Origin of the sequence: Burkholderia sp. Ed8 (genome assembly GCF_040761425.1) — a bacterium.
GTDB classification, from domain to species: Bacteria; Pseudomonadota; Gammaproteobacteria; order Burkholderiales; family Burkholderiaceae; genus Burkholderia; species Burkholderia seminalis.
Genome location: NZ_CP142885.1, coordinates 284,521 through 398,436 on the forward strand (window position 1 = coordinate 284,521; position 113,916 = coordinate 398,436).

103 protein-coding genes and 3 pseudogenes (2 of these 106 cut by a window edge) are annotated in these 113,916 nt (G+C 68.4%); 48 read left to right on the top strand and 58 right to left on the bottom strand.

Annotation, left to right across the window (positions count from 1 at the left end; genetic code table 11):
* The 5 genes from VXM69_RS01295 to VXM69_RS01315 all read right to left on the bottom strand — a co-directional run.
* Positions 1-1,975, bottom strand: partial view of a GNAT family N-acetyltransferase gene (locus VXM69_RS01295; protein ID WP_124670405.1) — the 5' portion only. 383 nt of this gene lie to the left of the window's left edge; only the first 1,975 of its 2,358 coding nucleotides appear in the window; its start codon is at positions 1,973-1,975; its stop codon lies off the left edge, out of view.
* 562 nt (positions 1,976-2,537) lie between these two features.
* Positions 2,538-2,840: an H-NS histone family protein gene (locus tag VXM69_RS01300; RefSeq protein ID WP_034187657.1), complete on the bottom strand. Its 303-nt coding sequence runs from the start codon at positions 2,838-2,840 to the stop codon at positions 2,538-2,540.
* A gap of 103 nt (positions 2,841-2,943) precedes the next feature.
* A complete protein-coding gene (locus tag VXM69_RS01305; protein ID WP_080287802.1) occupies positions 2,944-3,216 on the bottom strand; it encodes a hypothetical protein in 273 nt (90 codons plus the stop codon).
* A 61-nt stretch (positions 3,217-3,277) separates the two neighbouring features.
* Entirely contained in the window at positions 3,278-3,805 is a 528-nt protein-coding gene (locus VXM69_RS01310; protein ID WP_367188861.1) for a BON domain-containing protein, read from the bottom strand.
* A gap of 54 nt (positions 3,806-3,859) precedes the next feature.
* Positions 3,860-5,347 carry a sigma-54 interaction domain-containing protein gene (locus VXM69_RS01315; protein WP_367188862.1) on the bottom strand — a complete coding sequence of 496 codons (1,488 nt, stop codon included), beginning with the start codon at positions 5,345-5,347 and terminating at the stop codon, positions 3,860-3,862.
* A gap of 316 nt (positions 5,348-5,663) precedes the next feature.
* Here VXM69_RS01315 and VXM69_RS01320 point away from each other — a divergent pair, with 316 nt between their 5' ends.
* A complete protein-coding gene (locus VXM69_RS01320; RefSeq protein ID WP_034187654.1) occupies positions 5,664-7,067 on the top strand; it encodes a GntP family permease in 1,404 nt (467 codons plus the stop codon).
* 340 nt (positions 7,068-7,407) lie between these two features.
* On the top strand, positions 7,408-7,662 hold the full coding sequence (locus VXM69_RS01325; protein ID WP_034187851.1) for a DUF4148 domain-containing protein: 255 nt from the start codon (positions 7,408-7,410) through the stop codon (positions 7,660-7,662).
* Between the two features lie 39 nt (positions 7,663-7,701).
* Here the strand turns inward: VXM69_RS01325 and VXM69_RS01330 are convergent, their stop codons facing one another.
* A complete protein-coding gene (locus VXM69_RS01330) occupies positions 7,702-9,303 on the bottom strand; it encodes a thioredoxin family protein (protein ID WP_367188863.1) in 1,602 nt (533 codons plus the stop codon).
* 260 nt (positions 9,304-9,563) lie between these two features.
* The gene (locus tag VXM69_RS01335; protein WP_034187652.1) at positions 9,564-10,064 is read right to left on the bottom strand and encodes a GNAT family N-acetyltransferase; all 501 of its coding nucleotides are present in this window, start codon (positions 10,062-10,064) and stop codon (positions 9,564-9,566) included.
* 581 nt (positions 10,065-10,645) lie between these two features.
* On the opposite strand from VXM69_RS01335, the gene VXM69_RS01340 reads away from it, so the two are divergent.
* The 3 genes from VXM69_RS01340 (at position 10,646) to VXM69_RS01350 (ending at position 14,646) form a co-directional block, all read left to right on the top strand.
* Positions 10,646-12,955: a phosphocholine-specific phospholipase C gene (locus VXM69_RS01340; protein ID WP_367188864.1), complete on the top strand. Its 2,310-nt coding sequence runs from the start codon at positions 10,646-10,648 to the stop codon at positions 12,953-12,955.
* A gap of 274 nt (positions 12,956-13,229) precedes the next feature.
* The gene (locus VXM69_RS01345) at positions 13,230-13,499 is read left to right on the top strand and encodes a hypothetical protein (protein ID WP_034187650.1); all 270 of its coding nucleotides are present in this window, start codon (positions 13,230-13,232) and stop codon (positions 13,497-13,499) included.
* A gap of 154 nt (positions 13,500-13,653) precedes the next feature.
* Positions 13,654-14,646 (top strand): DedA family protein/thiosulfate sulfurtransferase GlpE, encoded by a 993-nt coding sequence (locus VXM69_RS01350; RefSeq protein WP_034187649.1) that lies wholly within the window; start codon positions 13,654-13,656, stop codon positions 14,644-14,646.
* Between the two features lie 54 nt (positions 14,647-14,700).
* Here the strand turns inward: VXM69_RS01350 and VXM69_RS01355 are convergent, their stop codons facing one another.
* The 7 genes from VXM69_RS01355 to VXM69_RS01385 form a co-directional block, all read right to left on the bottom strand.
* Entirely contained in the window at positions 14,701-16,173 is a 1,473-nt protein-coding gene (locus VXM69_RS01355; RefSeq protein ID WP_049029118.1) for an OprD family outer membrane porin, read from the bottom strand.
* Between the two features lie 165 nt (positions 16,174-16,338).
* Complete coding sequence (locus tag VXM69_RS01360) at positions 16,339-17,358, bottom strand: ABC transporter ATP-binding protein (protein WP_069705675.1); 1,020 nt, start codon at positions 17,356-17,358, stop codon at positions 16,339-16,341.
* Positions 17,355-18,347, bottom strand: coding sequence for an ABC transporter ATP-binding protein (locus VXM69_RS01365; protein WP_034187647.1), 993 nt, complete (start codon positions 18,345-18,347; stop codon positions 17,355-17,357). The genes VXM69_RS01360 and VXM69_RS01365 overlap by 4 nt, the downstream gene beginning before the upstream one ends.
* Position 18,348: 1 nt before the next feature.
* Positions 18,349-19,251: an ABC transporter permease gene (locus tag VXM69_RS01370; RefSeq protein WP_034187646.1), complete on the bottom strand. Its 903-nt coding sequence runs from the start codon at positions 19,249-19,251 to the stop codon at positions 18,349-18,351.
* A gap of 13 nt (positions 19,252-19,264) precedes the next feature.
* A complete protein-coding gene (locus tag VXM69_RS01375; protein ID WP_034187645.1) occupies positions 19,265-20,203 on the bottom strand; it encodes an ABC transporter permease subunit in 939 nt (312 codons plus the stop codon).
* Positions 20,204-20,214: 11 nt separating this feature from the next.
* On the bottom strand, positions 20,215-21,828 hold the full coding sequence (locus VXM69_RS01380) for a peptide ABC transporter substrate-binding protein (RefSeq protein WP_034187644.1): 1,614 nt from the start codon (positions 21,826-21,828) through the stop codon (positions 20,215-20,217).
* 179 nt (positions 21,829-22,007) lie between these two features.
* A complete protein-coding gene (locus VXM69_RS01385) occupies positions 22,008-22,586 on the bottom strand; it encodes a cupin domain-containing protein (RefSeq protein WP_034187643.1) in 579 nt (192 codons plus the stop codon).
* Between the two features lie 496 nt (positions 22,587-23,082).
* On the opposite strand from VXM69_RS01385, the gene VXM69_RS01390 reads away from it, so the two are divergent.
* Both VXM69_RS01390 and VXM69_RS01395 read left to right on the top strand, forming a co-directional pair.
* Positions 23,083-24,603 carry a peptide MFS transporter gene (locus VXM69_RS01390; RefSeq protein ID WP_034187642.1) on the top strand — a complete coding sequence of 507 codons (1,521 nt, stop codon included), beginning with the start codon at positions 23,083-23,085 and terminating at the stop codon, positions 24,601-24,603.
* Between the two features lie 119 nt (positions 24,604-24,722).
* A complete protein-coding gene (locus VXM69_RS01395; RefSeq protein WP_367188865.1) occupies positions 24,723-24,929 on the top strand; it encodes a hypothetical protein in 207 nt (68 codons plus the stop codon).
* A gap of 34 nt (positions 24,930-24,963) precedes the next feature.
* Here the strand turns inward: VXM69_RS01395 and VXM69_RS01400 are convergent, their stop codons facing one another.
* The 3 genes from VXM69_RS01400 to VXM69_RS01410 form a co-directional block, all read right to left on the bottom strand.
* The gene (locus VXM69_RS01400; RefSeq protein WP_034187640.1) at positions 24,964-26,088 is read right to left on the bottom strand and encodes an OpgC domain-containing protein; all 1,125 of its coding nucleotides are present in this window, start codon (positions 26,086-26,088) and stop codon (positions 24,964-24,966) included.
* A gap of 407 nt (positions 26,089-26,495) precedes the next feature.
* On the bottom strand, positions 26,496-27,395 hold the full coding sequence (gene rarD, locus VXM69_RS01405; RefSeq protein ID WP_034187639.1) for an EamA family transporter RarD: 900 nt from the start codon (positions 27,393-27,395) through the stop codon (positions 26,496-26,498).
* 16 nt (positions 27,396-27,411) lie between these two features.
* Complete coding sequence (locus VXM69_RS01410) at positions 27,412-27,708, bottom strand: acylphosphatase (RefSeq protein WP_034187849.1); 297 nt, start codon at positions 27,706-27,708, stop codon at positions 27,412-27,414.
* Positions 27,709-27,862: 154 nt separating this feature from the next.
* Between VXM69_RS01410 and hpnA the strand changes: the two genes are divergently transcribed.
* Positions 27,863-28,870 carry a hopanoid-associated sugar epimerase gene (hpnA, locus tag VXM69_RS01415; RefSeq protein ID WP_034187638.1) on the top strand — a complete coding sequence of 336 codons (1,008 nt, stop codon included), beginning with the start codon at positions 27,863-27,865 and terminating at the stop codon, positions 28,868-28,870.
* A 108-nt stretch (positions 28,871-28,978) separates the two neighbouring features.
* Entirely contained in the window at positions 28,979-30,364 is a 1,386-nt protein-coding gene (locus VXM69_RS01420; RefSeq protein ID WP_059559157.1) for a hypothetical protein, read from the top strand.
* A 94-nt stretch (positions 30,365-30,458) separates the two neighbouring features.
* On the opposite strand, the gene VXM69_RS01425 is transcribed toward VXM69_RS01420, so the two are convergent.
* Complete coding sequence (locus VXM69_RS01425) at positions 30,459-31,646, bottom strand: glycosyltransferase (protein ID WP_034187636.1); 1,188 nt, start codon at positions 31,644-31,646, stop codon at positions 30,459-30,461.
* Positions 31,647-32,048: 402 nt separating this feature from the next.
* On the opposite strand from VXM69_RS01425, the gene ispH reads away from it, so the two are divergent.
* Entirely contained in the window at positions 32,049-32,990 is a 942-nt protein-coding gene (ispH, locus tag VXM69_RS01430; RefSeq protein WP_034187635.1) for a 4-hydroxy-3-methylbut-2-enyl diphosphate reductase, read from the top strand.
* Positions 32,991-33,002: 12 nt separating this feature from the next.
* Positions 33,003-34,163 (top strand): adenosyl-hopene transferase HpnH, encoded by a 1,161-nt coding sequence (gene hpnH / locus VXM69_RS01435; RefSeq protein ID WP_034187634.1) that lies wholly within the window; start codon positions 33,003-33,005, stop codon positions 34,161-34,163.
* A gap of 163 nt (positions 34,164-34,326) precedes the next feature.
* Here hpnH and VXM69_RS01440 read toward each other — a convergent pair whose 3' ends face one another.
* Positions 34,327-34,815, bottom strand: a complete 489-nt coding sequence (locus tag VXM69_RS01440; protein WP_049034451.1) for a hypothetical protein — start codon at positions 34,813-34,815, stop codon at positions 34,327-34,329.
* 94 nt (positions 34,816-34,909) lie between these two features.
* On the bottom strand, positions 34,910-35,287 hold the full coding sequence (locus VXM69_RS01445) for a hypothetical protein (protein ID WP_034187632.1): 378 nt from the start codon (positions 35,285-35,287) through the stop codon (positions 34,910-34,912).
* Positions 35,288-35,785: 498 nt separating this feature from the next.
* Between VXM69_RS01445 and VXM69_RS01450 the strand changes: the two genes are divergently transcribed.
* The 3 genes from VXM69_RS01450 (at position 35,786) to VXM69_RS01460 (ending at position 38,102) form a co-directional block, all read left to right on the top strand.
* The gene (locus VXM69_RS01450) at positions 35,786-36,139 is read left to right on the top strand and encodes a DOPA 4,5-dioxygenase family protein (protein WP_034187631.1); all 354 of its coding nucleotides are present in this window, start codon (positions 35,786-35,788) and stop codon (positions 36,137-36,139) included.
* A gap of 119 nt (positions 36,140-36,258) precedes the next feature.
* Positions 36,259-36,696: a nuclear transport factor 2 family protein gene (locus VXM69_RS01455; RefSeq protein ID WP_367188866.1), complete on the top strand. Its 438-nt coding sequence runs from the start codon at positions 36,259-36,261 to the stop codon at positions 36,694-36,696.
* A complete protein-coding gene (locus VXM69_RS01460) occupies positions 36,693-38,102 on the top strand; it encodes an MFS transporter (protein ID WP_069705720.1) in 1,410 nt (469 codons plus the stop codon). Before VXM69_RS01455 ends, VXM69_RS01460 begins: the two co-directional genes overlap by 4 nt.
* A gap of 24 nt (positions 38,103-38,126) precedes the next feature.
* Here VXM69_RS01460 and VXM69_RS01465 read toward each other — a convergent pair whose 3' ends face one another.
* The 3 genes from VXM69_RS01465 to VXM69_RS01475 form a co-directional block, all read right to left on the bottom strand.
* Complete coding sequence (locus VXM69_RS01465; RefSeq protein WP_034187629.1) at positions 38,127-38,747, bottom strand: hemolysin III family protein; 621 nt, start codon at positions 38,745-38,747, stop codon at positions 38,127-38,129.
* A gap of 196 nt (positions 38,748-38,943) precedes the next feature.
* Positions 38,944-39,150 (bottom strand): YbdD/YjiX family protein, encoded by a 207-nt coding sequence (locus VXM69_RS01470; RefSeq protein WP_006766647.1) that lies wholly within the window; start codon positions 39,148-39,150, stop codon positions 38,944-38,946.
* A gap of 12 nt (positions 39,151-39,162) precedes the next feature.
* Positions 39,163-41,241: a carbon starvation CstA family protein gene (locus VXM69_RS01475; protein ID WP_034187628.1), complete on the bottom strand. Its 2,079-nt coding sequence runs from the start codon at positions 41,239-41,241 to the stop codon at positions 39,163-39,165.
* A gap of 272 nt (positions 41,242-41,513) precedes the next feature.
* Between VXM69_RS01475 and dapF the strand changes: the two genes are divergently transcribed.
* From dapF to VXM69_RS01510, 7 genes are all read left to right on the top strand, one after another.
* On the top strand, positions 41,514-42,323 hold the full coding sequence (gene dapF / locus VXM69_RS01480; protein ID WP_367188867.1) for a diaminopimelate epimerase: 810 nt from the start codon (positions 41,514-41,516) through the stop codon (positions 42,321-42,323).
* The gene (locus tag VXM69_RS01485) at positions 42,323-43,207 is read left to right on the top strand and encodes an RNA polymerase sigma-70 factor (protein WP_059559173.1); all 885 of its coding nucleotides are present in this window, start codon (positions 42,323-42,325) and stop codon (positions 43,205-43,207) included. The genes dapF and VXM69_RS01485 overlap by 1 nt, the downstream gene beginning before the upstream one ends.
* A 191-nt stretch (positions 43,208-43,398) precedes the next feature.
* Positions 43,399-43,878, top strand: a complete 480-nt coding sequence (locus VXM69_RS01490) for a carboxymuconolactone decarboxylase family protein (RefSeq protein ID WP_049034437.1) — start codon at positions 43,399-43,401, stop codon at positions 43,876-43,878.
* Between the two features lie 58 nt (positions 43,879-43,936).
* Positions 43,937-44,341, top strand: coding sequence for a cupin domain-containing protein (locus tag VXM69_RS01495; RefSeq protein ID WP_069705668.1), 405 nt, complete (start codon positions 43,937-43,939; stop codon positions 44,339-44,341).
* 110 nt (positions 44,342-44,451) lie between these two features.
* Positions 44,452-45,456, top strand: coding sequence for a LysR family transcriptional regulator (locus tag VXM69_RS01500; protein ID WP_049034435.1), 1,005 nt, complete (start codon positions 44,452-44,454; stop codon positions 45,454-45,456).
* 205 nt (positions 45,457-45,661) lie between these two features.
* Entirely contained in the window at positions 45,662-46,417 is a 756-nt protein-coding gene (locus tag VXM69_RS01505; RefSeq protein ID WP_034187622.1) for an SDR family oxidoreductase, read from the top strand.
* A 23-nt stretch (positions 46,418-46,440) separates the two neighbouring features.
* On the top strand, positions 46,441-46,956 hold the full coding sequence (locus tag VXM69_RS01510) for an Ohr family peroxiredoxin (RefSeq protein ID WP_049034434.1): 516 nt from the start codon (positions 46,441-46,443) through the stop codon (positions 46,954-46,956).
* A gap of 61 nt (positions 46,957-47,017) precedes the next feature.
* Here VXM69_RS01510 and VXM69_RS01515 read toward each other — a convergent pair whose 3' ends face one another.
* The 3 genes from VXM69_RS01515 to VXM69_RS01525 form a co-directional block, all read right to left on the bottom strand.
* On the bottom strand, positions 47,018-47,446 hold the full coding sequence (locus tag VXM69_RS01515; RefSeq protein WP_034187621.1) for a PRC-barrel domain-containing protein: 429 nt from the start codon (positions 47,444-47,446) through the stop codon (positions 47,018-47,020).
* Between the two features lie 383 nt (positions 47,447-47,829).
* Positions 47,830-48,960, bottom strand: coding sequence for a 3-deoxy-7-phosphoheptulonate synthase (locus tag VXM69_RS01520; protein ID WP_059559179.1), 1,131 nt, complete (start codon positions 48,958-48,960; stop codon positions 47,830-47,832).
* A gap of 191 nt (positions 48,961-49,151) precedes the next feature.
* Positions 49,152-50,468 (bottom strand): lipase family protein, encoded by a 1,317-nt coding sequence (locus VXM69_RS01525; RefSeq protein WP_124608490.1) that lies wholly within the window; start codon positions 50,466-50,468, stop codon positions 49,152-49,154.
* A 405-nt stretch (positions 50,469-50,873) separates the two neighbouring features.
* Here VXM69_RS01525 and VXM69_RS01530 point away from each other — a divergent pair, with 405 nt between their 5' ends.
* The 3 genes from VXM69_RS01530 to VXM69_RS01540 are packed head-to-tail and all read left to right on the top strand — an operon-like array spanning position 50,874 to position 51,875.
* Positions 50,874-51,068 (top strand): hypothetical protein, encoded by a 195-nt coding sequence (locus VXM69_RS01530; protein WP_367188868.1) that lies wholly within the window; start codon positions 50,874-50,876, stop codon positions 51,066-51,068.
* Positions 51,068-51,424: a hypothetical protein gene (locus tag VXM69_RS01535; RefSeq protein ID WP_367188869.1), complete on the top strand. Its 357-nt coding sequence runs from the start codon at positions 51,068-51,070 to the stop codon at positions 51,422-51,424. The genes VXM69_RS01530 and VXM69_RS01535 overlap by 1 nt, the downstream gene beginning before the upstream one ends.
* 28 nt (positions 51,425-51,452) lie before the next feature.
* The gene (locus VXM69_RS01540; RefSeq protein WP_049036790.1) at positions 51,453-51,875 is read left to right on the top strand and encodes a hypothetical protein; all 423 of its coding nucleotides are present in this window, start codon (positions 51,453-51,455) and stop codon (positions 51,873-51,875) included.
* 25 nt (positions 51,876-51,900) lie between these two features.
* On the opposite strand, the gene VXM69_RS01545 is transcribed toward VXM69_RS01540, so the two are convergent.
* The gene (locus VXM69_RS01545; protein ID WP_034187617.1) at positions 51,901-52,608 is read right to left on the bottom strand and encodes a YceH family protein; all 708 of its coding nucleotides are present in this window, start codon (positions 52,606-52,608) and stop codon (positions 51,901-51,903) included.
* A gap of 373 nt (positions 52,609-52,981) precedes the next feature.
* Here VXM69_RS01545 and VXM69_RS01550 point away from each other — a divergent pair, with 373 nt between their 5' ends.
* On the top strand, positions 52,982-53,737 hold the full coding sequence (locus tag VXM69_RS01550; RefSeq protein ID WP_124608489.1) for an SDR family oxidoreductase: 756 nt from the start codon (positions 52,982-52,984) through the stop codon (positions 53,735-53,737).
* A 133-nt stretch (positions 53,738-53,870) separates the two neighbouring features.
* Positions 53,871-54,608, top strand: a complete 738-nt coding sequence (hutC, locus tag VXM69_RS01555) for a histidine utilization repressor (RefSeq protein ID WP_034187615.1) — start codon at positions 53,871-53,873, stop codon at positions 54,606-54,608.
* Positions 54,609-54,684: 76 nt separating this feature from the next.
* Here hutC and VXM69_RS01560 read toward each other — a convergent pair whose 3' ends face one another.
* A complete protein-coding gene (locus VXM69_RS01560) occupies positions 54,685-55,533 on the bottom strand; it encodes a phytanoyl-CoA dioxygenase family protein (RefSeq protein WP_367188870.1) in 849 nt (282 codons plus the stop codon).
* 31 nt (positions 55,534-55,564) lie between these two features.
* Positions 55,565-56,368, bottom strand: a complete 804-nt coding sequence (locus VXM69_RS01565) for an ABC transporter substrate-binding protein (protein ID WP_059559189.1) — start codon at positions 56,366-56,368, stop codon at positions 55,565-55,567.
* A 359-nt stretch (positions 56,369-56,727) separates the two neighbouring features.
* On the opposite strand from VXM69_RS01565, the gene VXM69_RS01570 reads away from it, so the two are divergent.
* Positions 56,728-57,012 (top strand): hypothetical protein, encoded by a 285-nt coding sequence (locus tag VXM69_RS01570; protein ID WP_367188871.1) that lies wholly within the window; start codon positions 56,728-56,730, stop codon positions 57,010-57,012.
* Between the two features lie 4 nt (positions 57,013-57,016).
* Here the strand turns inward: VXM69_RS01570 and VXM69_RS01575 are convergent.
* Positions 57,017-57,151: pseudogene (locus tag VXM69_RS01575) on the bottom strand (ankyrin repeat domain-containing protein); the annotation flags it as partial.
* A gap of 135 nt (positions 57,152-57,286) precedes the next feature.
* Here VXM69_RS01575 and VXM69_RS01580 point away from each other — a divergent pair.
* Positions 57,287-58,150, top strand: a complete 864-nt coding sequence (locus VXM69_RS01580; protein ID WP_059559191.1) for a LysR family transcriptional regulator — start codon at positions 57,287-57,289, stop codon at positions 58,148-58,150.
* 53 nt (positions 58,151-58,203) lie between these two features.
* Here the strand turns inward: VXM69_RS01580 and VXM69_RS01585 are convergent, their stop codons facing one another.
* The 3 genes from VXM69_RS01585 to VXM69_RS01595 all read right to left on the bottom strand — a co-directional run bounded on the left by VXM69_RS01585 (position 58,204) and on the right by VXM69_RS01595 (position 61,184).
* Complete coding sequence (locus VXM69_RS01585; RefSeq protein WP_034187611.1) at positions 58,204-58,677, bottom strand: nuclear transport factor 2 family protein; 474 nt, start codon at positions 58,675-58,677, stop codon at positions 58,204-58,206.
* Positions 58,678-58,733: 56 nt separating this feature from the next.
* Positions 58,734-59,918, bottom strand: coding sequence for an amidohydrolase family protein (locus VXM69_RS01590; protein ID WP_367188872.1), 1,185 nt, complete (start codon positions 59,916-59,918; stop codon positions 58,734-58,736).
* A 66-nt stretch (positions 59,919-59,984) separates the two neighbouring features.
* The gene (locus VXM69_RS01595; protein WP_124608486.1) at positions 59,985-61,184 is read right to left on the bottom strand and encodes an amidohydrolase family protein; all 1,200 of its coding nucleotides are present in this window, start codon (positions 61,182-61,184) and stop codon (positions 59,985-59,987) included.
* A gap of 463 nt (positions 61,185-61,647) precedes the next feature.
* Between VXM69_RS01595 and VXM69_RS01600 the strand changes: the two genes are divergently transcribed.
* Positions 61,648-62,256, top strand: coding sequence for a glycine zipper 2TM domain-containing protein (locus VXM69_RS01600; RefSeq protein WP_367188873.1), 609 nt, complete (start codon positions 61,648-61,650; stop codon positions 62,254-62,256).
* A gap of 237 nt (positions 62,257-62,493) precedes the next feature.
* Complete coding sequence (locus VXM69_RS01605) at positions 62,494-63,003, top strand: GNAT family N-acetyltransferase (protein ID WP_034187608.1); 510 nt, start codon at positions 62,494-62,496, stop codon at positions 63,001-63,003.
* Between the two features lie 114 nt (positions 63,004-63,117).
* On the opposite strand, the pseudogene VXM69_RS01610 reads toward VXM69_RS01605, so the two are convergent.
* Positions 63,118-63,297, bottom strand: a pseudogene (locus tag VXM69_RS01610) (hypothetical protein); the annotation flags it as partial.
* Positions 63,298-63,727: 430 nt separating this feature from the next.
* Between VXM69_RS01610 and VXM69_RS01615 the strand changes: the two are divergent.
* Positions 63,728-65,086, top strand: coding sequence for an aspartate aminotransferase family protein (locus VXM69_RS01615; RefSeq protein ID WP_034187607.1), 1,359 nt, complete (start codon positions 63,728-63,730; stop codon positions 65,084-65,086).
* A gap of 55 nt (positions 65,087-65,141) precedes the next feature.
* On the opposite strand, the gene VXM69_RS01620 is transcribed toward VXM69_RS01615, so the two are convergent.
* Both VXM69_RS01620 and VXM69_RS01625 read right to left on the bottom strand, forming a co-directional pair.
* Positions 65,142-66,317 carry a M20 aminoacylase family protein gene (locus VXM69_RS01620; RefSeq protein WP_367188874.1) on the bottom strand — a complete coding sequence of 392 codons (1,176 nt, stop codon included), beginning with the start codon at positions 66,315-66,317 and terminating at the stop codon, positions 65,142-65,144.
* A 29-nt stretch (positions 66,318-66,346) separates the two neighbouring features.
* Entirely contained in the window at positions 66,347-67,579 is a 1,233-nt protein-coding gene (locus VXM69_RS01625) for a diaminopropionate ammonia-lyase (RefSeq protein ID WP_367188875.1), read from the bottom strand.
* A gap of 181 nt (positions 67,580-67,760) precedes the next feature.
* Between VXM69_RS01625 and VXM69_RS01630 the strand changes: the two genes are divergently transcribed.
* Positions 67,761-68,237, top strand: a complete 477-nt coding sequence (locus VXM69_RS01630) for an Lrp/AsnC family transcriptional regulator (RefSeq protein ID WP_059559204.1) — start codon at positions 67,761-67,763, stop codon at positions 68,235-68,237.
* A gap of 75 nt (positions 68,238-68,312) precedes the next feature.
* Here the strand turns inward: VXM69_RS01630 and VXM69_RS01635 are convergent, their stop codons facing one another.
* From VXM69_RS01635 to VXM69_RS01670, 8 genes are all read right to left on the bottom strand, one after another.
* The gene (locus VXM69_RS01635) at positions 68,313-70,037 is read right to left on the bottom strand and encodes a tannase/feruloyl esterase family alpha/beta hydrolase (RefSeq protein ID WP_367188876.1); all 1,725 of its coding nucleotides are present in this window, start codon (positions 70,035-70,037) and stop codon (positions 68,313-68,315) included.
* A gap of 28 nt (positions 70,038-70,065) precedes the next feature.
* Entirely contained in the window at positions 70,066-71,214 is a 1,149-nt protein-coding gene (locus VXM69_RS01640; protein ID WP_034187604.1) for a porin, read from the bottom strand.
* Positions 71,215-71,280: 66 nt separating this feature from the next.
* On the bottom strand, positions 71,281-72,486 hold the full coding sequence (gene mhpT, locus VXM69_RS01645) for a 3-(3-hydroxy-phenyl)propionate transporter MhpT (protein ID WP_069246021.1): 1,206 nt from the start codon (positions 72,484-72,486) through the stop codon (positions 71,281-71,283).
* Between the two features lie 273 nt (positions 72,487-72,759).
* Positions 72,760-73,254 (bottom strand): MarR family transcriptional regulator, encoded by a 495-nt coding sequence (locus VXM69_RS01650; protein ID WP_034187602.1) that lies wholly within the window; start codon positions 73,252-73,254, stop codon positions 72,760-72,762.
* Positions 73,255-73,388: 134 nt separating this feature from the next.
* Positions 73,389-75,140 (bottom strand): acyl-CoA dehydrogenase, encoded by a 1,752-nt coding sequence (locus VXM69_RS01655; protein ID WP_367188877.1) that lies wholly within the window; start codon positions 75,138-75,140, stop codon positions 73,389-73,391.
* A gap of 10 nt (positions 75,141-75,150) precedes the next feature.
* A complete protein-coding gene (locus VXM69_RS01660; protein ID WP_049031913.1) occupies positions 75,151-77,055 on the bottom strand; it encodes a feruloyl-CoA synthase in 1,905 nt (634 codons plus the stop codon).
* Between the two features lie 101 nt (positions 77,056-77,156).
* Positions 77,157-78,608: an aldehyde dehydrogenase gene (locus tag VXM69_RS01665; RefSeq protein WP_034187600.1), complete on the bottom strand. Its 1,452-nt coding sequence runs from the start codon at positions 78,606-78,608 to the stop codon at positions 77,157-77,159.
* Between the two features lie 43 nt (positions 78,609-78,651).
* Positions 78,652-79,479: a p-hydroxycinnamoyl CoA hydratase/lyase gene (locus VXM69_RS01670; RefSeq protein WP_021163522.1), complete on the bottom strand. Its 828-nt coding sequence runs from the start codon at positions 79,477-79,479 to the stop codon at positions 78,652-78,654.
* Positions 79,480-79,648: 169 nt separating this feature from the next.
* Between VXM69_RS01670 and VXM69_RS01675 the strand changes: the two genes are divergently transcribed.
* Positions 79,649-80,539: an amidohydrolase family protein gene (locus VXM69_RS01675; protein ID WP_124608480.1), complete on the top strand. Its 891-nt coding sequence runs from the start codon at positions 79,649-79,651 to the stop codon at positions 80,537-80,539.
* Positions 80,540-80,621: 82 nt separating this feature from the next.
* Here the strand turns inward: VXM69_RS01675 and VXM69_RS01680 are convergent, their stop codons facing one another.
* The 7 genes from VXM69_RS01680 to VXM69_RS01710 form a co-directional block, all read right to left on the bottom strand.
* Positions 80,622-81,524 (bottom strand): SMP-30/gluconolactonase/LRE family protein, encoded by a 903-nt coding sequence (locus tag VXM69_RS01680; RefSeq protein ID WP_034187598.1) that lies wholly within the window; start codon positions 81,522-81,524, stop codon positions 80,622-80,624.
* 59 nt (positions 81,525-81,583) lie between these two features.
* Positions 81,584-82,603, bottom strand: coding sequence for an L-arabinose ABC transporter permease AraH (gene araH, locus VXM69_RS01685; RefSeq protein WP_034187597.1), 1,020 nt, complete (start codon positions 82,601-82,603; stop codon positions 81,584-81,586).
* 30 nt (positions 82,604-82,633) lie between these two features.
* Positions 82,634-84,181 (bottom strand): L-arabinose ABC transporter ATP-binding protein AraG, encoded by a 1,548-nt coding sequence (araG, locus tag VXM69_RS01690; RefSeq protein ID WP_367188878.1) that lies wholly within the window; start codon positions 84,179-84,181, stop codon positions 82,634-82,636.
* 20 nt (positions 84,182-84,201) lie between these two features.
* A complete protein-coding gene (locus tag VXM69_RS01695) occupies positions 84,202-85,215 on the bottom strand; it encodes an arabinose ABC transporter substrate-binding protein (protein ID WP_034187595.1) in 1,014 nt (337 codons plus the stop codon).
* Positions 85,216-85,298: 83 nt separating this feature from the next.
* On the bottom strand, positions 85,299-86,228 hold the full coding sequence (locus VXM69_RS01700) for a Gfo/Idh/MocA family protein (RefSeq protein ID WP_124670760.1): 930 nt from the start codon (positions 86,226-86,228) through the stop codon (positions 85,299-85,301).
* A gap of 25 nt (positions 86,229-86,253) precedes the next feature.
* Complete coding sequence (locus tag VXM69_RS01705) at positions 86,254-87,183, bottom strand: dihydrodipicolinate synthase family protein (protein ID WP_034187593.1); 930 nt, start codon at positions 87,181-87,183, stop codon at positions 86,254-86,256.
* A 113-nt stretch (positions 87,184-87,296) separates the two neighbouring features.
* Entirely contained in the window at positions 87,297-89,048 is a 1,752-nt protein-coding gene (locus tag VXM69_RS01710) for an IlvD/Edd family dehydratase (RefSeq protein WP_034187592.1), read from the bottom strand.
* 114 nt (positions 89,049-89,162) lie between these two features.
* Here VXM69_RS01710 and VXM69_RS01715 point away from each other — a divergent pair, with 114 nt between their 5' ends.
* Positions 89,163-90,113: a LysR family transcriptional regulator gene (locus VXM69_RS01715; RefSeq protein WP_034187591.1), complete on the top strand. Its 951-nt coding sequence runs from the start codon at positions 89,163-89,165 to the stop codon at positions 90,111-90,113.
* 18 nt (positions 90,114-90,131) lie between these two features.
* On the opposite strand, the gene VXM69_RS01720 is transcribed toward VXM69_RS01715, so the two are convergent.
* A complete protein-coding gene (locus VXM69_RS01720; protein WP_124608478.1) occupies positions 90,132-90,608 on the bottom strand; it encodes an OsmC family protein in 477 nt (158 codons plus the stop codon).
* 133 nt (positions 90,609-90,741) lie between these two features.
* Here VXM69_RS01720 and VXM69_RS01725 point away from each other — a divergent pair, with 133 nt between their 5' ends.
* Positions 90,742-91,383 (top strand): GntR family transcriptional regulator, encoded by a 642-nt coding sequence (locus VXM69_RS01725; protein ID WP_367188879.1) that lies wholly within the window; start codon positions 90,742-90,744, stop codon positions 91,381-91,383.
* Positions 91,384-91,410: 27 nt separating this feature from the next.
* On the opposite strand, the gene VXM69_RS01730 is transcribed toward VXM69_RS01725, so the two are convergent.
* A complete protein-coding gene (locus tag VXM69_RS01730) occupies positions 91,411-92,436 on the bottom strand; it encodes a LacI family DNA-binding transcriptional regulator (protein WP_124608477.1) in 1,026 nt (341 codons plus the stop codon).
* A 188-nt stretch (positions 92,437-92,624) separates the two neighbouring features.
* Between VXM69_RS01730 and VXM69_RS01735 the strand changes: the two genes are divergently transcribed.
* The 5 genes from VXM69_RS01735 (at position 92,625) to VXM69_RS01755 (ending at position 98,970) form a co-directional block, all read left to right on the top strand.
* The gene (locus VXM69_RS01735; RefSeq protein ID WP_367188880.1) at positions 92,625-93,773 is read left to right on the top strand and encodes an ABC transporter ATP-binding protein; all 1,149 of its coding nucleotides are present in this window, start codon (positions 92,625-92,627) and stop codon (positions 93,771-93,773) included.
* A gap of 8 nt (positions 93,774-93,781) precedes the next feature.
* Entirely contained in the window at positions 93,782-95,773 is a 1,992-nt protein-coding gene (locus VXM69_RS01740; protein ID WP_367188881.1) for a beta-galactosidase, read from the top strand.
* A 66-nt stretch (positions 95,774-95,839) separates the two neighbouring features.
* A complete protein-coding gene (locus VXM69_RS01745; protein ID WP_367188882.1) occupies positions 95,840-97,099 on the top strand; it encodes an ABC transporter substrate-binding protein in 1,260 nt (419 codons plus the stop codon).
* Positions 97,100-97,153: 54 nt separating this feature from the next.
* Positions 97,154-98,098: a carbohydrate ABC transporter permease gene (locus tag VXM69_RS01750; RefSeq protein WP_367188883.1), complete on the top strand. Its 945-nt coding sequence runs from the start codon at positions 97,154-97,156 to the stop codon at positions 98,096-98,098.
* Between the two features lie 20 nt (positions 98,099-98,118).
* Positions 98,119-98,970 carry a carbohydrate ABC transporter permease gene (locus VXM69_RS01755; protein WP_124608473.1) on the top strand — a complete coding sequence of 284 codons (852 nt, stop codon included), beginning with the start codon at positions 98,119-98,121 and terminating at the stop codon, positions 98,968-98,970.
* Positions 98,971-99,077: 107 nt separating this feature from the next.
* Here the strand turns inward: VXM69_RS01755 and VXM69_RS01760 are convergent, their stop codons facing one another.
* The gene (locus VXM69_RS01760) at positions 99,078-99,794 is read right to left on the bottom strand and encodes a pirin family protein (protein ID WP_367188884.1); all 717 of its coding nucleotides are present in this window, start codon (positions 99,792-99,794) and stop codon (positions 99,078-99,080) included.
* 84 nt (positions 99,795-99,878) lie between these two features.
* Complete coding sequence (locus tag VXM69_RS01765) at positions 99,879-100,643, bottom strand: SDR family oxidoreductase (RefSeq protein ID WP_034187581.1); 765 nt, start codon at positions 100,641-100,643, stop codon at positions 99,879-99,881.
* Positions 100,644-100,780: 137 nt separating this feature from the next.
* On the opposite strand from VXM69_RS01765, the gene VXM69_RS01770 reads away from it, so the two are divergent.
* Entirely contained in the window at positions 100,781-101,698 is a 918-nt protein-coding gene (locus VXM69_RS01770) for a LysR family transcriptional regulator (RefSeq protein WP_034187580.1), read from the top strand.
* A gap of 226 nt (positions 101,699-101,924) precedes the next feature.
* Here the strand turns inward: VXM69_RS01770 and VXM69_RS01775 are convergent, their stop codons facing one another.
* The 3 genes and pseudogenes from VXM69_RS01775 to glcC form a co-directional block, all read right to left on the bottom strand.
* The gene (locus tag VXM69_RS01775) at positions 101,925-103,349 is read right to left on the bottom strand and encodes a DEAD/DEAH box helicase (protein ID WP_367188885.1); all 1,425 of its coding nucleotides are present in this window, start codon (positions 103,347-103,349) and stop codon (positions 101,925-101,927) included.
* 36 nt (positions 103,350-103,385) lie between these two features.
* Positions 103,386-103,820, bottom strand: a pseudogene (locus VXM69_RS01780) (DUF6306 domain-containing protein); the annotation flags it as partial.
* A 250-nt stretch (positions 103,821-104,070) separates the two neighbouring features.
* Complete coding sequence (gene glcC, locus VXM69_RS01785; protein ID WP_049030349.1) at positions 104,071-104,841, bottom strand: transcriptional regulator GlcC; 771 nt, start codon at positions 104,839-104,841, stop codon at positions 104,071-104,073.
* 218 nt (positions 104,842-105,059) lie between these two features.
* Between glcC and glcD the strand changes: the two genes are divergently transcribed.
* The 7 genes from glcD to VXM69_RS01820 form a co-directional block, all read left to right on the top strand.
* Complete coding sequence (glcD, locus tag VXM69_RS01790) at positions 105,060-106,559, top strand: glycolate oxidase subunit GlcD (protein ID WP_367188886.1); 1,500 nt, start codon at positions 105,060-105,062, stop codon at positions 106,557-106,559.
* The gene (gene glcE / locus VXM69_RS01795; RefSeq protein WP_367188887.1) at positions 106,559-107,635 is read left to right on the top strand and encodes a glycolate oxidase subunit GlcE; all 1,077 of its coding nucleotides are present in this window, start codon (positions 106,559-106,561) and stop codon (positions 107,633-107,635) included. The genes glcD and glcE overlap by 1 nt, the downstream gene beginning before the upstream one ends.
* Before the next feature lie 24 nt (positions 107,636-107,659).
* Entirely contained in the window at positions 107,660-108,880 is a 1,221-nt protein-coding gene (gene glcF, locus VXM69_RS01800) for a glycolate oxidase subunit GlcF (protein ID WP_367188888.1), read from the top strand.
* Positions 108,881-108,900: 20 nt separating this feature from the next.
* Positions 108,901-109,305, top strand: a complete 405-nt coding sequence (locus tag VXM69_RS01805; RefSeq protein WP_059559247.1) for a heme-binding protein — start codon at positions 108,901-108,903, stop codon at positions 109,303-109,305.
* A gap of 42 nt (positions 109,306-109,347) precedes the next feature.
* Positions 109,348-111,522, top strand: a complete 2,175-nt coding sequence (locus VXM69_RS01810) for a malate synthase G (protein ID WP_367188889.1) — start codon at positions 109,348-109,350, stop codon at positions 111,520-111,522.
* 564 nt (positions 111,523-112,086) lie between these two features.
* Positions 112,087-113,652: a sensor domain-containing diguanylate cyclase gene (locus VXM69_RS01815; RefSeq protein ID WP_034187571.1), complete on the top strand. Its 1,566-nt coding sequence runs from the start codon at positions 112,087-112,089 to the stop codon at positions 113,650-113,652.
* Between the two features lie 133 nt (positions 113,653-113,785).
* On the top strand, positions 113,786-113,916 hold the beginning of the coding sequence (locus VXM69_RS01820) for a cache domain-containing protein (protein WP_049028716.1). Its footprint extends 1,282 nt past the window's final position; 131 of the gene's 1,413 nt are visible here — the first part of the coding sequence; its start codon is at positions 113,786-113,788; its stop codon lies off the right edge, out of view.

A 113,916-nucleotide genomic window follows, 5' to 3' on the forward strand; every position in this document is an offset into this window, starting at 1 on the left:
CGAAGAAACGCATCCGCAGATCGTCCGGCGTCATCGCGCCGAGCAGTTCGTTGTGCGCGGCTTCGTCTTCCGGACGGATCGGGCGGATCGTCACCGTCTCGCCGCGCCACTCGAGCGTCTGTTCGAGGTGCCGCGGATACGGCATGATCGCGAGCCGGCTGCGCCCCGTGGCCAGCGTGATGCGCGGCGCGATCACGCGCGCGCCGTCGGACAGCACGCGCAGCGTGACCGACAGCGCGACAACTTCGCGGACGTCGCAGACGACCTGCGACAACGCCGTCACCGCGTCGAGCGTCGGCTCGACGGGCGTACTGCGCGCATACGGCGAACGCTCCATCACCGCACGCGCAAGCACGGTATTCAGCGGCGGCAGGCCGTAGACGACGAATGGCGCCGAGACACCGTCCGCGGGCGGCACGGCATAGCGGAACACCGGACCGAAGTTCGAATCGTCGTACATGTCGACCGTGATATCGACGACTTTCCTGCCCGCCGGCTCGTCAGCCTGCTCGCCATGCAAGCCGAAATGGGACAGCCAGCGCAACGCGGCATCGCCGGCCAGTTCATGCTGGCCGGTTTCGACCATCCGGCGCGCTTCCGCCTGCGCCGACGCGACGCATTCGGCCGGCTGCGGCGGCGTGCCTTCGGGCGTCTGCATCAGCAATTGTCGCCCGAGGTTGTAGTCGACGAGACGCGCATACGCGCGCGCGAGCCGCTGCGGTGTCGTATGGACCGGAATGCCGTTCGCGTGCAGCGCATCGCGCGTCGCCGCATCGACCGCGCCGAAGAAACACGCGAGGATGCCGCGATGCGCGTATTGCCGCGAGTCGATCAACGTGCGTGCAACCGAATCGGCCGGCGCGCTGTGGGACGTCGAATGGACGACGAACAGCGTGCCCGTTTGCGGGAACGGCGCAAGCGCCTGGATCGCCGCGGCAAAGTGCTCGGGGCGTGCATCGTCGCCCAGCGTCAGCGGATTGCCGGGCGCGGCCAGATGCGGCAGCGCGGCCGATACGGCCGAGGTTGCCGCCGGCGGCCAGTCGGCCAGCGCGACGCGCACTTCCGCGACCGCATCGACCGCCAGCTTCGCGACACCCGCGTCGCTGGTGACGAGCGTCGCCGCGCCGCGCGCGGTGACGCGGCCGACGCCGAGCGTCTCGATCTCGTCGAGCAGATCGTCGAGCGCATCGACACGCACCATGCCCGCGCGCTGGAACGCCGCCGTATAGAGTGCGTCGCCGGGATCGGCACGCCCGGTGCGCAACGCGAGGACCGGCTTGTTGCGGGCGGCCGCGCGCGCGGCCGACATGAACTTGCGCGCCGCGCGCACGGTATCGAGTTCGAGCAGGATCGCGCGCGTGCCGGGATCGCTCGCCAGATAATCGAGTACGTCGCCTGCATCGACGTCGGACTCGCTGCCGAGCGCGACGACATGCGAAAAGCCGAGGCCGCGCGCGTCGGCCCAGCCGAGCACCGCGTTCGTCAGCGCGTTCGATTGCGACACCCACGCAACGCCGCCCGATCGCGCCGTATAGGCCGGCGCACCGAAATGCGCGTGCCGCGCGGGCGACAACACGCCGAGGCTGCCGGGCCCGACGATACGGAGCACGAACGGCTTCGCCGCCTTCAGCATGCGATCGACCGCGGCACGATCGGCGTCCGTGCGCGCCTCGCCGACGATCACCGCGACACGCGTACCGAGCTCGCCGAGCTTGCGCACGATGCCGGCCCAGGTGGCGGGCGGCGTGCAGATCACGGCAACCGACGGCGGCGCGGGCAGCCGGTCGACGTCCGACGCGACCGCATGCCCGTCCAGTTCCCGGTACTTCGGATTGACGGGCCACACGGGCCCCTGAAACGCGCCGTCGAGCACACGCGACCACACCATCGCGCCGATACTGCCCGCGCGCGACGACGCGCCGACGACGGCAACGGACTTGGGCTGGAACAACGCATCGAGATGGCGAACGGTCACATCGACTCCCTGCGGTGACGAAAGACGACACGATCGGCATGCGGCCGGACAGGCCGTGCGCCGATCGACGCGAACCCCAAGCATAGGCGAAGCGCATGCGGCTGCCTATATGCCGAACGGCTGACTACTCGACGCGCATCAACGCTCGCATCATGGACCTGCAACACACGCGGCAGCCCATCGCCGCACAACCCGGCTCGACGCTGCAGCCGCTTCCTCAAAGGTGAGGGTTTACAGGAGCCATGGTGAGTATCTTCGGGATCAGCACGACGCCGTGCGCAAATACGCGAAAGGTGATGAGAATCCGCGGCACGCCTGCACCGCGAAAATCGCGAATGCCCATGCGCATGCGCGGCGTAATTGCACGGTTGTTTACGGGAATTCGCCGCGATATACGGCCGAATCGCGGTGAATCCGCAAACGGAGGCCGTCAATTGCGCGGCATCGCGCATCCATTCGGCAGGGAAAATCGCACGGCGACTGCGCAAAAACAAAACGGTGCGACGGCCGCATGGCCATTCGCACCGTCGGTCGGCACACGAAAGGTGAGGATTTTCGGGAGTCAGTCCTTGATCAGGAAACGTGCGCGGTTCTTGCCGAGCCAGGTCGGTGCCCGCCCGCGGCCGCTCCACGTCTCGCCCGTCTTCGGATTCAGGTACTTCGGCGGCAACGACCGCTTCGGCTTCGCGGCGGCAGCGACGGCGGACCCTATCGGACGAAAACCGAGCTCCTCCGGCGTAATGTCGTATTCCTCGATTTTCGCGCGGATTTCGGCAATCGCTTCGGCAATCGCCTTTTCACGTTCCTTGTCGATCTTTTGCTGAAGCCGTTCGAGCTGTGCGGACAGTTGCCTGTAGGTCGCCATATGGATGGGACTCCGTGAGTGTTATTCGTGAAAAATAGGTAACTCCAAGCAAACAGAAAAGCGCTTCGCCCGATCGTGGTCTCCTCAGCCGGTCATGTCGGGATCAATAACCGCTTTTCTTCTTGCATGCGAAGAGAAGATTTCGCACGGCGTCATCCGTCGATTGCTGGATCACTTCGAAATCCCCGTTGCACATCGCCCGGGCATTGTCCGTGCAATTGCTCCAGTCGCGACCGGTGCATTGCACCTGTGTCGTCGGGCGTCCGTCGGACGTGAACAGCGGCGCGCTGCCGCCACACCCGCCAAGCCCCGCAACCAGAGCCAACAATGCGGCCGCCCGAGACCGCCGCCAGACCGACGCAAGCATGTGTTTCATTGTTCTTCCCGTCAACCTTTTTTTGAATGTCGCGAGTATGCCATGCGCGGCCTTTCCGTCGTCAATTCGGCGCGCGGTCCGGTTGCCCGCGCGCCTTGTACGGCAAGCTCCGGCGGGGATCGTCGGTGATGCGAACGAAAACCTGCTCGACGTCCGGCAGCGCCTCGAATTCGCGTTGCAGCGCCTGGCGATCGAACGCCGTATCCGCGCATCCTTCGACGTAGATGAAACGTCGCTGCACGGTGATCCACAGGCTCGTGCCGCGCAGGCGATCCGAGCCGGCGAAGTGCGCCTTCGCGGCATCGGCGATCGACGCGTCATACATATACGAGTTCGGCTTCGTGCAGCGGTGCGCGAGCCAGCAGGTCGTGCCGCGTTCCGCGCGGTAATGCGCATCGTCCGTCATCTCGGCACGCGTCATCCACGGGCCGAGCGGCAGCGGGCATTCGGCCACGTCCCACGACAGCGCGACGAACGGATCGTTGTACCAGTTGCGCCGCGCCTCGGGCGCGTCGGCGTCGCCGGATTGCGCGAACGAGGAAGTCGCCAGCAACAGGGCCAGCCACCCAGCGATGCCGATCCGCTTCATCGTGATCTCCTGTTCGATGCTTCACGTCCGGGCGCCTCGGCATCGCCGATCGGCCTACCGGTCGATACCCAGTGCCGCAAGCTTCTTGTAAAGCGTCGCGCGGCCGATCCCGATGCGCGCGGCCGCCTCGACGACCTTCCCGTCGCAGGCCGCCAGCGCATCGGTCAGGAACTGGCGCTCCCACGCCGCCAACGCATCCGCATACGAGGCGACCGGCGCCCCGGATGCGCCGGGTGCTTCGCCCGCGCGCGGCTCGACCGGCGTCGCGGCAAGCCGCTGCGCGAGTGCCGCGGCGTCCGTCGAGACGCGCACCGGCCCGAGGAACGGCGCGAGCGCGCGCGCATCGATCACGGCACGATCCGACAGCATCAACGCGCGCTCCAGTGTATTGCGCAACTCGCGCACGTTGCCGGGCCACGGATACGCACACAGCATCCGCAGCGCGTCGTCGGTCAGTTCGCAGTGCGCGGCGCGCCCGTGCTGCGCGGCCAGCTCCTCGAGCGTCGCGTAGACGAGCGCCGCGATGTCGGATGCGCGCGCGCGCAACGGCGGCGCATGGATCGTCAGCACGTTCAGCCGGTAATAGAGATCGGCACGAAAACGCCCAGCCGCGACGAGTGCCGGCAGGTCGGCCGACGTCGCGGCGATGATCCGGACGTCCGCGCGCACGATCCGGTTCGAGCCGACCGGCTCGAACTCCTTGTCCTGCAGCACGCGCAGCAGCTTGCCCTGCAACGGCAGCGGCATGTCGCCGATCTCGTCGAGAAACAGCGTGCCGCGATCGGCCAGTTCGAACTTGCCGACGCGCCCCTTGCGGTCGGCGCCCGTATACGCGCCGGGCGCCGCGCCGAAGAATTCGGTTTCGAGCAGCGTATCGGGAATCGCGGCGACGTTGACGGTCACGAGCGGCTGGAGCGCGCGCGCCGACGCCGCGTGGATCGCATGCGCGAGCAATTCCTTGCCGGTGCCCGTCTCGCCGAGCAGCAGCACCGGCGAATCGACCTGCGCGGCCCGCCGCCCCTGCCGCTTGGTTTCGAGGCTCGCGGCACTCGTGCCGACGAAACTCGCGAACGTGTATTTCGCGCGGCGCGCCTGCGCGAGCGAACGCTGCGTCGCGATCAGCTGCTGCTGAAGCTGCGCATAGCGGGAAAAGATCGGCGTGAGCGTCTTCAACTGGTCGAACAGCGCGAAGCCGATCGCGCCGACCGTCTCGCCGGCCTCGTTCTTCAGCGGCAGGCGCGTGACGACGAGCGGCTCGCGGCCCGTCTCCATGATGTCGAGCAGGATCGGCTGCCCGGTCGATACAACCTCGCGCATCAGGCTGTTCGGAATCACGGCTTCGCAGTCGAGGCCGACGGCCTGCTGCGGATCGGCGAAGCCGAAGCGCGCCGCGTAACGATCGTTCATCCACACGACGCGCGCATCGCGATCGACGACCACCGTGCCCGCGCTCGAATCCTCGAAGGTCCGGAACAGCGACTCGGCGGCACGCCGCAGCACGTCGCCGTAGTTGACGGGCAGGCGGGCCCAGTCGTTCATCATCGTGTCTTCGTCTCCATGTATTTTCGACCGGATGTCTCCGGAACGAGACGGATTATCTCACCCCGGAGACGCGCCGCAATGCGTTGCCCGGGCATGCCCTGCGCGAATTCGCGCGCTGGCCGGACGGCCATATCGTCTCCGGATGGAGACGTTTTCTGTAGAATCGTCAGACATTGGCCGGCGCGGGCCCGCCTGCCTGCGGCGGACCCATGTCCGGCGGCGCAATCCGGCCGATGGCACGAAACCTGCACGAACCTGAGCCGGTCCGCGGCGCGTCGCGCGATCGAACAACAACCAAAGCCATTAGGAGACTCCCTTGTCTTTCGTGATCGTCCTCGCCGCGCTGGCGTTCCTGATGTTCGCTGCGTATCGCGGCTACAGCGTGATCCTGTTCGCGCCGATCGCCGCGCTCGGCGCGGTGCTCCTGACCGAACCCGCCGCCGTCGCACCGGTCTTCTCCGGCATCTTCATGGAGAAGATGGTCGGCTTCGTCAAACTGTATTTCCCGGTCTTCATGCTCGGCGCCGTGTTCGGCAAGGTGATCGAACTGTCCGGATTCTCCGAGTCGATCGTCCATGCGGCGATCCGCTACATCGGCCGCTCGCGCGCGAATGCGGTGATCGTCGCGGTGTGCGCGCTGCTCACCTATGGCGGCGTCTCGCTGTTCGTCGTGGTGTTCGCCGTCTATCCGTTCGCGGCCGAACTCTATCGCCAGAGCAACATTCCGAAGCGGCTGATGCCCGGCGCGATCGCGCTCGGCGCGTTCTCGTTCACGATGGATTCGCTGCCCGGCACGCCGCAGATCCAGAACATCATCCCGACCACGTTCTTCAAGACGACGGCGTGGGCCGCGCCCGCGCTCGGCACGATCGGCTCGCTGTTCATCATCGTCGTCGGCCTCACGTATCTCGAATGGCGCCGCCGTTCGGCCATGGCGAAGGGCGAGGGTTACGGCACGTCGCTGGTCAACGAGCCGGAGCGCGTCGAGGCGACGTCGCTGCCGAATCCCGCGCTGGCGATCCTGCCGCTGATCCTCGTCGGCGTATCGAACTTCGCGTTCACGAAGCTGATCCCGCAGTGGTACGGCGCCGCGTCGTACACGGTCGCGCCGGACGTGCTGCCGGGCGTGCATGCGCCGGTCACGACGTCGATCAAGACCGTCGTCGCGATCTGGTCGGTCGAGGCCGCGCTGCTGCTCGGTATCGTGCTGGTCGTGCTGACCGCGTTCAAGCGCGTCAGCGAGCGCTTCGCGGCCGGCTCGAAAGCCGCCGTCGGCGGCGCGCTGCTCGCCGCGATGAACACCGCGTCGGAATACGGTTTCGGTGGCGTGATCGCCGCGCTGCCGGGTTTCCTCGTCGTCAGCGATGCGCTGAAGAGCATCCCGAACCCGCTCGTCAACGCAGCGGTGTCGGTCAGCTCGCTCGCCGGCATCACGGGCTCCGCGTCGGGCGGCATGAGCATCGCGCTCGCCGCGATGTCGGACCTGTTCATCAAGGGTGCGCAGGCTGCGAACATTCCGATGGACGTGCTGCACCGGGTCGTCGCAATGGCCAGCGGCGGCATGGACACGCTGCCGCACAACGGCGCCGTCATCACGCTGCTCGCGGTCACGGGCCTCACGCACCGCGAGTCCTATCGCGACATCTTCGCGGTCACCGTCATCAAGACGCTCGCGGTGTTCTTCGTGATCGCCGTGTACTACGCGACGGGGCTCGTGTAAGTGCCGGCATGAGGCGGCGTTCCGTACGCCGTCTCCCGCCTGACCCGCGTATCGGGATCGGACCGCCTGCGAACCGGAACGCCTTCCGGAAATCGCATCCGGTCCGATTTCATTTCTCCGCTCGTCGGCCGCGGTCGATCCGCACCGCCGCGCGTTTGCGCCCCTCCCCAGGCCGCCATCCGGCGCGCCGCCGCACACCCATTGTTACCCGCAACAAAACACTGCGTTGGGCGCGATCGCATTTTTCGCACGCGTGCTCCGGCCTACACTGGGTTCAACGTCGCGCGGCGCTTCGACGAACGAAGTGCAGCGATTCACCGGAATCCTGGAGGTCCCGATCATGAAGCGCCTGATCCAAGCCGTTGCCATTGCCCTTGCCATCTCGGCCCCGCTCGCCGCGCAAGCCCAGTCGAACCAGCCGCTGACACGCGCGCAGGTCCGCGCCGAGGTCAAGGCGCTGAAGCAGGCCGGCTTCCAGTCGAGCGACTGGTTCTACCCGGCCAGCATCGTTTCCGCCGAAGCGAAGATTGCCCGCCAGCACGACGCCGCCGGGTACGGCAGCGATCGCGGCGCGTCGTCGGAGTCGGGCCAGTAATCCGGCGTCCGGCCCGCCCGGCGATGCATCCCTGCGCCGTTAGGCCTTCACGGGCTGGATCAGCTTCGCGCATGCCGTTGCCTGCAGATCGCCCGCCGGCAGTTTCCCGCATACGCCGTCGAACTGCTTCACGACCGACCTGACCGACGCATCGTGCGCGCCGCTGCCGCGCCAGCGGTTCAGTTGCGTGACGACCTTGGTCAACGCACGCAGGTTCGCTCCGTAGAACGCGTCGCGGGTCTTGTCGGCCTGCGCGAGCACTTGCGCGGCAATGCCCTCGATACGGGCCGAATCGTCCGGCGCCAGTTCGACCGCATTCGCAAAGTAGGTGGCCCCCCAGCGCAGCTTCGTCGCCGGCCCGCTGGCCGCGTCGTACGCCTTGCGATACCAGTCGAGCGCGGCGGCCTTGTCGCCGCGCGCCTTCGCATTCGCGGCCAGCCCGGACATGAAGTAGTACGGCGTGGACGAGCGCGGCAGCTCGGCCTTCAGCAGCGCATCCGACTCGTCGTACAGCCCCGCGTCGGTCAGCGTGTCCGCGCCTTCGCTGACGAGCGCCTGCCGCTCGTACGCGTTCGCGGCGCCCTGCACCGACGCGGCGATCTGCTTGCGTGCGGTGTCGGCCAGCGCCGGCGCGTCGAGCGGCGCGCCCTTGCGCGCGTCGCCGCGCGCGAGCAGCACGCGGCCGTGCAATGCCATCAGCCGGTCGATCGACGACAGCGTCGTGTCGGTCGACAGGCGCGCGAGCGCCGTGTCGTACGCGCCGCGCAGCTTCGCGCGCGGCGCATCGTCGCCGCCGCCGAGATACGCGACCACACGTGCGGGCGCCGCGACCAGCACGTCCGAATCGGCGCGCGACAGCGCCGGATCGTGCAGCACGCCGCGCAGCGATTCGGCGAGCGCCGCCTTGTCGAGCGCACCGGCCTGCGCCGGATCGCCCGAGGCGGCAACCACCGCCGACTTCAACGCGAAGCGCGCCGCTTCGGCCTTCGCGCCGGCCGCCCGCGCGCGCTGCGCGAGCGACTGCAGCGTCTCGGCGACGCGATCGGCCGGCACCGGCAGCGCGCCGTCGGTATCCCACGAATAGTCGGCCAGCAGGCGCCATTCGTCGGGCGTCAGCGACGCGCCGTTCTTCAGCGCCGTGGCAAGCGTCTGCCGCACCGGGTGCGCCGCCGTCATCCCGAGCGACAGCGCCTGCATGTAGCGGTCGAGATCGGCTTCGCCCGGCAGCCGCGTCACTTCGGTGCCGTCCGGGCGGAACAGGATCATCGTCGGATAGCCGTGCACCTTGAAACGCTCGCCGAGCTTCTGCGCGCTTTCGGTATCGCCGTCGAGATAGACGGGCACGAAAAACGACGAGCGCGTCTTGAAGGCCTGCTGGCTGAAGATCGTCGACTTCACCTGGTTGCACGACGGGCACCACACGGCGCCCCAGTACAGCAGCAGCGGCTTGCCGGTGCGCTTCGCGAGCGCGAACGCGGCATCGACGTCGCCGTGCTGCCACGCGATGCCGGGCGGCAGATGGGTACCGTCGGGCGATGCGCTCGCCACCGGGGCACCGCTGGGCGTGGCGGCGGCAAAGGCCGCACCCGCGGCGGCGGCGAACAGGCAGGCGGCAGTCAGATTCCGGAGAGCGGTTTTCATCGAAGCGGGTTCCGTTGAAGGAGACGGTTGCGAGAAAGGGCGGCGCACGAAACGAGGGCCGGGAAGCCGTGACGATGAAGCCGACCGGCGTGCAACGCCGCGCATGCATCGAATCGGAACAGCGAACGCCGGCCGAAGCGACCGGCAAATCGTTCGACGATACGACGCGTGAAGCCAGTGGGAAACGAACGAATTCTCGAATGAATATGACACGCGGGATCGTGGCCGCGCGCGCGGTCACATGCGTGTCAGCAGGCGCATCACTGCCGCGCCTTGAGCCGCGCCATGTGATACACGGGCGCGTGCACGCCGTCGCGCAACGCGTAGCCCGGCGATTCGCCTTCGATCCGGAAACCGTGCTTCTCGTAGAGCGAGATCGCCGCGCGGTTGTCGGTGAACACGGTCAGCTCGAGACGCGTGATGTTCAGCCAGTTTTCCGCGAGGTCGATCGCCGCCGCGAGCAGGCGGCCGCCGATGCCGTGCCCGTGACGGGCCGCGTCGACCATCATGCCGAGCCCCGCTGCATGGCGCCGGCGCGGATTCGGCTCGAAGTGCAGGCCCAGATGGCCGACCACCGTGCCGTCGATTTCGGCCACGAGGCTCACGCCGCGCTCGTGCACGTTCTCGATCCGCTTCTGCCATTTTTCGAGCGACGGAAACGGGTATTGCAACGTGTTCGTGTACACCGCGGGATGCGCGGCGATTTGCCGGATTGCGTCGACGTCGTGCGTCTCGCTGTGCCGGATCGTGATGTCGGTCATGGGTGGGCCGGTTCCGGAAAGGCGCGCTGCAGGCGCGGACTGCGCGTATGCGCAGCAACGTGTCGAGCTTATCCGATTTCATGCATTTGAAACATGGGGGTCACGTCGCCTCACGCCGGGTTGGATCCGCAACGAACGTGATCCCGCGACTCGTCCGAAAATCGGAAAAATCCGCCCGGTCGCGCATGCGGCGACCGGTAATTCCTGACCTTTTTCGATCACGCATCGCGCCGGCACCAATCGTTGTGCACGCAACGTCATCAACGCGACACGCGATGTCACGCCTTCATCACGTCGACGTCATGTCGCCTCCCTAGACTGGGCGCCGCCCAGCCCGGCATGCACCGGGCCGGCGTGTGCCGACACCCTGCCCCGCGCATCACGAGCGCGCGGTGCGCGGGATCGCGACGACGGCCGCCGCCTCGGTGCGACACCGTCTGCCGAACGCGATGCGCGCACCAGAGCCGCCGGCGGCCGGCGCACCGAACGCACACGCATCGCGGATCGTCCCTTGCGGGACGACGCACGGGCGCCGCCAGAAGAAGTCACGAACGCTCCCACCCTCACAGGATCCGAACGCCATGACGTCACGCCGCACATTCCTTCAACAGACCGCCGCTTCCGGCCTCGCCGCCGCCGCGCTGTCCGCGTTTCCGCCGAGCATCCGCCGCGCGCTCGCCATTCCCGCGTTTCATGAAACGGGGACCATCAAGGACGTCAAGCACGTCGTGCTGCTGATGATGGAGAACCGCGCGTTCGACAGCTACTTCGGCACGTTCAAGGGCGTGCGCGGCTACGGCGACCGCTTCGCGGTCCCGTCGCCGAACGGCCGCGACGTGTTCTACCAGTCGTACACGAAGGCGACGCCCGCCGCGACCGTGACGCCGTATCACCTCGACGCGAGCCAGGGCAACGCGCAGCGGGCGGGCGGCACGCCGCACACGTGGGCCGACGCGCAGGCCGCCTGGGATCACGGGCGGATGAACCGCTGGCCCGACGCGAAGACGCCGCTGTCGATGGGCTATTACGACGCCGCGGAAGTACCGTTCCAGCGCGCGCTCGCCGATGCGTTCACGCTGTGCGACCACTATCACTGCGGAATGCATACGGCCACGATCGCGAACCGCCTGTTCTACTGGAGCGGCACCAACGGCCCGAACGGCATCAGCCCGGCCGACGGCAGCCGCGTGAAGATCGCCGCGCTGAACAACCAGTTCAACGGCGGCAACGACATCGGCCCGTCGAGCCAGGGCTGGACCTGGACGACCTATGCCGACCGGCTGCAGCAGGCCGGCGTGCGCTGGAAGGTCTATCAGAGCCTGATCGACAACTTCGGCTGCAACGAGATGATGAGCTTCCGCCACTGGCGCGCGGCGATCGAGCAGATGCCGGCCGCGCGCCGGCCCGCGTACGTGGCGTCGACGGACATCACGCAACCGGTGACGGCTGCCGGCGCGTTCTACGACCCGGCGATCGACGATCCGCTGAGCCCGCTCGCGAAAGGTTTTGGCAACACGATGCCGTACGGCTTTCTCGAAACGTTGCGCGACGACATTCGCAACGGCACGTTGCCGGAAGTGTCGTGGATCATCCCGCCGTCCGTGTACAGCGAACACCCGGGGCCGTCGAGCCCGGCGCAGGGCGGCTGGTACGTGCAGGCCGTGCTCGACGCGCTGACGGCGAACCCGGAGGTGTGGAGCAAGACGGTGCTGCTGGTCAACTACGACGAGAACGACGGCTTCTTCGACCACATGCCGTCGCCGGCCGTGCCGTCGCGCCGCCCCGACGGCACGCTCGCGGGCGGCCATACGCTGCGCGACGCCGACATCGCCGTCGAATACCACGACTTCACGCCGGCCACGTCGAGCCAGCCGGCCACCGACGGCCGTCCGTACGGCCCGGGCCCGCGCGTGCCGATGTGGGTCGTGTCGCCGTGGAGCCGCGGCGGCTGGGTCAACTCGCAGGTGTTCGACCATACGTCGACGCTGCGCTTCCTCGAGCAGCGCTTCGGCGTCGCCGAGCCGCAAGTCAGCGCGTACCGCCGCGCGGTGTGCGGCGATCTGACGAGCGCGTTCAACTTCCGCACGCCGAACGACGAACCGCTGCCGACGCTCGCGGGCCGTACGACGAAAAGCCGGGTCGACGCGCTGAGCGCCGCGCAGCAGGCCGCCCCGAAGATCGTGCCGCCCGCCGCGCCGGTGCTGCCCGCGCAGGCCACCGGCGTGCGCCCGTCGCGCGCGCTGCCGTACGAACTGCATGCGAGCGCGCGCACCGATGCCGGCGCCGGCACGGTCACGCTGAAGTTCGCGAACACGGGCCGCGCCGCCGCCGTGTTTCACGTCTACGACAAGCTCCACCTCGACCGCCTGCCGCAGCGCTACGTCGTCGAGCCGGGCAAGACGCTGCACGGCGACTGGGCCGCGCGCGCCGACGATGGCGGTAAATATGACCTGTGGGTACTCGGGCCGAACGGCTATCACCGCCGCTTCACCGGCGACCTAAGCCGTCTGGCGGGCGCCCGCGCACCGCATCCGGAAGTGCGCGTCGGCTACGCGGGCGCGAGCGGCAACCTGCACCTGCGGCTGCGCAACCACGGCGGCGGCACGGTGCGCTTCACGGTGAAGTCGAACCAGGTCTACGGGCCGCTGTCCGGCCGCGGCGGAGACGACGACCACGGCCATGGTCACGGCACCGGTACCACGTGGACCGTCGCGGTACGCGCCGGCGACCAGGCCGAGCTGCACTGGGCACTCGACTCGACCGGCCATTGGTACGACTTCATCGTCACGGCCGACAGCGACACGAGCTTCTCGCGCCGCGTGGCCGGCCGCGTCGAAACCGGCCGCCACTCGGTCAGCGACCCAGCGATGGGTCTCGCCGACCGCTTCTGACGGCACCGCGGCGACACGCATCGCACCGCGTGTCGCCGCCCGCGCCGGCGCGGCCGCGAACGCCGGTCGCGCGCCGGCCGCGGCGGCGGCCGATCCGGCTGAAACGCCCGCCCCGCATGGCTCAAACATCAGAAGGATGGGTGGTGTAGCCCTCATTTCACCGCACGAAAATGCTCCGTCTTGCGGCCCGTTCGCGTTAAACTGCGTCAAGCTGTAGTCAACAAAGACATCTTTGCCGTCACGGCATCCACGACACGATACGAGGATAGGTTCGATGCGCACTACCGGCTCATCCGGGGCAATGACCCTGCTCACCGAACACGATCCGGCCGACGGCCGCGAACTGCGCTCGCTCCGGCTGGAAGCAACGGGCGACGGCAAAAGCGTGCTGCTGATCGAGATCGACGAACGCAAGCCCGGCATCCACCGCGAGGTCCGCTACGAGATCACGCCGGCCGAACTGATCGCGGCGATCCGCTCGCACGGCGCCGAGCTGCCCGGCGAAAACCATGGCGCCGCCTCGCTCGCGCGCACCCTCTCCTGATTCCGGTCGGTGAGCCACGCGCAGCGCGCCGGCTCACCGACATCCCCCTGCCGTCGTCAGGCGCTTTCCGTCATTCCCGCCGTTGTCTTGAAAAAGGCCGATAATCGGCCCATCTGCGTTTCCTGCCCACGCCTTTCCTTTTCGGCCAGCCGTCATGCTCCGTGACCTCGTCGCCCAGTACGGGCCGCTTCTCGTGTTCGCCAACGTGCTCGCGGCAGCCATCGGCCTGCCGGTGCCCGCGATGCCGACGCTCGTGCTGTTCGGTGCGATGGCCGGGATGCACCCGGACATGATCGGCTCGCAGCTCGTGACGGTGGTGGCGGTGTCGGTGCTCGGTGCGCTGATCGGCGACACCGTGTGGTACGTCGCGGGGCGCCGTTACGGCGGCACGACGCTGAAGACGATCTGCCGGCTGTCGCTGTCGCGCGATACCTGCGTGAGAAAGACCGAACGCTTCTTCGGCCGTTACGGCGTGCGCGTGCTCGCGGTCGCCCGCTTCATTCCCGGGCTGTCGCTCGTGTCGGTGCCGATGGCCGGTGCGCTCGGCACGCGCTATCGCACGTTCGCCGGTTACGACGCGCTCGGCGCCGCACTGTGGACGATCGCCGGGCTGGCGGCCGGCATCGTGTTCTACCGGCAGATCGACTGGCTGTTCGCCGGCGCGAGCCGTCTCGGCCGCGCGGTGCTGCTGGTCATCGTCGCGCTGCTGGCAATCTATGCGGCCGTGCGCTGGATGCGCCGCCGCGCGCTGATCCGCCAGCTCGCCCATGCGCGGATCGGCGTCGACGAACTCGACACCCTGCTGCGCGACGACACCGCGCCGGTGGTGCTCGACGTGCGCTCGCCCGAGCACCGCAAGCTCGACCCGTTCTCGATTCCCGGCGCCCAGTTCGCCGACGAGCGGCAGATCGCCGACATCGTCGCGCGCTATCCGTTCTCGCAGAAGTTCGTCGTGTACTGCTCGTGCCCGAACGAAGTGACGGCCGCGCTGATGGCGAAGCGCCTGCTCGACGCGGGCTTCACCGATGCGCTTGCGCTGCGCGGCGGCCTCGACGCATGGCGCGACACGGGCCGCCAGCTCACGTCGCTCGCGGAAGAGATGCCCGCGGCGAACGATCCGGTCGCGGGGCTGCACAAGCCGGCCTGAGCACACTGCCCGCGGGCCGGCCGCGCGATGCGGGGGGCGCGATGCCCCCGTCGATCAGAACGCGTGCAGCGGCAGGTTCACGACCAGGCGGTACTCCCTGTTCGTCGCGTCCGAGTAGTGTGCCGAACCGTTGTGCCACATCGCGATGAACGTGACCTTCGTGTTCTTCAGCTTGCCGCTCTGGAACGTGTACGACGGGATGAAGCCGAACTCGTGGTGACGGCCCTGCACCGGCGCGCCGTTGCTCCAGTAGATGCTCGACTTGCTCGGGTCGTTGGCCGCGCCCGCGCTGCCGTCCGCACCCCAGCCCGTCACGCCCCAGACCATCGCCTTGAAGCCCGGCAGGCCCGCTTCCTTGCCGTAGAACGTGTAACGCAGCTGCAGCGACTTTTCGTGCGGCGCGTTGTAGTCGACGTCCATCGAGTTGGTCAGGAAGATGCCGTTCGTTTCGTTCAGGTAGTCGAAGAACTGGTCGCCGAGCACCTGCTGGAAGCCGAGCAGCAGCTCGTGCGGGCCGTGCTGCGCCGCCACCGACAGGCTGTATGCGTTGTTGTCGATCTTGCCCTGCAGCGCATCGCCCGTGTCGTGCGTCGAGTAGACGTTGCCGAAGCCGGTCCACTTGATCGTCTGCGGGCTGCCGATGCTGTGCTTCACCGACGCGTAGTACTGGTGCCACACGTCGTCGGCCTGGTTCGCATACAGCGCGACTTCGCCGTTCGGCGAGTAGTCCCACGTGCCGCCGACATACGACAGGCGATTGATGCGCGTGCCGCCGTACTGCGTCGTCAGGTTCGTGAGCGTCGTGTGACCGCGCGCGTTGGTCTTCGTGAAGCTGCCGGCCTCGAGCATCACGTTCTTGAATTCATTGCTGACGATCGTCGCACCAAGGAACGTCGGCGGCAGCGCACGGTTGTCGTGCTGCTCCATGAACGGGTTGTCGACGGCCTGCAGACCGTACTTGACCACCGTGTTCGAGATCCGCGCCTTGATGTCGTAGATGCCGGGGTACGCCCATGCCAGCTGGTTCCCGCCGCCGCCGCCCTTCGCGATGTGCACCATGCTGCCGGCGCCCTGGCCGCCGTCGAGCTTCAGCGCCGCATACAGCGATGCGTCGAAGCCGATGCCGATCAGGCCCGTCGTGTAGCCCGACTCGAAGTTCGCCATCGCGCCCTGGACCCACGCGTGGCGATGCGGTCCGCCCTTGCTGTCGAGCACGTCCGAATAGTTGCGGAACAGGAAGTCGAGATGGCTGTCGGCAATGAAGCCATTCGACTTCGACTGCGCCGACGGCTCGTCCGGCGGCGTGACGGCCTGGTTCGCTTCGGCGTTGATGATGGCGTTCGGGGTCGATGCCTGCGCAACGGTCGCGGCCGTACCGGCGGCCGGCGCGGCCTGCGCGACCGTCAGCGGCGCGGGCGCCGCGTCGTCGGCGTGCGCAACGCCCGTCAGCGAGACGCCTGCGAGTGCCGGCAGTCCCCATGCGAGCAGCATCTTCGATGCCGTCCCGATCGTCTTCTGTTTTTTCATCGTCATTCTCGTCTTGTGTTGATATCCGTCCACGCCGGTCGCGATCCGCTCCCGGCCCCCCGGCACGCCCGGTTAAGGACGCGCCTGTACCCGCGACGCGAAGATCATTCGCGCCGCCACTGCCCCTGTTGACCTGCCTGGTTTTATTTGCCGAGTTACTTCACTTCACGCCACGCCCGCGCGGATGCACGCGACACGCGCCGCCGACCCCTGCCGAACTTCCGGCAGCGGCACGTCCTGCGCGCATGCGTCGATCGCGACCGGGCAGCGCGTGCGGAACGCGCAGCCGGACGGCGGGTTGAGCGGCGAGGGCATCTCGCCCGCCAGCAGCATCGGACGGCGAGCACGCTCGCGCGCCGGCTCCGGCGTCGGCGCCGCATCGAGCAGCGCCTTCGTGTACGGGTGCTGCGGCACGCCGTACACGTCATGCCGCGTGCCGAACTCCATCACGCGGCCGAGATACATCACGAGCACACGCTGGCTGATCGCCTTCACCACGGCGAGATCGTGTGCAACGAACAGATAGGACAACGACAGTTCGCGTTGCAGGTCGCGCAGCAGGTTCACGATCTGCGCCTGGATCGACACGTCGAGCGCCGACACGGGCTCGTCGCAGATCACGAGCTTCGGCGCGCCGATCAGCGCGCGCGCGATGCCGACGCGCTGGCATTGCCCGCCGGAGAATTCATGCGGATAACGCAGCAGGTGATGCGCGTTCAGGCCGACGCGTTCGAGCATCGTGACCACGCGGCGGCGCACCTCGGCACGGCCGAGGCCGGCCTGGTGCGTGACGAGCGGCTCGGCGACGACCTGTTCGATCGTCATGCGCGGATCGAGCGACGCGAGCGGATCCTGGAAGATCATCTGCACTTCGCGCCGCATCGTGGAGCCGCGCAGGTGATCGGGCGTGACGGCTTCGCCGCGCCACTTCACCGTACCGGCCGTCATCGGCACGAGGCCGATCAGCGCACGCGCAAGCGTCGACTTCCCGCAGCCCGATTCGCCGACGAGCCCGACCGTCTCGCCGCGCTTCACGTCGAACGACACGCCGTCGACCGCGCGCAGCGTGCCCTTCGGCGACCACGGATAGCCGCCGAGCGGCACGCGGAAATGCACCTTCAGATTGTCGACGGACAGCAGCGTGTCGTCCGTCGCGCCGGCATCGCGGCGTTCATTGACGCTCATCGCAGACCTCCCGTCAGATCGGCCACCGGGCGGTGGCATGCGCGCACCGCGCCCGCGGCGCCATAGGTTTCGAGCGCGGGGCGCGCCGCGCCGCAGCGCTCTTCCGCATACGTGCAGCGCTTCGCGAACGCGCAGCCGGCCGGCGCGGTGCCGGGCATCGGCGGATTGCCGGGAATCGCGACGAGCGGCGCATCGTCCGCGTCGGTCAGGCGCGGCAGCGCATTGAGCAGGCCGATCGTGTACGGATGCGACGGCGCCGCGAAGATCGATTCGGCCGGCGCGTATTCGACGGTGCGGCCCGAGTACATGACCATCACGTCGTCCGCGAGGCCGGCGACCACGCCCATGTCGTGCGTGATCAACACGATCGCGGTGCCGCGCTCGCGGTTCAGCTCGCGCAGCAGGTCGATGATCTGTGCCTGCACGGTCACGTCGAGCGCGGTGGTCGGCTCGTCGGCGATCAGGATTTCCGGCTCGGACAGCAGCGCCATCGCGATCATCACGCGCTGCCGCATGCCGCCCGAGAACTCGTGCGGATACATGCGGATGCGTCGCGCCGCGTCGGGAATGCGCACCGATTCGAGCGCCTCGATCGCGCGCTTCGTGGCCTCCTTGCGCGACAGCTTGCGGTGCAGCTGCAGCGTCTCGGTCATCTGCCGCTCGATCGTCAGGAACGGATTGAGCGACGTCATCGGATCCTGGAAGATCATCGCGATCCGGTCGCCGCGCACCGCGTTCAGCGCGCGCGTGTCCATGTCGAGCAGGTTGTCGCCGCGGTAGCGCGCGACGCCGGTCGTCGTGCCGTTGCCGGCCAGCAGGCCGAGCAGCGCCATCACGGTCTGGCTCTTGCCCGAGCCCGATTCGCCGACGATGCCGAGCGTCTTGCCGGCTTCGAGCGAGAACGACACGCCGCTGACGGCGTCGATCGGCGGGGCATCCTTGCGCGTGAAGCGCACGCCGAGATTGTCTACTTCGAGCAATGCGGCCATCTCAACGATCCTTCGGGTCAAGCGCATCCCGCAGGCCATCGCCGACGAAATTCACGCAATAAAGCGTCACGCACAGCATGACGGCCGGGGCGAGCAGCAGCCACGGCATCGATTCCAGTTTCTGCGCGCCGTCCTGGATCAGCACGCCCCAGCTCGTCATCGGTTCCTGCACGCCGAGGCCGAGGAACGACAGCACCGATTCGGTCAGCACGATGCCCGGCACCGAGACCGTCGCGTACACGACGACCACGCCGAGCAGGTTCGGCACGACGTGGCGCCGCACGATCGTGGCCGGCGTCACGCCGATCGCGCGCGCCGCGTCGACGAACTCGCGGTTGCGCAGCGACAGCGTCTGGCCGCGCACGACGCGCGCCATGTCGATCCACGAGAACGCGCTGATGGTCAGCACGACCAGCATGAACGAGCGGCCGAACAGGGTCATCATCAGGATCGCGATCAGCAGGTACGGGATCGCGTACATCATGTCGACGACGCGCATCATGACGGAGTCGACGCGGCCGCCCGCGAAGCCCGCGGTCGCGCCCCACGCGACGCCGAACAGGCCCGACACGAGCGTGCCGAGCACGCCGACCTCGATCGACACGCGGCCGCCGATCAGCGTGCGCACCAGCAGGTCGCGGCCGAGCTCGTCGGTGCCGAACCAGTGCTGGTTCGCCCAGGTCGGCGGCAGGCTGATCGCGCCCCAGTCGCTCGCGGCGGGATCGGCCGCGAGCAGCCACGGGCCGACGAAGCAGGCGAGCGTGATCAGCGCGAGCAGCACGAGGCTGAACACGGCTGCGCGGTTGTGAAGGAAACGCGCCATCGCGAGCGCGAGCGGCGAGCGCGAACGCGGCGGCGAATCGGTCTGCACGGGCAGACCGACGACGGGAGTAGTCGGAGTCATCGCGGTGCCTCGCTCAATAACGGATGCGCGGATCGAGCCATGCATACGCGAGGTCGACCAGCAGGTTGAACAGCACCGCGCAGACGGTGGTCAGGACGACGAGGCCGAGCACCAGCGTGTAGTCGCGGTTGATGGCGCCGTTCACGACGAGCTGACCGAGGCCCGGCAGCGCGAACACCGATTCCGTGACGACGGCCGCCGTGATCGACGAGATGCAGACCGTGCCGAACAGCGACACGACCGGCATCAGCGCGGGCTTGAGCGCATGGCGCAGCACGATCGTCGAGCCCGGCAGGCCCTTGGCACGCGCGGTACGGATGTAGTTGCTCGACAGCGTCTCGATCATCGAGCCGCGCATCACGCGCGCGAGCAGCGACATGTTGATGAAGGTCAGCAGCACGATCGGCAGCAGCCGGTACTGCCAGCCGCCGTCGCCCCAGCCGCCGGCCGGCAGCCAGCCGTTGCCGGCCGACGTCTTCAGCAGGATCGCGAAGATCCACACGAGCACGGGGCCGAGCACGAACGGCGGCACGACGTTGCCGACGTTGCCGATCAGCATCACGATGCGGTCGATGAAGCTGTCGCGGCGCACCGCCGCGACGGTGCCGAGCAGCACGCCCAGCCCGATCGAGATCGGGATCGACACGCCGCCCACGCCGAGGCTCACGGGCAGCGCCTTCCTCACGAGGTCGTTCACCGACCAGTCGACGTAGCGGAACGACGGACCGAGATCGCCGTGCAGCAGCGAATCGAGGTACATCAGGTACTGCTTCCACAGCGGCTGGTCGAGGTGATACTTCGCGTTCAGGTTCGCGAGCGTCGCGGCGGACAACTGCTTTTCCGTATCGAACGGACCGCCGGGCGTGAAGTGCAGCAGCAGGTAGCAGACGGTGACGACCGCGAGGATCGTCGGCACCGCCCACAACGTGCGCCTCAATGCGTAGGCCAGCATGATCGCTCCGCTCAGTGCTTGATCAGGTACATGTCCTGCGAAGCACGCATGTCGATCACGTTCTTCAGCGAATAACCGCCCACGTAGGGCTTCACGAGACGATCGGCCGAGTACTGGAACAGCGGCACCATCGGCGTGTCGTTCAGCGCGAGGTCGTGCGCCTGCGTGAGCAGCGCGGCGCGCGCCTTGTCGTCGAGCTTCTGGTTGCCTTCGTCGACGAGCGCGTCGGCCTGCTTGTTGCAGTAGCCGACGGTGTTCTGCGCGCTGCCGCAGCGCAGCAGGTCGAAGAACGTCATCGCGTCGTTGTAGTCGGCGAACCAGCCGTCACGCGCGATCTGCACCTTGCCGTCGTGACGCTCCTTCATCAGCACCTTGAACTCGACGTTCTCGAGCTTCGTGTTGATGCCGAGCTTGGTGCGCCATTCGGACGCGGCGAACAGCGCGACCTTCTTGTGCAGGTCGTTGGTGTTGTACGTCAGCGTGAACGACAGCGGCTTCGCGTCCGAATAGCCGGCCTGCTTCAGCAGGTTCTTCGCGGTCTCGACGCGCTTGGCCATCGGCCACGACGCCCAGTCCGGCGTGAACGGCTGCACGCCCTTCGTGCCGTTCGGCATCAGGCCGTACATCGGCTTCTCGCCGGCCTGCGTGAGCCTCTGCGTCAGCACGTCGCGATCGAGCACCATCGACAGCGCCTGGCGCACGCGCTTGTCCTTCAGCACCGGATCGCTGTTGTTCAGGTAGTAGTAGTAGGTCGCGAGCTGCAGGCCCTGTCGCAGTTCGCCGCCGAACTGCTTGCTGACCTGCTGGAAGATCCCCGACGGGATCGAGTAGCTGTAGTCGATCTGGCCGGCCTGGTACATGCGCATCGCCGTCTCGTCGCTCTCGATCGGCAGGTACGTGACCTTGTTGATCACGACCTTCGGCGCGTTCCAGTACTTCGCGTCCTTCGAGATCACGATGCGGTTGTTCGGCTGCCAGTCGACGAGCTGGTATGCGCCGTTGCTGACGATGTTGCCCGGGCGCGTCCATGCGTCGCCGAGCTTCGTCACCGTGTCCTTGTTCACCGGCGCGAGCGGCACCATCGCGGTCAGTTCGGGGAAGAACGCGACGGGCACGTCGGTCGTCACTTCCAGCGTGTACGGATCGACGGCGCGCACGCCGAGTGTCGACGGCGCGGCCTTGCCCGCGATGATGTCCTTCGAGTTCTTCACGAACTCGACGAGGATCGTGTACTTCGAGCCCGTCTTCGGATCGACGAGGCGCTGCCACGAATAGACGAAATCGGCGGCCGTCACCGGCTGGCCGTTGCTCCACTTCGCGTCATGGCGAAGCTTGAAGATCCACGTCGTCGGCGTCTTGCGTTCCCACGACAGCGCGACACCCGGCACGACCTGGCCGGCTGCATCGATGCGGGCCAGCCCCTCGAACAGGTCGAGGCCGATCGTGTTGCCGGTCCACGACTCGATGTGCGCGGGATCGAGCGACTCGACTTCGGCGGGCACCTGCCGCGTCAGGTCCTGTTGAGGAGCGAGCGCGACGTTCGACGGGACGGTAACGGCGTGGGCAACAGGCGTCGTCAGGGCGAGCGCGGCCAGCACGGCCGACATGGCATGCAAGGATTTCATCGTGGCAGTCTTGAGAAGGTTGGTTCGGTGCGCGTCGCGCGGCGGATGCCGCGGATTACGCGTGAGACGCTGACGGGCGCAGCGATTGAGGAGGCCCGTGATTCTCGTGTAGCATTTTAGTATTCCTTACGTTTCTTTCGACAGGCATTCCGTCTTGGAAACGAAGGAATACCTGTGCGTTAGAACAGCCTCGGTGTACCGACCCAGACCACCACCGACTCGATTTTCGCGGTGTTGACCCAGCTATGCGGCACCGTCGACTGATAGTGCGAGCTGTCGCCGGCCTGCAGGACGAACGTCTTGCCTTCCAGCGTCAGCGACACTTCCCCTTCAATCACATACAGGAACTCCTCTCCTGCATGTGTCGTCACCTCCGACCGCTTCTGCCCCGGCGGCATCCTCACGAGGATCGCCTCCAGCTGGCGCCCTTCGGACACGTTCGTCAGCCGCGCGAACAGGTTCGCCGAATCGGCAAACCCGAAGAAGCGCAACTGATCGCCTCGGCAGACCGAGCGTTCCTCGCTCGGCGTATCCACGAAGTACTGCACCGTCACACCGAGCGCGTGGGCAATACCGGCCAGCGACGTCAGTGACGGCGACGCGAGCCCGCGCTCGACTTGAGACAGAAACGGCTTCGAAATCCCCGCGGCGGAAGCGGTGTCGTCGAGCGTGCGCTTCAGACGTTGGCGCAACGCGCGAATCTTGCTGCCCAGTGCGACAGCGTCTGCCGATCGCGAGTTTTCAGTGGGGGGAACCATAGCAGGCCGAAAAGTGGTCGTCAAAAAATGTTTGATGGAAAGTAACTAAGTTAATTGGAGATAGCTTAATCTTCGGGTTCGTACACGCCTTCGGCGTTGAGCCCGGTGCACTAAACAGGGCCCGAAGCGAACGAAACGACGCGCTATCTTGCCAGACTCGCGGGCTTCACAGGCAAGCTGCAAGCGGCTCTCCGGGAATTTGCGGAGAACGGGCGTCAAGCTTACAAATACATGATGAGACGAATGTTCCTGAAAGCTGCTGCCATATCGGGAGTTTCCCTAAGTGGCACGGACCCGACGCACCGGACCGGCAAACGTTACCATTCGCGCGCCGGTCGGGGCCGCGCACCGCCTTGTCGGGCGGAGTCCGACCCCGGCCCGGGCTAACCGCCCGACTGCTCCATCGCCGACGCAAGCCTACCCGGCCTCAGTGCTCCGGCGCCAGTTCGACCCCAAGACGACGCGTGATCCGTGCCGTCCGTTTCAACCGAGATTGATGATGCATTCACCTGTTTCACAAACCCGATCGTTCACGACGGTCTTCCTCATCGAAATGTGGGAGCGCTTCGGCTACTACGGCATGGCCGCGCTCCTGGTCCTCTTCATGGTCGACCGGCTCGGTTTCACCGACAGCCATGCGAACCTGACCTGGGGTGCGTTCACCGCACTCGTCTATGCCGCGCCGTCGATCGGCGGCTGGATCGGCGACAAGGTGCTCGGCGCCCGCCGCACGATGATCGTCGGCGCGTCCGTGCTGTGTGCCGGCTACCTGATGCTGTCGGTGCCGAACGACCAGCTGACGTACATGTACGCGTCGCTCGGCGTGATCGTCGTCGGCAACGGCCTGTTCAAGGCCAACGCGGCGAACCTCGTGCGCCGCATCTACGAAGGCGACGACGCGCGCATCGACAGCGCGTTCACGATCTACTACATGGCGGTCAACATCGGCTCGACGGTGTCGATGCTCGCGACACCGTGGATCAAGGATCACTGGGGCTGGCACACCGCGTTCGCGGTCTGCTGCGGCGGCATGCTGCTCGCGATCCTCAACTTCATGCTGATGCATCGCACGCTCGCGCACGTCGGCTCGCAGCCGGACGACGAACCGATCCGCTGGAAGCGCCTCGGCGCGGTCGCGGCCGGCGGCGTCGCGCTCGCGCTGGTCACGCTGTACGTGCTGCAGCACAAGCAGCTCGCCGTGGCCAGCGTATGGACGGCCGCGTTCGCGATCCTCGCGATCTTCGCGTACATGATCGCGAAGTCGGAGCGCTCGGAGCGCGCGGGCCTGATCGCGGCGCTCGTGCTGATCGGCCAGGTGATCCTGTTCTTCATCTTCTACGTGCAGATGTCGACGTCGCTGACGCTGTTCGCGCTGCGCAACGTCGATCCGCGCTTCATCGTGTTCGGCACGACGCTGTTCACGTGGAGCGCCGCGCAGTTCCAGGCGCTGAACCCGATCTGGATCATGCTGCTGAGCCCGCTGCTCGTGTGGGTCTACAATGCCGTCGCGAAGGGCGGCCGCGACCTGCCGGTCGCCGCGAAGTACGCGCTCGGCTTCGGCGCGGTGGCCGCGGGCTACCTGGTGTTCACGATCAGCGGCCGCTATGCCGTGGACGGCCGCGTGTCGTCGTGGTTCATGGTGTGGGGTTACGGCCTGTACTCGCTCGGCGAACTGCTGGTAAGCGGCCTCGGCCTCGCGATGATCGCCCGCTACGTGCCGGCGCGCATGAGCGGCTTCATGATGGGTGCGTATTTCGTCGCGACGGGCGTGTCGCAGTATCTGGGCAGCGTCGTCGCGAACTTCGCGCAGATGCCGTCGCACGAACTGCCGGCCACCGAATCGCTGCCGCTCTACCTGTCGCTGTTCGAGAAGCTCGGCTGGCTCGCCGCGATCGGCATGGTGCTCGCGCTGCTGCTGCTGCCGCTGATGAACCGCCTGTCGCGCCAGCACCAGCGCTGTGCGGAAGAGCGCCGCGAGGAAGCGCTGCAGGCGCAGGGCGTCGCCCCGGCCCGGTAAGTACTATCCCTCGGCGTGCGGCCCGCACGCCATCTCTCCCGCCAGCGCGGCCGGCACGTCCTACACTGGTTGCAACGGCGCATCCGCTCCGTCGCGATGCGCACTGGCGGGAGAAGATCATGAAAAACAAGACGACTCGGCTCTTGAGGATACTGTCGGACATCCGGCACGCGCAGCGCTGCACCGCGATACGCGCCGCCCGGGCCGCAGCCGAAGCCGACGCGGTGCTCGCCGAGCGCGACGATCCGGCACCGGACGAACGCGACGACGCCGAATCCGACGACGCAGCCGCCGTGCCCCGCTCCCGTATCGGCTCACCTCACTGACGCCGCGGCGGGCACGCGCCGCCTTCCGCGCCGCTCACGCAGCCGCGCCGCGCCACCGCGCGATCCACGTCCCCGAACCGGCCACGGCCATCATCAGCCCGAGCGCGCACGCGTCGGCCACGAGGCCCACGCCGACATGCCGCAGGTCGGCGCCGCCCACGACCGGATGCAGCAGCGAATCGAGGACGAGCGAGATCGCCGCGCCCGCCACGAAGCAGATCAGCCCGCGCTGGCCGACCGCCACGACAGGTCGCACGCCCTGCGCGATCCGCGCGATCCAGCCGAAGCGCACGCAATCGGCCATCAGCCATGCGACGGCCGCGAAGCTCACGACGCGCGGCAGCGCCAGGTCGCGCTTGAACACGCCTTCCGGCAACGGCAAGCCCGAGAACAGCTTGTAGCTCGCGCAACCGAGCACGACCGCGCACGCGAGCCCGGTCGCCGCCGCGCCCCAGCGCCCCAGCGCGATGCGCCGGTAGAACGGCTGGCAGCGCGCCAGCACGCCGGCGACGAACATCAACTGCCACGCGAACGGGTTGAAGCTCCAGCGGAAGCCGTCGGTATCCAGCAGCTCGGGGCCGAGCCAGCCCGCCGCGCCCCACGACACGACGCTGAACGCAACGAGCAGCCACGGATGGCGACGCGCGAACGGCACGATCACCGGCGACGCGAGCGCGAACAGCACGTACATCGGCAGCACCGACGCCAGATATGGCTGGCGCTGGAACGTCAGCAACTCGGCGGCGCCCGTGAGCGGCGACGCGAGCATCACGCTGACATCGTCGAGCGCGAGGTTCGGGGCATCGATTCCGTAATGGTCGAGCACGGCCGACACGACCAGCATCAGCGTCGACGTCGCGAGAAACGCGCGGTAGATCTGCATCGCACGCCGCACGAACCGCTGCTGCGCGGCGCGCGCGCCGTGCCGCTCGGCGATCGCGCCGTACGCGCTCGCGGTCGCGAAACCGCCGAGAAACACGAACACCTCGGCTGCATCGCACAGCGCGAACGCATGCAGCGTCACGCGCGACAGCACGCTCGCGCCGATGTGATCGACGACGATCATCAACAGCACGAGCCCGCGGAAGAAGTCGATTTCGATCAGGCGGCCGCCGCGCGGCGGCAGGACCGTGGCGGACGGCGACGGGCTCAACGACATGAGCGCACCGGCACGACGGCGGTGCGACGGGCACCGGGGAAGGGATCGGGAAGAAGCTGGCGAGCGCGGTCAGCGGCGATACGCGTATGCCCGCATCGCACCAACCCGGCTGGCCAGGCACGGAGATGACCGTTCATCGAAAAGCTGCATACGAAGGGTAGTCGGTCAGGTCAGTCTAATGGCCGATCGGGGAAGACCCTAAGTAACAAAGTGCAACCGAATCTTCTGTTCGATTACACGCGCGAGCCTGACGGAGCGCGGCGGTCGGCGTGGCCAGATTCACGTCAGCGCGACGCCAGTTTGCGGTCAGCATCGCCTCGTTCGGCCACCGGATCGCCACCGTTCGATCGGGGCGGGAAGCGCGGTGCGATGCACGTTCCGCGCGGCCGCGCCATCGCGACCGGCGCTCATCCGCGTGCGGGCAGGCGCCGCATCAGCATCGCGCTGTGCCATGCGGTGAGCGCGACGGCGGCCCAGATCGGCCCGTAGGTGGCGAGCTTCGCGACGCTCAGCGTCTCGCCGAGCAGCAGCAGCGACACCGCGACGAGCAGCACGGGTTCGACGTAGCCGAGGATCCCGAACAGCGCCATCGGCAGCATCCGGCTCGCCTTCAGGTAGCTGGCGAGCGCGAGCGTGCTGAGCACGCCGAGCCCCGGCAGCAGCGCGGCCCACAGCACCGGATGGCCGTCGACCCGCGTCGCGCTCGTCGCGACCATCACGAACGCGATCGGGCACAGCAGCACGATCTCGACCGCGAACGCGGCCAGCGAATCGGCGTTGATCCGCCGGCGCAGCACGAAATACGGCGGATAGCCGAGCGCGACGACGAGCGTCGGCCACGCGAACGCGCGTGTCGCCCACACTTCGTGCGCGACGCCGAGCGCGGCGCACGCGACCGCCGCCCATTGCAGCGGGTCGAGCCGCTCGTGATAGTAGAAGCGGCCGACGATCACCATCGTCAGCGGCAGCAGGAAATAGCCGAGCGACACCTCGAGCATGCGGCCGTGCAGCGGCGCCCACAGGAACAGCCACAGCTGCACGCCGAGCAGCGCCGCGCTCGCCGGCAGCGCGAGCAGCAGGCGCCAGTCGCGCACGGTGCGGCGCACGAGACCGACGAGCGCCGGCCAGCGGCCGCGCAGCGCGATCAGCGCGAGCGCGCCCGGTGCGGTCCACAGGACGCGCCACGCGAATATGTCGAGCCCCGTGAGCGGCGCGAGCAGTTTTGCGTAAACCGACATCAGCGCGAACAGCGTCGACGCCGTCACCGACAACATGAGGCCGCGACCGGCTTCCGGATACCCCGTCATGGTCGTTCCGCGCCGCTTACTGCTGCTGGAAACGCTCGAAGCGCCGCTCGGTCCGGCGCTCCTCGAACGTCACTTCGGTGACACGCGCGGCCGGCGGCCCATGACGCAGCCACGCGAGCATCCGGTCGATCTGCGCGCCGGGGCCCTGGATCATCGCCTCGACGCTGCCGTCCTCGAGATTCGCGACCCAGCCGCGCAGTTTCAGCGCATGCGCCTCGCGCACCGTCGCATGACGGAAGCCGACGCCCTGCACGACGCCGCGCACCCGCACGTAGTAGGTTTCGATCCGTTCGTCCAGTTCATTGCGGCTCATCGCGTCGCCCTCCCGTTGCATTCAAGCCCGGCATTGTAGTCGCGCCGGCCGCTTCGCACACGCGCCGGCCAGGCGTCGCCGCGTGCGCCGACCACGTACAATCTCGCCGATGCTCAACCGCCGCGCCGCCCGCGCGCGGCCCTGAAGGAAACGCATGACTGATACCTCCCGCGATCTCGTTCTCGTCACCGGCGCGTCCGGCTTCGTCGGCTCGGCCGTCGCGCGCATCGCGCAGCAGAAAGGCTATGCGGTGCGCGTGCTCGTGCGCCCGACCAGCCCGCGCACGAACGTCGCGGATCTCGATGCCGAGATCGTCACCGGCGACATGCGCGACGAGGCGTCGATGCGCGCCGCGCTGCGCGGCGTGCGCTACCTGCTGCACGTCGCGGCCGACTACCGGCTGTGGGCGCCCGATCCCGACGAAATCGAACGCGCGAACCTCGAGGGGGCGGTCGCGACGATGCGCGCGGCCCGCGCGGAGGGCGTCGAGCGGATCGTCTACACGAGCAGCGTCGCGACCCTGAAGGTGACGAGCGCCGGCGATCCGTCCGACGAGAACCGGCCGCTCACGGCCGAGCAGGCGATCGGCGTGTACAAGCGCAGCAAGGTGCGCGCGGAGCGCGCGGTCGAGCGGATGATCGCCGACGAAGGGCTGCCGGCCGTGATCGTCAACCCGTCGACACCGATCGGCCCGCGCGACGTGAAGCCGACGCCGACCGGCCGCATCATCGTCGAGGCCGCGCTCGGCAAGATTCCCGCGTTCGTCGATACGGGGCTGAACCTGGTGCACGTCGACGACGTCGCGCACGGCCACTTCCTCGCGCTCGAGCGCGGCCGGATCGGCGAGCGCTACATCCTCGGCGGCGAGAATCTGCCGCTGCAGCAGATGCTCGCCGACATCGCGCAGATGACGGGACGCAAGGCGCCGACGATCGCGCTGCCGCGCTGGCCGCTGTACCCGCTCGCGGTCGGCGCCGAAGCGGTCGCGAAGTTCACGAAGAAGGAGCCGTTCGTCACCGTGGACGGGCTGCGGATGTCGAAGAACAAGATGTATTTCACGTCCGCGAAGGCCGAGCGCGAGCTCGGCTACCGTGCGCGTCCGTACCGCGAAGGGCTGCGCGACGCGCTCGACTGGTTCGGCTCGGCGGGCTACCTGAAGTAACACAAAGCGGCGCGCGGCGCGCCGCCTTGCGCACTTTGTTACACGACCCGCGCGGACCGACATCCGCGCAGCGGTTAAAATCGCGGGTCTTACGCAGAGAAGACACGCATGAACCTGAACGATCAGATCGCTTCGCTCGCCACGGGCGTCGATCAGCTCCTCCACGATCACCACGCCGCGCAGCAGGCGGCCCGCAGCGCGGAAGCCTTCGCGCGCGCCGCCGCGGCGGAAGCCCGGGCCGCGGCCGAGCGTCACGCCGCTGCGGAAACCGAAGCGCAGGCCGCCGCGCAGCGCCACACGGCCGCTGCCGCCGACGCCGAAGCCGCGCAGCAGCGCCACGCCAACGCAACCGCTGCCGCCGAAGCCGCCGCCCAACGTCATACCGATGCCGCCGCGCAGGCCGAAGCGGCCGTGCAGCGCCATGCGGAAGCCACCGCGCTGACCGAAGCGCTCGCGCAGCGTCACGCGGATGCCGAAGCCGCATCGCAGCGCCACGCGGCCGCGATCGCCGAAGCCGAGGCCGCCGCGCAACGCCATCACGCCGCGGCAACCGAAGCCGAGGCGGCCGCGCAGCGTCATGCGGCCGCGACCGCCGAAGCCGAAGCCGCCGCGAAACGTCACGCGCAAGCGACTGCCGAAGCCGAAGCGGCTGCACGGCGCCACACGGCCGCGATCGCCGAAGCCGAAGCGCTCGCGCAACGTCACACGCAGGCGATCGCCGAAGCCGAAGCCACCGCGCAGCGTCATGCCGATGCGGCCGCCGAGGCCGAAGCCGTCACGCAGCGCCACACCGAGGCGATCGCGCAGGCCGAAGCGGCCGCGCAGCGTCATGCCGACGCGACCGCCGCGGCCGAGGCCGTCACGCAGCGCCATACCGAAGCGATCGCGCAAGCCGAAGCGGCCGCGCAGCACCACGCGAAGGCCATCGCCGACGCGGAGGCGCTGGTCGAGGCCGTCGTCAAGGAAGCCGCGACGAACGCGGTGGCCGCCCCGGCCGTGGCGGCCGAGGTCGTCGAACCGACGCCGGCGGAACCGATCGTGAGCGCAGCGGCACCGGCCGAGGCCGAAACGGCCGACGTTGCCGGCGCGACGGCGGCCGACACCGCGATCGTCCCGGCGGCCCAAGCCGCATCCGCCGCTGAAACCGACACGGCCGCCGCACCGGCCGACAAGGCGACGCTGCACGTCGCGCGCCCGTCCCAGAACGAACTGACGCTGACCATCAACGGCCAGTCGATCACGCTGCATCCGGAGCAACTGGGCCAGCTGATCGAGGAACTCGCGCATGCGCGCGCGTCGATGCAGCCCGAGCCGCCGGCCGGGATCCCGGCCGGCTGGCGTTTCGTGACGACGAAGAACCCGATGATGGCGGTGCAGAAGCAGTCGAATGGCGACCGCCTGCTGGTCGCCCGCCACACGGGCTACGGCTGGGTGCCGTTCACGTTCTCGCCGGACGTCGTGGTCCAGATGTACATGATGCTGACGCAGCGGTAAGCCGCCGCCCGCCCCAAAACGCAACAGCCCGACCGGTTCACCGATCGGGCTGTTCGTTTTCCGGCTGCCGGGAGGCGCGCCTCCCGGCCGATCCTCAGCGCTCCACCGGCGCCTGCACGCGCGCCTTCCACTGGCCGCCCTTGCCGCGCCAGTAGCGCCACGCGGACGCGAACGTCGCGCCCACGTAGAACAGCGCGACGAGCGGCAGCGCGGGCGCCCACAGCGGCGAGCGCCGGTAGTAGCGCAGCATCGGCGCATACGCGGCGCACATCGACGCCCACGCGAGCCAGGCCGGCCACGCCCGCGCGCCGTACGCGAGCGCCGCGGCGGGCGGCACGAGATAGATGATCGTCATCCCGAGCAGCGTGCCGGCCAGCAGCAGCGGCGAATAGTGCAGCTGCGTGAACGCGGTGCGCGCGATCATGTTCCAGATGTCGCGCCAGCTGTCGTACGGGCGCAGCGACACGCTGCGATCGGCCAGGTCGAGACGGATCGGATGGCGGCCGCTGCCGCGGTGCTTGATCTGCGCGGCGAGGCTGCAATCGTCGATCAGCGCGCCGCGGATCGACTCGATGCCGCCCGCTTCCTCCAGCGCCGTGCGCTTCACGAGCATGCAGCCGCCGGCGGCGCCGGCCGTCCGGTTGCGCGGGTTGTTGATCCACGAGAACGGGTACAGCTTCGCGAAGAAGAACACGAACGCCGGAATCAGCGCCTTTTCCCAGAACGAATCGCAGCGCAGCCGCACCATCAGCGACACGAGATCGCGCTGCTCGGCCTGTGCGCGCGTGACCAGTTGCGCGACGGCGTCGGGCGGATGGCCGATGTCGGCATCCGTCAGCAGCAGGTAGTCGGCCGGCAGGCCGAGCGTCTGCACCGCGGCGATCCCCTGCGACTGTGCCCACACCTTGCCCGACCAGCCGGCCGGCAGCGGCTTCGCGGCCAGCACCGTCAGCCGGTCGGCGCGGTTGATCGCGAGCGCCGCCGCGCGCGCCGCGTCGGCGGTGCCGTCGTCGCTGTGGTCGTCGACAATGATCAGATGAAAGTCGCCCGGATAGTCCTGCTCGAGCAGCGAAGTCGCCGCGCGAGCGATCACGTCGGCTTCGTTGCGCGCCGGCACGACCGCGACGACGGCCGGCCAGCCGGCCTCGGCCGCGGCGCCCCGCGCCTCGGGCGGCAGCGGCCGCGCGGGCACCGCGCGCCAGAAGCCGCCGCGCGCGACGAGCAGCACGATCCAGATCACGAGCGACAGGCCGGACACCAGGAAAGCGATCGCCAGCATCATCGGCACGCCTCCTGCCGGGCGCCGGCATGCCCGATATCAATGGGGGTCAGGAACAAAACACCCGACACCGCACGGGCGGACGGGCAATATGCGTGAGAATCGACGGTCATCGAATGGCCTTGAAATGAGCGCGACGCCGGGCAGCCGGAGCGGCCGCCCGCGAAACCGCGCAGTTTACCGGGTTCCGCGCGCGCCAGCGCCGACGCGGCTCTCCCGCAATTGCAACAGCGCCGATACAGCACCAAAGCACGGACGGCGCGATAGGGTTAAAATGCGCGATTAATTCGGGGTTCCGGGGCCTGGCCGGCCGGTTCGTTCCTGCCTTCATAACATCAAGCCGGGGCGAGCGAGCGAGTGCCAGCTCCTCGAACCCCGGCGTCTGTCGTCGGAGTTCGCTCACCTATGCGAGTCATCCTTGCCCAGCCCCGCGGCTTTTGTGCGGGGGTTGTCCGTGCGATCGAAATCGTCGATCGCGCGCTGCAACAGCACGGTGCGCCGGTTTATGTGCGTCATGAAATCGTGCATAACCGGCACGTCGTAGAAAATCTGCGTAATAAAGGGGCACGATTCGTTGAGGAACTCGACGAGGTGCCGCACGGCGCTGTCGCGATCTTCAGCGCCCACGGTGTCGCCCAGACGGTCGAGCGCGACGCGGAAACGCGCGGGCTCGACGTGCTCGACGCGACCTGCCCGCTCGTCACGAAGGTGCACGTGCAGGGCCGCCAGTACGTCGCGGCGGGCCGCCGGCTGATCCTGATCGGCCACGCGGGCCATCCGGAGGTCGAGGGCACGATCGGCCAGATTCCGGCCGAGGTGATCCTCGTGCAGAGCGAAGCCGAAGTCGATACGCTGACGCTGCCCGTCGACACGCCGGTTGCGTACATCACGCAGACCACGCTGTCGGTCGACGATACGCGCGGCATCATCGAGGCGCTGCAGCGCCGGTTCACCGACATCGTCGGCCCGGACACGCGCGACATCTGCTACGCCACGCAAAATCGCCAGGCCGCCGTGCGCGAGCTGAGCGAACAGGTTGACGTGCTGCTCGTCGTCGGTGCGACGAACAGCTCGAACTCGAACCGCCTGCGCGAGATCGGCACCGAAAGCGGTGTGCCGAGCTATCTCGTCGCCGACGGCTCGGAAGTGAAGGCCGAATGGTTCGCGGGTGTGCAGACGGTCGGCCTGACGGCCGGCGCGTCGGCGCCCGAAGAGATGGTCGAGGATGTAATCGGCGCGCTGCGCGCGCTGGGGCCCGTCGATGTCGCGACGATGGCGGGCCGTGAGGAAAAAGTCGAATTCAAGCTGCCGGCGAAGCTCACGCAAGCCGTCGCCCGCGAAGTTTAAGGAGGACATCCCTTGTCTATTCCGCTGCTCCAGCAAGTCCGTGTCGGCGCGTACATCGTGCGCCAGCACCTGTCCGGCAACAAACGCTATCCGCTCGCGCTGATGCTCGAGCCGCTGTTCCGCTGCAACCTCGCGTGCAACGGCTGCGGCAAGATCGATTATCCGGATCCGATCCTGAACCAGCGCCTGTCCGTCGAGGAATGCCTGCAGGCCGTCGACGAGTGCGGCGCGCCCGTCGTGTCGATCGCCGGCGGCGAACCGCTGCTCCACAAGGAGATGCCGGAAATCGTCAAGGGCATCATGAAGCGCAAGAAATTCGTGTACCTGTGCACGAACGCGCTGCTGATGGAAAAGAAGATGGACGATTACGCGCCGAGCCCGTACTTCGTCTGGTCGGTCCACCTCGACGGCGACAAGGAAGCGCACGATCACTCGGTGTCGCAGGAAGGCGTGTACGACAAGGCCGTCGCGGCAATCAAGGAAGCAAAGCGCCGCGGCTTCCGCGTGAACATCAACTGCACCCTGTTCAACGATGCGGTGCCGGAGCGCGTCGCGAAGTTCTTCGACACGCTGGGCCCGATCGGCGTCGACGGCATCACGGTGTCGCCGGGTTACGCGTACGAGCGCGCGCCGGATCAGCAGCACTTCCTGAACCGCGACAAGACGAAGAACCTGTTCCGCGAAATCCTGAAGCGCGGCGAAGGCGGCAAGCGCTGGTCGTTCAGCCAGTCGTCGCTGTTCCTCGACTTCCTGGCCGGCAACCAGACGTACAAGTGCACGCCGTGGGGCAACCCGGCGCGTACGGTGTTCGGCTGGCAGAAGCCGTGCTACCTGGTCGGCGAAGGTTACGTGAAGACCTTCAAGGAACTGATGGAAACGACGGAGTGGGACAACTACGGCGTCGGCAACTACGAGAAGTGCGCGGACTGCATGGTCCACTGCGGCTTCGAGGCAACGGCCGTGATGGACACGATCTCGAACCCGCTGAAGGCGCTGAAGGTGAGCCGCAAGGGCATCCGGACCGACGGCCCGTTCGCCCCGGACATCTCGATCGCGAAGCAGCGTCCGGCCGAGTACGTGTTCTCGCGCCACGTCGAGATCAAGCTCGAGGAAATCCAGCGCGCCGGCAAGGGCAAGCTGCAGAAGCCGGCGAAGCCGGCAACGGCCGCCTAAACGCGTTGCGCCACGCGGAGGCGGTGCCTCCGCGCAGGTGATAAAAATAAAGCGCCACGGATTCGCTCCGTGGCGCTTTTGTTTTGGGCCGCGTTACGCCGTCGCCGTGCCGGCTCGGCCGGCCCTGTCTCCTCCATCCTCCCTGCGAAACCGCTGCACGATGCTACGCGGCCAGCGAGTCGGGCACGTGGGCGCGCATCTTCTCCGCCGCGCTCGCAACGAGCGCCGGCTGGCCGCACGACGCGAACGTGCAGACATCACGCCACAGTTCGGCCAGCCGATGCCGCGTGAGCGTCGCGACGCAGGTGTCGTGCGCGGCGAGCACGCGCTCGAGCACCGCGCATTCGTCATCGCGCAGCGTCCATGCGCCGCTTTGCGCCGCGCGCGCCACACTCGCTTCGAGCGCCCGCTCCGCGTCGACGCACAGGTCGATGTCCGCTTCCGCGTACCGCGTATCGTCGAGCGCGAGGAACACCAGGTAGACGCTCGTGCGCAACCGCGTCAGCAGCGCCTCGTTGCCGTGCCCGCCACGCAACGCGACGAGCGCCATGTGGCATTTCAGCGAGATGTCGCGTGCATGCGCGGGAGGCAGCGGCAGCAGCCACTCGCGCGTCAACGGCACGCGACGACGGTTTTTGCGTGCGGCCTTCATGCTTCGTGCCCGCTTGCGGGCACTTCAACGCGCGGCAACGCCGCACGCGCGACGCCGGTCGAGCGGATCGGGCATCCCATGCTCGTCTCCCGCATCAGAAGGTGTTCTCGCCCTTCAGGTAGAACGCGGTCTTCACGAAGAACGCCTTCACCGGATGACCGCTCTGGGCGTCGCGCGCGGCGCGCGCTTCCATCGCGGCCCGCTCCTCGCGCGACCGGTCGGGCACCGGATTGTGAACGCGTGCGAGCGCACGCTGCATCGCAAGCGGATAGTTCTGGTTGCCGACCGACGTCGCACGATAGCCGGCGCGCGTCATCTGCATCAGTTGCGCGTCGGTTTCGGCACGCGCCGCCGACCAGGTCGACTGCGCGGCATACGACGACCAGTCGGGGCCGGCCGACTGCGCAAAGCTGACGGCGGGCAGCGCAACGAGTGCGCAGGAAAGAACCGCAACGGGAACGAGGGATCGCATAGTGGCCTCCAGATGGTTGTCCCCGCATCGATCGTGATCGTCGATGCGTTGAAACCATCGTATGTCGTGCCGCATGCCGCTTGAATAGCCGATTCCGCAATGGATATTTTCGGCTTCGGAATCCGGTGTGCGCGCGCGCCATTCGCGAATCGCTTCGCGCGGGAATTTCTCTATTTCATTCAACGACCTGATCGCGCTTTTGCGCCCGATCGCAAGCGGCACGCCCGCCGCTTTTTCAGTTTCCGAAATGACGTGTTGCCGGCGCGCTCGTGGCGTGCGCACCTGCCGGCAAGGGTCCCGGCGTGATATCGCGCATGCGGATAGCGCGGAAACGATTGCATCGGACCAACGGTTCTTCTGACACAGGACAAGCCATCGGCGCCGAATCGCCGGATCGCCACACGACGTGCCCGGCAAGGACGCGCGATAATCACGCATCGGCCATTCGCTTCGTTTCGCACGGTCTCTCATACCTTCCCATTTTCATCGAGTCCTTCCATGGCTGCCCTCGACACCACCGCCATCGACAGTTGGCACGCGCACGTCTATTTCGATGCGGCCAGCCGCGACGCGGCCTGGGCGTTTCGCCAGGTCGTCGACGAACGGTTCGGCGCGGTCATCGAGCTCGGCCGCTTTCACGAGCGCCTCGTCGGTCCGCATCCGGCCTGGTCGTACCAGATCGCGTTCGATGCCGCGCGCTTCGACGAGATCGTGCCGTGGCTCGTGCTGAACCACGGCGCGCTCGACATCTTCCTGCATCCGAATACCGGCGACGACCTGCGCGACCATCGCGATTGCGCGGTGTGGCTCGGCAAGTCGTATGGGCTGAATCTCGACGCGCTCACCGGGTAACGGCGGCCCGCGGCGCAGCCTTCCCGAGGCTGCATCCACGTTTCGGGTCGACGTGAAACGTCCCGCGGCGGTGCGCCCATACAGTGGGTTTCCGCTCACGACGCTTCCGGACACCCGCCATGACACCCGCAGACACCGACGCCGATGCCCGGCGCATCCATGAAGACTGGCACGCGGCCGTCGTCGCACGCGACCTCGACGCGCTGATGGCGCTGTATGCCGACGACGCGGTGCTCGAAACGCCGCTCGTCGTCGTCACGCTGCCCGCGCACGGCTCGGGCGTGCTGCACGGCAAGGCCGCGATCGGGGCATTCTTCGCGACCGGCCTGCAAAATCCGGGCAGCCCGCTCGGACGCTGGTACCGGACCGGATTGTTCTTCTCGAACGGCCGCCAGCTCGTCTGGGAGTATCCGCGCGCCGCGCCGGACGGCGATCAGGTCGATCTCGTCGAAGTCATGGATCTGCGCGACGGCCGGATCGCGCATCATCGCGTGTACTGGGGATGGGTCGGATTCAGTGCGCTGCGGGCCGCCACGCCGGCGCACGAGCGCGCATGACGGCCGCCGTGCCGGACCGGGCCGCGGCCCGCCGCGTGCTCGCCGCGACCTGCGTGAGCTACACGCTCGTGCTGCTCGACGCGTCGATCGTCAACGTCGCGCTCACCGACATCGCGCACACCTTCGGCGGCCGCGTGGCCGGCCTGCAATGGATAGTGAACGCTTACACGCTCGCGTTCGCGAGCCTGCTGCTGACGGGCGGCACGCTCGGCGACCGGCTCGGCGATCGCACCGTCCATGTCGCGGGGCTCGCGGTGTTCGTCGCCGCGTCGGCGCTGTGCGGCATCGCGCCGACCCTTCCGGCACTTGCCGTCGCGCGTGCGCTGCAAGGCGTCGGCAGCGCGATGCTGGTGCCCTGTTCGCTCGCGCTGATCAACCGCGCCTTCCCCGCACCGGCCGCGCGCGCATCGGCGATCAGCCTGTGGATGGGCTGCGGCGGCATCGCGATGGCGTCGGGCCCGCTGATCGGCGGGCTGCTGGTCGACCTGTTCGGATGGCGCAGCCTGTTCTTCGTGAACCTGCCGTTCGGGCTCGCCGGCATCTGGCTCGGCCGCACGGTCGTGCGCGCCGCCGCCGACGCGTCGCGACAGTTCGACTGGGCCGGCCAGGCCGCCGCCGCCGTCGCGATCGCCGCGCTGATCGGCACGCTGATCGAAGGCCCGTCGCTCGGCTGGCGCTCGGCACCGATCGTCGGCGGTGCCGCGACGAGCGTCGCCGCATGGATCGCCTTCGTCGCGATCGAAGCGCGGCGCCGCGAACCGATGCTGCCGCTCGCGTTCTTCCGCAACCGGCTGTTCGCGGGATCGACGTTCGTGTCGATGGCGTCGGCGTTCGTGTTCTACGGCCTGCTGTTCGTGCTCAGCCTGTTCTATCGGCAGGTTCGCGGCGCGAGCCCGCTCGACACGGGGCTCGCGTTCCTGCCGATGACCGCGATGGTGGCGCTCGGCGGGTTGTGTTCGGGGCGGATCGTCGCGCGCTTCGGGACGCGCGGGCCGATGTGCTCGGCGTTCGGGCTGTATGCGGCAGGCGCGCTCGGCATGACGGGCATCGGCGCGACGACACCGGCGTGGCTCGCGGTCGCGCCGATGCTCGCGATCGGCTTCGCCTCGGGATTCATCTCGCCGGCCGCGACGTCACCGGCGCTCGGGACGATCGACCGGCACCGCGCCGGCGTCGCGGCGGCGGCACTGAACGCGGCGCGGCAGAGCGGATCGGCGCTCGGCGTGGCGATCTTCGGTGCATGCATCGCGACGCTGCAGCCGTTTTCGGTCGCGATGCGGGTGGCGCTGGTCATGGCGATCGCGCTGTCGGCGCTTGCCGCGGTATCGTGGCGGTTCGCGACGCGGCCGACACCGGCAACCGGCGAAGCGGCCGCGCACCTGCAGGCGGCCGCCACGCGACGCTAGCGCATTCCGCGGCAGACAACGCGCTCACGCGACATACATCGCGACACTGACGAACTGGCACAGGCTGCCGGCCAGCACGAAAAGGTGCCAGATACCGTGCCCGTGGCGGATGCGTTCGTCGTTGATGAAGAAGTAGATCCCCGCGCTGTAGATCACGCCGCCGGCCACGAGCCAGGCGGTGCCGACCGGCGGCAGCGCATGAATCAGCGGACGCACCGCGACGAGCGCGAGCCAGCCCATCAGCACGTACAGGATCATCGACAGCATGCGCGTGCGGCGCCCGAGCGTCAGCTCCTGCACGATGCCGAACACGGCGAGCCCCCAGCTCACGCCGAACAGCGACCAGCCCCACGGGCCGCGCAACGTCACCAGCGTGAACGGCGTGTAGCTGCCGGCGATCAGCAGGTAAATCGCCGAATGGTCGCATTTCTGCAGGATCGCCTTCAGGCGCGGATTGCGCACGCTGTGATACAGCGTCGAGATCGCGTAGAGCAGGAACAGCATCGCGCCGTACACGCTGAAGCTCACCACCTTGTACGGATCGCCTTCGAGCGCGCCCATCGTCACGAGCGCCACGAGACCGGCCACCGACAGCACCGCGCCGACGAGATGGGAAATGCTGTTGAAACGCTCACCGACATGCACGACGTGTTCTCCTGCGGTCCATCGGGGAAAAGAGGGACCCCTATGATACCGGCGGCCGGATTTTGCCGTGCTGCGCCCGGGCAAACGGCGAAGCGGCCGTCACGCGACGTGCGTCGCCGGCCGCCCAAGAAAAAAGCGCCGCGACTGCCATCGCGGCGCTTCCGTTTCGATCGTCGAACCGCCTGGACAGTCCGGCTCAGCAACACTTCCCGGCGCCCGACCCGTACCGCGCGTTCTGGCGTTCGCGGAAAAATTCCTCGTACGTCATCGGCTCGCGGTCCGGATGGGTGTCGCGCATGTGCGCGACGTAGGTGTCGTAGTCGGGCAGGCCGACCATCAGCCGCAACGCCTGCCCGAGGTAACGCCCCGCGCTGCGCAGGTCGCTGCCAAGATCGCTGAACATCGCGGCCTCCCCTTAACGTCCGCTGCCGAGCGCCTGCGCGGCCGGCATCGCTTCGTACGGCGTCTCGCGCACGGTCGGCTTCGACTCGCGGCGCGCGCGCAGCACGGCGATCACGCCGTACACCGCGATGCTCACGACGACGAAGATGAACAGCCCGGCCAGCGCCGCATCGATGTAGTCGTTGAAGATGATCCGCTTCATCTGCGCGATCGACTTGGCCGGTGCGAGCACCTTGCCTTCATCCACCGCGGCCTGCAGCTTCGCGGCGTGCGCGAGGAAGCTGACCTTCGGGTTCGCGTCGAAAATCTTCTGCCAGCCGGCCGTCAGCGTGCAGATCAGCAGCCACGCGGTCGGCACGACCGTCACCCACGCATAACGTTCGCGTTTCATCTTGAACAGCACGACGGTGCCAAGCACCAGCGCGATCGCGGCGAGCATCTGGTTCGAGATGCCGAACAGCGGCCACAGCGTGTTGATGCCGCCGAGCGGATCGACCACGCCCTGGTACAGGAAGTAGCCCCACGCGGCCACGCACAGCGCGGTGGCGACGAGGTTCGCGGGCAGCGACTCGGTGCGCTTGAGCGCCGGGTGGAACGTGCCGAGCAGGTCCTGCAGCATGAAGCGGCCCGCCCGCGTGCCGGCGTCGACGGCCGTCAGGATGAACAGCGCTTCGAACAGGATCGCGAAGTGATACCAGAACGCCATCATCGCTTCGCCGCCGATCACCTGGTGCAGGATGTGCGCCATGCCGACGGCCAGCGTCGGCGCGCCGCCCGCGCGCGCGATGATCGTCGTTTCGCCGACGGCCTTCGCGGTCTGCGTCAGCATGTCGGGCGTCAGCACGAAGCCCCATTGCGTGACGGTGTTCGCGACGGCTTCGGGCGTCGAGCCGAGCACGGCGGCCGGTGCGTTCATCGCGAAGTAGATGCCCGGCTCGATCACGCAGGCCGCGACCAGCGCCATGATCGCGACGAACGATTCCATCAGCATCGCGCCGTAACCGATGAAGCGCGCGTTGGTTTCGTTGTCGATCAGCTTCGGCGTCGTGCCCGACGAGATCAGCGCGTGGAAACCCGACACCGCGCCGCACGCGATCGTGATGAACAGGAACGGGAACAGGTTGCCCGACCACACCGGGCCCGTGCCGTCGACGAACTTCGTCAGCGCGGGCATCTTCAGTTCCGGTGCGACGACCAAGATGCCGATCGCGAGGCCGAGGATCGTGCCGATCTTCAGGAACGTCGACAGGTAGTCGCGCGGCGCGAGCAGCAGCCACACCGGCAGCACCGACGCGACGAAGCCGTAGCCGATCAGGATCCACGTGAGCTGCGTGCCGGTGAACGTGAACCATGCGGCGAAGGTCGGCGACGCGGCCACGTTCTGGCCGAACGCGATCGCCGCCATCAGCCCGATGAAGCCGATGACCGACACTTCGCCGATGCGGCCCGGGCGAATGTAGCGCGTATAGATGCCCATGAACAGCGCGATCGGAATCGTCGCGGCGACGGTGAACGTACCCCACGGCGAGTTGGTCAGCGCCTTCACGACGATCAGCGCGAGCACCGCGAGGATGATCACCATGATCAGGAATGCACCGAACAGCGCGATCACGCCGGGCACCGTGCCGAGTTCCATCTTGACGAGATCGCCGAGCGAACGGCCGTCGCGGCGCGTCGAGATGAACAGCACGATGAAGTCCTGCACCGCGCCGGCGAACACGACGCCGGCCAGGATCCACAGCATGCCGGGCGTGTAGCCCATCTGCGCGGCGAGCACGGGGCCGACCAGCGGCCCGGCGCCGGCGATCGCGGCGAAGTGATGGCCGAACAGCACGTACTTGTTGGTCGGCACGTAGTCGAGGCCGTCGTTGTACTTGACCGCCGGCGTCATCCGCAGCCCGTCGAGCTGCATGACCTTGCTGGCGATGAAACGACTGTAGAAGCGATACGCGATCAGATACACGCAGACAGCGGCGATCACGATCCAGAGGGCACTCACGCGCTCGCCGTGTGCGAGTGCGATGGTGCCGAACGAGAACGCGCCGAGCAGCGCGACCGCGATCCAGAGCAGGGTACTGGAAGCCCGATTCATGGCGTCTCCTGGTCTCCAATGTGGTTTTAGATGGCGTGCGGCGCAGGGGCCGCGCACACGTGACGTCGATGCGTCGTGCCGCGGCCTCGCAAAGGCCGCGACGATGGGCCGTAGTATTCCGCGCGACGGGGGCGGCTTACAAGCGGATAACTACGTACGCGCGACTACGTAGAATTACGTAGATGCCGGTTGCGTGGCGATCGGCCGGCATGCGATTGATCGTGAACGGCGAGCCACGTACAGTGTTCGCCTGTCTCCATTCCGGAACCGCCATGCCGATCCGATTTCAGAAGATGAACGCAAACGGCGATGACTTCGTCATCGTCGACCGGCGCGGTCAGGATCAGGATCGCGTGCCCCGCCTCGATCGCGACCTCGTGCGGCGCATGGGCGACCGGCACAGCGGCATCGGCTTCAATCAGCTCGCGGTGGTGACGGACTGCGACGACGCGGCCGCACAGGTCGCGTTCTGGAATCCCGACGGCTCGACGCTCGATACCTGCGGCAGCGCGACACGCGGCGTCGCGTGGCAGCTGATGCGGGAAACCGGCGCGGCGTCGATCGTGCTGCGCACGAATCGCGGGCCCCTGCAGTGTGCGTACGACGCGCACGGGTCGATCAAGGTCGAGATGGGCGTGCCGCGCGTCGGCTGGCTGGACGTGCCCGTCGCCGAAGCCGTCGATACGCTCGCGCTGCCGTTGCCCGGCGCGCCGGCCGCGTGCAGCATGGGCAATCCGCACTGCACGTTCTTCGTCGACGACGTCGATGCGGTCGACCTCGAAGCGCTCGGTCCGGCCATCGAAACGCATCCGCTGTTTCCGCGGAAAACCAACGTGCACGTCGTACAGGTCATCGATCGCACGCACATTCGTCTTCGCATCTGGGAGCGCGGCGGCGGCGTGCCGCTCGGGTCCGGCTCGTGTTCGTGCGGCGCGGCGGTCAACGGCATCCGGCGCGGGCTGCTCGACGATACCGTGCGGGTGACGTGCGACGGCGGCGACGTCACCGTTCAATGGGACGGCGCCGGCAGCGTGTTCCTGAGCGGGCCCGTCACGTTCGGGTTCAGCGGGGTGTGGCTGTGATGACCGACGACGCACAAGCCTTCCACGCGTTGCGCCCGCGCCTGCAGAAGATCGCGTACCGGATGCTCGGCTCCGTCGCGGATGCCGAGGACATCGTGCAGGACGTGTGGCTGCGCTGGCACGACGCGGCGCGCGGCAGCATCGAGAACCCCGAGGCCTGGCTCGTCGCGGTCACGACGCGCACGTCGATCGACCGCCTGCGCGCGGCGAAGCTCCGGCGCGAGCACTATGCGGGCATCTGGCTGCCGGAACCGGAGCTCGGCGAATCGCCTGCAACGCCCGAGGAAATGACGGAGCGCGCGAACGACGTGTCGGTCGCGTACCTCCTGCTGCTCGAACGGCTGACGCCGGAAGCGCGCGCGGCGTTCCTGCTGCACGAAATCTTCGAGTTCGACTACGACCGGGTCGCCGACGCGATCGGCAAGTCCGAAGCCGCGTGCCGGCAGCTCGTCAGCCGGGCCCGAGCGCGGCTGCGCGACGATCCCCAGCCGCGGCGCACGGTGCCGCACGAAACGCATCGCCGATTGCTGCAGACGTTCACGCATGCGCTCGCGCACGGCGATTTCCCGTCGATCCAGGCGCTGCTCGCCGAGGACGCGATGCTGATCGGCGACGGCGGCGGCCACGTCCAGAGCTTCCCGAAACCGATGGTCGGCGGCCGGCGGATCGCTCAACTGTTCTATGCGACGTGGTTGCGCTGCGGCAGCGGTGTCGAGATGCGGCCGGTCGTGCTGAACGGCCAGTGGGCAATGCTGCGTTTCATCGACGGGCAGCTCGAAGCGGCGATGTCGTTCGAGACCGACGGCACGCGCATCGTCCGGCTTCTCGTGCAGCGCAATCCCGACAAGCTCGCCCGCATCGCGGCCGCCTGCGCCGCCGGCTGACGCGCGCATCGCGCGCCCGCGCCGACCGCGCCCGCCGCCGAGCGCGGATTGGTGCAGCGCGCGCAACACGATGCGTCCCCGTGCGTGGCTACCGCGCACGGATGCACACCCCTAAGATGATTTCGCGCGGCGCCCTGCCGCCCACGACACCCGCGCCATGCGGGCCAGCCTCTTCGTCGCCAGGAGAAATCATGACGCAGCGTCTCAACTACATTCAACAGTCCCCCGAGTTGTTCCGGAAACTCCTCGAACTCAGCAACCTGCTGCGCAGCAGCGCGATCGAGGAATCGATCCGGGATCTCGTGTCCGTCCGGGCGTCCCAGATCAACGGCTGCGCCTTTTGCCTCGACATGCACGTGAAGGAAGCGCGCATCCACGGCGAGCGCGAACTGCGCCTGCATCATCTGGCGACCTGGCGCGAATCGACGCTGTTCTCGCCGCGCGAGCGGGCCGCGCTCGCATGGACCGAAGTGCTGACGACGCTGCCCGCGCACGGCGTGCCGGACGATGTCTACGACCGCGTGCGCGGCCAGCTCTCCGAGAAGGAATTGTCGGACCTGACGTTCGAAGTGATGGCGATCAACGGCTGGAATCGCGCGAACGTCGCGTTCCGGACCGTGCCGGGCTCGTCCGACAAGGCGTTCGGACTCGACAAGGCCAACCTCGCCTGACGGCCGCCCCCTCTCTCGCTGCCGGCCGTCGGCCGGCGGCCCACCGGAAGCCACCACCATGATTCGCATGAAACACGTGATCGCGTCCGCGCTCGTCGTCGCGGCCCACGCGACCGGCGCCGTTCGCGCGGCGCCCTCGGCCATCGTCACGCCGCTGATGACGAAGCCGCTCGACGCTTACCCGGGCAAGGAAGCGCAGATGATCTCGGTCGAGTACCCGCCCGGCGCGGTCGACCCCGTTCACCGCCACCACGCCGACGCGTTCGTCTACGTCGTCGAGGGGTCGATCGTGATGCAGGTGAAGGGCGGCGAGCCGGTCACGCTGAAACCGGGCCAGACCTTCTACGAGGGTCCGGACGACCTGCACACGGTCGGACGCAACGCGAGCCGGACCCGGCCCGCGAAGTTCATCGTGCTGCTGTTGAAGGACAAGGGCGCGCCCGTGCTCGTGCCGGAAAAATAGCCGGCCCGCACGCCGCCGCGACCTTTTTGAAAAAAATGCGGCGGGCGGTGTCACAGGCGGCAGCGCTGAAACGTCTAGTCGCATACGGACACCACGATTCCAGCGCCTCCATGCCCGATACCTCCATCCGCCGCCCCGACGCCGACGATCCATTCGCGCGCAGCTTCTCGACCTGCTATGCCGGCGTGGTCACATTCCTGGCCGTCGTCACCGAGGGCAGCTTCGCGCGCGCCGCCGATCGCCTCGGCGTCGGCCGCTCGTCGGTCAGCCGTCACGTGCAACGGCTCGAGGACCGGCTCGACGCACGCCTGTTCCAGCGCACCACGCGCAGCATGTCGCTGACGCGCGAAGGCGAGCTCTTCTACGAAAACTGCCGGCCCGGCATCGAGCATCTGGCGCAGGCGCTCGAGGACATGCGCGAGCTGCGCAGCGGACCGCCGAGCGGGCACCTGCGCATCGGCTCGACGCCAGGCTTCGGCCGCAAGGTCATCGCCCCGCTGCTGCGCGATTTCCATGCACGCTATCCGGACATCACGCTCGACCTGCTGTTGAACGACCGGCCGGCCGATTTCTCCGCCGACCGCATCGACGTCGCGTTTCGCGACGGTCGCATGGAGGACAGCGCGATCGTCGCGCGCCGGCTGATTCCGATGCAGATGATCGTCTGCGCGTCGCCGTCGTATGCGCACCGGCACGGCTTGCCGCGCCACGTCGACGAACTCGCGCGGCATCGCTGCATCAACCTGTGCACCGCGTCGGGCCGCGTGACGGAATGGGAATTCAGGATCGACGGGGTGACGCAGCAGCGCCAGCTCGCCGCGCATCACACGTTCAACGACATCGATCTCGTCGTGCGCGCGGCGCTCGACGGGCTCGGCATCGCGCAACTGCCCGCGTACCAGGTGTGCGACCTGCTCGCCGACGGCCGGCTGGTGAGCTGTCTCGGCCAGCATGCGCCGGACGACGGCGGCCACTATCTCTGTTACCTGAGCCGCAAGCACCTGCCCACGCGCATCCGCGCGTTCATCGACTACATGATCGAGCAGACGCGTGCGCGCGACCTGCAGTGCCCAACGACGATGACGACGATCGCGCCGCTGGAGACGATCGATTGATGCATTCGCGGCAACATGATGAGGGCTTGCGGGACGCTGGCGGATCGCGCGGCGCATGCCTACGATGCGGGCTGTTCGACCGGCATGCCGATACGGCGGTGCACCGCTCGGCAAGGTCCAGGCCCCGTCGCGCGAACGCGCTGGGCGCCGGTTTCGGCACATTCAAGCGGCGTGCATGTCGCGCGCCCGTTCAAGGAGAGCAATCGTGAAAATCGTCGTGATTGGTGGTACCGGCCTCATCGGCAGCAAGGTCGTCAGGAACCTGATCGCACGCGGCCACGACGCGGTGGCGGCAGCGCCGTCGACGGGCGTCGATACGATCACGGGTGCGGGACTGGACGCCGCGCTCGCCGGCGCGGAGGTCGTCGTCGATCTCGCGAATTCGCCGTCATTCGAGGAAGCGGCCGTGAAGGCGTTCTTCGAGGCGTCGGGGCGCAACCTGTTCGCCGCGGAGCGCGCGGCCGGCGTGCGTCATCACGTCGCGTTGTCGGTGGTCGGCACCGACCGACTGCAGCAGAGCGCGTATTTCCGCGGCAAGATCATCCAGGAAGACCTGATCCGCGCGGCAGGCGTGCCGTACACGATCGTGCGTTCGACGCAGTTCTTCGAATTCGTCGGGGCGATCGCTCAGGCCGGCGCGCAAGGCGACACGGTGCGGTTGACCACCGCGCACTTCCAGCCGATCGCCTCCGACGACGTCGCGGCCGCCGTGACCGACTTCGCGCTCGACGCGCCGCGCAACGGCATCGCCGAAATCGGCGGCCCCGAGCGCGTGCGGATCGCCGATCTGGTCGAGCGTTTTCTGTCGGCCACGCACGACGCGCGCACGGTGACGCGGGATGCGGCCGCCGACTACTTCGGCGCGGTGCTGCAGGACGACACGCTCGTGCCGGCGCCCGGTGCGCGCCTCGGCGCGACGACCTTCGACACGTGGTTCCGGCAGAACGCGCTCGCGCGCTGAACGCCGCCGCCGGATCGCACACCATGACGCCGCTGCGCCCGCCGCCCCTCTCGCTGCTCGACCGGTATCGCGGTCGGGAACCGCAAACGCTGTACTCGACGACGGTGACCGTCACGGGCGGGACGGCGGAGCACGGCCGCGCCTCCGGCGTCGCGCGTTCCGACGACGGGCGCCTGGATGTCGAGCTGCGCCTGCCGCCCGCGCTCGGCGGGCCCGGCGACGGCCCGAACCCGGAGCAACTGTTCGCCGCGAGCTATGCGGCGTGCTTTCACGGCGCGCTGAGCCTGCTGGCTGCACGGGCCGGCGTGTCGATCGCCGGGGCATCGGTGTCCGCATCGATCGACTTCTGTCGCGATCCGGTGGACGGGCTGTTCATGCTGAACGCGAACATTCGCGTGCGGCTGCCGGGTGTCGAACGCGCAGTGGCGGCGGAGCTCGTGCGCAATACGGAGCGCTTCAGCCCGTATACGAAGATGGCGCACGAAGGGATCAGTCACGTCGTGGCGCTTGCGCCGCCGGACGAGACATCGCAGCGCTGAGCGAAAATGAAAACGCGGGGCCCGCCGCATCGCGCAGCGGGCCCCGCGCCGGTACCGCAGGTCAGTGCTTTTCGTCGAGCTTCTTCGGCTTCGGCGGCGACGGCACCTTCGCGTACTGGAACGCCGGCGTGGCCTTCAGCGCTTCCTTCGTCGCGCCCGGCAGGTAGATGTTGCCGTTGCGCACGTCGAGCGACGCGATCGGCACCGCGACGTCGTGCGCGGCCACGCCGAGGAAGCCGCCGGCCGACACGATCGCGGCCGACACCGAGCCGTCCGGCGCGACGATCAGGTCGCGCACCTTGCCGACTTTCTGGTTCTCGTCGTTGTACACGGTCTTGCCGAGCACGCTCTTCTTCACGCTCCAGCCTTCGAGCAGCGCCTGCGACTGCTCGACGGTGACGCTGATCGGCTGCGCGCCCGCGATCTGCGCGTGCGCGCCGACGCTCGACGCGAGGACGGTTGCTGCGATGAGGGTCTTGTAAAACTTCATATGCGTTGCACTCCGGTTCGGTTGTTGTTGATTCCGGGGACGAAGCGGCGCGGACGCAACGGCTGATCGGTGAGCGCCCCGCGCTTCGTCGGTCGCGTGGCGGCCGGCCGCACCACCACGCCATGTGTACGTGACGGACCGGCGCAGCCGGGCCGCAGCGTGCGACACGGCTTCATGGTAGCGGCATTCGGCGGATCGTGCGCCCAGGGTGCAACGTGACACGCCGGACGAGCCGGATCAGGATCAATGATCGTGCGGACAGACCGGGCGGGCGGCGCGGAAAAATGGCATCGATGCCCGTCGATCAGGACAACCTCACGGATGGTCCCCCGATCTTCGCGGCGCCTCGAACGGCGCGGCCGGCGCCGCGCCGCCACGCGGCGTCACGCATTCCGCGAATAGGTGCGCCGGTGCCGCACGGCATCGGCCAGCACGTCGAGCACCGGCTCCGTCTGCGCCCAGCTCAGGCAGGCATCGGTGATCGACACGCCGTACTTCAGCGGCACGCCCGGCTTCAGGTCCTGGCGCCCGGCTTCGAGGTGGCTCTCGACCATCACGCCGACGATCCGATGTTCGCCCTGCGACAGTTGCCGAGCGAGATCCTGCGCGACGTCGACCTGCCGGTCGTGCGACTTGTTCGAGTTCGCGTGCGAGCAGTCGACCATCACCTGCTCGCGCAGCCCGGCCTTGCGCAGCACCGCGCAGCATGCCTCGACATGCTCGGCGTCGTAGTTCGGGCCGGTCTTGCCGCCGCGCAGGATCACGTGCGCGTCGTCGTTGCCGCGCGTCTCGAAGATCGCGGCCATCCCCATCTTCGTCATCCCCATGAACGCATGGCTCGCGGCGGCCGCGACGATCGCATCCGACGCGACCTGCACGCCGCCGTCGGTGCCGTTCTTGAAGCCGATCGGGCAGCTCAGGCCCGACGCGAGCTGCCGATGGCTCTGGCTCTCGGTCGTGCGCGCGCCGATCGCCCCCCACGCGATCAGGTCGGCGATGTATTGCGGGCTCAGCAGGTCGAGGAATTCGGTCGACGCCGGCAGGCCGAGCGCATTGATGTCGAGCAGCAGCTGCCGCGCGGCGCGCAGCCCTTCGTTGATGCGGAAGCTGCCGTCCAGGCGCGGGTCGTTGATGTAGCCCTTCCAGCCGACCGTCGTGCGCGGTTTCTCGAAGTAGACGCGCATCGTGATCAGCAGGTCGTCCTTCAGCGCGTCGGCGGCGGCTTTCAGGCGGCGCGCGTAGTCGAGCGCCTGGTCGTGATCGTGGATCGAGCACGGGCCGACGACGAGCAGCAGCCGGTCGTCGCGGCCGTGCAGGATGTCGCCGATCGCGCGGCGCGTGTCCTCGACGAGCGTCTGCGTGCCGGCCGGCACCGGCAGCTCGTCCAGCAGCAGCGCCGGCGAAATCAGCGGGCGCACGGCGCCGATGCGGACGTCGTCGATGCGCGTGGTGTCCTGCGTCGCGTCGGCGCTGCCTACCTCGCGATCGTGGGAAGGATTGTCGAGGTTCTGCATGGTGATTCTCCGGGGGACGTCTGGAATGATGGGCAGGCTCGATTATGGCACCCGGAGAAGGCGGCAGCGGGGGACGGCAGGGGAAGGCGGACAGTCGTCACACCGGTCACGCGACCGACGTCGAAACATCGTAAAAAAGGGCGACCCGAAAAAGATCGCCCGGCCATGCATGCAGTCGTACGCCGTCGCGCCTAATGCAACGTCTCGGGCGCCAGCGAGTTGCTCGGCAGCAGCGACGTCAGCCAGCAATTGCTCGGCGCGGCTTTCCCGTTGAAGCGGTCGTAGAGCCAGGGCAGCATCCCGGCCACCCACGGCACGATCGCGCCCGCATGCTCGAGCGGATACTCGGTGTACGTGACCCGCGTGCCGCTGGCGCAGAACTTCTGCGCCAGCGCGCGCACGTCGTACGCGAGCATCACGCCGTCGCCCACCTGGCTGCTGAAGGTGCCGTCGAGCGCCCCGGCCGTGCCCTGGCCGATGAACATCGGGATCGTCGGCGATGCGGCCAGCCCCGCATTCACCTTGTTCGCATACGTCACGTACGCCGGGATGCTGTTGATGTCGTTCGCGTATTGCGGCTTGAACAGCGTGCCCCAGCGCAGCCCCGTGTACTTCGGCAGGATGTACGCGAGCGACTGGTTCTGGATGTCCTTGAACACGGCCACGCCGGTATCGCTGAGATACGGCGTCAGGTCGAAGTCGTAGCCGCGCACCAGCCCGGCGAGCGCCGCCGCCGCGACGCCGCCCCACACGATGCTGCCGTCGACGTAACGCAGGTTGTGCGCGGGATCGACCAGCACGCCGCCTTCCGCCGCGCCGACGAGCTGCTTGTTGACGTCGGGCGCATAGCTCGGCGCGAGCTGCGCGGCCCAGTTCGTCGCGATCGCGCCGCCGGAATAACCGATCATCGCGACCTTGCTCGACGGATTCAGGCCGGTCGACGGCGTATTGAGCGCCGCACGGATCGAATCGAGCGTCGTCATCCCGTATTCGGGGCCGGCCGCGAAGTCTGCCGTCTGGCCTTCCGTATCGGGCACGATGATGTTGTAGCCGAGCAGCAGCAGCGTCGACAGCGGGATCGATTCCGCGCTGTAGAGCAGCGTGCCGACGTTGATGACCTTGGTCACGTCGCGGTCGCCGGCGATCACCTGCGACGGCTCGTCGTACGGGTTCAGCGAATCGTAGGCCGACTGGTACGAAATGGCGTGGCCGTTGCTGACCTGGCTGCGAATCACCGACGTCACGTTGACGACGGGCTGGTTCCGCGCGTTGTTGGTGCGGTACAGCAACTGCTGCGCGGTCACGGCGGTCGGAATGCCGGCCACGTGATAGGTGACGTTGCGCGTCTTGAGCACCGTGCCCGGCGGAATCGACGCCAGCGGCGTGGTGCCGGTGTACGTGTAGAACGGATCGGGCACGGTCGGCGCGGCGGCGCCGGCCGACGGTGCGGCGATGGCCAGCGCGGCGCACACGGCGGCCGCGACGGTCATGAGTCGTCTGGAGGACATGGGTGGGGGCCTCTGGGATAACCTGCTTTCATCGAAGGAAGTTCGGCGGTATTGCAGACCATCGTGCCTGCCGCATCAAAACCGTTTCCGTGCCATCGACTGTCTCCTGTGAATGAATGATCCGGCTTGTTCTGAACCTGTCGTTTTAGTAGGAGTACAAACCGGATTCATTGAAGCACAACGCGAACGCGTTCGACGCGCGTTTTCGATTGTTTGAAGGTAAACGTCTAAAACCCTCGCCGGCCGACGCATGCGCACCGGCCGTTCGGCCGACTGTTCGCGTTTTGCCGGGGTACCGTACGATCGGCGCTGTCCGGTAACGAAGCGGCCCGTCGCAGGAGGCGGTCCGCGCCGTCCACCGCCTGCTCTGCAACCGTTCGCTCCCCGCCCCACGGACTCGCCACGATGACCGTATCCGAACTGCTCAGTGCCATCCGCCAACCCTACGCCGATCTGCTCGCGAAAGCGGCCACGCGACCGTCGGTGATCGTCGAGCCGGCCTACCGGAAGGCCGACGGCACGCTCGCCACTGAAGGGCCGCTCGCGCTGCCGTGCCGCGCCGACACCATCGCGGCCGAAGGCGAAGCGGCCGGCCCGTGATGATCGATTCGACCACGCAACTCGATTTCGACCCGTTCGAGTTCGACCTCGAAACGGCAGCCGTGTCAGTCCGCCCGTTCGTATGGGACTGGGTCGTGATCGAGGCCGACGGTCTCGACGAAAGCGCGGCGGCCGATGCGTTCAAGACGTGGTTCCTCGCGTGGTTCGATGTCGACGACGAGAACGATCCGGCCGAAGACGGGCTGCACGGCATCGTGCATTACCTGTCGGAACCGGTTCGCACGGAACACGGGTGGCGCGTCAATGCGGATCTCGGCTCGGCGCCCGAGACGGCCGTCGAGGATCTGCTGTTCCGGCTCGTCGATGCAGGTGCGACGCGGATCAGCGTGGGTTGAAATGGCGCATCGTCGTTCACATACGCTCATGAAGAAAGCGCTCGCGCTGCTGATGCTTTGCATCGCATTGCCCGCCTCGGCCGAAGTGAGCACGAAAGTGCCGTGCTTCCGGACAGCCGGCGGCCAACCCGTGCGCGTCGAACCGCGCATGTACCACGACGACGTCGCGAAATGGTCAGGTGGCATCGTCCGTCATGCGAAATCGAACACGGCCATTCCGTTGCCGTTCAAGCACCGGGACGCGGAAATGCTGGCAGCCGACCGGTCGTATCAATACACGACGACGTGGTGGGGAATGGTCGACGGCACGATCGACGGCGAATACGAAATGATGAGCCAGGGTGCGATGGTCTATTCGATCCCCTACACAAACGCGCGCACGGGCAGGAAAACCGATTTCGCGTGGGCGCCGGATATCGACGCTTCGGCGAAATCGGGGCGCCGCTGGTAGCGAGGAGCGCGTTGCAGGCTGTCGGTCAGCCGGCGTCGCCCGGCGCGTCGACGTCGATGCCGAGTTCGCTCGCCATCCGCTGAACCAGCGCATTCAGTCGCGCCACTTCATCCGCGAGTCGCTTCTGCTCGGCCTTCAGCGCCTCGAACTCGGAAGGCGGCACCGAATCCGCGCCGCCGGCCTCCGCGCTGGCGAAATCGGCCACGTTCACCTCGCCGCACATCAGGTGCATCCAGCGGTTCTCGCGCGCGCCCGGTGCGCGCGGCAGCCGGACGACGAGCGCCGGCGCGCGCGCCGCGAGTTCGTCGAGGAACGCCTCGACCGACGAGATATCCGCGAAGCCGTGCAGGCGCGCGCTGTTCAGGCGCAGCTCGGCGGCCGTCTGCGGGCCGCGCAGCAGCAGGATCGTCAGCAGCGCGATCGCCTGGCTCGGGATGCCCAGCACGCGGTTCATGTTGTGTTCGAAACGCGGCACGCGGCTGCTGCTGCCCTCCATCACGAGGCTCAGGTGCTTCAGCCCGTCGAGCGCGGTCGTGACCTCGTCCTCGCTGACGTTCATCACCGGCGCGCGCGCGGTTTTCTGGTTGCAGCCCGCGGTCAGCGCGTTCAGCGACAGCGGGTACGTATCCGGCACCGTGTGCTGTTTCTCGACGAGCACGCCGAGAATGCGGGCCTCGAGGGGCGTGAGTTCGCGAAGGGCGCGTGGCGTGGGCGTATCCGGCGTGGTGTTCATGAGTGGCGTCGCAGCGTGCAGCAGGTGAAGGGAAACGATCGCGGCCCGTCCGGCATCGCGCACGGGCGAGCCATATGATAGCTCGCGACGCACGGCCCGGCGCCGCGCGCTGCGCCGGCGCGCGCACTTGCCGCAGCGGGCTGTCGTCCAGCCTGTCGGCGCGCCCGATACCGCGCGGCAACGCCTGCACGCACGCACCGGCATTTGCGCGATACACATGCCGGCGCTACGATATGCGTTCACCCCGGTATCCGTGGCGCCGCACACGATCGTCTTCGCCCGCCGATGCCACGCGTCGCCCGTCCTTATCGTGCTGCCGCCGCGCATGCACGCCGCCCGTCAACACCGTTCACGCCTTCACCGGTTCACTGCCATGACTGCATCCTCTTCCGCGCCGCACGTGCGCGCCATCGTCACCGGACACACGCGCGGCCTCGGCGCGTCGCTCGCCGAACAACTGCTGCTGGAAGGCGTCGCCGTGCTCGGCGTGTCGCGCAGCCGCCATCCGTCGCTCGCGTCGCAAGCCGGCGACCGCTTCTCCGAAGTCGAGATCGACCTGTCCGACACCACGGCCGTCGCAGCCTGGCTCGCCGGCGACACGCTGCGCCGCTTCGTCGACGGCGCGTCGCTCGTGCTGCTGTTCAACAACGCAGGCATCGTCGATCCGATCGGCCCGCTCGCCACGCAGGATCCGGCGATCGTCGCGCGTGCAGTCGGCCTGAACGTCGCGGCGCCGCTGATGCTGTCGGCCGCGCTCGCGCAAGCGGCTTCGGCCGCGACCGAATGCCGGATCCTGCACCTGTCGAGCGGCGCGGCCCGCAACGCATACGCGGGCTGGAGCGTTTACTGCGCGACCAAGGCCGCGCTCGATCACCATGCACGCGCGGTCGCGCTCGACGCGAACGGCCCGCTGCGGATCTGCAGCGTGGCGCCGGGCGTCGTCGACACGGGCATGCAGGCGACGATCCGCTCGACCAGCGAAGACAACTTCCCGATGCGCGAGAAGTTCGACGAATTGAAATCGAGCGGCGCGCTCGCGACGCCCGAGGCCGCCGCACGCCAGCTGATCGGCTATGCGCTGAGCGATGCGTTCGGCGCAGAGCCGACGGCCGACGTGCGGAACCTGTAATCGACATCGCCCCTCCTGTCGACGGACGGAAAGGAGTCGTCGGATCAGCGGCCGCCCGCAAGGCCGCGTCCGGAGCGCCACCGGGCAAAGACGATAGAATCCCGCTGGTATTTCACCCACGGAAACCTCCTTGATGGTCACGAAGGCCGCCGCACCGTTCCAGCAGATCAAGACGCTCGTTCGCCAGAACGTCGAGTCCGGCGACTGGCGCCCGGGCGACCGCATCCCTTCCGAGCTCGATCTCGCCGCGCAGTTCGGCGTCGCGCGCATGACGGTCAACCGCGCGCTGCGCGAGCTGACCGAGGAAGGCGTGCTGAAGCGCATCGCGGGCGTCGGCACCTTCGTCGCCGAGGTGAAGCCGCAGTCGAACCTGCTGATGATCGCGCACATCCGCGACGAAATCCGCGCGCGCGGGCACGAATATCGCTGTCGCGTGCTGAGCCGGGCGAGCGAGCCGGCATCGTTCGACGTCGCGGCCGCATTCGGGCTGCCGGTCAATACGCCGGTCTTTCATGTGGTGTGCGTGCACGAGGAAAACGGCCGCCCGATCCAGCTCGAGGACCGCTACGTGAACCCGGCCGCGGCGCCCGGCTTCATCGACCAGGATTTCCAGACCGAGCCGCCGTCCGAGTACCTGTACAACAACGTGTCGCACTACGAACTGGAAATCGAGCACGTCGTCGACGCGTCGCTGCCGACCGTCGAGCAGGCGCGGCTGCTCGACATGCGCGCCGACGAGCCGTGCCTCACGCTCACGCGCCGCACGTGGACCGACGGGCTGCCCGTCACGTTCGTGCATTTCCTGCATCCGGGCAACCGCTACCGGCTCGGCTCGCGCTTCAAGCCGGGCGCCGGGCGCCACCCGACCTGATCTTTCCCCGTACGCGCCAATGGACACGGCGGCCGTTTCATGACGAAACGGCCGCCGCGTTCGTTCGCCGCGCCGGTCAGATCGCGCCGACCTGCCCCGCGCCGCGCGACCACACGACCGGAAACAGCGGATGGTCGAGCGGTGCGCCGTCGGCCAGCTGCTCCGCGAGCCCGGGGAAGTCGGGCGACGTTTTCCAGCGGCGCGGCGCGTGACGGATATCGTCGCCGACGAAGCGGATCGAGAACGCGCGCCGGCGGTTCCGCGTGCCGCCCGACGCATGCAGCGTGAGCATCCGGAAGCACACCATGTCGCCGGGCTCGAGCGCCCAGCGGCGGATCGGGAACGCCGCGCGGTCGGCTTCGATATCGGGCAAGTCGGCCAGGCTGCCTTCCGGGAACCACTTCGCTTCCTTGTCCATGAACGTGCGCGGCATCAGCCACGGCCCGCGATGCGAGCCCGCGACGAATTCCAGCGTCGATTCAAGCGGCACCGGATCGACCGGAATCCACATGCTGACGTTGTCGTCGCCTTCGATGTTGTAGTACGGCTGGTCCTGGTGCCACGGCGTGCGCTGCCGCGTGCCGGGCTCCTTCACGAGCAGGTGGTCGTGATGCAGTCGCACGCGCCCGGTTCCCATCAGCGCGGCGGCGACCGACGGCGCCGGCGAGCGCACGATGAAGTCGCGATACGCTTCGTTGTGCTGCCAGTTGCAGAAATCCTCGAAGAACCAGCCGGGATCGTCGGGCCGGCTCGCGACTTTCGCGCGCGCGCTCGGCCGGGCAAGATTCACGTCGATGCCGGCCCGCAGCGCGGCCACTTCGTCGGGCGAAAAGATGCCCTTGATGCAGACCGCGCCTTCCTCGCGGAACGCGGCAATCAGTTCGGGCGTCACGGCTTGCGCGACTCGATCCTGGATACTCGTCATGGTGTGCCTGTCCATTGAATGAATCACCGGGTCACGGCGCCGAAGTCAGCTGCTGCTTCGCGCCGTAGATGTCGAAGTCGAAATATTTCGCGGCGATCTTCTGGTATGTGCCGTTCGCGCGGATCGCGACGATCGCGTCGTTCAGCCGCTTCTTCATGTCCGCGTCGCCCTTGCGCACGCCCATCGCGACGCCGTAGCCGGTGATCCGTGCGTCGGTCACGTCGGGGCCGGCGAACGCGTAGCCCTTGCCGCGCGGCGTCTTCAGGAACGAGTAGCCGGCTTGCGTCTTGTCCTGGAAGGTCGCGTCGAGGCGGCCGTTGACGAGATCCTGGTACACCTGGTCCTGATTCTGGTAAGAGACGATCGTCACGCCCCGGGTCGCCCATTCGGCCTTCGCGTACGCCTCCTGGGTCGTGCCCTGGTCGATCCCGATGCGCTTGCCCGCGAGCGACGCGGCGGTCGGCAGCAGCTTCGAGCCGACCGGCGCGACGAGCGCACCCGGCGACGCATACAGCTTGTTCGAGAAGTCGATCTGCTTGAGCCGCTCGTCGGTGGCCGTCATCGCCGACATGATCACGTCGAACTTGCGCGCGCGCAGCGCCGGAATCATCCCGTCGAAGCCCTGCTCGACCCACACGCACTTCGCATGCAGCTGCTCGCAGATCGCATTGCGCAGGTCGATGTCGAAACCGGCGAGCGAGCCGTCGGGCTGCTTCGCCTCGAACGGCGGATACGTGGGGTCGATGCCCCAGCGGATCGTCGACGTGTCCTGGGCGAACGACACGAGCGGCGCGAATGCCAGCGCGGTAACGAGGAGCGTTGCAGTGCAGTTCATGGCGGGTCCTTGCAGGTCTCGACGCGGCGGGCGACGCCGGCGTCCGGTGGAGGCGCCGCGCCGGAGAGCCGGCGCGGTGCGCGAAAGGCGGGACTTCGATGAGACTGGGATGCAGTCTAGACCGCATAAATTTCGAGTGCAAGCAGGGGAAACAATGGAGCGCGATGGACCGACGGGAGATGAGGACCAGGGAGGCAGGGGAGCCTTCGATTCAACGCATTTCTATGCGGAATTCAGGTGCTCCCGTGCGCGACACCCGTCCGCGACGAAACGCAAGAAATAGCGGTCTATACCGGTATCCGTGCCGATAGGTTGCCCGATGTTTCATCGAACCTGCCGATCACGCGCCCCATACCGCAGTGGACTTCCGCGGCGATCGTCCAACCGCGCGGGACCTGTTCGACTTGTGCCTGGTCATCGAGCGGGAGCCGGCAAGCTTGATCGAAACCGCTGCGTTTCTCGTTCGGCATCGCGACACGTTTCTGCGTTTGCTCAACGAGCCTCGCACGTTCGTACGGCCGCGGTTCGACGACATCCGGACACTCGGCTACACGCCGTCGTTCGACTCTAGTGTTGAACTCGCCGACGCCTTCCTGCGAAAACTCCCCGGCGGCACGCCCGAGCCCAAATCGCGCCGCCGCTAACCCCGGCCACGCCCGCATCGATCAGCCTGCGCACCGTCTCGACACGACCGCGTTCGGCCGCCGGATTCAATGCGGTGTCGCGATACCGGTGCGTGCCGCGCAGGTCGGCGCCGGGCGCGAGCGTCATCCGCAGGATGTCGTCAGGCGCCTCAAAAGCCCGCGAAACGCGCCGCCCCAAGTCCGGCCAAACCGCGATTGCCCGCGCCGTCCGCGCATGTTAAAAGTCGTCGCATGCATGTGGAAATGCAATGCTCGAATCCGCAAAAGTGCAAAAATGAATAGACCCCTGTTCGACCTCGACCTGCTGCGCGCGCTCGTGATGGTCGCCGACTGCGGCAGCTTCACGACGGCTTCCGCGCGCCTGCATTCGACGCAGTCGACGGTCAGCCAGAAGGTGCGCCGGCTCGAGGAAATCGCCGGCCACCGCCTGCTCGATCGCGGCACGCGCGATGTCCGGCCGACCGATGCGGGCGTGACGGTGCTCAGCTATGCGCGGCGCATGCTCGCGTTGAACGACGAAATGCTGGAAGCGTTGTCGGGCGCCACGGTCGCGCTGACGATCCGGCTCGGCGTGCCCGACGATTTCGCGGCGGGCCGCACGACGCACGCGCTCGCGGCATTCAAGCGCGAGCATCCGCAGGTCAAGCTCGAAGTGACGTGCGGGCTGAGCCGCGACATCTGCGCCGCGTACGATCGCGGCGAACTCGATCTCGTGCTGATCAAGCAGCGGCGCGACAGCCGCGAGGCCGTCGTGCGCTGGCCCGAGAAGCTGCGCTGGATCGACAGCGCGAAGCATCCGTCGATCGATCTCGACCCGGTGCCGATCGTCGTGTTTCCGCCGCGCGGGCTCTATCGCGACGACATGATCAAGGCGATCGAGGAGCGCGGGCGCCGCTGGCGCATCAGCTTCACGACGTCGAGCCTGAGCGGCATCCAGGCGGCCGTCGCGGACGGGCTCGGCATCAGCGTGCTGCCCGCGCGCGTGGTGACCGACGAGCACGTCGTGCTGACCGCGAAGCAGGGCTTCGCGCCGATCGAGAACATGGATATCGCGATCCTGCACCGGCCGACGGCCGACCCGATGGTCAGCGAGCTGACGAAAGCGCTCGCGGCGATGCTGGAACTCGAGGGGCGATAAGCCGCGCGGATTTCATCCGGGCGCCACGCACGGGGCGCACTGCCCCGGACATGTCAGAACATCGTGTTGCCGTTCGCGGCCTGCTCGGGCACCGGCTGGTTCACGTCCCAGTGCTCGACGATCTTGCCGTGCTCGAGCCGGAAGATGTCCATGATCGCGCTGCCGCGCGTGCCGGGTTCGCGCACCGCGTGCACGTGCAGGATCACGTAGTCGCCGTCGACGAACGAACGCTTGATCTCGCTGTGCGACCGCGGATAGGTGTCGCGCAGAAAGGCGACGAACTTGCGGAAACCGTCGCGGCCGTCGGCCGCGTTCGGATTGTGCTGCACGTAGCGATCGCCGACATACGCGAGCGCGGCGTCCGCATCCTTTTCGTTGAGGCCTTTCTCGTAGAACGCGAGCACCGTCCGCCGGTTGGCTTCCTGCCGCGCATCGGCCGGATCGGCCGCCACCGCGTGCGCGGCCGTCACGGCGAACAAGGCCGCCGCCGTCCATCGTGCGGCCCGTGCCGCTGTCGTGCGTCGCATCGTCGTCTCCCCGGAAATCCGGCTGAAAACCCGATCATACCGGCGCGACGCCATGCTCAGACGAGTGCGCCGTCGCGCGCGACGATCGCCCCCGACGATACGACGAGACGCCGCACCGGCCGCGCGACGACGGCCTCGGCGAACGTCAGCGCGTCGACGAGCACGACGTCCGCACGGCTGCCCGGCCGCAGCCCGTAATCCGCGAAACCGCAGCCGTGCGCCGCACCGTGCGTCACGCAGTCGAGCGCGACTTCGAGCGCATCGTCGCGGCGGAAATCGTTGCGCATGCCGATCAGCATCGCGCGTTCGAGCATGTCGGGCGAACCGTACGGCGTCCACGTGTCGCGTATGCCGTCGTTGCCGCCGATCACGATCACGCCCGCCGCCCGGCACGCGGCGACCGGCGGCACCGGCACCGCCGCCGGCGCGGTCGTGACGATCGCCACCCCGAGCGCGGCCATTCGCGCGAGCAACGCATCGCGCTCGCGTTCGGCGATATCGCCCAGGCAGAAACCATGACTGATCGTGACCTTCCCCTGCATGCCGTGCGCGGCCGTGCGCTGCAGGATCAGGTCGAGCGAATACGCGCCCATCGACCCGCGCTCGTGCAGATGGATATCGAGCCCGCGGCCGTGACGCTCCGCGATCGCGAACAGCACGTCCACCGCCTCGACCGGATCGCCTTCGATCGCGCACGGATCGAGTCCGCCGAGCAGGTCGGCGCCGGCGCCGAGCGCATCGGACAGCAGCGCATCGGTGCCCGGCCGCTTGAGTACGCCCGACTGCGGAAACGCGACGATCTGGATGTCGACTTGCCCGCGCAGCGTCTCGCGCGTCGCGAGCACGCCGTGCAGGTGGCGCAGGCCCGCTTCGGTATCGACGTCGACGTGCGTGCGGATGCGCGTCGTGCCGGCCGCGAGGAAGGCTCGTGCCAGCGCGAGCGACGCGGCGCCCGCGTCGTGGCCGCTCGTCGCGCGATAGTGGCGTTCGTTCTCGATGCGGTCGACGAGACGCGGCCCGACCTGGTTGCGATACCACGGCATCCCCCAGTGCGTCTTGTCGAGGTGCGTGTGGCCTTCGACGAGGCCGGGCAGCGCGAGCGCGCCCGCGCCGTCCTCGATCGCGCAGCCGGCGGGCGCGTCGAGCGACGGGCCGACACGCGCGATGCGGTCGCCTTCGATCAGGATGTCGAGTGCGGTGTCGGCGCTCGTGCGGACGTTGCGGATCAGCAGGTTCGTCATGTCGATTCCGGTGAAGTCGGTCAGTGCAAGGCCGGCACGGCGCATGCCGTGCCGCCGGCCGGTGGGTCAGCGCGTGAAGCGCAGCGACGGCGCGAACGGCGCCCCCGTGTCGCTTTCGCCGCGGCGGAACACCCAGCGTTCGGCCGGCACGCCGGCGACGGCCGCCGCCGCGTTCGGCGCGCGCACCGCGACGAAACTCGCATCGCAGCCCACCGCGATGCCGTAGTGCGCGTTGCCGATCACGCGCGCGCCGGCGTACGTCGCCATGTCGAGCGCGATGCCGAGCGCTTCGTCGGTGTAGAAACCCGACCGGTAGCCGACCATCATCGCGCGCTGCAGCATGTCGCCGTTGCCGTACGGCCACCACGCGTCGCGAATGTTGTCGTTGCCCGCGAACACGTGCACGCCCGCGTCGCGCAACAACCGCACCGGCGGAAACGCGCAATCGCCCGGCGCATTCGTCAGGATCGATACGCCCGCTTCGGCCAGCGCCGCCGCGGTGCGCCGGACTTCGTCATCGCTCACCTGGCCGAGCGCGTACGCATGGCTCACGTTCACGCGCCCGCCGAGCCCGGCCGCACGCGTGCGCGCCGCGATCCGCAGCAGTTGCGCGATGCCGATCTCGCCCGGCTCGTGCAGGTGGATGTCGATCTTCGCGCCGCGTTTCTCCGCGATGCCGAACACGATGTCGAGCTGGCCGTCCGCGTCGCCGTCGAGCGTCGTCGGATCGATCCCGCCCACGACGTCCGCGCCTTCGCGCACGGCCGCGTCGAGCATCGCGGCCGTGCCCGGGCACGTCACGACGCCGGCCTGCGGAAACGCGACCAGTTCGATGTCGACGATCCCGCGCCATTGCTCGCGCGCGGCCATCACGGCCTGCAGGTTCGACAGGCCCGTCGTCGCATCGACGTCGACGTGGCTGCGCATCGCGATCGTGCCGAATGCGGCGGCCTGCGCGATCAGCGCGTTCGCGCGCTCGACGATCGGCGGTGCGGCGGCAAGCTGGCGCTTCTCGACCGCGAGCCGCTCGCGCAGCGAACCGACCGATTCGTGCGGCACCCAGCGAGCGCCGACGAAGCTCTTGTCGAGGTGGATGTGGCCGTCGACGAAGCCGGGCAGCACGACGCGGCCGTCGAGGTCGATGGTCTCCGCGCCGGGCGCGGCTGCGCAATCGGCGCCGATCGCCGTGAAGCGGCCGTCGCGGACGACGAGGTTGACGGGCTGGCCGCCGGCATCGACGGCGTTGATGAAGAATCGTTCGGTCATGGCCTGGAAGGTGGGGCGGTCGCGGCGCGCCGCCGGCGCGGATAGGGGAAGGAACCGCAGCCGGCGCGGCGCGACCACGGGCAGGGAATCCGGCCACGATATCGGACGCTGCCGCCCGCGGCCAATTAAATGTCGCGATGCCGCGCATTCGATTTCGCGATGTGTGCCGCACACGCCCGCCGGGTCTCGCGTGACGCAGGGGTTCGATCGCAACGGAGGGCCGACACGCCGCATGAAACAAGCGGGCCGCATCACCGGCACGCGGATGACTGGAAACCGCTTCGCGCCGTTGTCGGGCCTGGCTCGAACGCCGCGCCGGCGCAGCGATTTACGCGGCAACAGACTTTACACGTTGTTACCCGGCCGCACCGGACGCGCATCCGGCCATTCCTTATACTCACGCCGAGTTCGCCACCCGTGACGGGAATCCATCGGCGGACACGTTGCCGATGCAGGAAACATCATGATGCGCATGCCCTCCACGAAGACCGTTCTGTTCGCCTCGCTCGTCGCCGTGGCGGCGCTTCCCCTGACCGCCTGCGTCGCACCCGGCTACTACGGCGCGCAGCCGGGCTATCCGCAGCAGCAGCAATACGCGACGCCCGGCTACGCGCAGCCCGCGTATTCGCAGCCGGGCTACGTGCAGCAGCAACCGGCGTATCCGAACCCGGCGCCGCAGCCGTACGATCAATACGGCAACCCGCAACAGCAATACGCGAATCCGTACGGCACGCAATACGGCACCGTCGCGAACATCCAGCCGGTCAACGGCTCGGTCGGCCCGTCGGGCGTGGCCGGTACCGTCGTCGGCGCGCTCATCGGCGGCGTGCTCGGCAACCAGGTCGGCCGCGGTCACGGCCGCGATGCGGCGACCGTCATCGGCGCGCTCGGCGGCGCGGTGGCGGGCAACCAGATCGGTCAGCAGATGGGTGCCGCGCAGGGCCCGAGCAGCTACCGGATCGACGTGCAGGTCAGCGACGGCTCGATGCGCTCGTTCGACGTGCAGTCGCCCGGCAATCTGCGTCCGGGCGACCGCGTGCAGATCAACGGCAATCAGCTGTCGCGGTATTGATTGATGCCCGTTGCGTGCGCGTGATCTGATCGCGCGCACGTCGTCCCTTCCGTCACGCCGGCACGGCCGCGTGACCCGCCATGCGCGCACGGCCCGCAACGCTCCGGTGCCGCCGAAATGCGCAACGCGCCGAACGGCGCCACGCGACATCCGAATTCCCATTAGGATGAGGACGATGCATCCCGCGGCTACGGCAGCCCGCGCCGGCATGCACGCCTCTCAACCGGAATCCCGCCGATGACGATCACGACCCGCCTGCTCGATGCGGCCGACGCCGCCCGTTTCCAGACCGTTCGCCTGCGTGCGGTCGATACCGCGCCCACGTCCTTCCTGCCGACGCTCGACGAGGAATCCCAGGTGCCGGTCGACGAATTCGCGACGCGCCTCACGCCGAACCACGAGCGCGCGGTGTTCGGCGCGTTCGACGGCGAGACGCTCGTCGGCATCACCGGTGTACGCCGCGATGCGCGCGCGAAGATCGCGCACAAGGCGACGATCTGGGGCGTGTTCGTCGAGCCCGCGTATCGCGGCCGCGGCATCGCGCAGGCGCTGCTCGAAAGCGCGACCGAGCATGCCGCGCAGGCGTGGCAGTGCAAGCAGCTGATGCTGTGCGTAAACGAGGTCAACGGCAACGCGGAGCGGCTGTATGCGTCGCAAGGGTTCGTGCGGTTCGGCACGGAGCCGCGCTCGATGTTCGTCGACGGCCGGTTCTACGACGAGCACTACATGATCAAGACGCTCGCGTAACGCGTTCACGTTCATCCGCTTCCGTATTTGCCGTTGCGTTCGCGTGCATCGGCCGACCACGCCGCACGCGAATGCCCCCCTCGCCTCATGGCATCGCCGCTTGTCGGTGATCGTCACGTTCGTCGGCGTCATCGCGCTCATGTTGAACGTTTGGACCGGCCCCGGCGATGTGACTGTCGGCGTGCGCGTTGCGACGGGCGTGCCGAAGTCGCAGTTGCCCGTCGTCGCGCCGGGGATCGGCCGCACGGCAGGCGTGGGCGGCGTGCCGTTGCAGTCGGACGCGACCCGGCCCCTGCGCGACGATCGCCTGGAAGCGTGGTGGGTCCCGCCGTTCGGCGTCAATTCATACGTCGTCGTACCGTATCACACCGTCCAGGCAGGATCATATCAAGGCAGATTCTTGTCTCCGACTGCATTCTCATTGGTTCGATGCTATGAATGTGTGCGCACACTCACTTCTGACAGACCGCCTCTAAAGATACGTTGTCATACCTTTATGCGCAAAAACTTTAGCTAAAAATCCTCGTCGGATTCGATCGCCTCCCGCGCCAATTCGCGCGCCGGTCAGTATCCGGCACAGCTTCGATTCACTCGCGCCATCTTGAAATCGAACAGGACGCGCCCGGGCGTTCCCCCCGCCATCACGCCTCGGGAATTCCGCCCCTGTTCAGCCCCCTGCCGCCCGCGCTATCGTTTCTCCTTGTTCACAGCCCAGGAGCTGCCTTTGCCTTCCCGCCACGGAGTCGACCTCATCCGCGCCCGCGCCTTGTTCGATCGCGAGCGCCAAGCGTTCACCGAAGCCATGCCGGTCTCCCGCGCGCTGTCCGCGGAAGCGTCCGAGCACCTGCTGTTCGGCGTGCCGTTGCACTGGATGCAAGACTGGTCGACACCGTTCTCGCTGTATGTGAAGGAGGCGCGCGGTGCGACGTTCACCGACGTCGACGGCCATCGCTATGTCGATTTCTGCCTCGGCGATACGGGCGCGATGTTCGGCCACGCGCCCGAACCGGTCGCCCGCGCGCTCGTCGAACAGGCCACGCGCGGTTATACGACGATGCTGCCGAGCGAAGACGCCGCATGGGTGTCGCGCGAACTCGCGCGCCGCTTCAAGCTGCCGGTCTGGCAATTCGCGCTGAGCGCGAGCGACGCGAACCGCTTCGTGCTGCGCTGGGCACGCGCGGCCACCGGCCGCAACACGATCGTCGTGTTCAACGGCTGCTATCACGGCACGGTCGACGACGTATTCGTCGATCTCGTCGACGGCCGCCCGGTTCAGCGCGACAGCCTGCTCGGGCAATCCTACGACCTGCTCGCCAACACGCGCGTCGTCGAATTCAACGACCTGGCCGCGCTCGAAGCCGCATTGAAGGATGGCGACGTCGCGTGCGTGCTGGCCGAGCCCGCGATGACGAACATCGGGATGGTGCTGCCCGACCCGGGCTTCTGGGCGGCCGCGCGCGAACTGACGCGCCGCTACGGCACGCTGCTCGTGATCGACGAGACGCACACGATCAGCAGCGGCCCCGGCGGCTACGCGGTCGCGCACGCTCTCGAACCGGACATGCTGGTGGTCGGCAAACCCATCGCGGGCGGCGTGCCGTGCGCGGTATACGGCTTCAGCGCCGAATTCGCGGAACGCGCGAAGCAGGCCAAGCTGAACGCGCCGCCCGGCCATTCGGGCATCGGCACGACGCTTACCGCGAACATGCTCGCGATGCATGCGATGCGCGCGACGCTGGCCGACGTCGCGACCGACGCCGCGTATGCACACATGTTCGAACTCGCCGCGCGGCTGGCGACGGGGCTCGAGCAGGCGATCGCGAAACACCGGCTGCCGTGGTGCGTGACGCGCATCGGCGCGCGCACCGAATTCCAGTTCGCGTCCGCGCCGCCGCGCAACGGCACGCTGGCCGGCGCGCAACTCGACAGCGAACTCGAGCACATCGTGCACCTGTACCTGCTGAATCGCGGCGTGCTGATCACGCCGTTCCACAACATGATGCTCGTGTGTCCGCAGACGACGGCCGACGATGTCGACCGGCTCGTCGCGCAGTTCGACGCGTGCCTCGGCGAACTGGTGTGACGTGACGACGCGCGGGACGGTGCTCGCGCGAGCGCGTACCGTCCCGCAGCACGCGCTACGCGGCCCGCAACGCCCGCCGCGCCACTTCCGCGAAATACCGCGCGCCCACCGGCAGGATCGCGTCGTTGAAGTCGTACGTCGCGTTGTGCAGCGGCACGCCGCCGTGGCCACCCGCTTCACCGTTGCCGATGAACACGAAATTGCCGGGCACCACCTGCAGGAACGCGCCGAAATCCTCCGAGATCATCATCGGCTGCACGTCGGCATTCACCGCCTCCGCGCCCGCGACCTGCGCCGCGGCCCGCACCGCCGTGTCGACCCATTCCGGCGAATTCACCGTCGGCGCGAACTCGTGCGTGTACTCGAACGTGCAGGTCGCACCATGCGTGCGGCAGATTCCTTCGCTGATCTCGCGCATCCGCGTTTCGAGCAGCGCCTGCACGTCCCGCGAATAGCTGCGCGTGTCGCCCTTGATCGTCACGGTTGACGGCAGCACGTTGCGCAGCCCGTCGGTGATGAACTCCGTGCACGAAATCACCGCCTGCTGGCCCGGGTCGAGATTGCGCGACACGATCGTCTGCAGCGCGAGCACGACCTGCGCGCCGATCACGATCGGATCGATGCCCATGTGCGGCCGCGCCGCATGCGTGCCGCGCCCATCGATTCGGATCACGAAATTGTCTTCGCTCGCCATGATGCCGCCCGCGCGCGTCGAGAACGTGCCCGCGCGCATGCCGGGCATGTTGTGCGCGCCGAAGATCGCGTCGACCGGAAAGCGCTCGAACAATCCGTCGGCCATCATCGCCTTCGCGCCGCGGCCGTGCTCTTCCGCCGGCTGGAAAACGAAACGCACGGTGCCGTCGAAATCCTTGCGCTCGGCCAGCAGTTGCGCGGCGCCGAGCACCATCGACATGTGGCCGTCGTGCCCGCACGCATGCATCTTGCCCGGCGTGCGCGATGCATGTTCGCGGCCCGGCGCGTGCTCGGCGATGTTCAGCGCGTCCATGTCCGCGCGGATGCCGATCGCGCGCTTGCCGGTGCCGGCCGTCAGGTTCGCGACGAGCCCGGTGCCGCCGATCCCGCGATGCACGTCGAGCCCGAGCGTCGTCAGGATGCGCGCGACGTAGTCCGACGTGTTCACTTCCTCGAAACCCGTTTCAGGATACTGGTGCAGATGGCGGCGCCAGGTCTTCAGTCGCGCCTGCAGCGTGCTTTCCTCGATTGTTTCCATTGCGTTCGCCTCGTCGGTCGTCATGTCGTTCAGGCCGCCACCGCCACGCGGTCCAGCCAGTCGCGCTGCCGCGCGCGCACCGCGTCGGCCGTCTCGCCGACGCAGTGCCGGTACACGGACGGCGCCGTCGCGCCTTCGGTATTAATCGCCAGCACATGCGCGTTCTCGTCGAGCCCGGCCTGCCGCGCGAGCGCCGGGTCGCGCATCAGTGCCGTCAGGCCAGCCACGCCGGCCGCGCCCGATTCGCCGACGACGACCGGCACGTCGCGGGCGCTGCCGGCCGCAAGGCCGCGCATCGCCTGCACCGCGTCGTCGTCGTCGATCAGCATGAAGTGGTCGATGCACCTCTCGAGGAAATCCCATGCAAGCGGCGACGCCTCGCCGCACGCGAGCCCGGCCATCACCGAATCGACGCTGCCGGTCGCCTTCGTCGCACGGCCGGCCAACGCGCTCTGGTACAGGCAATCGGCCTGGCGCGGCTCGACGACGACGAAGCGCGGCCGCCGCACGCCGTCGCGTTCCCAGAGATAACTCGCGACGCCCGCGGCGAGGCCGCCCACGCCGCCCTGCAGGAACACGTGCGTGAACGGTCGCCCGTCGTCCTGCGCCGCCTGCGCGGCCGCTTCGGCGGCGATCACGCCGTAACCCTGCATCACGTCGCGCGGAATCGCTTCGTAGCCGTCGTACGACGTGTCCGACACGACATGCCAGCCGTTCGCCTGCGCGAGCTGCGCCGCGCAGACGACCGATTCGTCGTAGTTCCCCGCGATGCGCACGATCCGCGCGCCGTACGCCGCGATCGCGCGTTCGCGCTCGGCGTCGACGTTCGCGTGCAGCACGATCACGCAGCCGCAGCCGATCGCGCGCGCGGCGGCGGCCAGCGCACGGCCGTGGTTGCCGTCGGTCGCGCTGATCACCGTCAGGTCGGCCAGTTCCGCCGCGTACGCGCCGGTGACGAGCCCGCGTGGCTCGAGATCCCGCGTGCGCCGCAGTCGCCTCACGAGCCGCACCAGCGCGATCGGCGCGCCGAGCGCCTTGAAGCTGCCGAGCGGCGAGCGGCACGACTCGTCCTTCACGCGGACGCTCGCGACGCCGAGCCGCGCGGCAAGATCGGGCAGCGCGCGCAGCGGCGTGCGCGCGTTGCCGACGAGCGGCCAGTGCGACAGCCATGCGCCGCTTTCGTCGGCCGATGCGATGTTCATCACACGACGCAGCGCGTTCGGGTACGCGGTGCGCGACGCGCGCGGGTTGGCGATCAGCATGGCGGAGGGCTCCTGGGGCGGGACCGCGCGGGCGGTCCGTCGGGTGGGTCGGATCGGGCGAGCGCCAGTTGCGCTCGCCGTCGGTTCGAAAAATAATATTGCGCGGACCGGTCAATAAAATCGCCAAATCGACGGCTTCAACGCAAAAATTTCTCATTCTTTCGAGGGCTCACGCGCGATCATGACGACCCCACTCGATGCGTTCGACCGCAAGCTGCTGGCGGAGCTGCAGCGCGACGCGCACACGCCGCAGGCCGAGCTCGGCGCGCGCGTCAACCTGTCGACCGCCGCCGTGAACCGGCGGCTGAAGCGCCTCGCGGAAGACGGCGTGATCGAGCGCTATACGGCCGTGATCGCGCCGGACAAGGTCGACCATCCGCTAACGATCGTCGTGAACGTCGAGGTCGAGAGCGAGCAGATCGATCAGCTCGATGCGATGAAGCGCGCGTTCGAGCGCTGTCCGCAGATCCAGCAGTGCTACTACGTGACGGGGGAATGGGATTTCGTGCTGATCCTCGCGGTGCGCAACATGGATCAGTACAACGCGCTCACGCGCGAGCTGTTCTTCGCGAACAACAACGTGAAGCGGTTCAAGACGCTGGTGAGCATGAGCCGCGTGAAGGTCGGGCTCGACGTGCCGCTCGATCTCGGCGAGTAAGTACGCGCCTGCCGGCAAAAATGAAACGGCCGGCGCGCGACTGCCCGCGCCGGCCGCTTCCCGTCGACGGCTACGTCAACGACAACTGAAGCTCGCCGCCGAATTCACGTCGCCCGAGCCGTTGTAGCGCGCGACCTGCGGATACGGGCACAACGGCCGCGTGCGTCCCGCGCCCCACGAGGCGGGCACGTCCGCATTCGGCACCGCGTTGGTCGTGTCGCGCGCGGCGGCCACGATCGCGGCAGGCGCCTGGCCCTGCTCGACCCACGCGACGAGCGGCGTCAGCATGTCGAACTGGTCGGCCGCCGGCCCGCCCGAACAGTGGTTCATCCCCGGCACCGGATAGAAACGCGCGAAATCCGACGCATCGCCGCCGTTCGCCTGCGCGACCTTCGCATACCAGTCGCGCGTATCGTTGAACGAGAACACCGGGTCGCCCGTGCCGTGATAGACGAGCAGCTTCGCGCGGCGCGCCTTCAGCGCGGACAGGTTCGTCTCGTCGGGCGGCGTCATGAACGACCATGAAGATTGCGTGTACACGCCGTTCGTCGCGAAGATCGCCGGTGCATCGTTGTCCATGTCGAAGCCGAGCGCGAAACCAGGCAGGTTCGCGAGCGCCGCGGCGGTTTTCGGCGGCGTCATGAACGTGAACGCCATCGCGGCCGGATCGAGCGAGACCGAATTCGACTGCTTCCACGCGGCCCAGCCGCCGCCGGCCACGCCCGGATCGTACGGAAAGCTCGCGTAGAGCGCCGTGCCCGCGCTGTTGCGCGCCCCCGTGAACACGTTCTCCAGCGCGGTCTTCTGCGCGGGCGTGAGGCAGGCGCCCGTGCGGGTGCCGTTCGCGCAGGTCGGGATATCGGCCTCGACGCTGAAATGCGCCTGGCACGCGGCGACGTCCTGCACCATCCCGTCGGCCGCGCCGTCGAGCGCATCGCATTTCTCGAGGATCTTCGCGCCGACGAACTGCCGCTCCGCATCGTTGAAGCCGCTGCGGATATCCGGCAGCCCGTTCGCGCCGGTCGCCGACGCGATCTTCGCGAACTGCTGCGCGCCGTACATCTCGCCGATCGCCGCCTTCGGCAGATGGAAACCCGGATCGCCCGCGATGATGCCGTCGTAGTCGGCCGGGTTGCGCACGGCGGTGACCATCGCGTGACGGCCGCCGTTCGAGCAGCCGCCGAAATAGCTGCGATCGGGCGCCTTGCCGTACGCGAGCCGGATCACCTGCTTCGCCATCGGCGTGAGCGCATCGACCGCGCCGTAGCCGTAGTCGATCCGCGCCTGCGGATCGAGGCCGAACAGCGGGTTCTGCGCGGCGCTGTGCCCGGAATCCGAGCTGATCACCGCGAAACCCTGGTTCAGCGCGTCGGTCAGGGGCCCGCCGCCGCCGATCTCGCCGGTCGCGGTCACGACGTTGCCGTCGAGCCCGCCGTTCGCCTGGTAGAAGAAGCGGCCGTTCCACGCTTTCGGCAAGCGCATCTCGAAGCCGATCGCATAGGTCTTGCCGTCCACCGCGCTCACGCGCTCGTTCATCTTCCCTTCGATCACGCAGTGCTCGGCGATCGGCTTGCCGGCCACCGTCAGCGCGCCGGCGGCCGCGGTCGTCACCGACGTGAACGACGTGTTCGCATACGCGAGCTTCGCGGCAAGCGCGTCGCAGGTCTGCGCCATCGCGGCCGGCGTCGCGGCGCTCAGGTGGGTCGGCGTGGAACTGACCGAGTCGTCGCCACCGCAACCGGCGAGCACGGCCGCCGCGGAGAGCGGCGCGATGCAGAGGAATGCAGATTTCCTGTTCAAGATATCTCCCGTTTGTCTGGCTGCCGGATCAGAACATGTGCCGCACGCCGACCATCGCGCCGAGCTGCCCCATCCCTTCGCCCGGCGTCGTGCCGGGCCCGCCGCCGCTGACCGCGTAGCGTGCGTGCGCGCTGTTCCACAGATACGACGATTGCGCATAGACGGCCGTGCGCTTGGTCAGCAGATAGGTCGCGCGCAGCGTCGCCATCGTCGCGCGCGTGTCGTGCGCGGTGTTGACGATCCGGTAGCCTTCGCCGTCGACGACGAAATCGGGCTTCACCGCATATGACGCGCCGACGAAGAACAGGTCCGAATGCGCGCCGGGCGCGGCCGGCGAACCGGTCGACACGCGCCGCCCGATCCAGCCCGCGCCGATCCGCGCGCCGGCGGCCTGCGCGTACGCGCTCACGTGCGTGCGGGCATCCTTGCCGCCGCTGCTGGTGAAGGCGACGGGGGCGATGCCGTCGAAGAAGTTGGCGGCCGCGCCGGTGCCGCCGCGCTGTTCCTCGTACGACGCTGCCGCGCCGAAATACGCGCTGTCGTACTTGAGCATCACCGACCAGTTGCGGCACTGGGTGGCATCGCCCGGCACCTGCCCGGCGCACGTCCCCTGCCCCGGCGAGTTGCCGGTGCCCGCGCCGTCGCGGCCGAACGAATACGCGGCGCCGAGCGTCACGCCTCGATAGGTGCCGAGGTAGGTCACCGCGTTGTCGGCGCGGCCGTTCGGCACGTAGGCGTCGAACGAGCCGAGCCCGTAGATGTCGGGGCCGATGATGTCCGCGCCCTGCAGCGCGAGATAGGTCATCGTGTACTGGCGGCCGAACGCGAGCGTGCCGAAGCCGCCCTTGAGCCCGACGAACGCCTGCCGGCCGAACAGCCGGCCGCCCTGGCCGAGATCGCCGCCGCGCACGTTGAAACCGCTTTCGAGCGTGAACACCGCCTGATAACCGCCGCCGAGATCCTCCGTGCCGCGCAGCCCCCAGCGCGACGGCAGCTCGCCCGTCACGCCCGGCATGCGCACGACGTGATCGCCGGCCGCGTTCGCGTGCGACACGAACTCCACGCCCGTGTCGATGATCCCGTACAGCGTCACGCTCGACTGCGCGTGCGCGCCGGTTGCGGCGAGCGCGCAGCACGCGCCGGCGGCCAGCAGGCCGTTCCTTGTCTTCGTCTTCATATCGTTGCGTCTCCAGACCATGTTGAATGGCGCGCTCTGACGGCGCGTATCGAAAAAAGCAAAACCTCAGTCGTCCGCCTGCGGGCGGCGGATCAGCAGCAGCGCGGCGACGGCCGCGACGAGCGTGACGGGAATGCTCGCGCCGATCACGACGGGCGCGCTGCGGCCCATTGCGAGCAGCTCGGCGGCGGCGAGCGGCCCGACCACCGAGCCGAGGCGGCCAACGGCAACGGCGGAGCCGACGCCGGTGCCACGCATCGCGGTCGGGTAATAGATCGCGGCCAGCGCATACAGCACCGACTGGCCGCCGACGACGAACATCCCGGCCGCGAACGCGGCGGCGGACAGCCACAGGAGTCCGGGCGCGATCGCCAGCGCGGCAAGCGACAGCACGATCCCCGCGTACATGCCGCCGACCACGCGCGACGGACGCAAGCGGTCCATCGACATGCCGATGCCGAGCACGCCGAGGCCGCTGCCGATGTTGAAGAAGATCTGCACGATCCCGGCCTGGCTGCGCGCGAGCCCCTTCGCGGCCATCAGCGACGGCAGCCAGTTCAGCAGGAAATACAGCACGATCAGCGTGCAGAAGTAGCTGAGCCACAACGCCAGTGTCGTGCCGGTGCGCGAGCCGCCGAACAGCGTCTGTCCGACGCTGGGGCGCGCCGCGCCCGATGCGCTGACGTCGAGGAACGCACGCGATTCGGGCAGCAGGGCGAGCAGCAGCGGCGCGAGCAGCAGCGGGCCGACGCCTCCGACATAGAAAATGTGCCGCCATTCGGTGTCGCCTGCGAGCAGCACGCCGATCAGCGACGCGATCACGCCGCCGAACGGAATCCCGCAATACATCACGGCCACCGCGCTGCTGCGCGAGCGTGCGTCGACCGCTTCCGACGACAATGCAATGAGGTTCGGCATCGCGCCGCCGAGGCCGAGGCCGGTCAGCGCGCGAACGGCGACCAGCATCGCGAAGCTCGACACCTGCGCGGTCGCGATCGACAGCAGCCCGAACAGGCAGACCGACGCGATCAGCACGTGCTTGCGGCCGATCCGGTCGGCCAGCCAGCCGCCGAGCATCGCGCCCGGCAGCAGGCCAAACGTGCCCGCGCTGAACGCGAGTCCCATCTGTGAAACCGAGAGCCCGAATTCGTGGGCCATGCGCGGTGCCGCGACGCCGACCGACTGCAGGTCGAGCCCCTCGAGCAATGCGATCGCGAAACACAGGCCGAGCGTCGTCGCGACGGCCGGCCTTGCGGCAACGGAAGTATCCATGTCGTCTCCTAACCGTGACTCGCGCGGCATACGCGGAACGCATGCGCGGTGTCCTTGCTTTATCGTGATCGGGTCTCGTTACTTTATCAGGTAGCCTGATTAATAACCCGAAAGAAAATCCCGTCGAGGGACGGGATGATTTAATAACAGGTAACCTGATATTTCAAGTGTCGCGAGCGCGGTGTTAACCCGCAACCCGTTCGCAACCCGGGCCACGCCGCGGCGTGGCCCGGCGCGGCCGGAGAAACCGGAACGAAAGACGCGGCGGCGTGCTCAGTCGCGCAGGTTGCGCACGAACAGCTCGAGCGTGCGGTGAACCTGCTCGACGTCGTCGGCGTTCACGTCGTCCCCGAGCATCCGGCGCTCGAGCGGCCGCAGCACCCGCTCGCAGTCGCGCAGGATTGCCGAGCCCTCGTCGGTCAAACGCAGCAGGATCACGCGGCCATGGCTGGGATCGGCCTCGCGCGTCACGAAGCCGCGGGCGGCCATCGCAACCATCACTTCGTTCGCGGATTGCGGCGTGATGAACGAGCGCACCGCGAGTTGCGCATTGGACAGCGCGCCGCGCGCCTCGAGCACCGACAGCGCCGTGTACTGCGCGAGCGTCACACCGAGCGGCGCGAGCGCATCGCTCATCTGGCGGCGCAGCAGCCGGTCGAGATTGCCGATCAGGTAGGTAAGCCGCTGCTGCGAACGCATGCGCGGCCTGGCTTCGCTGGCGCGGGCCGTGCGTTTCGTGCCGGCCGGTTTGACGGGTGTCGAACTCATGAACGTGTCGGAAGGAGGATCGCGGGCCATCTTACCTCACGCGGTCCGTCTATCGGCCCGTATATCGGCCCGCACGGCGGCTCGTGCCGGCCGGCGAGCCGCTCCGGGCCATCCACGCCCGGCTCGGACAAACCTTATGCCGCGGCAACCGGCAACGCCGCGCGGCAGCCCGCGTCCACCAGCGCGAGCCGGTGTGCGAACGCCGCGAGCGGATAGTCGAAGAAGTAGGTGCCGACCGCGCGCTTGCCGGCACGGAACGAATCGTCTCCCGGCGAATCGCCGACGATGCGCAGCGTGCGCGCCCACGCGAACGCGAGCAGCAGCCAGCCGACCAGCGCGAGATAGTCGTCCGCGACCCGGTAGGGCAGATCCGGATCGTGCTCGCTCGCGCGGATCACGCCGGCCGTCACGCGCTCGAGCTCCGCGCACAGCGTGGCGACGCGCGCCCCGGCGTCCCTCACCCGCTCGTCCGCTGCCGCCTGGACGCCCTGCGCGGCTTCCGTGCGAATCAACTCGAGCAGCGCGTGCAGCGCCTCGCCGCGATCCCCCAGCACCTTGCGCACCAGCAGATCGATCGCCTGGATCTCGTTGGTCCCTTCGTACAGCATCGACACGCGGCAATCGCGCACCGTCTGTTCGATCCCGTATTCGTGAACGTAACCGTAGCCGCCGAATACCTGCAGCGCGTTCGACGCGGCCGCGAAGCCGTTCGCGGTGAAGAACGCCTTGGCAACCGGCGTGAGCAACGATGCCAGCCGCGACGCCGCGAGCCGTGCCGGCGGCTGCGGATCGTGCGCGGCGACGTCGAGCCAGTGCGCGATCCAGTAGCCGATCGCGCGCTCGCCTTCGACGATCGCCTGCGCATCGAGCAGGATGCGGCGGATCGCGGCGTGTTGCGCGATCGGCGCCGCCCTGCCCTGCACGCGCTCGCGCGCATAGGCCGACGCGGCCTGCCATGCGCTCTGCGCATGCCCGACACCCTGCATGGCGACCTGCAGGCGCGCCGCGTTCATCATCACGAACATCGATGCGAGCCCGCGATGCGGCTCGCCGACGAGCCAGCCCGCGGCCGCGTCGAAACGCATCGTGCAGGTCGGGCTGGCCTTCAGCCCCATCTTCTTCTCGACGCCGTCGCACCAGACGCCGTTGCGCACGCGGCCGCCCGGCGCGTCGAGCCACTTCGGCACGACAAACAGCGACAGCCCCTTCGTTCCCGCCGGCGCATCGGGCAGCCGCGCGAGCACGAGGTGCACGATGTTGTCGGTCAGATCGTGCTCGCCGCCGGTGATGAACAGCTTGCTGCCGCTGATCCGGTAGCCGTCGGCGGCCGGGTCCGGCACTGCCTGCGTGCGCAGCAGGCCGAGATCGCTGCCCGCCTGTGGCTCGGTGATGCACATCGTCGTCAGCCACTCGCCACTCGCGATCCTCGGCAGCACGTCGCGCTTCAGGCGCTCGCCGCCGTGCGCGCGCAGGCACGCCACCGCGCCGTGCGTGAGCCCCGGCGACATCAGCCACGCATGGTTCGCCCCCGCGAGCATCTCCTGCAGCGCGACGTCGAGCAGATGCGGCAGCCCCTGGCCGCCGCAATCGGCGTCGAGCGCCAGCGTCGGCCAGCCGGCGTCGACGTAGTCGCGGTACGCATCGCGAAAGCCCGCCGGCATCGTCACTCCGGTACCGTCGAACCGGCAGCCCTCGAGATCGCCGGTCGAATCGAGCGGCGCGATGCGTTCGACCACGAAGCGGGCGGCTTCGTCGAGCACCTGCCCGGCGGTCGACAGGTCGAGCTCCGCCCAGTCGGGCACGCGGCGCCGCAGCGCCGGCGCATCGAGCCATTCGCCGATCACGAACAGCATGTCGCGCAACGGCGCGCAATACGCGTTGCTCATCGCACGCACCTCATGCCCGGTACGCCGTGCCGGCGACGATCACGCCCGCGTCGGCCGCGCCCGGCTCGTACATCGCGTCGACCACCGCCGCACGGTGCATGAGCACCGCACGCTGGTTGATCGAGCCCTTGTCGGTGACTTCGCCGAGATCGAGCGAAGGCGGCGTATCGAGCACGCACAGCCGCGTGACGAACGTCGCGCTGCCGGTCGCGTCGCGGTTCAGGCGCTCGAGCAGGTCCGCGAAGAACGCCCGCACCGCGGGCGCCTGCAGGACGGTGCGCACATCGGCATCCGGTGCCGCGCCGGCCAGGCGACGGCAATCGTCGATGCGCGGGAAGATCATCACGCCGACGTCGTCGCGGTTCATCCCCGTGACGACCGCGTCCTGCACGTACGGCGCGCCGTTCGATACGATCCGCGCGCGCATGGGCCCGACGCTCACGAAGGTGCCGGACGACAGTTTGAAATCCTCCGCGATGCGCCCGTCGAACATCAGGCCGATCTCCGGTCGCGCGGGATCGACGAAACGCACGGCATCGCCGCTGCGGTAGTAGCCCTCCTCGTCGAATACCTCGCGCGCGTCGTCGCCGCTCGCGCGCCAATAACCGGCCATCACGTTCGGCCCGCGAAAGCGCGCCTCGAGCTTGCCGTCGACCGGCACCAGCTTCGCGTCGCAGCCGGGCGCGGGCAGGCCGATGTAGCCGGCTCCCGACATCGGCCCGGTGGTGAACATGCACGATGGCGCGGCCTCGGTCATCCCGAGGCCCGCCATGATCCGGATGCGCTCGCCGCAGTGCGCGAGCGTCACGCGCTCGAGCCGGTCCCACGCGGCCTGCGACAGTCCGGCGCCCGCGAAGAAATACATCTTCACGCGCGAGAAGAAGGTTTCGCGCAGCGCGGCATCCGTCTCGAGCGCCGCGGTCAGCTCTTCCCAGCCCTTCGGCACGTTGAAATACACGGTGGGCGCGATGTCGCGCAGGTTGCGCAGCGTCTCGCCGAACTTGCCGGCGACCGGCTTGCCGTCGTCGATGTACAGCGTGCCGCCGTTGTACAGCGCGATGCCGACGTTATGGCTGCCGCCGAACGTGTGATTCCACGGCAGCCAGTCGACCAGTACCGGCGGCTCCAGACCGAACTGCGGAAACGTCTCGAGCAGCATCTGCTGGTTGCTGCACAGCATCCGGTGCGTGGTCGGCACCGCCTTGGGCAGCCGTGTCGACCCCGACGTGAACAGGAATTTCGCGATCGTGTCGCCGGTGATCGCACCGTGCGCGGCATCGACGCTGCCCGGTGTCGTGTCGAGCAGCGACGAGAAACGCGTGACGCCGTCCATCCCGTCGGGTGCCGACACGACCACGCGCTCGACATCAGGCGGCACCGCCGCGTCGAGCGCGGCACGAAACGCCGCGCCGTCCGACGCGAAGACCAGCCCCGGCGTGAGCACGGCGAGCGCGTGGCGCAGCTTGCCGTAATCGCTCGACACGAGCGAATACGCAGGCGACAGCGGCGCATGCGGAATGCCGGCCCACATCGCGCCGAACGCGAGTTGCAGATGTTCGAGGTCGTTGCCCGACAGGATCGCGACGGGCCGCTCGGCCGACAGCCCGCGATCGAGCAGCGCCTGGCCGATCGCGCGGGCGCGCTCGAGCATCTGCGCATACGTGATGCCGATCCACGTACCGTCGGGCCCGCGCCGCGCGACCAGCCAGCGGTCCGGATGCGCGCGCGCGCCGCTCGCGAGCCGGTCGGTCAGCCGGTGCGGGTACGCGCCGAGCGGGGTCGTCGCGCGCAAGGTCCAGCAGCCGTCGCGTTGCACGATCTCCGGCGGTGCCGTGCCGATCGCCACGGGGCGATAGCCGGCGGGAACGCGCTGTGCGGCAGCCGCGTCGCGCAGTTGGGTCGGATCCGCATCCAAGTTCTGTCTCCGGTCGGTTCCGCCCCGCGCGCGTACGCGCGCCGGGCGGAGACTTCATTGTGTCGTTGTCTTAACGGGGGCGCCGCGGCGCCCGGAACTGCTCAGATCGGGTAGTGACGCGGCGTGGTCTGGACCGTGATCCAGCGCAGGTCGGTAAACTCGGCGATCGACGCCTTGCTGCCGAACCGGCCGTAGCCGCTTGCCTTCACGCCGCCGAACGGCATCTGCGCCTCGTCGTGCACCGTCGGCCCGTTGATGTGGCAGATGCCCGATTCGATCTGCTTCGCGACCTGCATCGCGCGCGCGATATCGCGGCTGAACACCGCCGCCGACAGCCCGTACTCGCTGTCGTTCGCGGCCGCGAGCGCGGCGGCGTCGCCGTCGACGCGCTGCACGGTCACCACCGGCCCGAACGATTCGTCCGCATACAGCTGCATGTCGCGCGTGACACCGTCGACGATCGTCGGCTGCATCACCGCGCCGTCGACTTCACAGCCGAGCGGCAGCGCGGCGCCGTGCGCGCGCGCGTCGTCCACCATCGCCGCGATCCGCCGCGCGGCGGCCGCGCTTTCGAGCGTGCCCAGCACGACGCCCGGCGCGGCCGGGTTGCCGGCCTTCAGCGTGCGTGCCTTCGCGACGAGCCGTTCGACGAACGCATCGGCAACCTTGCGATCGACGATCACGCGCTCGGTCGACATGCAGATCTGCCCCTGGTTGAAGAACGCGCCGAACGCGACCGCCTCGACCGCCGCGTCGAGATCGGCGTCGTCGAGCACGAGCACCGGCGCCTTGCCGCCGAGTTCAAGCAGCGCCGGCTTCAGGTGCTGCGCGGCAAGCGTCGCGACGATGCGGCCAACGCGTGTCGAACCGGTGAAGTTCACGCGGCGCACCGCCGGGTTCGCGATCAGCCGCTCGACGATCGCCGGCGCGTCCCGCGGCGCATGCGTGATCACGTTGACCACGCCGTCGCCGAGCCCTGCGTCGTGCAGCACGCTGCCGATCAGCCGGTGCACGCCCGGACACCCCTCCGACGCCTTCAGCACCACCGTGTTGCCGCAGGCGAGCGGCATCGCGAGCGCACGGGTCGCGAGAATCACCGGCGCATTCCACGGCGCGATCCCGAGCACGACACCGCACGGCTGGCGCACGGCCATCGCGAGGCTGCCGGGCACGTCCGACGGGATCACCGCGCCGTCGATCTGCGTGGTCATCGCGGCCGCCTCGCGCAGCATGTTCGCCGCGAGCATCACGTTGAAGCCGTACCAGTTCGCCATCGCACCGGTTTCCGCGCGGCCGGTTTCGATGAATTCGCCCGCGCGCGCGTCCATCCGGTCGGCCGCCGCGAGCAGCCGCCGACGGCGCTCGGTCGGCGCGAGCGCGGCCCATGCGGGGAATGCGCGCGCCGCTGCCGCGACCGCGGCGTCCGCGTCGGCAAGCGTCGCCGCGGCGGCGCGCGACGCCACCTGTCCCGTCGCCGGATCGATCCGGTCGAAGGTCCCGCCGTCCGACGCGCCGCGCGACACGCCGTCGATCAACAAACTCACTTCGTGCATTTCCGTGTCTCCACTCGGATCCGGTTGCGTGCGGCGGCGCGCGTCAGCGCTTGTACGCCTGCAGGCCCGGCTTGATGCTCTTGTCGTCGAGGAACTGCTTGAGGCCCTGCTCGCGCCCGCCTTCCGGATCGCGGTAGTTCGCCTGGTCGAGCTTCGCGTACAGGTAGTCTTCGTTCTGCTCCCAGGTCAGCTCGCGGCAACGCTTGAAGCCGTGCTTCGCGTTACGGATCACGACCGGGTTCTTGTCGAGCAGCTTCGCGGCCAGCGCGCGCACCTCGTCGCGCAGCTGCGCGCGCGGCACGCTCTTGTTGACGAGCCCCATCTGCGCGGCCTGCGGGCCGGTGAAGGTGTCGCCGGTCATGATGTAGTAGAGCGCCTGGCGATGGCCCACGGTGTCGGCCATCGCCTTGCTGACGAGGTTGCCCGGCGGGATGCCCCAGTTGATTTCCGACAGGCCGAACACCGCTTCGTCGGCCGCGATCGCGAGGTCGCACGCGACGAGCGGCGAGAAGCCGCCGCCGAAGCACCAGCCGTTGACCATCGCGATCGTCGGCTTCGCATACATGCGCAGCAATTGCCACTGCCAGCGGCTCGCGTCGCGGCGAATCTTTTCCTGCAGGATTTCCGGGCCCGCGTCGACTTCGCGGAAATATTCCTTCAGGTCCATCCCGGCCGTCCAGGCGTCGCCCTCGCCGGTCAGCACGAGCACCTGCGCCTCGGCATCGAGTTCGATCGCCTCCAGCACGTCGATCATCTCCGCGTTCAGCGTCGGGCTCATCGCGTTGCGCTTGTCCGGACGGTTCAGCGTCACCCATGCGATCCCGCCCTCGACCTCGACCTTCACCGTTTTCCAGCGCCCTTCGTAACCCATTTTCGTTCTCCAATGACGATGCCGCCCTGTGCGACTCGCGACCAATTTACTATCAGGTAACCTGATATGTAAAGTAGAATGGAAGCGGCTCCGGACAAACCCCTAAACGGGCCCGGACAGCCGATTTCGCGCCGTGCCGGCCGACGAATCACGACATGAGGAGACACGCTTGGACATCGACAACCTGATCGCCATCGACACGCACGTGCATGCCGAAGTGTCGTGCTGCCAGCCGCCGGACCTGTTCGCGAAGGCATTCGACGACGCGGCCGACAAGTACTTCGGCACCGTGCTGAAGCAGGGCCGTCGGCCGACCATTCCGGAGACGATCGCGTATTACCGCGAGCGCCGGATCGGCTTCGTGATGTTCACCGTCGACTGCGAGACGAACATCGGCCGGCGGCGGATTCCGAACGAGGAAATCGCGCAATTCGCGCGGGACAACGCCGACGTGATGATCGCGTTCGCGAGCATCGACCCGCACAAGGGCCGCTTCGGCGCCCGCGAGGCGCGCCGCCTGATCGACGAGCACGGCGTGAAGGGCTTCAAGTTCCACCCGACGATGCAGGGATGCTTCCCGAACGACAGGCTCGCCTATCCGATCTACGAGGTGATCGCGGAATACGGATTGCCGGCCGTATTCCACAGCGGGCATTCGGGGATGGGATCGGGGATGCGCGGCGGCGGCGGGCTGCATCTGAAGTATTCCGAACCGATTCACCTCGACGACGTCGCGGTCGACTTCCCGGACATGAAGATCGTGATCGCGCACCCTTCATGGCCATGGCAGGAGCAGGCGCTGTCGATCGCGCTGCACAAGCCGAACGTCTACATCGACCTGTCGGGATGGTCGCCGAAGTACTTCTCGCCCGAGCTGGTGAAATACGCGAACACGCTGCTCAGGCACAAGGTGCTGTTCGCGTCCGACTTTCCGCTGATCCGGCCGGACCGCTGGCTCGAGGATTTTCAGGGCGCCGGGTTCCGGCCCGACGTGCATTCGCTGATTCTGAAAGACAACGCGGTCGCGTTGCTGGGGCTGCAGGCCGCGCGGCAGTCGTGACCCGTCCGGCCGTGACGGCGGCCGGCAGCGCGTGGCGGCCCGACCGACCGCGCCGCCGCCCGCACCCGCCGCACCGGCGCGCTCAGTTCGCGGGCTTGCCCAAGAACCGCGCGGTCGGCAGCCCCGCGTAGCGGGTGCGGGCGACGAACACGCCGCCGGCGGCGGCATCGTTCGCCAGCGCATCGTCGCCGAGCCCGATGCGTGCGCTCGTCACGTACAACCGGCCTTCACCGTCGATGGCGACGCAGCTCGGCTGCGCGGTCGGCACGTCGACGCGATCGGTCTCGATCCCGTCCGGCCCGTAGCGTACCACCCGCCGGCCGCCCCACTGCGCGTTCCACAGCCCGCCGTCGCGATCGGTCGTCGAGCCGTCCGGGTCGCCGTCCGCATCGGTCAGCCGCGCGAACGGCCGCACGTTCGCAACGTCGCCGCCCGCACGGTAATCGCACGCGAAAATCTCGCGCACCAGCGAATCGCAGAAGTACATCGTCGAGCCGTCCGGCGAAAACGCGATGCTGTTCGCGATCGCGGCCGGCGGCAACGCGAGCCGTTCGAGCGTGAGGTCCGCATTGAGCCGGTAGAACCCGCCGACCGCGCGCGGCGGCTCGGCGCCTTCGTCCTTCATCCCGAACACGAACGCGCCGGACGGATCGCAGCGCCCGTCGTTCAGGCGCGTCGGCAGATCGGGCTCGACGTCGACGATCCGCGTGAACGCGCCGCTGCGCAGGTCGAAGAACGCGAGATGCGTGGCGAGCCCGACGAGCAGCACGTCCGGATCGTCGGTCAGCGCGAAGCACGCGAGCCGCTCGGGCATCGCCCACGGCGTGAGGTCGGTGCCGTCCGCGCGGCAGCGCCACAGTTGCGCGCCTTCGATGTCCACCCAGTACAGCGCGCGGGCCTTGTCGCACCACGTCGCGCCTTCGCCGAGCGTGTTGCGGGTGTCTGCCAGCAGCGTCGCGTGCGCGGCCGGATGAGTCTGTTGCATGCCGTCTCCCGATATCTGTCGCGAATGACCGTCGCGTTCGCGGGCGGCCGCGCTGCCGGTCAGATCTTCATCGCGCGCCGCTGGTTGCGACGATACTGGTCGAACAGCACCGCGAGCAACAGAATTCCGCCGCGTATCAGATATTGGTAAAAGGTCGGCACGTTCAGCAGGCTCATCGCATCCTGCACCGCGCCCATGATCAGCACGCCGACCAGCACGCCGGAGATCGTCGCGACGCCGCCCGTCAGCGACACGCCGCCGAGCACGCACGCGGAAATCACGCCGAGTTCGAGGCCGACCGACGTCTTCGGGTCGCCGAGGCTCATGCGCGACGCGAGCATCACGCCGGCGAAGCCGGTCACGAGCCCCTGCAGCACGAACACCGTGATCTTGATGCGCATCACCGGCAGCCCCGCGAGCAGCGCGGCCTCCCCGTTGCCGCCGACGGCCAGCACGTTCTTGCCGAACACCGTCTTGCGCAGCAGGAAGCCGAACACGACGAAACCGACGATGTTGCTCCAGATCGGATACGAGATGCCGAGGAACGACCCGCCGCCGAGATCGAAGAAGCGCTCCTCGGAGATCATCACCGCATCGCCGTTCGACGTGATGAACGCGAGCCCGCGCACGACTTCCATCATCGCGAGCGTGACGATCAGCGAATTGATCCTGTAGCGCGCGATCAGCACGCCGTTCACGAGCCCGACCGCGCCGCCCGCGAGCACGCCGGCCGCGATACCGAGCACGACGCTGTGCGTCGCGGTGATCAGCGTCGACGCGACGACGCCGGAAAACGCGACGATCGACGCGACCGACAGGTCGACCTCGCCGAGCGCGAGCACGAACATCATCGTCACCGCGATCGAACCGATCAGCGTGACCGACAGCAGGAGACCCTGGATGTTGCGCGGCGTGAGGAAGTCCGGCACGGTCAACGACAGCACCGCGAACAGCACGAGAAACACCATCACGATGCCGGAGCGGTTGATCAGTTGCCACACGCCGCCGCGCGCGCGTGCGGGCACGGCAGCGGCATCGGGGGACGGGGAAGTGCGTTGGGGTTGCATTGCCTGGCTCATATCGGTTGCTTTCCGGTTGACTGCTCGCCGCTAGCGCGGCAGCGCGAGCTTGATCAGCGTGTCGGGCGTCGCATGCGCCTTCGCGACCTCGCCCGCGATCCGTCCTTCCTTCATCACGACGATGCGGTCCGACACGCCGATCACCTCGGCCAGATCGCTCGACACGAGGATCACCGTGCGGCCCGCTTCCGCGAGTTCGTAGAACAGGTTGTAGATTTCCGCGCGCGCGCCGACGTCGATGCCGCGCGTCGGCTCGTCCATCAGGAACACGTCGATGCGCTCGGCCAGCCAGCGCGCGAGCACGACCTTCTGCTGGTTGCCGCCCGACAGCGCGCCGATCGGCGTGTCGCCGTCGCGGGTCTTGATCGCGAGCCGCTCGATGTAGCTTTGTGCAAGCTCGCGCTCGCGCCGCCCGTCGAGCAGCACGCGTGCCGGGCTGAAATGGCGGCGCGCGCTGATGTTCAGGTTGTCGGCCACCGACGCGATCGCGACGATGCCTTCCTGCTTGCGGTCTTCCGGGCACAGCGCGATGCCGGCGCGCACCGCATCGCGCGGGCTCCCGAATGCGACGCGTTTCCCGTTCAGCTCGACGTGCCCCGCGCTCGGGCGCACCGCGCCGTACAGCAGCTTCATCAGCTCCGAGCGGCCCGCGCCGACGAGCCCGAAGAAGCCGACGATCTCGCCGCGCCGCGCGGTAAACGACACGGGTTCCGCCAGGCCAGGCCCCGCCAGCCCTTTCGCCTCGATCAGCACGTCGCCGGCCGTGCGCGGGCGATAGCCGTAGACGTCCTCGATCGCGCGGCCGACCATGCAGCCGATCAGCCGGTCGCGGTCGAGATCGGCGACGGAATCGAACGTGTCGATGCGGCGGCCGTCGCGAAACACGGTCACGCGGTCGCACAGCTCGTATACCTCTTCCATCCGGTGCGTGACGTAGATGATCGCGCGCCCTTCCGCGCGCAGCGCACGGATGATCCGGAACAGTTGCGTGGTTTCGCGCGCGGACAGCGAACTCGTCGGCTCGTCGAACGCGATCACGCGCGCATCGCGCATCAGTGCCTTGCCGATCTCGATCATCTGCCGCTGACCGATCGACAGATACTTCACCGGAATGCCCGGGTCGATGCGCTCGCCGAGCCGCTCCAGCGCATCGAGCGCGCGCGCGGCGAGCGTGCGCTCGTCGACCACGCCGAGCCGGCTCGGCAATTGGCCGAGCATCAGGTTCTCCGCGACCGTCAGCTCGGGCACCAGATGCAGCTCCTGGTAGATGATCGCGATGCCGGCCTCGAGCGCCGCGCGCGTCGACGCGAAGCGCTGGACGGTGCCGTTCAGCGTCAGCGTGCCGGCCTGCGGCTGGTTCACGCCGGACAGCACCTTCAGCAGCGTCGACTTGCCCGCGCCGTTCTCGCCCATCAGCCCGTGCACTTCGCCCGCGCGCACCGACAGCGACACCGCATCGAGCGCGCGTACGCCCGGGAACGTCACGGTGATGCCGTCGAGCGCGAGCAGCGGGCCGTCCGGCGGCGTGCCCGCTTCGGCGTCGTGGCCGGGCACGGCCGGCATCGTCTGCGTCGTCATCGCGTTCTCGCCTCGCCCGCTCAGATACCGAGTTCGGCGCGCACGGCCTGCCAGTTCGCACGCGTCATCAGCTTGCCGCTCGTCTGCGTGTCGGCCGGCGGCGTCTTGCCGTTGCGGATCCAGTCGACGAGGTTCTGCGTGCTGTCCTTGCCGTGGTTGGTCGAGCTGACCGCGATCGTCCCGTAGAAACCGGTCGGCTCCTTCTTCTGGAATTCGGCGAACGCCTCGCCCGCGCCGTTGATGCCGACGCCGATCACGTCGGCCGCCGGGATGTGCAGCTGCTCGGTCGCGCGCACCGCGCCGAGCACGGTTTCCTCGTTCAGCGCGTAGACGACCCATTTCTTCACGTTCGGATGGCGTGCGAGCACCGGCGCCGCCGCGCTGAAGCCGCCTTCGTCGTCGGTCGTCTTCTGCGGCGCATCGAAGATGTTCTCCTTGCGGAAGCCGTTCGCGAGCAGCGCCTGCGTCGCGCCGTCGGTGCGCAGCTTCGCGGTCGGCAGCTCGTAGTTGGTGATCCGCAGCGCGCCGACTTCCTCGGGCTTCCAGCCGCGCCGCTTCATCTCGTCGGCGATCGCCTGGCCGACCTGGTTGCCGATCTTGGTCGCCGACATCCCGAGGTGCGGCACGTTCGGCAGCGGCTTGCCGCTCGAATCGACGAGCTGGTCGTCGACCGTCACGAACTTCATGTTGTAGCGCTTCGCGCGCGACGCGATCGCCGGCCCGAGACGCACGTCCGGCGCGCAGATCACGAAGCCCTGCGCGCCTTGCGAGCCGAGGTTGTCGATCGCGGCCAGCACCTTCTCGCCGTCCGGCGTGCCGATCTTCACGACCGAGAAGTTCTCCTTCTGGCCGAGCGCGGACGCCGCGTTCTGCTCGTTGATGAACCACGCCTGCTCGGGCATCTTCACGAGGAAACCGATCTTCAGCGGCGCGTCGGCGCGCGCGGCGCCCTGCATGCCGAGCGGCGCGATGCAGAGCGCGGCGAGGAGCGCGCGCAGGGTATGTCGGCGAATCGTGTGAGTCGTGCGGTTCATGGGATGTCTCCTTGGTATCGGCGGGTGCCGTGATGTGTGCCGTAAAGATTCGTCGGACGCGCGTCGTGCCGACGCGCGCGGGTTCAGCGGCCGAACGCGTCGGTCTGCACGCGCCGGCCGAACAGGAAGGCGTCGGCGACGAGCCGCAGCGGCCGCACGTCGACGTCGCTTTCGCCGCGCGCGATCAATGCATGGAAGTGCGCATACAGCGCCGGATACTCGCGTTCCGGCCCGATCTCGATCGGCTCGCCCGCGATCGACAATTGCGCGCCGCCGCGGCTGATCGCGAGCACGCCGTCGGCCGTGTCGACCGCGATCTCCCATTGCTCGACGGGGCCGTGCCGCCAGTCGAATTCCGCGCGTACCGGCACGCCGTCGGTATCCGCGCAGTCGAGGTCGGCCGCGATCGGCGTCTGCACGTCGCTCGGCACGAACAGCGTCGCCTCGCGCAGCACGAGCTCGCGCGGCAGGATCCGCGTGACGATCGACAGCGCGTTGATGCCGGGGTCGAACACGCCGAGGCCGCCCGGCTCCCAGATCCACTGCTGCCCCGGATGCCAGCGCCGCACGTCCTCCTTCCAGCGCACCTGCACCGCGCGGATCGTGCGCGTCGCGAGCCATGCGCGCGCGGGCTCGACCGCGCTCGCGCAGCGCGAATGCCAGGTCGCGAACAGCGTGAGGCCGCGTTCGCGCGCGAGCGCGTCCAGCGCGGCCACTTCGCCGAGCGTCGCGCCCGGCGGTTTCTCGAGCATCACGTGCTTGCCGGCTTCGAGCGCGGCGCGGGCCTGTGCGTAGCGCACCTGGGGCGGCGCGCACAGCGACACGGCGTCGAGCTCGCGCTCGGCGGCCAGCAGCGCGCGCAGGTCCTGATAGTTGCGGACGCCCGCGACTTCCGCGTGGCGGCTCGCGCACGCGGTCAACGCAAAGCCCGGTTCGGCGGCAATCGCCGGCAGATGCTGGTCGCGCGCGATCTTGCCGATCCCGACGACGCCCAGCGAAATCCGATCACTCATCGTGCGTGTCTCCTTCGCGAATCGCTCAGTGCGCCCAGCGCAGCACGAGCGGATCGAGCCGCCGCGCGATCGCGAGCAGTTCCGCGCGCGTGTCCGGGTGCAGTTCCGGCATCGGATGCCGCGGCCGCTCGCACGCGATCACGCCGCCTTCGCGCATCAGCGCCTTCGCGGTGAGGATCCCGGACTGGCGGTTCTCGTGATTGATCAGCGGCAGCCATGTCTGGTAATGCGCGAACGCGTCGTCGTGCCGCCCTTCGCGGAAGGCTTCGAGGATCGGCCGGATGCCGTCCGGAAAGCCGCCGCCCGTCATCGCGCCGGTCGCGCCCGCGTGAAGATCGGCCAGCAGCGTGATCGCCTCCTCGCCGTCCCACGGCCCCTCAACCGCGTCGCCGCCGAGCCGGATCAGCTCGCGCAGCTTGTTCGCCGCGCCCGGCGTCTCGATCTTGAAGTACGCGACCTGCTCGATCTCGCGCGCCATCCGCGCGAGGAACGGCGCGGACAGCGCGGTGCCGCTCGCGGGCGCGTCCTGGATCATGATCGGGATCGAGATCGCGTCGGACACGCGCGCATAGAAGTCGAAGATCTGCGCTTCCGGCACGCGGAACGTCGCGCCGTGATACGGCGGCATCGTCATCACCATCGCCGCGCCGAGCTGCCGCGCGCGCAGGCTGCGTGCCGCGCACACCTGCGTGCTGTAGTGCGACGTCGTGACGATCACCGGCACGCGGCCCGCGACGTGTTCGAGGATCGTGCGCGTGAGCACGTCGCGTTCGTCGTCGGTGATCGCGAACTGCTCGGAGAAGTTCGCGAGGATGCACAGCCCGTCGGAGCCGGCATCGATCATGAAGTCGACCGCACGCTTCTGGCTCGCGAGATCGAGCTCGCCGGTATCGGTAAACGTCGTCGGGACGACGGGGAAGATGCCGCGGTAACGCGGCGTGCTGCTCGATGTCATGTTTCGCGTCCTGCGCCGGCCCTGGTAGCGACCGGCCGTCTTGCGTTCACGGTTTCACGAAGCGCGGACCGGGAAGGTCCGCAACCGGCGGCGCACGTCGCGCCGCCTGCCGCTCAATGCGAATGGCTCGGCACGTCCGCGCCGCGCGTGCCGACCAGGAAGTCGAGGTCGCACCCCTCGTCGGCCTGCAGCACGTGATCGATATACAGCCGCGCGTAACCGCCCTTGCCGAGTTGGCCGGCCACGCCCGGCGCGGCGGTCGGATCGACGTCCGACAGGCGGCGCTGCAGTTCGTCGTCCGGAATGTCGAGATGCAGCGTGCCGGCCTCGCAGTCGAGCTCGATCCAGTCGCCGTTGCGCACCGCCGCGAGCGGCCCGCCGGCGGCCGCTTCCGGCGCGACGTGCAGCACGACCGTGCCGTATGCGGTGCCGCTCATCCGCGCATCGGAAATCCGCACCATGTCCTTCACGCCCTGGCGCAGCAGCTTCGGCGGCAGTCCCATGTTGCCGACCTCGGCCATGCCCGGATAACCGCGCGGCCCGCAGTTCTTCAGCACCATCACCGAGCTCGCATCGATGTCGAGCGCTTCGTCGTTGATCGTCGCCTTGTAGTGGTCGAGGTTCTCGAACACCACCGCGCGGCCGCGATGCTTGAGCAGTTCGGGGCTCGCCGCCGACGGTTTCAGCACCGCGCCGCGCGGCGCGAGGTTGCCGCGCAGGATGCGGATGCCGCCGTCCTCGATCAGCGGCCGGTCGAGCGGGCGGATCACTTCGTCGTCGTAGTTCGGCGCTTCGCGCACGTTGTCCCACAGCGACTTGCCGTTCACCGTCAGCGCGTCCGGATGCGGCAGCAGCCCGCCTTCGCCGAGGCGGCGCAGCACGGCCGGCAGCCCGCCCGCGTAATAGAACTCCTCCATCAGGAAGCGCCCCGACGGCATCAGGTCGACGATCGTCGGCGTGTCGCGGCCGATGCGCATCCAGTCTTCCAGTTCGAGCGGCACGCCGATGCGGCCCGCGATCGCCTTCAGGTGGATCACCGCATTGGTCGAGCCGCCGATCGCCGCGTTCGCGCGGATCGCGTTCTCGAACGCCGCGCGCGTCAGCACCTTCGACAGCACGAGCCCTTCGAGCGCCATCTCGACAATGCGGATGCCCGACATGTGCGCGAGCACGTAGCGACGCGAATCGACGGCCGGAATCGCCGCGTTGTGCGGCAGCGCGACGCCGAGCGCCTCGGCCATGCACGCCATCGTCGACGCGGTGCCCATCGTGTTGCAGGTGCCGGCCGAGCGCGACATGCCGGCTTCGGCCGACAGGAAGTGATGGAGGTCGATCTCGCCGGCCTTCAGCGCTTCGTGCAGCTGCCATACGGCCGTGCCCGACCCGATGTTCTTGCCTTCCAGCTTGCCGTTCAGCATCGGGCCACCCGACACGACGATCGCCGGCACGTCGCAGCTCGCCGCGCCCATCAGCAGCGCGGGCGTCGTCTTGTCGCAGCCGGCGAGCAGCACGACCGCGTCGATCGGGTTGCCGCGGATCGCCTCCTCGACGTCCATCGACGCGAGGTTGCGCGTGAGCATCGCCGACGGCCGCAGGTTCGATTCGCCGTTCGAGAACACCGGGAACTCGACCGGGAAGCCGCCCGCCTCGGAGATCCCGCGCTTCACGTGCTCGGCGAGCTTGCGGAAGTGCGCGTTGCACGGCGTCAGTTCGGACCACGTGTTGCAGATGCCGATGATCGGCCGGCCGTCGAACTCGTGATCGGGAATGCCCTGGTTCTTCATCCAGCTCCGGTACATGAAGCCGTTCTTGTCGTTCGTGCCGAACCATTGCGCGGAGCGCAGCCTGGGTTTTGTTGCCGACATCGTCAGTCCTGTGGTGACGGGATACCGGCGCAGTCTAGGCAGAATTTTGATAACTGGCTAATGACGTTTTTGGCGATTACGATATCGATTCCAATATCGATATAAACCCGTACGATGCCCGAAGCCAGTCCGTGGGGAAACCGCGGCCGCCTGAAGACGCGCCAGCTCCTGCTGGTCGTCGCGCTCGCCGACGAAGGCAGCATTCATCGCGCGGCCGCCGCGCTGAACATGACGCAGCCGGCCGCGTCGAAGCTGCTGCGCGAACTCGAGGAATCGATCGGCGCGGTGCTGTTCGAGCGGCTGCCGCGCGGGATGCGGCCGACGCTCTACGGCGACGCGCTGATCCGCCATGCGCGCGCGGCGCTCGGCAGCCTCGACCAGGCGCACGAGGAGCTGGCCGCGCTGAAGGCCGGCCATCTCGGCCACGTGGCGGTCGGCGCGATCACGTCGCCCGGGCTGCGGCTCGTGCCGCCGGCCGTCGCCGCGGTGAAGGGCACGCATGCGGGCCTGCACGTGTCGGTCGAGATCGACACCAGCAACGTGCTGCTCGAACATCTCGCGCAGGAAAAGATCGACATCGTGCTCGGCCGGCTCTCCGCCGAACACGACAAGCTGCGCCTGCGCTACGAGCCGCTGACCGGCGAGTCGGTGGCCGCCGTCGTGCGGCCCGGCCACCCGCTGCTCGCGCACGCGCCGCTGTCGCTCGCCGACGTGCAGCGCGCCGCGTGGGTCGTGCCGCCGGCCGGCAGCGTGCTGCGCCACCGCTTCGAGCTCGTGTTCCAGCGCGCGAGCCTTGCGCCGCCCGCGAACCTCGTCGAGACGGCGGCGCTGCTGTTCATCACGCAGTTGCTCGAACAGAGCGACATGATCGCGGTGCTGGCCGAGGACGTCGCGCACTACTACGCGCGGCACGGGATCGTCACGGTGCTGCCGCTGGAAATGGATTGCCGGATGGACGATTTCGGGATCATCACGCGCACCGACCGGCTCCATTCGCCGGCCGTCGCGGTGATGGCCGACGCGATTCGCGCGGCTGCGCGGGAGGTGTACGGCGTCGCGCCGTGACGATGCGGCGGGGGTTCCCTACGCCGCGGCGAACTCGATCACCGGTTCGCAGCGGATCGGGAAATTGACCGAGTTCGCGATATAGCACTTCGCATGCGCATCGTGATGCAGATGCCCGGCCAGCTCACGATCGTCGCCGGCCTGGATGGTCACGTGCGGGCGCAGCACGATTTCGGTGAAACGGCCTTCCCCGGCGCCGTCGAGCATCGTGCCTTCGGCGTTGTCGGCATAGGCCAGCACGCGAATGCCGGCCTCGGAACACAGATGCAGATACCAGAGCTTGTGGCACGCCGATGCCGACGCGAGCAGCAGGTCTTCGGGGTTCCAGCGCGACGCGTCGCCGCGGAACGCCGGATCCGACGAACCGGGAATATCCGGCTTCGAGCCCGCCCGGATCACGTGATCGCGCCCGTACTCGCGATACCCCGATGTGCCGGTGCCGCGATTGCCCGTCCACTCCACCGCGACGCGATATTTGTGCTCGCCTGCTGCCATCTCGCTCTCCATTGATGTCGGTTGCCTCGACCGTGTCGGATGCCGTTTTGCAGCATCCGCCTGCCTGGCCGCCATTGTGGCACTGGATGGCCATTTGGTATACCATTATTCCAAATCGACGAAACACGCAGGCATGGAAGCCAAACTCGACTCCACGGCGGACGCGGTCGCCGCGTCGCTGCGCGACATGATCATCAACGGCGAGCTTTCGGCCGGCGAACGGCTGGTCGAGCGCGATCTGGCCGAACGGTTCGGCATCAGCCGGATTCCGATGCGCGAGGCGATCCAGCGGCTGGAACGCGAAGGATTGCTGGATATCTTCAGGAATCGTGGCGCCGTCGTGCGGATGCTGAGTGCGTCCGACGTGCAGGACATCTACGATCTTCGCGTGCTGCTCGAAGGCGACGCGATCTACCGGAGCGTGAAACGTCTGGACGACGAGGCGCTCGCGCGCGCCGAACTCGTGCATCGCCTGCTCGGCGACGCGAGCGTGCCGCGCCGGCAGGGCGAACTGAATCGCGAATTCCACGCGTTGCTGTATGCGGGTTGCGGCAATGCGCGGCAGCTGAAGTCGATTGCCGAACTGCGCAGCCAGGTCGAACGTTACGAGCGCCTGCAGACGACGCTGCTCGCCGATACGCCGTCGTTCCAGGTCGAGCACGAAGCGATTCTGCAGGCGTGCCGCGCACGCGATGCGCGGGCGGCACGCTCGATGACGGTCGCGCATCTCGAGTCGGCGAGACGCATCGTGATGCGGCTCGTCGAAGGCGCTTGAGACCGGTGCGCGCCGGTTCGCCGCGCGCTATGCCGCGCGCGGCGCCTGTCCGGTCGTGCCGCGCACCCTCAGTTTCGGCAACGACGCGACACGCATGCGCGGCGCCTCGTCGCTCCATCCGCCCGCCTCGCGCAATGTATTGAGCAGTTCGACCGCGAGGCCGGCCGCCTCGGCAGTCGGGATCGCGACGGTCGTCAGCGTCGGGCGCGTGTCGCTGGCCAGATGAATGTCGGTCATCCCGACGATCGACAGATCGTCGGGCACGCGCCTGCCACGGTCGGCCGCCGCATGCATCGCGCCGATCGCCGGCAGGTCGTTGGTGGCCACCAGCGCGGTCAGGCTCGGATGCGCATCGAGCAGCCGCCCCGCCGCGCGCACGCCGCCTTCGATCGAATCGGGCTCGGCCGCGACGACCGACGCGTCGAGCCCGGCCTCGCGCATCACGTCGACGAACCCGTCGTAGCGCGCCGCCTGCACGCCGCTTGCCGACCCGCCGACGATCACGCCAATCCGCCGGTGGCCGAGTTCGAGCAGATGCCGTGTCGCGATCCGTCCCGCCTCGCGGAAATCGATCGCCACGCACGGCAGGCCGTCGGGCGGCGCCTCGGGCCGCTCCCACAGGCACAGCACGACCGGCACGCCGCGCCGCGCGACGTCGAGCAGATCCGGCAGGTGCAGGTTCGCGTTGGTCACGAGAATCCCTTCCGAGATCGTGCCGGCGATCTGGTCGAGATACGCGCGCCCCTGCAACGGGTCTTCATTCGTATTGCAGACGATCAGGAACTGCCCGTTGCGGCGCACCGCCCGTTCGACCGCCAGCGCGAATTCCGGGTAGAACGGGTTCGCGATGCTCGACACCATCAGCGCGACCGTCGGCGCGCGCCCTTCCGCCAGCGCCCGCGCGGCGAGATGCGGCCGGTACCCGAGCGCCTCGACGGCTTCCAGCACGCGCGCCCGCGTCGCCTCGCCCACCCGGCCGCGGCCGCGCAGCACGTTCGACACCGTCGCGGCCGTCACGCCGGCGCGACGCGCCACTTCATCCAGGGTTGCCATCGTTTGCTCACTATATGAGACGTCGATCCAATATTTGCTTCGCTCACCGAAGCGGCGCACTATCGCCGCACACCTTGCCGCCGCCCGACGGGCGCGACTCGGACGCGATCGCATCGCCTCTTTTTTTGATCGCGATGATTAAGCGCTTAATCATGCAGTACGGCGCATTAAAACATGGAGCGGAGACAATGGCGAGCATCTCGATGCGGCGCGTGCAGAAAGCCTACGGCGATCACGCGCCGGTGATACGCGACGTCGATCTGGAGATCGGCGCGCACGAGTTCTGCGTGTTCCTCGGGCCGTCCGGTTGCGGCAAGTCGACGCTGCTGCGCATGATCGCCGGGCTCGAGGACCTGAGCGCGGGCGAACTGTCGATCGACGGCCGCCGCGTCGACGACGTGCCGGCCGCCGAGCGCGGCGTCGCGATGGTGTTCCAGAGCTACGCGCTGTTTCCGCACATGACGGTGTACGAGAACATGGCGTTCGGGCTGAAGCTCGCACGGGTGCCGAAAGTCGAGATCGACCGCAAGGTGCGCGACGCCGCGCGCATCCTGCAGCTCGACACGCTGCTCGACCGCAAGCCGAAGGCGCTGTCCGGCGGCCAGCGGCAGCGCGTCGCGATCGGCCGCGCGATCGTGCGCGAGCCCGGCGTGTTCCTGTTCGACGAACCGCTGTCGAATCTCGACGCGGCGCTGCGCGGCCAGACCCGCATCGAGATCGCGCGGCTGCACCGGCAGTTCGAACGCGCGAGCGTCGTCTACGTGACGCACGACCAGACCGAAGCGATGACGCTCGCCGACAAGATCGTGCTGCTGCACGCCGGCGCGGATACCGCGCAGCACGGCAGCATCGCGCAGGTCGGCGCGCCGCTCGACCTCTACCACCATCCGGCCAGCCGCTTCGTCGCGGGTTTCATCGGGTCGCCGCGCATGAACTTCCTGCCGGCCGTCGTGACCGCGTGCGACGCGCATCGCACGACCGTCACGCTCGTGCCGTCCGGCGAGACCTTCGCGCTGCCGCGCGACGGCTCGGCACTTGGCGCCGGCGCCGCCGTGACGCTCGGCATTCGCCCCGAACACCTGACGCTCGGCGTCGCGCTCGACGCCACGACGCTCGCGCGCGACGTCGCGCTCGTCGAACGCCTCGGCGAACAGACCTACGTGCACCTCGACGGGCCCGGCGGCGCACCGCTGATCGCGAAGGTGCCCGGCGACGCGCAGGTGCGCACCGGCGAGCGCGTGCACCTGCATGCGCCGGCCGCGGCCTGCCATCTCTTCACCGAAGACGGCCGCGCGGTGCCCGCGTGCGCCGACGTCCACGTCCACCACTACGCATAAGGATCGGCATGCGCCTCGGAGTCTGCTACTACCCGGAACACTGGCCGGAATCGATGTGGGCCGATGACGCCCGCCGGATGAAAGCGCTCGGTATCGAGCAGGTGCGGATCGCCGAATTCGCGTGGAGCCGCATCGAGCCGTCGCCGGGCGAATACGACTGGGGCTGGCTCGACCGCGCGGTCGACGTGCTCGGCGCGGCCGGCCTCGAGATCGTGATGTGCACGCCGACCGCGACGCCGCCGAAATGGCTGGTCGACCGCCATCCCGACATCCTAGCGATCGGTGCCGACGGCCGGCCGCGCGCGTTCGGCTCGCGCCGCCACTACGACTTCTCGTCGCCGACCTATCTGGAAGCGTCGCGGCAGATCTGCACGGCCGTCGCCGAACGCTACGGCCGCCATCCCGCCGTGCGCCACTGGCAGACCGACAACGAACTCGGCTGCCACCAGACCGTCGTCAGCTACTCGCCGGCCGCGCTCGTGCGCTTCCGTGCGTGGCTGAAGGCGCGCTACGGCACGATCGACGCGCTGAACCGCGCATGGGGCACCGTGTTCTGGAGCATGGAGTATCGCCGTTTCGACGAAATCGACGCACCCGTCGGCACCGTGACCGAAGCCCATCCGTCGCATCGTCTCGATTACCGGCGCTTCGCATCCGACGAAGTCGCGCGCTATCACCGGATGCAGGTCGACGTGATCCGCGCGCATTCGCCGGGCCGGCCGGTCGCGCACAACTTCATGCAGCTGTTCACCGAGTTCGATCACTACGAGGTGGCGCGCGACCTCGACATCGCGACGTGGGACAGCTACCCGCTCGGCGCGCTGGAGGAGCTCTGGTTCGCGCCCGACGTGAAGGCGCGCTGGCTGCGCACCGGCCATCCGGATTTCGCGTCGTTCAATCACGATCTGTATCGCGGGATGTCGAAGCTGCCGTTCTGGGTGATGGAGCAGCAGCCGGGGCCCGTGAACTGGGCCCAGTGGAACCCCGCGCCGCTGCCGGGCATGGTGCGCCTGTGGAGCTGGGAAGCGTTCGCGCATGGCGCCGGCTGCGTGTCCTACTTCCGCTGGCGGCAGGCGCCGTTCGCGCAGGAGCAGATGCATGCGGGCCTCAATACGCCGGACAACCGGCTCGACGAAGGCGGCCGCGAGGCGCAGCGCGTCGCACGCGAAATCGCCACCGTGCTCGATGCCGGCGCCGATGCCGACGCGAACGGCACGGTGCGCGCCCCGGTCGCGCTCGTGTTCGACTATGAAGCGAAGTGGCTGTTCGAAGTGCAGCCGCAAGGCGCCGATTTCCACTACCCGCGCGTCGCGTTCGACTACTACTCGGCGCTGCGCTCGCTCGGCCTGGACGTCGACATCGTGTCGCCGCACGCGCCGCTCGACGGCTATCGCCTCGTCGTCGTGCCGCCGCTGCCCGTCGTGCCGGACGATTTCGCGGCACGGCTCGCCGCCTCGGGCGCGCATGCGGTATTCGGGCCGCGTACGGGTTCGAAGACCGTCGACCTGCAGATTCCGCCGACGCTGCCGCCCGGCCCGCTCGCGTCGATCCTGCCGGTGCGCGTGTGGCGCGTCGAATCGCTGCGGCCGAACGTGACCGAGCGGATCGACGGCACGTTGCGCGACGGCTCGCCGCTCGCGGGCGACGCGCGCCACTGGCGCGACTTCGTCGAGCTCCACGACGAAACGCGCAGCGTCGTGCATGCGCGTTTCGCCGACGGTCATCCGGCCTGCGTGTCGCATGGCGCGCTGCACTACTGGGCCGCGCTGTTCGACGCCGCGACCACCGCGAAGCTGTTCGCCGACGTTGCGACCGACGCGGGCCTCGCGCCGACGCCGCTCGGCGACGGCGTGCGAGTGAGCCGGCGCGGCGGCCTGACCTACGTTTTCAACTACGGCAACGCGCCGCACACGATCGATGCGGTGCCGCCGTCGGCGTTCGTGCTCGGCGCCGCGCAAGTCGAGCCGCAGGACGTGGCCGTGTATCGAAGCCGTTCGTAGCCCCCCGCCACCGGCGCCGCGACGCGCCGGTCACGCACAAGACGACACACTGGAATGGAGACACGCATGACACATCGCCCCCTTCGCGCCGCCGCCCGGCTCGCCGCGGCCGCCACCGTCGCGTTCGCATCGCTCGGCACGACGGCGCCCGCCGATGCCGGCACGCTGACCATCAATATCGCGTTCAAGGGCGCGAGCCAGCGCGCGGTCTGGCAATCGACGCTCGACGCGTTCCACAAGGCGCATCCCGACATCGACGTGAAGGCGACCTTCGTCGACGAGGAAGCGTACAAGGTGCAACTCCCCGCGTGGCTGACGACCGTCGCGCCGGACGTCGTGAACTGGCACGCGGGCGAGCGGATGGCGTACTACGCGAAGCGCGGGCTGTTCGAGGACCTGAGCGGCGACTGGACCAAGAACGGCTGGGGCGCGATGTACGCGTCGACGCGCGATGCCTCGTCGTACAACGGCAAGCAGTATGCGGCGCCCACCGTCTACTACTCGTGGGGGCTGTTCTACCGCAAGGACCTGTTCCGCAAGGTCGGCATCACCGACGAGCCGAAGACGTGGGACCAGTTTCTCGACGCGTGCAAGAAGCTGAAGGCGGCCGGCATCACGCCGGTCGCGATCGGCGGCCGCGACGCGTGGACGCTTGCCGGCTGGTTCGACTATCTCGACCTGCGCCTGAACGGCAACGCGTTCCACCAGCAACTGATGGCCGGCGACGTGCCGTACACCGACCAGCGCGTGAAGAAGGTCTACACGACGTGGAAGTCGCTGATCGACGCCGGCTACTTCATCGACAACGCGCTGTCCTACGATCTCGACGGCGCGCAGCCGTTCCTGTTCCAGGGCAAGGCCGCGATGATGCTGATGGGCACCTTCATCGCGGCGGGCTTTCCGCCGAACGTGAAACCGGAAATGGGCTACTACCGCTTCCCGATCATCGACCCGAAGGTGCCGACCGCCGAGGACGGCCCGGTCGAATCGCTGCACATCCCGACCAAGGCGAAGAACAAGGCCGATGCGCGCACGTTCCTCGCATTCGTCGAAACGCCCGAGATCGGCGCGAAGCTCGCGGAAGGGCTCGGCTCGCTGTCGGCCAACAGCAAGTCGCCCGAGCCGGCCGATCCGGTCTCGCGCATCGGGTTCCGGATTCTCGCCGACACGAAGGGCGGCGTCGCGCAGTTCTACGACCGCGACATGACGAAGGAAATGGCCGACGAAGGGATGAAAGGCATGCAGCAGTTCCTCGCGAATCCCGCGCAGCTCGATACGGTGCTCGCGCAACTCGAACAGACCCGCAAGCGGATCTACAAGAAGTGACCGCGTGACCCAACCGGCGGCCGCGCGCCGCCCTGCCCGTTCAGGAGGCTAGCCGTGTCCAGTCCGATCACGTCCCCCCCGCGCGGCGGCACCGCGCCGCCGCCGCGCGGGACATCCGCCGCCGCGTTGCCCGCGCGCCGCCCGTCGCCCGCCGTGCGGCGGCAACGGCGCGCCGCGTGGCTGTTTCTCGCGCCGGCCTGCGCGATGGTGGCCGTCTATGTGATCTGGCCGATCCTGTCGACGCTGTGGCTGAGCCTGTACAACTGGGACGGGATGACCGAGCGCACGTTCGTCGGTCTCGCGAACTATGCCGAACTGCTGCAGGCGCCGACCTTCTACACGGCGCTGCGCAACAACGTGATCTGGCTCGCGCTCTTCATGCTCGCGCCGCCGCTCGGCCTCGCGCTCGCGCTGTACCTGAACCAGGCGGTCGGCGGCATCCGCCTCGTGAAATCGCTGTTCTTCGCGCCGTTCGTGCTGTCCGGCGTGGTCGTCGGCCTGATCTTCTCGTGGTTCTACGATCCGACCTTCGGGCTGCTCGCGTTGATCGTCGGGCACGGCATCCCGGTACTCGGCGACGCACGCTACGCGACGCTCGGCGTCGTGTTCGCCGCGCTGTGGCCGCAGACGGCGTACTGCATGATCCTGTACCTGACCGGCCTCACGTCGGTCAACCCGGAACAGATCGAGGCCGCGCGGATGGAAGGCGCGCGCGGCTTCGCGCTGCTGTGGCACGTCGTGCTGCCGCAGTTGCGGCCGACCACCTTCATGGCGATCGTCGTCACGGTAATCGGCGCGCTGCGCAGCTTCGACCTGATCTCGGTGATGACGAGCGGCGGCCCGTTCGAGAGTTCGACCGTGCTCGCGTATTACATGTACGAGCAGGCGATCAAGTATTACCGGCTGGGCTATTCCGCGTCGATCGCCGCCGTGCTGTTCGCGATCATGCTCGTCTACATCGTGTTCCAGTTGCGCCGCATGCTGCGCAACGAGCAGTGACCCACCGGAGAGGCTTCATCATGTTTCCGACGCCCGTTGCCCAATGGAAGCCCGTCTCGCGCCGGCTGTACAAGCTGTCGCTGCCCGTCGCGCTGCTGATCTGGCTGATGCCGATGATCGCCGTGTTCGTCACGTCGGTGCGCTCGACCGAAGAACTCGTCGAAGGCCACTACTGGGGCTGGCCGCGCCACTTCGCGATGGTCGAGAACTACCGCGACGCGCTGACGACGTCGCCGATGCTGCATTACTTCTGGAACAGCGTGCAGATCACGGTGCCGTCCGTGATCGGCTCGATCGCGCTCGCGGCGATGGCCGGCTTCGCGCTCGCGACCTACCGGTTCCGCGGCAATACCGCGCTGTTCGGCACGTTCGTCGCCGGCAACTTCGTGCCGGTGCAGGTGCTGATGATTCCGGTGCGCGACCTGTCGCTGAGGCTCGGCGTGTTCAATACGGTCGAAGCGCTGATCCTGTTTCACGTCGCGTTCCAGACCGGGTTCTGCACGCTGTTCCTGCGCAACTTCATCAAGCAGTTGCCGTTCGAGCTGATCGAGGCGGCGCGCATCGAAGGCGCGGGCGAATGGACGGTGTTCTGGCGCATCGTGCTGCCGCTGATCCGGCCCGCGCTGGCCGCGCTGGCGATTCTCGTGTTCACGTTCGTGTGGAACGACTACTTCTGGGCGCTGTGTCTCACGCAGGGCGACGAGGCCGCGCCGATCACCGCCGGCGTCGCGGCGCTGAAGGGGCAATGGACGACGTCGTGGAATCTCGTGTCGGCCGGGTCGATTCTCGCCGCGCTGCCGTCGGTCGCGATGTTCTTCGCGATGCAGAAGCATTTCGTCGCGGGGCTCACGTTCGGCGCGACGAAAGGCTGAACGCGCGCCGCAAGCGTTTTTCGCATCTCCCCCTCCGCATCGTGAGGTTGCCCGCTTCGGCGGGCTTTTTTCATGCCGTGCGGATTGGAAGGCAATGCCGCTCGATGTCACCTGTCGACGCGCCTGCCCTGGCGCAGGCGCTCGACGATCACGACCTCCGTGTCGACTCGCGCCCGCAACGCGAGCCACGTTTCATCGCGAACGGCGATGCCGTCGCGTTGCGCCAGCCTGATCGGCCCGACGTCCAGCCGCCCGTGATCCGCAACCAGATAGGCGGCGCCCGGTAGCGGCAACCCGTGCTGCATCGTCGTGCCTTCGCGCAGCATCGCGATACGCACACGTGCGTCGGCGTGAAGGGGCAGCGCGCCGGCGCGAACATCGTCTGGATCGCCGCTCGCCACCGTCACGAATCGGCCGTCGCGACATCCGGGCGAACAGACGCGCGTCGCGCAGCGCGCGGTGCCGGCCGGTGTGCGCGGACGCAGCCAGATTCGGAACTGCCGCGCGGGTACGTTTTCCTCGTTGCGCTCGGCGTGATGAAACGCCGCGCCGGCACTCGTCACATGGACGGAATCGGCGACCAGACGCACGCGATTGCCCGCGTCGTCCTCGTGCGTGATGGCGCCCGAACGCACCCATGTGACGATCTCGACGTCGCGGTGAACCTGCATGCCGAGGCCCGAGTGCGGCGCGAATTCGACGTCGTCCCATCCGTAGAGCGGGCCGGGCAGCGCAGGGTCGACGCCCTCGCGGAAATGCCGGCGGGCGTCGACACCGCCGCGCCGCAGCACGCCCAGCGCAAGAAAAGGCCGATGTTCGATCATGATGAAGCTCGATTCGGGTACGCCGGGTGCGGATCGCGATCGTCGAAGACCGCGTCCCCCACACCCCGGGCGCCCCGGCAACGCTCAGATCTGCTGCTGACCGCCATCGACGAACAGTTCGATGCCGTTCACGAAGCTCGCGTCGTCCGAGGCCAGGAACAGCGCCGCGCTCGCGATCTCGCCGGGCTCGCCGAGCCGCCCCATCGGGATCTGCGCAGCCAGATAATCGGCCAGCCCCTGGCGCTGCGCGGCGTCGTCGCCGGCAAGATCCAGCAGGCCCGGCGTACGGGTCGCGCCCGGGCTGATCGTGTTCACGCGCACACGGCGGTCCTTGAGGTCGAGAATCCAGCTGCGCGCAAACGCCCGCACCGCCGCCTTCGAAGCCGAGTACACGCTGAACGCGGCAGTGCCCGCGCTACCGGCCGTCGAGCCGGTGAGAATCACCGATGCGCCCTCGGCAAGCAGCGGCAGCGCTTTTTGCACCGTGAACAGCACGCCCTTCACGTTGCGGTCGAAGGTGTCGTCGTAGTGCGCTTCGGTGATGTTGCCAAGCGGCAGCATCGAACCGCCGCCGGCGTTCACGAACAGCACGTCGAGGCGCCCCTGTTCTTCCTTGATTTGCGCATACAGCGCGTCGAGTTCATCGAGCCGGGTGGAATCCGAACGGACGCCGGTCGCGTTGCCGCCGGCTTCGCGAATGCCTTTCACGGCGGCATCGAGTTCCGCCTGTCGGCGGCCCGTGAGATAGACGTGCGCGCCTTCCGCCGCGAAGCGTTGCGCGGTGGCGAGGCCGATGCCGCTGGTTGCGCCGGTGACGAGTGCGATCTTGTTGTCGAGTTTGCGTGCCATGGTAGTGCTCCTTTCGATGAGTCGGTGATGTTTGCGTCGCAGCGGCTTGCTGCGATGTGAGGAGAATATCGACGGCCTTATCTTTTCGAAATAGAATTGATTGCAATCAAACGTTGCATAAATGAAAAGACAAGGACATGGCTCAACTCCCCGATTTCGAAGGGCTCGCGATGTTCGCGAAGGTGGCCGAGCACGGATCGTTCGCAGCCGCGGCGCGCGCGACCGGCGTATCGGTCGCCACGGTCTCGCGCGGCGTGGCCCGCCTGGAGGACCGGCTGGGCGCGCGGCTGTTCAATCGCACGTCGCGTCAGCTCTCGCTCACCGAGTTCGGCCGGACGATCAGCGAGAAAGCCGGCGAGATCTATCGCCAGGCCGAGGAGGCGGAAAGCTCGGCGCGCGAAATGTCGGTACAGCCACGCGGGCTGGTGCGGCTGGCCGTGCCGATGTCGTACGGGCTGCGCTGGGTCGCGCCGTTGCTGCCCGGCTTCTTTCGCGCATACCCGGAGGTGTCGATCGACCTGCATCTGTCGGACGCGTCGGTCGATCTGGTCGGCGACGGGTTCGACGCCGCCCTGCGTATCGCCGCGCTGCCGGATTCGTCGCTGGTCGCCCGGCGGCTGTGCGCGGTCACGCAATACGTGGTGGCGTCGCCGGAGTATCTGCGGCGCGAAGGGCGGCCCGCGCATCCGCGCGAACTGGCGAACCGTCCGTGTCTCTCGTACGCGTACCGTGCACGCAGCGCCGTGTGGCGCTTCACGAACGACGCGGGCGAGGAGGAACCGGTGATGCCGGCGGGCCCGCTGCGCGTGACGAACGCCGATGCGCTGCTGCCCACGCTGCTCGACGGCCTGGCGATTGCCGAACTGCCCGAGTTCATCGCCGGCGAATATCTGGCCGACGGGCGTCTCGAAGCGATCCTCACCGACTGGTCGCTGACGAAGGGCGGTCTTTACTTCGTGACGCCGTCGGCGCGCGCGCGACCGGCGAAGGTCGCGGCGCTGTCCGATTACTTCGCCGAACATCTGAGCGATCCGACCTGGCGATGGCCGAAGTGACGGCCTGGACAACGGGTCGAGCAACGCGCGTCATGGCACGCATGCAACGACGGGTTTCAAGCACGTCCACCGCCTGACGGTTTGTCGTGGCCGTCGGCCATGGCTACGCCCGTCCGCGCGCGACGTACGCACGACCTGTTTCAGCAAACGTCGACGCACGCCGAACAGGCCGCAGTTGCCGGATGCAGCCGGATCGGCTGACCGACTTTGAAAGGACCGATCCGGATTACCTGGACGGTTTGCCCCGGCCGCCGGCAGGCTTGCCCGCTGGCTTGCCGCCAGGTTTGCCGCGCGGCTTTTTCACACTGAACGGACTGCCGATGGTGTAGTCCGGCCCGCTGTCGGCCGACCTCGCATGCTGCGCCGCAGGCTTGCGCTGCCCTTCGCCGCCCGGCGATCGCGGCTTCTTGCCGGGCGCCGGCTTGGCAACCGGCGCGGCGTGCTGCACCTTGGGCTTCTTCGGTTTTTTAGGTTTCTTGATGATCTGCCCCGTCGCGCTCGTCTCCGGCACGCGGTGTTCGGCTTCGAAACCCGGCTCTTCCTCGCGCCGCAGCGTTTGCCGGATCAACGCTTCGATCGCGGCCAGTTGCGGCGCTTCATCGGCACACACGAGCGACACGGCCACCCCGCTGGCACCCGCGCGGCCGGTCCGGCCGATGCGGTGCACGTAGTCCTGCGCGACGATCGGCAGATCGACGTTGATCACCAGCGGCAGATCGTCGATATCCAGCCCGCGCGCCGCCACATCGGTGGCGACCAGCATCTGTACTTCGCGTGCCTTGAAGCGCTCCAGCGCCCGCAGGCGCGCGGGTTGCGGCTTGTCGCCGTGGATGGTGTCGACCGCATAGCCGGCTTCATCCAGCATGGCCGCCAGATAGTCGACGCCATTGCGGGTCTTGACGAATACCAGCGCGTGCTCCCAGTTGTTCTCGGCCACCAGGTGCATGAACAGATCGGGCTTGTTCCGCTTGTCGACCGTCACCACCCACTGCTTGATCTTGCTGGCCGTGACGTTGGGCGGGCTGACGCTGATATCGACCGGATTGCGCAGGATGCCCGCCGCCATCGCGCGGATATCGTCGGTAAACGTGGCGGAGAACAGCAGTGTCTGGCGCCGCGTCGGCAACGCGGCGAAGACGGCATTGAGCTCGCGCGCAAAGCCGAGATCCAGCATGCGATCGGCTTCATCCAGCACCAGCGTCTGCACCTGATCGAACTGCACCGCGTTCTGGCGATTGAGGTCGAGCAGGCGGCCCGGCGTGGCAACGAGCACGTCCACGCCCTTGCGCAACTTCATCATCTGCGGGTTGATGCTCACGCCGCCGTAGGCGGCCAGGAAACGCAGATCGAGGCCCTTGCCGTACTCGACGAAGCTTTGCAGCACCTGTTCGGCCAGTTCGCGCGTGGGCACCAGCACCAGCACGCGCGCGCGGTTGCTGGATACCGCCGGGCCGTGTTGCACGAGCCGTTGCAACAGCGGCAGCGCAAACCCTGCCGTCTTGCCGGTGCCGGTTTGTGCCGCGGCCATGACGTCCTTGCCGTTCAGCACCGCAGGAATCGCCTTGGCCTGCACCGGCGTAGGTGTCTGGTAATTGAGGCCCTGCAGGTTACGCAGCAGCGGCTCGATCAGGCCAAGCGAGGCAAAAGACATGGACGTATTCCGGGCTAAAAACCGCAATTCTAGCGGTTACGGCGCGGGTTGCGCCCCGTGCGCCGCACCGCGCAGCCACACCGCCACCGCCCCGATATTCTTCTCGTGCGCGACCAGCATCAACGACAGCGCGTGATGCATGTCCCGATCGGCAAGCGTCGGCAGCAACGTCTGCAGCTTGCGCACGACCCAGCGCTGGCCGCGGTTCAGGAACGCCAGCCGCTGCGCCAGATCGTCGATCGCCATCGCCTGCTCGTGGAACGCGCCCGTCGCGCGCGTCGGTACGGCATCGAGCGACCGGATCGCGTCGACGAGCACGCTGCACCCGTGCGCGTCGTCCTGGCGAATGTGCGCGATCAGCCGATGCAGCTCCGGATCGCCGGTTACCTCGGCCGCCGTTTCGGAAGCCACACGTGCGCTCGCGCGCTCGGCCTCCAGCAGTTCGTCGAGCGTCGCCAGCAGCGCCGTGCGGTCATCTTGCGGATTCGGGCCGGCGTGGGTATCAGGGCCGCCGCCATGCGTCGGCATCGACATGCAGCATCCTCCTGTCGGGATCGATGGCGTAACACGCTCGACGGTACACGGCGCGTATTGCACGAATGTGCCAATCAGCGCGCGCCGCTCGCCGGATACGTCACATCATGATGCATTGGCGTGTCAACCCGCATCGTCAACGCACTTCACTTGATCGACGTCATCGCCCGAACGCACCAGCGCTTGCTCAAGTCCACCCTTCGAGCCGCAACGTCGAACGTACGAGCCGCTGTTCCTCCTGCTCGATCTCGCGCAGATACTCGACGCACTGGCGGATATGTTCGCTCGCGGCCTTGCGTGCCTGGTCGGGCAACCGCCCGGTAACCGCGTTGTAGAGCCGCGCATGCTGGCGGTCGATCTGCTTCTTCAACGGCTCGCGGTGATAGAGGTTGTTCACCGACGCGAACACCGAACTGAGCAGCAGGTCGGTCAGCGACTGCAGCGTATTGACGAGCACGGGGTTGTGCGACGCCTCGCAGATCGCGAGATGGAACGCGTGATCGAGCTTCGCGCGCGCGGCGGGGTCGAGATCCTGCGCGTCGGCCGCCGTCATTTCCTCGTAGCGGCGCCGGATCAGGATGAAATCGGCCGGCGTGCCGCGCAGCGCCGCAAGCCGCGCGGCCTCGGCCTCGAGCATCCCGCGCACCTCGAACAGGTCGTACAGCGTGCGCGGCTGCGAGCCGAGCAGATGCATCATCGGCGTGACCTCGCGCTGCGGGGTCAGGCTCGCAACGAACGAGCCCTTGCCATGCGCCGTGTCGATGATCCCGCGCGCGTGCAGCAGCTTCATCCCTTCGCGCACGGCCGTACGCGACACGCCGAGCTTCTCGGTCAGCCGCCGTTCGGACGGCAACGCCTGCCCGGCCTTCAGCACGCCGTCGACGATCAGCTGCTCGATCCGCTCGGCGACGACATCGGCCACGCGCCGCGCCGGCCCTTCTCGATCCTGCATTCCCATACTGGTATGACCACTTTGGACGGATATCGCCGATTTTCTCACAAAGCCTTGTTCCTACTGGTTTTTCCTGGCCCGCCACGACTATCTCAAAAGGCTCGATCGAAAAACTGGTACGACCACCTTGAAGACATCTGGACACGCCCGCGCGGCCCGCCAAGAATCCCTTCCTTCCGGCGTGCCGCGCATCGCGCGGCCGCCTGCATGGTGGAGACAGACCGATGAGTTTCATCTACGACGAACGGATCGACGGCGCGCTGGCGACCGTCGACCGTGACACGCTCGTCGCCGCGCTGCATGCGGCGGCGCCCGGCCTCGACGTGCTGCACGAACGCGAGGCGCTCAAGCCGTTCGAATGCGACGGCCTCGCCGCGTACCGCACGGTACCGCTCGCGGTCGTGCTGCCCGACACGGTCGACCAGGTGCGCGCGGTGCTGCGCGTCGCGGCCGCGCACGGTGTGCCGGTCGTCGCGCGCGGCGCGGGCACGGGGCTGTCGGGCGGCGCGATGCCGCTCGAAAAAGGCCTCCTGCTGGTGATGGCGAAGTTCAACCGGATTCTCGACATCGACCCCGATGCCGGCATTGCACGCGTGCAGCCCGGCGTGCGCAATCTCGCGATCTCGCAGGCGGCCGCGCCGCATGGCCTTTACTACGCGCCCGATCCGTCGTCGCAAATCGCATGCTCGATCGGCGGCAACGTCGCCGAAAACGCGGGCGGCGTGCACTGCCTGAAATACGGGCTCACGGTGCACAACATCCTGAAGGTCGAGATCCTGACGATCGACGGCGACACGCTCACGCTCGGCGCCGATGCGCTCGACGCGCCCGGCTTCGACCTGCTCGCGCTGTTCACCGGCTCCGAAGGCATGCTCGGCATCGTCACCGAAGTGACCGTGAAGCTGCTGCCGAAGCCGCCGAGCGTGAAGGTGCTGATGGCGAGCTTCGACGACGTCGCCGAGGCCGGCGTCGCGGTCGCGCGAATCATCGGCGCGGGCGTGATTCCCGGCGGCCTCGAGATGATGGACAACCTCGCGATCCGCGCGGCCGAGGATTTCATCCATGCGGGCTACCCGGTCGATGCGCAGGCGATCCTGCTGTGCGAACTCGACGGCGCGGCGAGCGACGTCGACGAGGATGCCGAGCGCGTCGCCGCGCTGCTGCGCGACGCGGGCGCCACCGAGATTCGCGTCGCGCGCGACGAGGCCGAGCGCCAGCGCTTCTGGGCCGGCCGCAAGAACGCGTTTCCCGCGGTCGGCCGCATGTCGCCCGACTACTACTGCATGGACGGCACGATCCCGCGTCGCGAGCTGCCGCGCGTGCTCGAAGGGATCGCCGCGCTGTCGGCCGAATACGGGCTGCCGGTCGCGAACGTGTTCCACGCGGGTGACGGCAACATGCACCCGCTGATCCTGTTCGATGCGAACCGGCCCGGCGAGCTCGATCGCGCGGAAGCGCTCGGCGGCAGGATCCTCGAGCTGTGCGTCGCGGCGGGCGGCAGCATCACCGGCGAGCACGGCGTCGGGCGCGAGAAGATCAACCAGATGTGCGTGCAGTTCAACGCCGACGAAATCACGTTCTTCCACGCGGTGAAGGCCGCGTTCGACCCGCAGGGGCTGCTCAATCCCGGCAAGAACATCCCGACGCTGCACCGCTGTGCCGAATTCGGCGCGATGTACGTCCATCACGGCCAGCTGCCGTTTCCCGAACTGGAGCGCTTCTGATGCGACGCGACATCGAATCGATCGACGACAGCGCGGCGCTCGTCGCGCAGGTCGACGCGGCGATCCACGATCGCCAGCCGCTGCACATCCGCGGCGCCGGCACGAAGGCGTGCCTCGGCCGCCCCGTCGAAGGCCGCACGCTCGACGTACGCATGCATCGCGGCGTCGTCTCGTACGACCCGACCGAGCTCGTCGTCACCGCGCGCGCGGGCACGCCGCTCGCCGATCTCGAAGCAATGCTCGACACGGCCGGCCAGATGCTGCCGTGCGAGCCGCCGTCGTTCGGCGGCGCGGCGACGGTCGGCGGGATGTTCGCAGCGGCGCTGTCGGGACCGCGCCGCCCGTGGGCCGGCGCGGTACGCGACTTCGTGCTCGGCTGCCGCGTGATCACCGGCCACGCGAAGCACCTGCGGTTCGGCGGCGAAGTGATGAAGAACGTCGCGGGCTACGACGTGTCGCGGCTGCTCGCGGGCAGCTTCGGCTGTCTCGGCGTCGTGACCGAGGTGTCGCTGAAGGTGCTGCCGAAACCGCGCGCGACCGGCGATCTCGCGTTGACGCTCGCGGCCGGCGAAGCCGTTCAGCGCGTCGCCGCATGGCGGCGCGCGGGGCTGCCGCTCGCGGGCGCGTGCCACGCGGACGGCGTGCTGCGCGTGCGCATCGAGGGTGGCGACGGCTCGGTCAAGGCCGCGCGCGACACGATCGGCGGCGATCCGATGGACGACGCCGGGGACACGTTCTGGGCACGGTTGCGCGACCTTGCGCTGCCGTTCTTCGACGATCCGCGCCCGCTGTGGCGCGTGTCGGTGCCGGCTGCCGCGCCGCTCGACGCGTTACCGGGCGCGCAGCTCGTCGACTGGGGCGGCGCGCAGCGCTGGCTGAAGAGCGACGCCGCGCCGGCCGACGTGCAGCGGCTCGCCGCGCAATGGGGCGGCCACGCGACCTGCTTCACGGCGGGCGCCGCACACGCGCCGTTCCAGCCGCTGCCGCCCGCGCTGCTGCGCGTCCACCGGCAGCTCAAGGCGCAGCTCGACCCGTACGCGATTTTCAACCCCGACCGGCTCTACGCCGACTTCTGACGCGAACCTGACCCCGACCCGCCGATGCAAACCAATCTCAGCGAAGCAAGCAAGGCCCTCGCCCGGGCCGACGAAGCGGAAGCGATCCTGCGCGCCTGCGTGCACTGCGGCTTCTGCAATGCGACCTGCCCGACCTACCAGGTGCTCGGCAACGAGCTCGACGGGCCGCGCGGCCGCATCTACCTGATCAAGCAGCTGCTCGAAGGCGAGCCGTGCGGCGAGCGCACGCAACGGCATCTCGACCGCTGCCTGACGTGCCGCAACTGCGAGACCACCTGCCCGTCCGGCGTGCGCTACCACACGCTGCTCGACATCGGCCGAGCGGAAGCCGAGAAGCGCGCGCCGCGGCCCGCGCGCGAACGATGGCTGCGCGCGGGGCTGCGTCACGTCGTGCCGCGTCCGGCGACGTTCGCCGCGCTGCTGAAGGCCGGCCGCGCGCTGCGCCCGCTGCTGCCCGGCACGCTGCGGGACAAGATCCCGGCCGCCGTCCCCGCGGCCGCCGCGCGCCCCGCCGCGCGTCACGCCCGGCGCGTGCTGATGCTCGAAGGCTGCGTGCAGCCGTCGCTGTCGCCGAACACCAACGCGGCCGCCGCGCGCGTGCTCGACCGGCTCGGCATCAGCATCACGCCGGCGCGCGAGGCCGGCTGCTGCGGCGCGACCGAATATCACCTGAACGCGCAGGAGGCGGGCCTGGTCCGCGCACGCCGCAATATCGATGCGTGGTGGCCGGCGATCGAAGCCGGCGCGGAAGCGATCGTGCTGACGGCGAGCGGCTGCGGCGCGTTCGTCAAGGAATACGGCGACCTGTTGCGCTCCGACCCCGTCTATGCGGAGAAGGCGCGGCGCGTCAGCACGCTCGCGCGCGATCTCGCCGAAGTGATCGCGGCCGAGCCGCTCGACGCGCTGGCCGATGGGACGCCGCGCCGCATCGCGGTCCACTGCCCGTGCACGCTGCAGCACGCTCAGCGCCTCGGCGGCGCGGTCGAAAGCGTCCTGACGCGGCTCGGCTTCGATCTGACGAATGTCGCCGACGGCCATCTGTGCTGCGGCTCGGCCGGCACGTATTCGCTGACGCAGCCCGAGCTCGCGACGACGCTGCGCGACAACAAGCTCGATGCGCTCGAAGCCGCGCGGCCGGACCTGATTGTCACGGCCAACGTCGGCTGCCAGACTCACCTGAACGGCGCGGGTCGCACGCCCGTACGCCACTGGATCGAGCTCGTCGACAACCGGCTCGTCAACTGACCGGATTCCGGAGGAATGCCATGCAGACGAAACCCGAACTCGAACTGGCCGACGCCGACCGCATGCTCGCCGCCGCCCGCGCGGAAGCGGAACGCCACGGCTGGGCCGTGTCGATCGCCGTCGTCGACGACGGCGGCCACCTGCTCGCGTTCGCGCGGCTGGACGGCGCGTCGCCGGCCAGCAGCGACATCGCGCAGGACAAGGCGCGCGCGGCGGCGCTCGGCCGTCGCGAGACGAAGGCGTATGAGGATATGATCAACGGTGGCCGCACCGCGTTTCTCAGCGCGCCGCTGAGCGGGTTGCTCGAAGGCGGCGTGCCGGTCACGGTCGGCGGCCGGATTGCGGGCGCGATCGGCGTGTCTGGCGTAAAGTCGGAGCAGGACGCGCAGATCGCCCGCGCCGGCACACAGAGCGTCGCGGAATAACCAGCCAAGCCGCGCGCGCATTTTTCCCCGGGAGGATTAACGATGATCGACCAAGCAGGACTGCAAGTCGCGCCAGCGCTGAGCCAGTTCATTGAAAACGAAGCGCTGCCGGGCACCGGCATCGACAAGGCCGCGTTCTGGAGCGGTTTCTCGGCCCTGGTGCACGACCTCGCGCCGCGCAACCGCGAACTGCTCGCGGAACGCGACCGCCTGCAGCAGGAACTCGACGCGTGGCACCGTGCCCACCCGGGCCCCGTACGCGACCACGCCGCGTACCGTGCCTTCCTCGAACAAATCGGCTACCTCGTGCCGGTCCCGTCGAACGTCGCGGCAGCCACCGCGAACGTCGACAGCGAGATCGCCACGCAGGCCGGCCCGCAGCTCGTCGTGCCGCTGTCGAACGCGCGCTACGCGCTGAACGCCGCGAACGCCCGCTGGGGCAGCCTGTACGACGCGCTGTACGGCACCGACGCGCTGCCCGAAGACGGCGGCGCCGAACGCACCGCGGCCTACAACCCCACGCGCGGCCAGCGCGTGATCGACTATGCGCGCAACGTGCTCGACAACGCGGCGCCGCTCGCGAGCGGCTCACACCGCGACGCGCTGCGCTATCGCGTGCAGGACGGCCAGCTCGCCGTCGAAACCGCGAAAGGCAACGTATCGCTCGCGCAGCCGGCGCAGTTCGTCGGCTACCAGGGCACGGCCGACGCGCCGTCCGCGATCCTGCTGAAGCACAACGGCCTGCACCTCGAGATCCAGATCGACGCGTCGACGCCGATCGGCCGCGCCGATCTCGCGAACGTGAAGGACATCGTGCTCGAAGCGGCGGTCAGCACGATCATCGACTGCGAGGATTCGGTCGCGGCGGTCGACGCCGACGACAAGGTCCAGCTCTACCGCAACTGGCTCGGCCTGATGCAGGGCACGCTGGCCGAGGAAGTCGCGAAGGGCGGCAAGCACTTCACGCGCCGCCTGAACGCCGACCGCGAGTACACCACGCCCGACGGCGGCACGCTGTCGCTGCACGGCCGCTCGCTGCTGTTCGTGCGCAACGTCGGCCACCTGATGACCAACGGCGCGGTGCTCGACCGCGACGGCAACGAGATCCCGGAAGGCATCCTCGACGGCGTCGTCACGACGCTGTGCGCGCTGCACGACCTGAAGGCGAAGCGCAATTCGCGCACGGGTTCGATCTACATCGTGAAGCCGAAGATGCACGGCCCGGTCGAAGTCGCGTTCGCCGATACGCTGTTCGCACGCATCGAGGATCTGTACGGCCTGCCGCGCAACACGCTGAAGATGGGCATCATGGACGAGGAGCGCCGCACCAGCGTAAACCTCGCCGCGTGTATCGCCGCGGCGGCCGCGCGTGTCGCGTTCATCAACACCGGCTTCCTCGACCGCACCGGCGACGAGATGCACACCGCGATGGAAGCGGGCCCGATGATCCGCAAGGGCGACATGAAGTCGTCCGCGTGGATCCAGTCGTACGAGCGCAACAACGTGCTCGCGGGCCTGTCGGCCGGCCTGCGCGGCCGCGCGCAGATCGGCAAGGGCATGTGGGCGATGCCGGACCTGATGCGCGCGATGCTCGAGCAGAAGATCGCGCATCCGCGCGCCGGCGCGAACACCGCCTGGGTGCCGTCGCCGACCGCCGCGACGCTGCACGCGCTGCACTACCACCTCGTCGACGTGCAGGCCGTCCAGCAGGAACTCGAGAAGACGCCGTACGCGAGCGAACGCGACACGCTGCTCGAAGGGCTGCTGACCGTGCCGGTCGTCGAGCGCGCCGCGTGGAGCGAGGCCGAGATCCTGAGCGAGGTCGAGAACAACGCACAGGGCATCCTCGGCTACGTCGTGCGCTGGGTCGAACAGGGCGTCGGCTGCTCGAAGGTGCCCGACATCCACGACGTCGGCCTGATGGAAGACCGTGCAACGCTGCGCATCTCGAGCCAGCACATCGCCAACTGGCTGCGCCACGGCGTGATCACCGAGGCCTTCGTGCTCGACGTGTTCAAGCGGATGGCGCGCGTCGTCGACCAGCAGAACGCCGGCGACCCGAACTATCGCCCGATGGCGCCCGGCTACGACCAGTCGACCGCATTCAAGGCCGCGTGCGCGCTCGCGCTGCAGGGCACGTCGCAACCGAGCGGTTACACCGAGCCACTGCTGCACCAGTTCCGCCTCGCGTTCAAGGCGCAACAGCACGGCGCCTAAACCTGCGCATGCGGGCCGGTCCGCATGCCGGCCTGACCAAACGGGCGGCCCTCGCGGCCGCCCGTTTTCATATTCGCGTTGACACGGCCACTGCAATCGTCCGCTGAAACCGATAATCGGTACATACCACGTGCATTCAAGTATCTCGGACGCCCGCCGTTAAACCAGTGGAATCGCCGGCCATACGCGGCGCGGCACCCTTTTGCATACCGCAAAGCCTTGTACCGCAACGCTCTGCCCGATATTTGCAAGTCCGTGAATTCACTATAATTTGATCCGGATCAACGGGTCGCAACATTTTCCGCGCACACGAACGCGCGCGTTATACTCCGTTGAATCCACGCCACCCGATTCGCCGGATCGTCGAATCGCGGCAGATGCCACCGGTGAATCGATGATTTACCGGTTAATCCGGCCGCGATTGCCGATAATCGGTGTCAACTTTCTCCGCCGAACGGCGGGAAGGCGCCGGAAGGGCCGCGCACCGGATCGCCGCCGACACGTCATACGAACAATCGCATCGGCCCGCCGCCAGGCGGCGATGCCCATCGATCCACACGGACCATGGCAGAAACCGACTACGCAATGCCCAGCGAATCCGGCCCGACGCGCCGTGTCGCCGCTCATCTGCGCAGGTTCCTGCTGCCGCACCTGATTTTCTATACCGGGCTGCTGATCGCGCTGCTCCTGCTGCTCCTGTGCGGCATCGTGCTGTACGAAGGCCGCATCGACGCGCGCGACCGTTCCATTGCGATGCAGCAGAACCTGGCGCTGATGGCATCGTGGGACATCGAGCGCAACATCGAGATCTATTCGCTGTCGCTGCAGGCCGTCGTCGAAGGCGCGACCGACCCCGAAGTCGTCAAGCTACCGATGCCGCTGCGCCGCCAGGTGCTGTTCGACCGCGCGACGACCGCCAAGTACCTCGGCGGCATCTACGTGCTCGACGCGAAGGGCGACATCGCGGTCGACGGCAAGAGCGATGTGCCGCGCAAGGCCAATTTCGCCAACGAGCCGTATTTCGCCGTGCACCGCGACCATCCCGACGTCGGCCTGTACGTCAGCCCGCCGTATCACTCCCGGCTGCGCGGCGGCTCCCCGAGCATCGCCCTCAGCCGGCGGATCGCGAAGCCCGACGGGTCGTTCGGCGGCGTCGCCGTGATGTCGATCCGGCTCGAATATTTCCAGAACCTGTTCTCGCGCCTGTCGCTCGGCGATCGCGGCTCGATCGCGCTGATCAACACGGACGGCAAGATGGTCGCGCGCGAGCCGTACGACCCCAAGATCGTCGGCCGCGACATCAGCCATGCCAGCACGTTCCGGCGCTTCATGACGGCCAACGAAGGCAGCTTCGCCGACACCGCGACGATCGACGGCGTGCGGCGCCTGTACGTGTTCCGGCACCTCGAGCACCTGCCGCTCATCATCATGGTCGCGCGCTCGGAGGCGGACACCTACGCCGCGTGGTACGACCGCGCGATTCCGATCGGCTCCGCGATGGCCGTGCTCGCGATCGGCTTCGTCGGCCTGTCGCTGCTGCTCGACGTGCAGTTGCGCAAGCGCCACCGCGCGGAAACCGAACTGCAGGCGCTCGCGCGCACCGACGGCCTCACGGGCCTCGACAACCGCCGGATGCTCGACGTCACGCTCGCGCGCGAATGGCGCCGCGCCGCGCGCGAGCAGCACGCGCTGTCGCTGCTGTTCATCGACGTCGATTACTTCAAGCGCTACAACGACACGCAGGGCCACCAGGCCGGCGACGACGCGCTCGCCGCGGTCGGCCACTGCATCGCCGGCTGCCTGCGCCGCCCGGCCGACTATGCGGCGCGCTACGGCGGCGAGGAGTTCGTCGTCGTCCTGCCCGACATCGACACGGACGGCGCGGTGACGATCGCCGAGGCGATCCGCACGGGCATCCTCGATCTCGGCATCCGGCATGACGCCGGCACGGCCGGCCGCCTGACCGTGAGCATCGGCGTGACGACGAGCTACCCCGAACGCGACGACGACATACAGGCCGCGCTGAAGCTCGCCGACGACGCGCTGTATCGCGCGAAGGAAACCGGGCGCAATCGCATCGTCGTGCAGACGGCCGCGCCGCCGGACCATTTCGAATCGCGGCGGGCCTGAACGCCCGGGTGCCCGGCGGCGGCGCCGCCCGCGCGCAAAATCGCCGACAATGTCGGCTCGATCCGCCGCCGCGCCGCCGCGCGGCTGACGCGCCCGGCCGGCCCGCGCCGGTTCGCGGCCGCTTCGCACCACCATGAGACTCAAGGCAAAGATCTTCCTTCTGGCCGTCGTGCCGTTCCTGCTCGCGATCGCCGGCATCGGCTTCGGCGTGCGCCAGCAGGCGACGTCGCTCGCGCGCACGCAGCACGCGACGATCCAGGCCGC

Coding starts and splice junctions, on each gene's coding strand:
- VXM69_RS01535 (WP_367188869.1), top strand. CDS start 51,068: ATGATCGATTCGACCACGCAACTCGATTTCGACCCGTTCGAGTTCGAC.
- VXM69_RS01370 (WP_034187646.1), bottom strand. CDS start 19,251: ATGACTCCGACTACTCCCGTCGTCGGTCTGCCCGTGCAGACCGATTCG.
- VXM69_RS01590 (WP_367188872.1), bottom strand. CDS start 59,918: ATGACGAACCTGCTGATCCGCAACGTCCGCACGAGCGCCGACACCGCA.
- VXM69_RS01460 (WP_069705720.1), top strand. CDS start 36,693: ATGACGGCCGCCGTGCCGGACCGGGCCGCGGCCCGCCGCGTGCTCGCC.
- VXM69_RS01550 (WP_124608489.1), top strand. CDS start 52,982: ATGACTGCATCCTCTTCCGCGCCGCACGTGCGCGCCATCGTCACCGGA.
- VXM69_RS01700 (WP_124670760.1), bottom strand. CDS start 86,228: ATGAGTGATCGGATTTCGCTGGGCGTCGTCGGGATCGGCAAGATCGCG.
- VXM69_RS01325 (WP_034187851.1), top strand. CDS start 7,408: ATGAAGCGCCTGATCCAAGCCGTTGCCATTGCCCTTGCCATCTCGGCC.
- VXM69_RS01525 (WP_124608490.1), bottom strand. CDS start 50,468: ATGTCCTCCAGACGACTCATGACCGTCGCGGCCGCCGTGTGCGCCGCG.
- VXM69_RS01665 (WP_034187600.1), bottom strand. CDS start 78,608: ATGCACGAAGTGAGTTTGTTGATCGACGGCGTGTCGCGCGGCGCGTCG.
- VXM69_RS01310 (WP_367188861.1), bottom strand. CDS start 3,805: ATGAAGCGGATCGGCATCGCTGGGTGGCTGGCCCTGTTGCTGGCGACT.
- ispH (WP_034187635.1), top strand. CDS start 32,049: ATGCGAGTCATCCTTGCCCAGCCCCGCGGCTTTTGTGCGGGGGTTGTC.
- VXM69_RS01385 (WP_034187643.1), bottom strand. CDS start 22,586: ATGGTTCCCCCCACTGAAAACTCGCGATCGGCAGACGCTGTCGCACTG.
- araH (WP_034187597.1), bottom strand. CDS start 82,603: ATGAGCCAGGCAATGCAACCCCAACGCACTTCCCCGTCCCCCGATGCC.
- hpnA (WP_034187638.1), top strand. CDS start 27,863: ATGACTGATACCTCCCGCGATCTCGTTCTCGTCACCGGCGCGTCCGGC.
- VXM69_RS01455 (WP_367188866.1), top strand. CDS start 36,259: ATGACACCCGCAGACACCGACGCCGATGCCCGGCGCATCCATGAAGAC.
- VXM69_RS01705 (WP_034187593.1), bottom strand. CDS start 87,183: ATGACATCGAGCAGCACGCCGCGTTACCGCGGCATCTTCCCCGTCGTC.
- hutC (WP_034187615.1), top strand. CDS start 53,871: ATGGTCACGAAGGCCGCCGCACCGTTCCAGCAGATCAAGACGCTCGTT.
- VXM69_RS01745 (WP_367188882.1), top strand. CDS start 95,840: ATGACACATCGCCCCCTTCGCGCCGCCGCCCGGCTCGCCGCGGCCGCC.
- VXM69_RS01765 (WP_034187581.1), bottom strand. CDS start 100,643: ATGGCACGCAAACTCGACAACAAGATCGCACTCGTCACCGGCGCAACC.
- VXM69_RS01725 (WP_367188879.1), top strand. CDS start 90,742: ATGGAAGCCAAACTCGACTCCACGGCGGACGCGGTCGCCGCGTCGCTG.
- VXM69_RS01375 (WP_034187645.1), bottom strand. CDS start 20,203: ATGCTGGCCTACGCATTGAGGCGCACGTTGTGGGCGGTGCCGACGATC.
- VXM69_RS01490 (WP_049034437.1), top strand. CDS start 43,399: ATGACGCAGCGTCTCAACTACATTCAACAGTCCCCCGAGTTGTTCCGG.
- VXM69_RS01475 (WP_034187628.1), bottom strand. CDS start 41,241: ATGAATCGGGCTTCCAGTACCCTGCTCTGGATCGCGGTCGCGCTGCTC.
- araG (WP_367188878.1), bottom strand. CDS start 84,181: ATGACGACGCAGACGATGCCGGCCGTGCCCGGCCACGACGCCGAAGCG.
- VXM69_RS01315 (WP_367188862.1), bottom strand. CDS start 5,347: ATGATGAACGACTGGGCCCGCCTGCCCGTCAACTACGGCGACGTGCTG.
- VXM69_RS01670 (WP_021163522.1), bottom strand. CDS start 79,479: ATGGGTTACGAAGGGCGCTGGAAAACGGTGAAGGTCGAGGTCGAGGGC.
- glcF (WP_367188888.1), top strand. CDS start 107,660: ATGCAAACCAATCTCAGCGAAGCAAGCAAGGCCCTCGCCCGGGCCGAC.
- VXM69_RS01735 (WP_367188880.1), top strand. CDS start 92,625: ATGGCGAGCATCTCGATGCGGCGCGTGCAGAAAGCCTACGGCGATCAC.
- VXM69_RS01330 (WP_367188863.1), bottom strand. CDS start 9,303: ATGAAAACCGCTCTCCGGAATCTGACTGCCGCCTGCCTGTTCGCCGCC.
- VXM69_RS01425 (WP_034187636.1), bottom strand. CDS start 31,646: ATGATGCTGGCGATCGCTTTCCTGGTGTCCGGCCTGTCGCTCGTGATC.
- VXM69_RS01530 (WP_367188868.1), top strand. CDS start 50,874: ATGACCGTATCCGAACTGCTCAGTGCCATCCGCCAACCCTACGCCGAT.
- VXM69_RS01390 (WP_034187642.1), top strand. CDS start 23,083: ATGATGCATTCACCTGTTTCACAAACCCGATCGTTCACGACGGTCTTC.
- VXM69_RS01445 (WP_034187632.1), bottom strand. CDS start 35,287: ATGCGATCCCTCGTTCCCGTTGCGGTTCTTTCCTGCGCACTCGTTGCG.
- VXM69_RS01510 (WP_049034434.1), top strand. CDS start 46,441: ATGACGCCGCTGCGCCCGCCGCCCCTCTCGCTGCTCGACCGGTATCGC.
- VXM69_RS01730 (WP_124608477.1), bottom strand. CDS start 92,436: ATGGCAACCCTGGATGAAGTGGCGCGTCGCGCCGGCGTGACGGCCGCG.
- VXM69_RS01395 (WP_367188865.1), top strand. CDS start 24,723: ATGAAAAACAAGACGACTCGGCTCTTGAGGATACTGTCGGACATCCGG.
- VXM69_RS01815 (WP_034187571.1), top strand. CDS start 112,087: ATGGCAGAAACCGACTACGCAATGCCCAGCGAATCCGGCCCGACGCGC.
- VXM69_RS01355 (WP_049029118.1), bottom strand. CDS start 16,173: ATGAAAAAACAGAAGACGATCGGGACGGCATCGAAGATGCTGCTCGCA.
- VXM69_RS01420 (WP_059559157.1), top strand. CDS start 28,979: ATGAACCTGAACGATCAGATCGCTTCGCTCGCCACGGGCGTCGATCAG.
- VXM69_RS01810 (WP_367188889.1), top strand. CDS start 109,348: ATGATCGACCAAGCAGGACTGCAAGTCGCGCCAGCGCTGAGCCAGTTC.
- VXM69_RS01545 (WP_034187617.1), bottom strand. CDS start 52,608: ATGAACACCACGCCGGATACGCCCACGCCACGCGCCCTTCGCGAACTC.
- VXM69_RS01770 (WP_034187580.1), top strand. CDS start 100,781: ATGGCTCAACTCCCCGATTTCGAAGGGCTCGCGATGTTCGCGAAGGTG.
- VXM69_RS01605 (WP_034187608.1), top strand. CDS start 62,494: ATGACGATCACGACCCGCCTGCTCGATGCGGCCGACGCCGCCCGTTTC.
- VXM69_RS01680 (WP_034187598.1), bottom strand. CDS start 81,524: ATGCAACAGACTCATCCGGCCGCGCACGCGACGCTGCTGGCAGACACC.
- VXM69_RS01650 (WP_034187602.1), bottom strand. CDS start 73,254: ATGAGTTCGACACCCGTCAAACCGGCCGGCACGAAACGCACGGCCCGC.
- VXM69_RS01350 (WP_034187649.1), top strand. CDS start 13,654: ATGCTCCGTGACCTCGTCGCCCAGTACGGGCCGCTTCTCGTGTTCGCC.
- VXM69_RS01755 (WP_124608473.1), top strand. CDS start 98,119: ATGTTTCCGACGCCCGTTGCCCAATGGAAGCCCGTCTCGCGCCGGCTG.
- VXM69_RS01305 (WP_080287802.1), bottom strand. CDS start 3,216: ATGAAACACATGCTTGCGTCGGTCTGGCGGCGGTCTCGGGCGGCCGCA.
- VXM69_RS01450 (WP_034187631.1), top strand. CDS start 35,786: ATGGCTGCCCTCGACACCACCGCCATCGACAGTTGGCACGCGCACGTC.
- VXM69_RS01600 (WP_367188873.1), top strand. CDS start 61,648: ATGATGCGCATGCCCTCCACGAAGACCGTTCTGTTCGCCTCGCTCGTC.
- VXM69_RS01710 (WP_034187592.1), bottom strand. CDS start 89,048: ATGTCGGCAACAAAACCCAGGCTGCGCTCCGCGCAATGGTTCGGCACG.
- VXM69_RS01380 (WP_034187644.1), bottom strand. CDS start 21,828: ATGAAATCCTTGCATGCCATGTCGGCCGTGCTGGCCGCGCTCGCCCTG.
- VXM69_RS01565 (WP_059559189.1), bottom strand. CDS start 56,368: ATGAACTGCACTGCAACGCTCCTCGTTACCGCGCTGGCATTCGCGCCG.
- VXM69_RS01720 (WP_124608478.1), bottom strand. CDS start 90,608: ATGGCAGCAGGCGAGCACAAATATCGCGTCGCGGTGGAGTGGACGGGC.
- VXM69_RS01470 (WP_006766647.1), bottom strand. CDS start 39,150: ATGTTCAGCGATCTTGGCAGCGACCTGCGCAGCGCGGGGCGTTACCTC.
- VXM69_RS01715 (WP_034187591.1), top strand. CDS start 89,163: ATGCCCGAAGCCAGTCCGTGGGGAAACCGCGGCCGCCTGAAGACGCGC.
- VXM69_RS01520 (WP_059559179.1), bottom strand. CDS start 48,960: ATGCAGAACCTCGACAATCCTTCCCACGATCGCGAGGTAGGCAGCGCC.
- VXM69_RS01495 (WP_069705668.1), top strand. CDS start 43,937: ATGATTCGCATGAAACACGTGATCGCGTCCGCGCTCGTCGTCGCGGCC.
- glcC (WP_049030349.1), bottom strand. CDS start 104,841: ATGGGAATGCAGGATCGAGAAGGGCCGGCGCGGCGCGTGGCCGATGTC.
- VXM69_RS01595 (WP_124608486.1), bottom strand. CDS start 61,184: ATGACCGAACGATTCTTCATCAACGCCGTCGATGCCGGCGGCCAGCCC.
- VXM69_RS01410 (WP_034187849.1), bottom strand. CDS start 27,708: ATGAGCCGCAATGAACTGGACGAACGGATCGAAACCTACTACGTGCGG.
- VXM69_RS01360 (WP_069705675.1), bottom strand. CDS start 17,358: ATGAGCGTCAATGAACGCCGCGATGCCGGCGCGACGGACGACACGCTG.
- VXM69_RS01775 (WP_367188885.1), bottom strand. CDS start 103,349: ATGTCTTTTGCCTCGCTTGGCCTGATCGAGCCGCTGCTGCGTAACCTG.
- VXM69_RS01560 (WP_367188870.1), bottom strand. CDS start 55,533: ATGACGAGTATCCAGGATCGAGTCGCGCAAGCCGTGACGCCCGAACTG.
- dapF (WP_367188867.1), top strand. CDS start 41,514: ATGCCGATCCGATTTCAGAAGATGAACGCAAACGGCGATGACTTCGTC.
- glcE (WP_367188887.1), top strand. CDS start 106,559: ATGCGACGCGACATCGAATCGATCGACGACAGCGCGGCGCTCGTCGCG.
- VXM69_RS01440 (WP_049034451.1), bottom strand. CDS start 34,815: ATGAAGGCCGCACGCAAAAACCGTCGTCGCGTGCCGTTGACGCGCGAG.
- glcD (WP_367188886.1), top strand. CDS start 105,060: ATGAGTTTCATCTACGACGAACGGATCGACGGCGCGCTGGCGACCGTC.
- VXM69_RS01515 (WP_034187621.1), bottom strand. CDS start 47,446: ATGAAGTTTTACAAGACCCTCATCGCAGCAACCGTCCTCGCGTCGAGC.
- VXM69_RS01585 (WP_034187611.1), bottom strand. CDS start 58,677: ATGCGACGCACGACAGCGGCACGGGCCGCACGATGGACGGCGGCGGCC.
- VXM69_RS01300 (WP_034187657.1), bottom strand. CDS start 2,840: ATGGCGACCTACAGGCAACTGTCCGCACAGCTCGAACGGCTTCAGCAA.
- VXM69_RS01540 (WP_049036790.1), top strand. CDS start 51,453: ATGAAGAAAGCGCTCGCGCTGCTGATGCTTTGCATCGCATTGCCCGCC.
- VXM69_RS01805 (WP_059559247.1), top strand. CDS start 108,901: ATGCAGACGAAACCCGAACTCGAACTGGCCGACGCCGACCGCATGCTC.
- rarD (WP_034187639.1), bottom strand. CDS start 27,395: ATGACGGGGTATCCGGAAGCCGGTCGCGGCCTCATGTTGTCGGTGACG.
- VXM69_RS01345 (WP_034187650.1), top strand. CDS start 13,230: ATGCGCACTACCGGCTCATCCGGGGCAATGACCCTGCTCACCGAACAC.
- VXM69_RS01340 (WP_367188864.1), top strand. CDS start 10,646: ATGACGTCACGCCGCACATTCCTTCAACAGACCGCCGCTTCCGGCCTC.
- VXM69_RS01655 (WP_367188877.1), bottom strand. CDS start 75,140: ATGAGCAACGCGTATTGCGCGCCGTTGCGCGACATGCTGTTCGTGATC.
- VXM69_RS01695 (WP_034187595.1), bottom strand. CDS start 85,215: ATGAACCGCACGACTCACACGATTCGCCGACATACCCTGCGCGCGCTC.
- VXM69_RS01740 (WP_367188881.1), top strand. CDS start 93,782: ATGCGCCTCGGAGTCTGCTACTACCCGGAACACTGGCCGGAATCGATG.
- VXM69_RS01625 (WP_367188875.1), bottom strand. CDS start 67,579: ATGCTGATCGCCAACCCGCGCGCGTCGCGCACCGCGTACCCGAACGCG.
- VXM69_RS01630 (WP_059559204.1), top strand. CDS start 67,761: ATGACGACCCCACTCGATGCGTTCGACCGCAAGCTGCTGGCGGAGCTG.
- VXM69_RS01485 (WP_059559173.1), top strand. CDS start 42,323: ATGACCGACGACGCACAAGCCTTCCACGCGTTGCGCCCGCGCCTGCAG.
- VXM69_RS01620 (WP_367188874.1), bottom strand. CDS start 66,317: ATGGAAACAATCGAGGAAAGCACGCTGCAGGCGCGACTGAAGACCTGG.
- mhpT (WP_069246021.1), bottom strand. CDS start 72,486: ATGGATACTTCCGTTGCCGCAAGGCCGGCCGTCGCGACGACGCTCGGC.
- VXM69_RS01500 (WP_049034435.1), top strand. CDS start 44,452: ATGCCCGATACCTCCATCCGCCGCCCCGACGCCGACGATCCATTCGCG.
- VXM69_RS01640 (WP_034187604.1), bottom strand. CDS start 71,214: ATGAAGACGAAGACAAGGAACGGCCTGCTGGCCGCCGGCGCGTGCTGC.
- VXM69_RS01335 (WP_034187652.1), bottom strand. CDS start 10,064: ATGACCGACATCACGATCCGGCACAGCGAGACGCACGACGTCGACGCA.
- VXM69_RS01760 (WP_367188884.1), bottom strand. CDS start 99,794: ATGATCGAACATCGGCCTTTTCTTGCGCTGGGCGTGCTGCGGCGCGGC.
- VXM69_RS01400 (WP_034187640.1), bottom strand. CDS start 26,088: ATGTCGTTGAGCCCGTCGCCGTCCGCCACGGTCCTGCCGCCGCGCGGC.
- VXM69_RS01580 (WP_059559191.1), top strand. CDS start 57,287: ATGAATAGACCCCTGTTCGACCTCGACCTGCTGCGCGCGCTCGTGATG.
- VXM69_RS01365 (WP_034187647.1), bottom strand. CDS start 18,347: ATGGCCGCATTGCTCGAAGTAGACAATCTCGGCGTGCGCTTCACGCGC.